The organism is Streptomyces sp. P1-3 (assembly GCF_050613155.1).
Lineage (GTDB): Bacteria > Actinomycetota > Actinomycetes > Streptomycetales > Streptomycetaceae > Streptomyces.
In genome coordinates this window covers 5180605-5294522 of sequence record NZ_CP192512.1, presented here as the reverse complement: position 1 = coordinate 5294522, position 113918 = coordinate 5180605, and the positions used below count along the sequence as shown (strand labels likewise).

The window sequence follows — 113918 nt, the reverse complement described above, 5'->3', positions numbered from 1 at the left end:
CGGCGGCGACGCCAAGGTCGCCACCTTCGACCTCAACAAGGAGCTGATCGCCGCGGTCAAGAGCGGCGACGTGGAAGTCGCCGTCGACCAGCAGCCGTTCCTCCAGGGCTACCTGGCACTCGACGCCATGTGGCTGTACAAGCAGAACGGCAACTTCAGCGGCGGCGGCGAGGAACCCGTCCTGACCGGCCCCGCCTTCGTCGACAAGGACAACGTGGCCGAGATCGAGAAGTTCGCCACGAAGGGCACGAGGTGAGCCGCCCATGACGCAGACAGCCACTCCGGCGGCGACCACCCCACCGGCCGCCCCCGCCTCCCCCGAGCGGCCGGTGGCCGCGGCCGACCACGCACTGCTCCGCAGGCTGCTGGCCCGCCCCGAGATCGGGGCGCTGGTCGCCGCCGTCGCCGTCTATTTCTTCTTCTTCACGGTCGCGCCGTCGTTCCGGCAGGCGGACTCCTTCGCCACCGTCCTCTACCAGGCGTCCACGATGGGCATCATGGCGCTGGCCGTCTCCCTGCTGATGATCGGCGGCGAGTTCGACCTGTCGGCCGGCGTCGCGGTCACCAGTTCCGCGCTGACCGCGAGCATGTTCAGCTTCCAGCTCACCACCAACGTCTGGGTGGGCGTGGGCGTCGCCCTGCTCGTCTCACTGGCCGTCGGCGCGATCAACGGCATCCTGCTGGTCAGGACCGGCCTGCCGAGCTTCTTGGTGACGCTCGCCAGCTTCCTGATGCTCCAGGGCCTGAACCTGGCCGTCACCAAGATGCTCACAGGCAATGTCGGCACCGACACCATCAGCGACATGGACGGCTTCGGCCAGGCCAAGCAGGTCTTCGCCGCGGAGATCGGCATCGGCGGGGTGGACCTCAAGGTCACCGTGCTGTGGTGGCTGGCCTTCGCGGCCGTGGCCACCTGGGTACTGCTGCGCACCCGCTACGGCAACTGGATCTTCGCCGTCGGCGGCTCGAAGGAGAGCGCGCGGGCCGTCGGCGTCCCCGTGACGTTCACCAAGATCACGCTGTTCATGACGGTGGGTTTCGCCGCCTGGTTCGTCGGTATGCATCTGCTGTTCGAGTACAACACCGTGCAGGCGGGCGAGGGTGTCGGCAATGAGTTCCTGTACATCATCGCCGCGGTGATCGGGGGGTGCCTGCTCACCGGCGGCTACGGCTCGGCGGCCGGCGCGGTCGTCGGCGCCTTCATCTTCGGCATGGTCAACCAGGGCATCGTCTACGCCAACTGGAACCCCGACTGGTTCAAGTTCTTCCTCGGCGTGATGCTGCTCGTCGCGACACTCGTCAATCTGTGGGTGCGCCGCCAGGCCACCAGGAGGTGATCACTGTGACGACCACGAAGGACACCCGGACGGACATCCGGACGGACACCGGGACAGAGGCCGCGGCGGCGGACCAGGGCGCCGCGCCCATCGTCCAGCTCAAGGGCGTCGGCAAGCTGTACGGCAACGTCCGGGCCCTGCGCGGCATCGATCTGGCCGTCAGGCCGGGGCAGGTGACCTGCGTCCTGGGCGACAACGGGGCCGGCAAGTCCACCCTGATCAAAATCATCTCCGGGCTCCACCCGCACGACGAGGGGGAGTTCCTGGTCGACGGCGCACCGGTGCGGCTGGCCAACCCGCGCGAGGCGCTGGCCCGCGGCATCGCCACCGTCTACCAGGATCTGGCGACCGTCCCGCTCATGCCGGTGTGGCGGAACTTCTTCCTCGGCTCGGAGCTGACCCGCGGCCCGTGGCCCGTACGCCGTCTGGACATCGCCCGGATGAAGCGGACCACCGACGAGGAACTGACCGCGATGGGCATCCACCTCGCCGACCTGGACCAGCCCATCGGCACCCTCTCCGGCGGCCAGCGGCAGTCCGTGGCCATCGCCCGGGCCGTGCACTTCGGGGCCCGCGTGCTGATCCTGGACGAGCCGACCGCGGCGCTGGGCGTCAAGCAGTCCGGGGTCGTCCTCAAGTACATCGCGGCGGCCCGCGAGAAGGGCCTCGGGGTCATCTTCATCACCCACAACCCGCACCACGCCTACATGGTGGGTGATCACTTCTCGGTGCTCCGGCTCGGCGCCCTGGAGCTGAACGCCGCCCGCGCGGAGGTCGGTCTGGAAGAGCTCACCAACCACATGGCGGGCGGCGCCGAGCTGGCCGCGCTCAAGCACGAACTGGCGCAGGTGCGGGGAGTCGACGTCGACGGGCTTCCGGAATCCGTCGAGACGCCGGAGCCCTGACCCCGCGGCCCCACGCCCCGGCGGCCACACCCCACCCGACGACCGTTATGCCCCATCCTGGACCTACCCTGACGACCGTTGCCGCACGCGACGGCGAGAGGAGCCCCGTCCCATGACTGCCACCACCCCCGCACCCTCCCTGGACCGCATCCGGGTCGGGTCGGCCCCCGACTCCTGGGGGGTGTGGTTCCCCGACGACCCGCAGCAGGTGCCCTGGCGGCGCTTCCTCGACGAGGTCGCCGAGGCGGGCTACGAGTGGATCGAGCTGGGCCCGTACGGCTATCTGCCGACCGACCCGGCCCGGCTCACCGAAGAGACCGCCCGGCGCGGTCTGTCCGTCTCCGCCGGCACCGTCTTCACGGCGCTGCACCGCGGCCCCGCCGTCTGGGACGCGACCTGGGCCCATGTCTCGGAGGTCGCCGAGCTGACGCGGGCCATGGGCGCCCGGCACCTCGTCGTCATCCCCTCGTTCTGGCGCGACGACAAGACCGCCGAGCTGATCGAGAGCCCGCGGCTGACCGCCGAGCAGTGGCGCCACCTGGCCACCGGTATGGAACGGCTGGGCCGCGAGGTACGTGAGCGCTTCGGCCTCGACATCGTCGTGCACCCGCACGCCGACACCCACATCGACACCGAGGAGAACGTCGCCCGCTTCCTCGACGCCACCGACCCGGGCCTGGTCCGGCTCTGCCTGGACACCGGCCACTACGCCTACTGCGGCGGCGACAGCGTCAAGCTCATCGAGACCTACGGCGAGCGGATCGGCTACCTGCACCTCAAGCAGGTCGACCCGGAGATCCTGGCCGACGTCGTCAAGAACGAGGTGCCGTTCGGTCCCGCCGTCCAGCGGGGCGTCATGTGCGAGCCGCCCAAGGGGGTGCCCGCGCTGGAGCCGGTGCTGGCCGCCGCCCAGAAGCTGGATGTCGATCTGTTCGCCATCGTGGAACAGGACATGTACCCCTGCCCGCCCGACCAACCCTTCCCGATCGCCCAGCGCACCCGGCGCTTCCTGCGCGGCTGCGGCGCGTAGGGACCGACCGCCGGCCGGACGGCCCGGACACCCGGACCGCCTGGCAGACCACCGTCGCGACGACTTCTGAGGAACAGCATGACCAAGCACGGAGCACTCGGCGTAGCCGTCATCGGCACCGGCCGGATGGGCGCCGACCACGTACGCCGCATCGACGAGGTGATCAGCGGGGCACGGGTCGCCGCGGTGGTGGACATCGACGCGGAACGCGTGAAGTCGGTCGCGGAGGGCGTCGACGGCTGTAGGCCCTACACCGACCCGGCCGCCGCGATGGCCGACGCCGACGTGGACGCCGTACTGATCGCCAGCCCGGGGCCGGCGCACGAGGCGACGCTGCTGGAGGCGTTCCGGCACGATCTGCCGGTGCTGTGCGAGAAGCCGCTCACCCCGGACGCGGCGTCCGCGCTGCGGGTGCTGGAGGCCGAGCAGCGGCTGGGCCACCGGCGGGTCCAGGTCGGCTTCATGCGCCGGTACGACCCCGAGTTCGTCCGGCTCAAGGCGCTGCTGGCCGGCGGCGAGCTGGGCCGCCCGCTGATGCTGCACTGCCGCCACCGCAATGCCTCGGTGCCCTCGTTCTTCACCGAGCAGATGCTCATCAACGACTCCGTGGTGCACGAGATGGACCAGTCCCGCTGGCTGCTGGAGCAGGAGATCACGGCCGTGACGGTGCTGCGCCCGCGCCCCGGCGCACACGCCCCCGAGGGGATCAGCGACCCGCAACTGGTGCTCTTCGAGACCGACGGCGGCGCGCTGGTGGACGTCGAGATCTTCGCCACCTGCGGCTTCGGCTACCAGGTCCAGGCCGAGGCGGTCTGCGAACGGGGCACCGCGCGCGTCGGCGACGCCCACGGCATGCTCGTCAACCGCGCGGGCACCTGGGGCGGGGAGATCGCCCAGGACTTCGTGGCCCGCTTCGAGGAGGCGTACGACCGGCAGGTGCAGGCGTGGGTGGACGCCACCCGGCGCGGCACGGTCGAGGGCCCCAGCACATGGGACGGCTACGCCGCGGCGGCCGTCTGCGAGGCGGGCGTACGCGCCCAGGCCACCGGAGAGCGGGTGGCCGTGGAGCTCATCGAGCGCCCGGCCCTGTACCGCTGACGGGCGCGGCCCTCCAGCCCCCAGCGACAACTCCCCCACCACCTGTGACTGACGGGAAGTGACATGCGTATCGGATTTCTCGGCGCGGGCCGGATCGGCTCCTTCCACGCCGCGGCACTCGCGGAGGTGGACGGTGTCGGCCATGTGGTGATCGGCGACGTGGACAGCGGCCGGGCCGCGGAACTCGCCGCCCGGATCGACGAGCGGCGCGCGGGGCGCGGCGGCGCGCGTGCCACCGCCGCGGACTCGGTGAACGCCGTCTTCACGGCGGGGGTGGACGCCGTGGTGATCGCCACCGCCACCGCCTCGCACGCCGACCTGATCGCCCGTGCGGCGCGCGCCGGGCTGCCCGCCTACTGCGAGAAGCCCATCGCGCTGGACCTGGCGGGCACGGTGCGGGCGCTCGACGAGGTCGAGGCCGCGGGAACCCTCCTCCAGATGGGCTTTCAGCGCCGCTTCGACGCCGGGTACCTGGCGGCCCGCCAGGCGCTGCGGGACGGCCGTCTGGGACGGCTGCACACGATCCGGGCGGTCACCTCGGACCCCGCTCCCCCGCCGCCGGAGTTCCTGCCGCACTCGGGCGGCCTGATCCGGGACTGCCTGGTGCACGACTTCGACGCGGTGCGGTGGCTGACCGGCCGTGAGGTCCTGGAGGTCTTCGCGACCGGCGCGAACGGCGGCGCCGCCTTCTTCCGCGAGGCGGGCGACGTGGACACGGCCGCGGCGCTGCTGACCCTGGACGACGGCACCCTGGTCAGCGCGACCGCCACCCGCTACAACGGCGCCGGGTACGACGTGCGCATGGAGCTGTCCGGCGAGCGTGACCAGTTCGTGGTCGGGCTGGACGACCGCACGCCGTTCACCTCCGCCGAACCCGGGGGTCCCGCCGGCCCCGCCCGCCCCTGGACCGGCTTCCTGGAACGCTTCGAGGGCGCGTACCGGGCCGAGCTGGCGGCGTTCGTGGCCGCGGCGCGCGGCGACGCACCCAACCCCTGCTCCGGCCGACAGGCCCTGAACGCGCTGCTGGTGGCCGAAGCCTGTGAACTGTCCCGGCTGGAGCACCGCCCGGTGCGACTCGCCGAGATAGCCGAACAGATGGCCAAGCTGAAGCGCTGACCTGCCCGTTCCCGTCACGGCCGGCTCTTCCCGCACCGCCGGCCCACCATGAGGGTCCGTCACCGGGGCCTCACCGCCGTCACTCCGCCGTTACGGACGTCACGCTTACCCATGTCTTCGGTCACAAGCGAGCGACAGGCGTCGCCGCCTGATAACAGCCCGTCGTTATCGGGGCACAGGCTGAGTGATCAACAGCGGTCGCGCCGCAGTTCCCCGACGGCTCCGCCGGGCCGTCGCTGCGCCGTCTGCGGGAAGGCTCGAACGATGACCGACCGGAGGCTTTGGTCGTACAAGGAGATCGCCGCCCACATCGGTGTGCAGCCCGACACCGTCAGGTCCTATCGCAAGCACGGGCACCTGCCGCCCCCCGACCTCGTGGAGGGCGGCAAGCCCTTCTGGTCCGCGGAAACCATCCGGACCTGGGTGGCCCGCAGACCCGGCAACCGGTCCCGCGAGTGACGCGCCCGCCGCGCGCGGTGCGTCCGCCGCGCGCGGCTCGTGCACACCCCCACCTACGGAATACCCCCGAGGGGTATAGAGTTACGGCTACTGGAACGCCACGGGTCCGTGGACTCCAGCACGCCACCCATACCCAGACATACGGGAGAACGCCATGACCGCCGAGGGCAACATGACCACCGTGTACCAGGTCACCGGCATGACCTGCGGCCACTGCGAGGGCGCGGTCTCCGAGGAGATCTCCGCGATCGCCGGAGTCGGCTCGGTCAAGGCCGTCGCCGCCACCGGCCAGGTCACCGTCACCTCCGCCGCGCCGCTGGACGACGAGGCCGTCCGCGCCGCCGTCGACGAGGCGGGATACGAACTCGTCGGCCGGGCCTGACGCGCCCACCACAGAGATTCACCAAGTCCCCATAAGCCGCACAACACCCATACACAAGAGCCTCGATCTTCAGGTCGAGGCTCTTGCCCTTTTACGTGCCGATATGGCAAGAGACGCAGATCACATCCATCCGAACGTAACCCTTGAGGGGGGTCGGGAGTCTAACTCTGCGGTTGGCCCGTCTTGGGGGACGGTGCCAACTACGCGTGGCCGGGGCGACGTACCCGGGGAGCTTTGAGCGGCCCTCCCGTACGTACGCGTCCCGGCAGGTCGCGCACCCGTGGACCGCCACGGCCAGTGGACACCCGGCCGGATCCCGTGGGGGGAATCCGAACCGGGAACGGGGAGCGCCCCGCTCCGACCCGTGGGGGGATCGGCAGCGGGGCGTTTCTCTTCATGCGTGCGCCCCGCTCCGACCCTCCCCGCTACTGCGGGGGCCCAGGGATCGGCAGCGGGGCGCTTCTCTGTCCATAGCGCGCGTTCTCCGCGCGCAGGGGGCACTCCGTGTCGCGAAGGGCGCGCTCAGCGCTGCTCGACGGGGACGAAGTCGCGCTCGACGACACCCGTGTAGATCTGGCGCGGGCGGCCGATGCGGGAGCCCGGCTCCTTGATCATCTCGTGCCACTGGGCGATCCAGCCGGGGAGCCGGCCGAGCGCGAACAGCACGGTGAACATCTCGGTCGGGAAGCCCATCGCCCGGTAGATCAGGCCGGTGTAGAAGTCGACGTTCGGGTAGAGCTTGCGCTCCACGAAGTAGTCGTCGGCGAGCGCGTGCTCCTCCAGCTTGAGCGCGATGTCGAGAAGCTCGTCGCTCTTGCCGAGGGCCGAGAGGACATCGTGCGCCGCCGACTTGATGATCTTCGCGCGGGGGTCGAAGTTCTTGTAGACGCGGTGCCCGAAGCCCATGAGCTTCACGCCGTCTTCCTTGTTCTTCACCTTGCGGATGAAGGAGCCGACGTCGCTGCCGCTGGCCTGGATGCCCTCCAGCATCTCCAGCACGCTCTGGTTGGCGCCACCGTGCAGGGGGCCCCACAGGGCGCTGATACCGGCCGAGATGGACGCGAACATGTTCGCCTGCGAGGACCCGACCAGGCGGACGGTCGAGGTCGAGCAGTTCTGCTCGTGGTCGGCGTGCAGGATCAGCAGCTTGTCCAGCGCGCTGACCACGACCGGGTCCAGGTTGTACTCCGCGGCCGGCACCGAGAAGGTCATGCGGAGGAAGTTCTCCACGTACCCCAGGTCGTTGCGCGGGTAGACGATCGGGTGGCCGACCGACTTCTTGTACGCGTACGCCGCGATGGTCGGGAGCTTGGCGAGCAGCCGGACGGTCGAGAGGTGGCGCTGCTTCTCGTCGAACGGGTTGTGGCTGTCCTGGTAGAACGTCGACAGGGCGCTGACCACGGAGGACAGCATCGCCATCGGGTGGGCGTCACGCGGGAAGCCGTCGTAGAACCGCTTCACGTCCTCGTGCAGGAGCGTGTGCGTCGTGATCTCTTCACGGAAGGTGGAGAGCTGGTCGACCGTGGGCAGCTCGCCGTTGATCAGCAGGAACGCCGTCTCCAGGAAGGTGCTGCGCTCGGCGAGCTGCTCGATCGGGTAGCCGCGGTAGCGCAGGATGCCCTGCTCGCCGTCGAGGTAGGTGACCGCGGATTTATACGCCGCGGTGTTGCCGTATCCCGAGTCCAGGGTCACCAGACCGGTCTGGGCGCGGAGCTTGCCGATATCGAAGCCCTTGTCGCCGACGGTGCTGTCGACCACCGGGTACGCGTATTCGCCGTCCCCGTACCGCAGTACTACAGAGTTGTCACTCACGTCATCCCTCACCGACGTCTGGTTCTCTTCTTCGAGGTGCCCTGACACCCCCTACCTTCCCCCATTTGGACGATGAACGTGCACTCGGGGTCGGCCGAAGGGCCTATCTGCGGCACTCAGTGCCGCTGTCAAGGCCATCCTGCCCCCTTCGTCACTGTTCGGAAACCCTTCCGACACGGATGCCGCCGCCGATCCGGTGATCCAGCGCCGTGCAGCGCCTGCCCGCGGACACCGTGCGCACCGCTTGACCGAGCGCCCGCCGGGAGCCGACGAGCACGACGAGCCGCTTTGCCCGGGTCACGGCCGTATACAGCAGATTGCGCTGGAGCATCATCCAGGCACCGGTGGTCACCGGGATCACCACCGCCGGATACTCGCTGCCCTGGGAGCGATGGATCGTCACGGCGTAGGCGTGCGCCAGCTCGTCCAGCTCGTCGAAGTCGTACCCCACCTCCTCGTCCTCGTCGGTCAGCACGGTCAGCCGCTGCTCGTCGTTGTCGAGGTCCGTGACGACGCCGACCGTGCCGTTGAAGACGCCATTGGCGCCCTTTTCGTAGTTGTTCCTGATCTGCGTGACCTTGTCCCCTACGCGGAAGATCCGGCCGCCGAAGCGCCGCTCGGGCGCATCGGGGCGGGCGGGGGTGATGGCCTGCTGGAGCAGTCCGTTGAGGGTGCCCGCGCCCGCCAGCCCGCGGTGCATCGGGGCCAGCACCTGGACGTCCCGGCGCGGGTCGAGGCCGAACTTCGCCGGGATCCGGCGGGCCACCACGTCCACCGTGAGCCGCCCGGCCTCCTCGGTGTCCTCCTCCGCGAAGAGGAAGAAGTCCGCCATGCCCTGGGTGAGGGGCGCCACCCCGGAGTTGATGCGGTGGGCGTTGGTCACCACCCCGGACTGCTGGGCCTGCCGGAAGATCCGGGTCAGCCGCACCGCCGGCACCGGCCCGCCCTCCGCCAGCAGGTCCCGCAGCACCTCCCCCGCGCCCACCGACGGCAGCTGGTCCACATCGCCCACCAGCAGCAGGTGCGCACCCGGCGGGACCGCCTTGACCAGCTTGTTGGCGAGCAGCAGATCGAGCATCGACGCCTCGTCCACCACCACCAGATCGGCGTCCAGCGGGCGCTCCCTGTCGTACGCCGCGTCCCCGCCGGGCTTGAGCTCCAGCAGCCGGTGCACGGTGGAGGCGTCCGCTCCGGTCAGCTCGGAGAGCCGCTTGGCGGCCCGCCCGGTGGGGGCCGCCAGCACCACCTTGGCCTTCTTGGCGCGGGCGAGCTCCACCACGGACCGCACCGTAAAGGACTTGCCGCAGCCGGGGCCGCCGGTGAGCACCGCGACCTTCTCCGTGAGCGCGAGCTTGACCGCGTCCCGCTGCTCGGGGGCGAGGTCCGCGCCGGTGCGGACGGCGAGCCAGCTCAGCGCCTTGTCCCACGCCACGTCCTGGAAGACCGGCATCCGGTCCTCCGCGGTGCGCAGCAGCCGCAGCAGCTGCCCGGCGAGGGAGACCTCGGCGCGGTGGAACGGGACGAGATAGACGGCGGTGACGGGCTCCCCGCCGTCCCCTCCCGGCAGCGTCTCGCGGACCACGCCCTCGGGGTCCTGTGCCAGCTCACCGAGGCAGTCGATGACCAGCCCGGTGTCGACCTGGAGCAGTTTCACCGCGTCCGCGATCAGTTGCTCCTCGGGCAGATAGCAGTGGCCGCTGTCGGTCGACTGGGACAGCGCGTACTGCAAGCCGGCCTTGACCCGGTCGGGGCTGTCGTGCGGGATGCCCACCGACTGGGCGATCTTGTCGGCGGTGAGGAACCCGATGCCCCATACGTCGGCCGCCAGCCGGTACGGCTCGTTCCTGACCACCGAGATGGAGGCGTCACCGTACTTCTTGTAGATCCGCACCGCGATGGAGGTGGAGACGCCGACGCCCTGGAGGAAGACCATGACCTCCTTGATCGCCTTCTGCTCCTCCCACGCCGCGCCGATCATCTTGGTGCGCTTGGGGCCGAGCCCGGGAACCTCGACCAGCCGCTGCGGCTCGCGCTCGATCACATCGAGGGTGTCGACGCCGAAGTGCTCGGTGATCCGGTCCGCGATCCGCGGACCGATGCCCTTGATCAGCCCGGAGCCGAGATAGCGGCGGATGCCCTGGACGGTGGCGGGCAGCACGGTGGTGTAGTTCTCGACGGTGAACTGCTTGCCGTACTGCGGGTGGGAGCCCCAACGGCCCTCCATGCGCAACGACTCGCCCGGCTGCGCCCCGAGCAGCGAGCCCACGACGGTCAGCAGGTCGCCGGAGCCGCGGCCGGTGTCGACGCGCCCGACCGTATAGCCGTTCTCCTCATTGGCGTAGGTGATCCGCTCCAGGACCCCTTCCACCACCGCGAGTTTGAGCATGGTCCGACGGTACCGCCGGGCTACGACACCCGTCGGAGCCTGTGGACAACCCGCTCCGCGGCCACAGGCCACCGGATCACGATCGGGTCTCGGACCCCGGCCGGAGTCTTGCGCCCCGCTCATGTAATCGATTCCAATCAGCTCTCGGACAGCGCTGTAATCGATTCCACGAGGAGGTGGAACGCGGATGGCGAGCATCAAGGACGTGGCTCGGCATGCCGGGGTCTCCGTCGCGACGGTCTCCCGGGTGCTCAACGACAACCCGTCCGTCCGCGCGGACACCCGCGACCGGGTCCTGGCCGCCGTCGCCGGACTCGGCTACCGCCCCAACGCGGTGGCCCGCTCCCTGCGCACCGACCAGACCCGCACCCTCGGGCTCGTCATCAGCGACGTGCTCAACCCGTTCTTCACCGAGCTGGCCCGTTCCGTGGAGGACGAGGCCCGCGCGCTCGGCTACAGCGTGATCATCGGCAACGCCGACGAGCGGCCCGATCTCCAGGACCACCACGTACGCACCCTGCTGGACCGGCGGATCGACGGCCTGCTCGTCAGCCCCACCGACGGCGGCTCCCCGCTGATGCTGGACGCCGCCCGCGCGGGCACCCCCATGGTGTTCGTCGACCGCTGGATCGAGGGCGTGGACGTCCCGGTGGTCCGTACGGACGGCCGGGCGGCGGTCCACGACCTGGTCGCGCATCTGCACGCGCTCGGCCACCGGCGGCTGGCGATCATCGCGGGCCCGGCCGCCACCACCACCGGCCGCGAGCGCGTGGACGCCTTCCGGGCCGCGCTGCGGGAGTTCGGACTCGCGCTACCCGCCGAGTACATCGGCCAGGGCGACTTCAAGGCCGACAGCGGCCGCCGCGCCACGGCCCGGTTCCTCGACCTGCCGGAGCCGCCCGAGGCGGTCTTCGCGGCCGACAACCTCATGGCGCTCGGCGCCATGGACGAGATCCGGGCGCGCGGGCTGCGCGTGCCGGATGACGTGGCGCTCGCCGCGTTCGACGACATCGTCTGGTTCGTGCACACCGATCCGCCGATCACCGCCGTCGCCCAGCCGACCGGAGAGCTCGGCCGCGCCGCCGTACGGGCCCTGATCGACGTCGTCGAGGGGCGCCCGGCCGAGTCGGTCGCCCTGTCCGCCCGCCTCGTCCCACGCCGCTCGTGCGGCGAGTCCGCGGAAGGGAGCACGCGTTGAACACGAAGGACGCGTCGAGCACGGAAGTGCCGAGCGCAGAGGACAGGTCGAGCGCGGCGGCTCCGCGGCCGTCCGCCGCCCCCGAGCTGCTGCGCATGGAGGGCGTCCGCAAGGCCTTCCCCGGCGTCGTGGCCCTCGACGGCGTCGACTTCGAGCTGCGCGCCGGCGAGGTGCACGTGCTGCTCGGCGAGAACGGCGCCGGGAAGAGCACCCTGATCAAGATGCTCTCCGGGGCGCACCGCCCTGATGAGGGGCGCATCCTCGTCGACGGCACGCCCGTACGCATCCACAGCGCACAGGACGCCGAGCGGCTCGGGATCGCCACCATCTACCAGGAGTTCAACCTGGTCCCCGAGCTGAGCGTGGCCGAGAACATCTTCCTCGGCCGCCAGCCGCGCCGCTTCGGCCTGATCGACCACCGGCGGATGAACGCGGACGCCGCCGAGCTGCTCGCCCGCGTCGGGGTCGGCGTCGACCCGCGCACCCGCGTCCGTGAACTGGGCATCGCCCGGCTGCAGATGGTCGAGATCGCCAAGGCGCTCAGCCTGGACGCGCGTGTACTGATCATGGACGAGCCGACCGCCGTGCTCACCACCGATGAGACCGACCGGCTCTTTCGGATCGTCCGTACGCTGCGCGAAGGGGGTGTCGGCGTCGTCTTCATCACCCACCACCTGGAGGAGATCGCCGCCCTCGGCGACTGGGTCACCGTGCTGCGCGACGGCCGCAGCGTCGAGCAGGTGCCGGCCCACACCGACCAGGACGAGCTGGTACGGCTCATGGTCGGCCGGAGCATCGAGCAGCAGTACCCGCGCGAGCGCGGCGACGCCGCACCCGCCGACCGCCCGCTGCTCAAGGTCGCCGGGCTCACCCGCGACGGCGCCTTCCGCGACGTCTCCTTCGAGGTGCGCGCCGGGGAGGTCGTGGGCCTGGCCGGGCTCGTCGGCGCCGGACGCACCGAGGTCGTACGGGCCGTCTTCGGCGCCGATCCGTACGACTCCGGCACCGTCGAGGTCCGCGGGCGGGCGCTGCGGGGACATGACGTGGGCGCCGCGATGGACGCCGGGATCGGGCTCGTACCGGAGGACCGCAAGGGCCAGGGTCTGGTTCTCGACGCGTCGGTGGACGAGAACCTGGGTCTGGTCACCCTGCGCCGCGCCACCCGCGCCGGGCTGGTCGACCGGGCCGGGCAGCGCCGCGCGGCGGCGCGGGTCGCCGAGCGGCTCGCAGTCCGGATGGCCGGTCTCGACCAGCGCGTCGGCACCCTGTCCGGCGGCAACCAGCAGAAGGTCGTCATCGGCAAATGGCTGCTGGCGGACAGCAAGGTGCTGATCCTCGACGAGCCGACCCGCGGTATCGACGTGGGCGCGAAGGTCGAGATCTATCAGCTCGTCAACGAGCTCACCGCGTCGGGCCACGCGGTGCTGATGATCTCCAGCGACCTCCCCGAGGTGCTGGGCATGAGCGACCGGGTCCTGGTGATGGCGCAGGGCCGGATCGCCGGCGAGCTGAGCAGGCAGGAAGCGACCCAGGACGCCGTGATGGCCCTGGCCGTCAAGGATACGGAGGGCTCCCATGGCCACTGAGACGCTCGATACGGACGCGGCGACGGGGAGTCCGGCGCTCGCGATCCGCCGGCTGCTGCTGGACAACGGCGCGCTGACCGCCCTGGTGGGGCTGCTGCTGGCGATGTCGCTGCTGTCCGGCGACTTCCTCACCACCCAGAACCTGCTCAACGTCGGGGTGCAGGCGGCGGTCACCGCGATCCTCGCCTTCGGCGTCACCTTCGTCATCGTCTCGGCCGGGATCGACCTGTCGGTCGGCTCGGTGGCCGCGCTGTCGGCCACCGTGCTGGCCTGGACGGCGACCTCGCAGGGACTGCCGGTGTGGCTCGCGGTGCTGCTGGCCGTCGGCACCGGCCTTGCCTGCGGTCTGGTCAGCGGCGCGCTCGTGGCGTTCGGCAAACTGCCGCCGTTCATCGCCACGCTGGCGATGCTGTCGGTCGGCCGCGGCCTGTCCCTGGTCATCTCCCAGGGCAGCCCGATCGCGCTGCCCGACCCGATCGACTCGCTCGGTGAGACGCTCGGCGGCTGGCTGCCGGTGCCGGTGATCGTGATGGTGGTGGCGGGGCTGGTCACCGCCGGTGTGCTGGGCCGTACGTACATCGGCCGCGCCATGTACGCGATCGGCGGCAACGAGGAGGCCGCGCGGCTCTCCGGCATTCGCGTCAAGCGTCAGAAACTGGTCATCTACGCCCTGTCAGGCGCGTTCGCCGCGGTCGCGGGCATCGTGCTCGCCTCCCGGCTGTCCTCCGCCCAGCCCCAGGCCGCGACGGGGTACGAACTCGACGCGATCGCCGCGGTGGTCATCGGCGGCGCCAGTCTCTCCGGCGGGGTCGGCACGGCCTCCGGCACGCTGATCGGCGCGCTGATCCTCGCCGTGCTACGCAACGGCCTGAACCTGCTGGAGGTCTCGGCCTTCTGGCAGCAGGTGGTCATCGGCGTGGTCATCGCGCTGGCGGTGCTGCTGGACACGGCGCGCCGCCGTACCGGCTCCCGTCCCGCCGCGCCCGCCGGGGCGACCGGGCCCGGCGGCAAGGGGCCGTTCGGCGGGACGGTGCGGCTCGCGGTCGCCGGGGTGGCCGTGGCGGCGCTGCTGTTCGGAGCCTCGCTGTGGCACTCCGGATCATCCGGTTCCGGTACGAAGGTGGGCCTGTCCCTGTCCACCCTGAACAACCCCTTCTTCGTCCAGATGAAGCAGGGCGCGCAGGCGGAGGCCGAGGCGGCCGGGATCAGCCTGACCGTCACCGACGCCCAGAACGACGCGTCCCAGCAGGCCAACCAGTTGCAGAACTTCACCAGCCAGGGCGTGGAGTCCGTGATCGTCAACCCGGTGGACTCCGACGCCGCGGGCCCGTCGGTGAAGGCCGCCAACACCGCTGACATCCCCGTGGTCGCCGCCGACCGCGGCGTCAACAAGGCGGAGGTCGCCACCCTCGTGGTCTCCGACAACGTGGCGGGCGGCAGGCTCGCCGCAAAGACCCTGGCCGAGCGGCTCGGCGGCGAGGGCGAGATCCTGGTGCTCCAGGGCACGCCCGGCACATCGGCCTCGCGCGAGCGCGGCCAGGGCTTCGCCGAGGGGCTCAAGGCGTACCCGGGCATCAAGGTGGTCGCCAAGCAGCCGGCCGACTTCGACCGAGCCAAGGGGCTGGACGTGACGACGAACCTGCTGCAGGCGCACCGGGGAGTCGACGGGGTCTTCGCGGAGAACGACGAGATGGCACTCGGCGCGGTCAAGGCGCTCGGCTCCAAGGCGGGCAAGTCCGTGCAGGTGGTCGGGTTCGACGGCACGCCGGACGGGCTGAAGGCGGTCGAGGACGGCACGCTCGCCGCGACCGTCGCGCAGCGGCCGAGGGAACTGGGCAGGCTCGCCGTGCGGAACGCCGTGAAGCTCGCCAAGGGAGAGAAGGTCGACGCGACGGTCAAGGTGCCCGTCAAGGTCGTCACCGCGAAGTAGCCCGGCACCCGAAGCGGCCTGAGGTACAGGCGGCACGCACGTACACGACGAAAGGACGTTCAGGATGCACGACTACGACCTGCTGGTCGTAGGGTCGGCCAACGCCGACCTGGTGGTCGGTGTCGACCGCCGCCCGGCGGCGGGCGAGACGGTCCTCGGCTCCGATCTGGTGATCCACCCCGGCGGCAAGGGCGCCAACCAGGCGGTCGCCGCCGCCCGCCTCGGGGCCCGTACGGCGCTGCTCGCGCGGGTCGGCGACGACGCGTACGGCCGGATGCTGCTGGACGCGCAGCGCGCCGCCGGGGTCGACACCGTGGGAGTCCTGGTCGGCGGCGCCCCGACCGGGGTCGCGCTGATCACCGTGGATCCGTCCGGCGACAACAGCATCGTGGTGTCGCCCGGGGCCAACGCCCGGCTGGCGCCGGCGGACGTGCGGGCCGCGGGCAGCCTGCTGGCGGCCGCCCGCGTGGTCTCGCTGCAACTGGAGATCCCGCTGGAGACGGTGGGGGCGGTGGTACGGACGGTGGGCCCCGGCACCCGGGTGGTGCTCAATCCCTCGCCGCCGGCCCCGCTGCCCTCCGACGTGCTGTCCGCCTGCGATCCGTTGGTGGTCAACGAACACGAGGCGCGGGTGCTGCTGGCGGGCCATCCGGCGGGCCGGGAGGACGCGCCGGAGGTCTGGGCGTCGGCCCTGCTCTCGCGCGGCCCGCGGTCGGTGGTGGTGACCCTGGGGGCCGCGGGCGCGCTGGTCGCGGACCGGCACGGCACCGTACGGGTGGCCGGCCCGAAGGTGGCGGCCGTGGACACCACCGGGGCGGGCGACGCCTTCACCGGGGCGCTCGCCTACCGGCTGGGGGCGGGCGACGCGCTGGAGACCGCGGTGCGTTTCGCGGTGCGGGTGGGCGCGGCGGCCGTGACCCGGCCAGGGGCGCAGGAGTCGTTCCCGACCGCCGGGGAGGTGCCGGCGCCGTGAAGCGTCCGGCATCCTCAACCGGCGGCTGTGCGGCGCGCCGGCCCTGCTCGGGCACACCGACACGCTGATGGTGTTGCGGCCTGGCCTTTCAAAGCCCGCGACGTGCCGCGCCGAAGCCCGCAGACGTGCCGCACCGAAGTCGAAGTTTGAATATTTTACCGATTCGCAACGTCGGCTCCGGAAGGGGCGGAGGACGTTTCGAGGGGGCCCGGTCGGTGACCGGGCCCCCTTCTCTCCCCCGTGTTCCTCCCCCCAAGGCTTCCCCCGAAATCCCCCCGGATCTTCTCGCGGGGAAGCCTGATGCCGAGTACGACTCGCGTCGGGCCGGAAGGGTTGCACGGTTCCGCGGAGCTATCGACGTGTTGCGTGCTGTCACGCCAATTGGCCGCTCAGATACGCGTGGTGGTGGCCGGAAACCGTCTGTGACCTGGCCTTAGGGCCACCGGAGTGCGAACATTTTCATCAAATGGCGAGTTAAGTCGGCCCTCCTCGGGCCGTCCGTGCTCACCCCATCCTGTGTCCCGCTGTCAGGCGTCGGGCAGGCCCCCGCGCGTCCCCCCTGTTGGCGGCTGGAACGGGAGGATGACCGATGACAGCGATCGAGGAACGCACTACCCGCACCATCGCGCTGGACGACCCCGACGCCCAGCGGTCCGCATCCGCCGGCGCCAAAGCCGCCCATCTGGCGCGTGCCGCTCACGCCGGACTCCCCGTGCTGCCCGGTTTCGTCATTCCCTACGGTGCCGACGGCGATGCGCCGGCGGTACATCGGGCCTGGCGCGAGCTGTCCGCGGACAGTGCCCATGGCCTGGTCGTCCGCTCCTCCTCTGCGCACGAGGACACCCAGGACTCGTCCATGGCGGGGCAGTTCACCTCCGTACTGGACGTGCGCGGCTGGGAGGCGTTCCGTGCGGCTGTGAGGACCGTGCTCGGCTCGGCGCGGCGGTCCGGCGACGATCCGCCCGCCCCCATGGCCGTCCTCGTGCAGCGCATGCTGTCCGCCACCGCGGGCGGGGTGCTCTTCGGCGCCGACCCGGTCGAGGGCCGCGACGACCGGATGCTGGTCAGCGCGGTGCGGGGCGGCCCGGACACCCTGGTGAGCGGCGAGCAGTCGGGCACCAACTACCACCTGACGCGGCTCGGCCGCCTCCTGCGCACCGAACCGCCGGAGCCGGGCGCCGATCCGGTGCTCGGGCGCGGCGAGTTGCACCGGCTGGCCCGGCTGGCGCGGCAGGCCCGGCAGTTGTTCGGCGGCCCCCAGGACATCGAGTTCGCCTTCGACGGGGACGGGAAGCTGTGGCTGCTCCAGAGCCGCCCGATCACGGCGATGGCCGCGCGGCCGGCGCGCGGGGCGCGGCTGCTGGGCCCGGGCCCGGTCGCCGAGACCCTTCCGGACGCCCTGCAGCCGCTGGAGGAGGACCTGTGGGTGGTCCCGATGTCGCGCGGGCTCGCCGCCGCCCTGGACATCGGCGCGACGGTGCCCCGCCGCAGGCTGCGCGCGCTGCCGGTGGTCCGTACGGTCGGCGGGCGCGTCGCCGCCGACCTGGAGCTGCTCGGCGCGGTGCCGCCGCGGCACCGGTTCCTGCACCTGGTCAACCCGCTCCCCGGGGCGCGAAGGCTCGCGGCCGCCTGGCGGGTGGGCCGACTGCACGCGGTGCTGCCGCAGCTCGCGCTCGATCTGCTCGCCGACATCGACCGCAGGCTCACCGAGACGGGGCCGCCGCGTGAGCTGGACCGGACCGAGCTGATCGCGCTGCTGCGCTGGGGCCGTGCCGCCCTGGTGGCCCTGCACGCGCAGGAGGCGCTGGCGGGCGCGTTGCCGGACGACGCACACGGCGCCACCACGGCCGGCGTCGCGCTGGCCGCGCTCGCCGACGGCCGGGAGCGCGGCCTGACCGACGCGCAGATCATCGCCTCCTCCCCCGTCGTGCTCGCGCTCGTCCCGCCGAGCGTCACCGCACCGGCCCGGCTGCCGTCCGGCCCTGCCGCCATGACCGGCGGGTCCGGCAGATCCGGCGCGGGTGTGGCCTCGCTGCCCGTACGGGAGGCACTGCGGCTGCGTGTCCGCTGGGTGCACGAACTCCAGGCGCGGCTGGTACGGGAGACCGCCCGGCGGCTGGCGGCGCGCGGCGCGCTCGCCGACCCCGAACGCATCGCGCTGCTGCGCTGGCCCGAGCTGGTCACCGCGCTCCGGCACGGCCCGCTGCCCGGCGACCTCGGCGAGCGGCTGGCCCGTACGGCGAGCGCGCCGCTACCGGACGCGTTCCGGCTCGCGGACGGCGGCGTGGTCGTGCCCGAGCGACCCGCGCACCACCAGGTCGGGTCGGGTCAGGGCGTCTCCCCGGGCCGGGTGACCGGAACCGCCTGGGACGGCGACGGCACGCGGCCACCGGACGCGGTCCTCGTGGTACGGACCCTGGACCCGGCGCTGGCCCCGCTGCTGCCCGCGGTGACCGGGCTGGTGGCCCAGACCGGCAGTCCGCTGTCCCATCTGGCGGTGCTGGCCCGTGAGTTCCGGCTGCCCGCCGTGGTCGGGGTCGGCGAGGCGGTCCGGCGCTTCCCTCCCGGCGCCCGGCTCACTCTCGACGGCACCACCGGAGAGGTGTCCGCCGAGTCCGGCAGCGGCTGCCCGGGAGGTCAGGAGCGGGAGGTGGACCGATGAGACTCCTGATGAGACGCCTGGTGTATCTGTTCGGCGGGGCCGCGGCGGCCGGTGCGGCCTCGTACCTGGTCATCTACCTCTACCGCTGGCAGTGGCAGCGGGCCATCCTGTGCGGCGTCCTGCTGCTGGTCGTCGAGGTGCTGCTGTTCGGGCTGGCCGTCCTCGGCCGGATCTCCCGGCTGGAGGCGCGGATCGACAAGAGCCTGGCCTCCGACCGGCGGCGGGAGGCCGTCCTGGCCCGGCTGCGGCTGGAGGCACCGCCTGGGGGTACCGCCTGGACGGAGTCTGGGGGAGGTAGCTGGGGGACGGACGGGCTGGGGCCGCCTCCTGGGGGCATCTCCCGGACGGGGCCCGGAGGAGGCGGCTGGGGGGTCGCCGGGGCGGCGCGCGCCCGCTTCCGCTGGCTGGAGGACCCGGCCGATCCCGGGCTGAACCGCACCCACGTGTTCGTCCCGGTGCTGATGGTGACCGGCGTGCTGCTCTCCGGGCTGGCCTGGGTGGTGCAGAAGGTCGCGGAGTCCACGGTGCGGCCCGCCGCGGATCGGCGGCTGGCCGGGCGGCTGGCGCCTCTCGCCGCACCCCCCATGGGGGCGCTGGACGGCGGCGGGGCGGGTCGCGCGGGCGGCGGCCGGGGCGCGGACGGTCCAGACGGCCCGGACGGTCCGGATCTGGAGGACCTCCCACCCCTGGGACGGGGGCGCAGCCCGTGGTCGGTCGGGGCGATCGCGCTGACCGCGGTCGCGCTGCTGACGGCGGGCGTGGTGGGGATAGCCGATCTGACGCAGACCCGGGAGGAGCGGGCGAGCGACGCGGCCGCGACATCCGTGCTGGTCAAGGTGGTGTTGCGGGACGAGTCGGCGTCCTCGGACCGGGCGGATTTCGCCGCCCACCAGATCTGGGAGCACTGCCGCGGCTCCACCTCCGTACCGCTGCGCCACGCCACGCTGGGTGAGCTCGGCGACGGGATGTACGCGGGAGCGATCCACCCCGCGCTCACGCCGCACGACACGATGCGGCTGCGCGGATGCCTGGAGGACACAGCCGTGGACCGCGCGCACTTCCAGATCGTCGGCATCGGCGAGATGGATCCGGACGACGGCTGAGGCGGACGGCGGATCCGGGGGATCCGGGCGATCCGGGGACCAAGGGGATCAGGGGCTGACAGGGCGCTTCAGCTGGGGTTCAGGGTGCTTCAGCCAGGTTTCAGGGGGCATGCGGGAAGCTGCGAGCAAGACCCGGGAAGAACATCCCTGAGACGCACGTCACAGGCAGGAGTCCGATTTCCGGCTAATATGCCGGTTCTGTGCTGCGAATTTCGTGGCCGCCCTGTCCCCGAGCCCCCCGGGTCCTTCACTCAATGGCTGTCCTCACTCCGCTCCCCTCCCGCCCCAGCTCCCCGCTGTCCCCCGACGACACCGCGCCCGCTCCCGGCCCCTCCAAGGGCCGCAGGCGTGTCCGCCTGGCGCTGCGCGTCCTGGGCTTCACCGCGCTCGGCTACCTGGCGCTGTGGGCCACCGGCACGCTGGGCATCCTGGTGGCCTCGCAGTGGGTGCGCCACGAGACTCCGCCGCCGGCGGTCGCCGCATCCGTCCAGGGCATGAACCACTTCCAGCCGGTCGACAAGGACCAGAAGCTGTGGCGCGGGTCGGCGCCCTCCCCGGCCGGCTACCGCGAGCTGGCCGACAAGGGCATCACCACGGTCGTGGACCTCCGAGCCGAGGACCTGACCGCCCACCAGCTGGCCGGTCCGGAGCGCGCGGGCCTGAAGCACGTCCAGATGCCCATCCGCGACGGCCAGACGCCCACGCAGGCGCAGGTCGACCGGTTCCTCGAGGTCGTCCGGAACGCGGACGGGCCGGTGTACGTGCACTGCGGCGCCGGCGTGGGCCGTACGGGCTCGATGGCCGCGGCCTACCTGGTCCGCACGGGCGAGAAGTCCGGCTCCGAGGCCGTCCGCAGCAACCTCGCCGTCGGCCCGCCGTCGATCGAGCAGATCTACTACGCGTTCAACCTCGACAAGGACAAGGCCGAGCAGCCGCCGCTGCCGGTGCAGGCCGTCAGCCGTCTGGTCGACGCGCCGCGCCGGGTCATGTCGTACTTCTGACGGGCGGCCTCCCCGCCGGCCACCGGCGCCGACCACCGACGCCGACGCCGGGGCGGACGCCGACCACCGCGCTACCGGGCCCGCGTGCTGTCACAGCACGTGGGCCCGGTAGCGTTCCGCGACCTCCGCCAGCACCTCGGCACCGTCCCGGGCCCAGAGGGCGGGGTTGAAGATCTCCACCTCGGCCGGGCCGTCGTATCCGGCCGCCTCGACCTGTTCGCGGAACCAGCGCAGGTCCACCGTTCCGTCGCCGAGCTGGCCGCGCCCGAGCAGGACCCCCTCGGGCAGCGGCGTCACCCAGTCGGCGAGCTGGAACGCGGCGATCCGGTCGCCGGCGCCCGCCCGCGCGATCTGCCCCGCCACCGTGTCGTCCCACCACAGGTGGTACGTGTCCACCACGACGCCCACCTGGCCGGAGGGGAACCGCTCGGCGAGGGCGAGGGCCTGGGCGAGCGTGGAGACCACGCAGCGGTCGGCCGCGTACATCGGGTGCAACGGCTCGATGGCCAGCCGCACACCGCACCGCTCGGCGTACGGTCCCAACTCCCCCAGCGCGTCCGCGATCCGCTCCCGCGCGCCGCGCAGATCGCGGCTCCCGGCCGGGAGCCCGCCGGAGACCAGCACCAGCGTGCCGGTGCCCAGGGTCGCGGCCTCCTCGATCGCGGCACGGTTGTCGGCCAGCGCCCGGTCCCGTTCGGCGGGGTCGGAGGCGGTGAAGAAGCCGCCCCGGCACAGGCTGGTGACCGTCAGGCCCGCGTCCCGTACGAGCCGGGCCGCCGCCTCGACGCCGTACTCCCGCACCGGCGCCCGCCACAGTCCCACCCCGGGCACTCCGGCCCGTACGCAGCCCGCTACGAGCTCCGGCAACGACCACTGCCGGATGGTCTCCTGGTTGAGGCTCAGCCTGCCGAGGCCGTCCGCGGTGCCGCTCATGTGATGCCTCCGCGTACGGCGAGCAGCTGCCTCATCCGGGCCTCGGCGAGCGCCGGATCCGGGAACAGGCCGAGCCCGTCGGCCAGTTCGTACGCGCGGGCCAGGTGCGGCAGGGAGCGCGCGCCCTGAAGGCCGCCGATCATCGTGAAGTGGTCCTGGTGCCCGGCCAGCCAGGCCAGGAACACCACGCCCGTCTTGTAGTAGCGCGTCGGGGCCTGGAAGAGGTGGCGGGACAGTGCCACGGTCGGGTCGAGGAGGGCGCGGAACCCGGCCGTGTCGCCGGTGTCCAGAGTCCGTAGGGCGTCCGCCGCGAGCGGGCCGAGGGGATCGAAGACGCCGAGCAGGGCATGGCTGCAACCGCGCCCGTCACCCGCGATGAGTTCCGGATAGTGGAAGTCGTCTCCCGTATAGCAGCGCACTCCGTCGGGGAGTCGGCGGCGCAGCCCGATCTCGCGTCCCGCGTCGAGCAGTGAGATCTTGACGCCGTCGACCTTGTCGGGGTGTGCGGTGATCACCTCGAGGAAGGTGGCGGTGGCGGCGTCCAGGTCGGTGCCGCCCCAGTAGCCCGTGAGCGCCGGATCGAACATCGGCCCCAACCAGTGCAGGATGACCGGCTCACGCGCCTGCCGCAGAAGCGCGCCGTAGAGCTCGAGGTAGTCCTCTGGGCCCCGGGCGGCGGCGGCAAGCGCACGCGACGCCATGATGACGGCGGTCGCGCCTTCGTCCTCCACGAGAGCGAGTTGGGCCTCGTACGCCATCCGGACGTCGGCGAGTGCCGCGGCCCGGTCCCCGTCCCGGCGCCGGTCCGGGTGCGCCGGTAGCTGATCGGTGCCGACTCCGCAGACGAGCCGTCCGCCCATGGACCGAGCCTCGGCGGCGGAGCGGCGGATCAGTTCGGCCGCGCCCGCCCAGCCCAGGCCCATGCCGCGCTGCGCCGTGTCCATGGCCTCTGCCACCCCCAGGCCGTGCGACCACAGGTGGCGGCGGAAGGCGAGGGTGGCGTCCCAGTCGACGGCCGCGGGCCCGTCGGGCCCGGTGTCGGCGAACGGATCGGCCACCACGTGGGCGGCCGCGTAAGCCGTACGGGACAGCGGCGGAGCGCCGCCCTTGCTCTGCGTATGGGGCTCGGTTCGCGTGATCCGCACAGCGGGGTCGGTGCGCGGCCGGTACGGGCGCAACCCGCCGCCCGCGTCGGGAAGTCGAAGGGTCACAGCGTCAGCTCCGGTACGTCCAGGCGGCGGCCCTGCGCCGACGAGGCGAGGCCCAGTTCGGCCAGCTGCACCCCGCGGGCACCGGCCAGCAGATCCCGGTGCCATGGCTCGTCGAGTGCCACATGCCGCAAGAACGCCTCCCATTGGGCCCGGAAGCCGCCCACGAAGTCCTCGTTGTCCGGGACCTCCTGCCACCCGGCGCGGAGGTCCTCCGCCGCCGGAGCGTCCGGGTTCCACACCGGCCTGGGGGTGGCGGAGCGGTGCTGGACCCGGCAGCGGTGCAGGCCCGCCACGGCCGAGCCCTCGGTTCCGTCCACCTGGAACTCGACCAGTTCGGCACGGTGCGGGCGGACCGCCCAGGAGGAGTTGATCTGCGCGACGACACCGCCCGCCAGCTCGAAGACGCCGTACGCCGCGTCGTCCGCGGTGGCCTCGTACGGATCGCCGGACTCGTCCCAGCGGCGCGGGATGTGCGTGGTGACGTGCGCTTGAACGGTCCGCACGGGCCCGAACAGCTCGTGCAGGACGTACTCCCAGTGCGGGAACATGTCGGTGACGATGCCGCCGCCGTCCGCCGCGCGGTAGTTCCACGACGGCCGCTGGGCGGGCTGCCAGTCGCCTTCGAAGACCCAGTAGCCGAACTCGCCGCGCACCGAGAGGATCCGCCCGAAGAACCCGCCGTCGACGAGCCGCTTCAGCTTGCGCAGCCCCGGCAGGAAGAGCTTGTCCTGGACGACGCCGTGCCGGATCCCGGCGGCGTCGGCGAGCCGGGCCAGTTCCAGAGCCCCGGCGAGGCCGGAGGCGGTGGGCTTCTCGGTGTAGACGTGCTTGCCCGCCGCGATGGCCTGGCCGACGGACTCCTCGCGCGCGGAGGTGACCTGGGCGTCGAAGTAGATGTCGACGGCCGGGTCGGCGAGGACCGCGTCGAGGTCGGTGGAGACGTCCGCCACCGGGTCGAGCCCGTGCCGCTCGGCGATGGCCCGGAGAGCGTGCGCGCGGCGGCCGACGAGCAGCGGCTCCGGCCACAGCACGCGGCCGTCGCCGATGTCGACGCCGCCGCTCTCGCGGATGGCGAGAAGGGAGCCGACGAGGTGCTGGTGGTAGCCCATGCGGCCGGTCACGCCGTTCATGGCAATGCGCATTGCTGTGCGTGTCACTGGGGTCCTCTCCTCAGCGGCCAGGCAGATAGAAAGCGCTTTCTACGGATGGTGACGCTAGCGGCTCCGCGTTCCGCGGGACAAGGGCGCGGAACGGTCAGGACCTGCCGGACGCCCGGGTCGGGGCCCGGGCCGAGGAGTTGTCCACAGGCTCCCCGTCGCCGCCCGATCCAGTGAGAGCATGGACGCCATCAGCCCGCGGAGCCGGCAACCCGGACACGTCCGGCGCGCCGGGGCCGCCGCGCACGCCCTGTTCACCGTGCTCACTTCTGGAGGAACACATGGCAGTGACCCTGGCCGATGTGGCGGCACGGGCTCGGGTCTCGGCGGCGACCGTGTCGCGCGTCCTGAGCGGCAACTATCCGGTCGCGGAGACGACCCGGGCCCGGGTGCTGCGCGCCGTCGACGAGTTGGAGTACGTGGTCAACGGGCCCGCGAGTGCCCTCGCGGCCGCCACGTCCGATCTCGTCGGGGTCCTGGTCAACGACATCGCGGACCCCTTCTTCGGGGTCATGGCCGGCGCGGCGCAGGCGGAGTTGGGCCTCGGGGACGGCCGGGCGGGCGAGAAGCTCGCCGTCATCTGCAACACCGGTGGCGTGCCCCAGCGCGAACTGACCTATCTCACCCTCCTCCAGCGCCAGCGCGCCGCCGCCGTCATTCTCACCGGCGGCACGGTGGAGAACCCCGAGCACACCGCCGCGGTGGCCGCCAAGGTCTCCCGACTGGCGGCGTCCGGCACCCGGGTGGTGCTGTGCGGGCGTCCGCCGACGGCCGGCGCGGTGACGCTCGCCTTCGACAACCTGGGCGGCGCACGGCGGCTGACGGAGCATGTACTGGCGCTCGGCCACCGGCGGATCGGCTATGTGGCGGGACCGGCCGGGCGGACCACCACGACCGACCGGCTGGCGGGGCACCGTGCCGCGCTCGCCGCTCAGGGGGCCGACGGCCACGAGGACCCGGCGGCGGAGCGGCTGACGGTGCACGGCTCCTACGACCGCTCCTCCGGTTACGACGCCGCCCTGGAACTGCTGCGCCGGGCGCCGGATCTGACGGCGGTCGTCGCCGCGAACGACACGGTCGCGCTGGGGGTGTGCGCGGCGCTGCGCGACCGGGGGCTGCGAATACCGCAGGACGTGTCGGTGGCGGGCTTCGACGATCTGCCGTTCAGCGCGGACGCCGTCCCGGCACTCACCACGATGCGGCTGCCCCTCCACCAGGCGGGTGCGCGGGCGGGCCGGCTGGCGGTGGGCCGCGAACCGCAGCCGCCGGGCGGGGTCGCGACGATACGCGCGGAACTGATGGCACGCGACTCCACGGCCCCGCCCCGGCCCGGCGCCGTGTGACCTCGCGGTCGGCGCTCGTGGCTTCTGCCGCTGGGGTGCGCCCGGGCGAAGCCGGACCTGTCGTCGCGTACGTGCAGCGGGCCGTATGCCGTCTCGCGGCTGGGAAATCCGCTCGCGCGGGCGGCCGGGGCCGGGAAGGATCGACAGTTCCTATACGAGCGGAGAGTGCCCCACTGAGTACGCATCAGGTCGTTCGCTGGACCGAGGCCGACGAGGCGCGCAGTGCCCGTTGGCGTTCCGAGAGCGGCGCGCCGCCACCCCGGCGGGTGGTGGTGGCCGACGACCGGCTCACCGCCGACGCCGCCTACCGCCTGGTCTCCGAGGGCACCGCGCTGCTGTGGCGCGGTGACTTCCACGGCGCCCGCCAGCTGTTGGCCGCCATGGCCAGGCGCGCCGACCGGGGGCCGCGCAGGCGGCGCGGGTCGCGCGGGCCCGCGCCCACGGGGAGGGAGCCCGTACGGACGACGCCCATGGGAATGCCGCCCACGGGAACGGCGCTCACGGGAACGGCGCCCACGCGGACGGCGTCCGGCGATGCCGACATTGACGTCGACCGCGCGCAGGCGTTCCATCTGCACCGCAAGGCACAGGCGGAACGGGCCCGCAGGTTGGGGCTGTTACTCGTACCGCTGGACGCCGGGCACACGATTCCACTGCGCCGGGCGCCGGACGTGCGGGAGGCCTGCGCCCAGGCGTACGGCCCGGCGGAGGAGCCGTCGGTGCTCTCCCTGCGGGAGCTGACCGGGCTCATCGGCGCGTACGAATGGCGCAGGAAGGGTGTCCCGGTGCCCGCGCTCGGCGGCGACCGGATACATCCGCACTACGGCGTCTTCTCTCCGGCGCGCGGCGAGTACGTGGATCTGGTGGCGCGCGCCCCGCTCCCGGCCGACCGGGGCCTGGCGTTCGACATCGGCACCGGGACCGGGGTGCTGGCGGCCGTGCTGGCGCGGCGCGGCATCGGCCGGGTGGTGGCGACGGACCAGGATCCGCGCGCGCTGCGCTGCGCCCGGGAGAACCTGGCGCGACTGGTGCCGGACGGCCGGGTGGAGGTGGTCGAGGCCGATCTGTTCCCGGCCGGGCGGGCGCCGCTCGTCGTGTGCAATCCGCCCTGGGTGCCCGCCCGCCCCAGTTCGCCGGTGGAGTACGCGGTCTACGACCCCGGCGGCCGGATGCTGCACGGCTTCCTCGACGGGCTGGCCGCGCACCTGGCACCCGGTGGTGAGGGCTGGCTGGTCCTCTCCGACCTCGCCGAGCACTTGGGGCTGCGGTCACGCGCCGAGCTGCTCGCGGCGTTCGACCGGGCGGAGCTGGCGGTGGTGGACCGCGTCGACGTCCGCCCCCGGCATCCGCGGGCGGCGGACCCGGCCGATCCACTGCACCGGGCGCGCGCGGCGGAGGTGACCTCACTATGGCGGCTGACGCCCCGGGGCGGTCGTTGACCACCCGGCCCGGGCTGCCTAACGTCCCGTCACATCCGATACGTACCGGATTCCCCCGCCGGTCTGCCCACCGATCCCTTGCGAGGCGCCCGATGAAGCTTGCCTTTTCCACGCTCGGGGTCCCCGGGCTGCCCGTGCCCCAGGTCGCGGCGCTCGCCGCCGAGCACGGTTACCACGGGGTGGAGCTGCGTGCGCACCCCGAGGAGCCGGTGCACCCGGATCTCGACGCGGCCGGGCGGACGGCTGCGGCCGAGGCGTTCCGGGCGGCCGGGGTGGAGGTCGCGACCGTCGCGGGGTACGTACGCGTGGCCGAGGCGGGCCCGGACGAACCGGTCCTGGCGGGCCTGCGGGACCTGTCCCGCCTCGCCGCGGACCTCGGCGCGCCCTTCGTCCGGGTCTTCCCCGGCGGCGCCGAGCAGCCGGCCGCCGAGGCGGACGCGGCGGCGGCGCGGCGGCTGGCGGCGGCCGCGCCGTACGCCGCGGGGCTGGGCGTGCGGCTGCTGCTGGAGACCCACGACTCGCACCGCACGGGTGCCGCCACGGCCCGGATCCTGGCGGACGTCGAGTCCGGCGGGGTGGGCGCCGTCTGGGATCTGATGCACCCGTGGCTCGGCGGCGAGGAGCCTGCGGACACCTTCGCCGCGCTCGCCCCGCACCTGGGCTGTGTGCAGGTCAAGGACATCGCGTCGGCGGAGGACACCACTCCGCTGCCCTTGGGCGCCGGGGTGCTGCCGCTCGGCGAGTGCGTGGAGTTGCTCAGCCGGTCCGGGTGGGAGGGGTGGCTGTGCTGGGAGTACGAGAAGCGCTGGTATCCGCAGGTGGCGCCGCTGCCAGGGCTGTTGGGACCGGCGCGGCAGCATCTGATGCGGCTGCTCGCGGACGCCGCCTGACTCCGGACGGCCGGTCCGCCGCGGGCCGGAGTCCCGGCAGGCTGATCCCGGGCAGCGAGGTGAGCGCCACACCGCCGACCAGCAGTGCGGCGGCCACCCAGCGCAGCGGGCTGACCTCCTCGCCCAGCAGCAGGGCCGCCGAGGACATGCCGAAGACCGGGACGAGCAGGGAGAACGGCGCGACGGCGGAGGCGTCGTAGGTGCGCAGCAGGAAGCTCCAGGCGCCGAAGCCCAGTACGGTCGCGCCCCACGCGACGTAGAGGATGGTGCCGACGCCGCCCCAGTCGAGGGAGGCGAGCGCCGCGCGGTCGGCTGCCGGACCCTCGAAGACCAGGGAGAGGCCGAGCAGCGGCAGCACGGGCACGACGCTCACCCAGACCATGAAGCGCGGCGCGTCGGGTGGGGCGGCGCGGCGCATGAGGATGTTGGACACGCCCCAGCCGGCCGCGGCCGCGATGGCGAGGACGAAGCCGACCACCGGGCCCGACGTGCCCTCGTCGACGGCCGCGACCGCGATTCCGGTGAGGGCGACGGCCATCCCGAGCAGCCGGACGGGACCGGGCCGTTCGCCGAGGACGACGGCGGCGAACACTGCGGTGAAGACGGCCTGGATCTGCAGCACGAGCGACGAGAGCCCGGCGTGCAGGCCCTGGTTCATGGCGATGAAGAGCAGCCCGAACTTGGCGACGCCCAGCGCCAGCCCGACCCCGATGATCCAGCGCCAGGGGACCTGCGGCCGTCCGACGAAGAAGACGGCGGGCAGCGCGGCCGCGAGGAATCGCAGCGCGCAGAAGAACAACGGCGGGAAGTGGTCGAGTCCGACCTCGATGACGACGAAGTTGACGCCCCAGACGGCGGCGATGAGGACAGCGAGCAGGAGATGAGCGGGTCGCATGCGTTGAGCATCCCGGCCATGACCATGAAGGACCAGCGCTGATTACTTCATGATTGGATGCAGCATCGCTACAAGGTCGGGAAGCGAAGAAGGTCGGGAAGCGGAGGAGGAGAGCGGATGCTGGAGCTCTCGCGTCTGCGCGCACTGCACGCGGTCGCCATGCACGGTTCGATCAGCGCGGCCGCCATCGCGCTCGGTTACACCCCGTCCGCCGTGTCCCAGCAGATCGCCAAGTTGGAGCGGGAGACCAGGACCACCCTGCTGGAGCGGCAGGGCAGGGGCGTGGTGCTGACCGACGCGGCGCAGCAGCTGGCGGCGACCGCGCAGCAGTTGCTCGCCCTCGTCGAACAGGCCGAGACCGCGCTGGAGGAGCGGCGCGGCCAGCCGACGGGCCGACTGGTCATCGGCGCGTTCGCCTCGGCGGCGCGCGGGCTGATGCCGTCCGCACTCGCCGAACTGGCACGCTCCCACCCGACCCTGGACGCCCGGCTGGTCGAGCTCGACCCGCATCTGACCCCCGACCTGGTGGCACGCGGGGTGATCGACATGGCGATCACGCACGACTGGGACATCTCCCCGCTGCCCGCGCCCGACGGCGTGGAGCGCGCGGTCATCGGCGACGACCCGTCGGACGTCCTGGTACCGGCCGGCCATCCGCTGGCCGGACACGCCGTACTGCACCGATCCGAGCTGGCCGACCAGCGGTGGATCTGCCAGCCGCCGGGGTCGGTGTGCCACGACTGGCTGGTCCGTACGCTGCGCGCCTCCGGGCACGAGCCGGATCTGGCGTACCAGGTCGCCGAGTACCAGACGCAGATCGCGCTGGTCGCGGCCGGTCTGGGGATCGCCCTGGTGCCCCGCCTCGGCCGGTCGGCGGTGCCGGAGGGAGTGTGCGCGATCCCGCTGGAACCGGCGCCGGTACGGCGGCTGTACGCCCTGTGGCGGCCGGGCGCGGCGCGGCGCCCGGCGATCACCGAGACGGTGCGGGTGCTGCGGGACCATTGGCCGCTGCGCCACTGACGGGGCAGCTGACGGGGCTCGTGCCGCCGGGGTCGCGCTCCGGAGGCCGATGCTCCGCAGCCTCCGGAGCCCGATGCGGGATCTCCCGCGGCCCCGCGCCGAACACGTCGGCGCACAGCTGCACGAACCATCGGACGCCCGGTACGACCAGCAGCCACCCCAGCACCGCCCAGCCCAGGTGGAGATGGCCGAGCATCCGGCCGACCGCCGCGACGCCGTCGGCGCGCACGGCCCCGTCATCCGTCTCGTACCGCATCCGGCGCAGCCGCTCGGGGTGGGTCTCGGCGGGCAGCAGGGCCAGCCCGGTCGGCTCGCGGCGCGCGATCCACCGGCCGAAGCCGGTGCACGGCCCGCAGCTCTCCGCGACGTACAGCCGGGCGGTGGCGGCGCCGGGCCAGGGCCGCGCGCGCGGCAGCCAGGCGCGTACCCCCCGGCGGTACTCCGTCCACGCCACGCCGTGCGTCTCGCGCAGCCTGGCGCCCTCGTGCCAGTCGGCGAGCCCGGCACCGTACGCGAAGGCGCTGGCCGCCGCCGCGAGCAGTCGCCAGTCCAGGACGAGTGCCCCGAGCAGCGCGTAGCTGAGCGTGATCGACAGCTGCATGGGATTGCGTACGTAGGCGTACGGGCCGCTGGTGACGAGCCGGACCGGCGGGTCGTACGGCACGGGTGTCCCGCCGCCACGCTGGACGAACTCGCGGACCGCGACGACGCCGAGCAGCAGGGGCACGGCCAGCAGCTGCGCGGCCGTCAGCAGTCCGGCGGTGCCCCCGGGCAGCCGGGGCGCGACGAGGACCAGCGGCCCGGCCAGCATCAGGACCCCGCTGAGGACCACCTGCATACCGGCGCGTACGGCCAGGTGGCTGCCGTGTGCGGTCCAGCGGGCCAGCAGCAGGCCGGGCACCAGAGCCACGGCGACACCGACCGCCTCGCCCAGCAGCCAGGCGTCGCCGAGCCGAACGACGGGCGCGGCCAGCGGCATCGCGGCGAGGTCGAACCAGGTGAGGGCGGCCACGACCAGGGGCAGCGGCAGCCGGTCGGCGCCCGCGAGGACCGGCAGGGCGCCCCACAGCAGCGCCCAGCCGAGCATCAGGTCGACGGGGAGCCCGGCGGCGGTGCCGCCCTCGGCGTGGAAGGTCCACCAGCCGGCGTGCACGGCGAGCAGGTTCACCGCGGGCAGCCAGACGACCTGCCAGGCGGTGGCGAGGATCGCGGCGGCGAGCGTGCGCTGGGCGGGCGGCCGCAGCGCGGCGGCAGCGGCGGTGGCCAGCAGGGGTGCGAACAGCCCGACGGCGCGGACGAGTGCGGGGTCGGCGGTCATCGCGCGCCCCCGGGGCAGGCGCGCGCGCCCGCGCGTCGGAGGGCCTGGCCGAGGGCCCGTTCAGGGCCGCGGCGGAAGGCCCGACCGGGCCCCCGGTGTCGCTCCACGGTCCGGAGTGCCCAGCGCGCCCGGAGTGCCCAGCGCGCCCGGAGTGCCCGGAGTGCCCGGAGTGCCCGGCGTGTCGGGCTCATCGCGCGCCCCCCGCGGACTGCCCGGCCCGTTCCGCGTGCCCGGCCTGCGCCGCCGGCTCCCCCTGCGCCGCCGGCTCCCCCTGCGCCGCCTGCGCCGCCTGCGCGGACCGCGCCGCCCGCGCGAACGTGTCCGACAGGTAGGACGCGGCCTGCTTCATCCCGTAGGACTGGATCGGCCCGAAGTACCAGCCGGGGTCGAACGTGCGGCGGTACCGGAGCGTCCAGGTCACCTCGGTGCGGCCGTCGAACGCCGCCCGCCAGCGGACCTCGGCGGAGCGCAGCTCCAGCCAGCGGGCCAGCGTCGTGTCGCGTTCGACGTCGAAGACGACTCGGCCCGGCGCGCGTTCGGAGACGACCAGCCGCATCGAGCGCGGCGTCGGGTGCGCCCCGATGCCCAGCGCCTTGCGCGGGTTGAAGGTGATCTCCCGCGTGTCACCGACGTCGAGGCCGTGGCCGGTGGCCCGCTGGGGGCGGGGGAACGGGATGCGCAGGAAGAGCGGTTCGGGCGCGTCGAACCTCGGCGGCGCCGCGAGCGCCCGCTCATACGCCTCCGGGCTCACCGCGAGCGTACGGGTGACGGACACGGCGTTGTCGCGCGGCAGTTCGTACGCACCGGCGCCCTCCATGGCGAGGAGGCCGACCAGCGGCACCGTGACGAACGCGTGGGCTCGTCCGCCTCGGCGTTCGCGGCGCGCGGCGTCCACGCTGAGGCCGATGGCGGCGGCCATCGCGTAGAACAGCGGCGCGGCCATCACCAGGCAGATGACACCCTCGTTGAGCAGCGGACCCGCGAGGGCCAGGCCGATCGTGACGGAGGCGAGCGCGGTGCCGGTGACGCTCTTGGGGCGGCACGCGACCGCGACGCTGAGCGCGATGACGGCGGGCAGGCCGACGTAGAAGAGCGAGGTCTGCTCCAGGTGGCCCGTGTGCAGCACCTTGTAGAGCAGCATCGCGGCGAACAGCGCGGTCAGGACACCGATCAGCCGCCAGCGCGCTCCCGAGATCCGAGGCTCTCCGCCCTCTGCCCCGCCCTCCGTCGCCCTGTCCTCCATGACCCCCACCCTTCTTCATCGCCCGGTTTAACCGACCGGCTTAATCACTCGATTAAACCGTATGATGAGTCACCGGCGAGAGGACAGTCAAAGTGACGGCGGACACCAAGAACTCGAAGGACACCAAGGACCGGCTGGTCGAGGCGGCGACGACCGTGCTCAAGGCGCACGGCTACGGGGGCACCAGCGCCCGTACGATCGCCAAGGAGGCCGGGGTCAACTCGGCGCTGGTCTTCTACCACTTCGGCGGTGTCGATCAGCTGCTGCTCGCCGCCCTCGACCGCTCCTCCGCCGAGCGCATGGCCCAGCACGGCGCCACCGTCGCCGAGGTACGCACCCTTGAGGAGCTGGCCGAGGCCGCCACCCGCATCTACCGCGACGACCTCGACGGCGGCCACATCACGCTCTTCTCCGAACTGGTCGCGGCCGCCGTGGCCAAGCCGGAGCTGCGCGAGGAGGTGTCGAAGCGGGCCGAACCCTGGCTGGAGTTCATCGAGTCCACACTGGACCGGGTGATCGGCGGCACCCCGCTGGCCCGGCTCACCCCGCCCCGCGACCTGGCGAACGCGGCGATCACCTTCTATCTCGGGGTCAACCTGTTCACGGTGCTGGACGCGGACCGCTCCCGTACCGAGTCCGTCTTCGCGATGGTCAAGCGGCTCGCGCCACGGGCCAAGCTGCTGACCATGCGGCTGCCGGGGCGGCGCAACGGGGCGCGGCGCGCCGCCGAGTAACGCCGCGCGCCGGGGACGATGGGCCCATGCGTCCCCTTGCCCCTCATCCCTGGCCCACGGCCCTGCTCGTCCTGACGCTGGCGCTCCTGCCGACCGCCTGCGTCGGCCAGGGCTCGCGCGCCGACGCCTCCCCGTCCACCGCCACCGGCCCCGCCGGGACCACCGCGACCGCCGCGACCGCCACCCCCGCCAACGGGCGGATCGACACCGAGGCCGTCTACTTCTCCTCGCGGGCGGGCGCGACGTCCCACGCCCGGGCGGTGATCCGCAACCGCGATCAGCTCGACGACTTCGCGCGGCGGTTCGGCCGGCGCGCGCCGGAGATCACGGCCGGCGCGAGCGGCGCCGACTTCTCCCGCGTCACCCTGGTCGGCTGGTCGGGCGCCACCGGCTGTGCCCAGTGGACCTCCGCGACACTGCGCCGATCGGGTGACGTACTCGACGTGCGCCCCGGCCCGCACGCCACTCCCCCACCCGAGTGCATCGCCTCGTTCGTGACCGTGGCGGTCTTCTCCGTGCCCAGCGAACGGATGCCGCGGCACCCGCGCTTCGCCCATTGACCTGCCCGGGCACTGCCCGTATCCGTGTCATAGAGCTCCGTGTCATGAAGCTCCGTGCCATGAAGCTCCGTGTCATAGAGCGCTTGCCACCCCCCTTTCCACGGAAGGAGCGCAAGTGCACCACGCCACCTCCCGTACCGCCTCCCGACGGTCCCTGCTGGTCGCCACGGCGGCCACCGCCGCGGCCGCCGTCGCCGGCGGGCAGCCGGACGCCCGCGCCGCCGAGCGCGCCGCGCGTCCCAGCCGCGACCGGTTACGGGCTCTCATCGCCCGGATGACGCCCGAGGAGAAGATCGGGCAGCTCTTCGTGATGCGGGTGTACGGGCACTCGGCCACCGACCCCGACCCCGCCGACGCCGAGTCCAACCGCAAGGAGATGGGCGTGGCGAACGCCGCCGAGCTCATCGCCACCTACCACGTCGGCGGCATCATCTACTTCGCCTGGGCGCACAACACCCGCGAGCCGCACCAGATCGCCGACCTCTCCAACGGCATCCAGCGCGCCGGGCTCGCCCAGCCCACCCCCGTCCCGCTGCTGATCTCCACCGACCAGGAGCACGGCATCGTGGCCCGCGTCGGCGCGCCCGCCACGCTCCTTCCCGGCGCGATGGCGCTGGGCGCGGGCGGCAGCGCCGCGGACACCCGCGCGGCGGCGCGTACGGCCGGCCTGGAGCTGGCCGCGCTGGGCATCCGGCAGAACTACGCGCCGGTCGCCGACGTCAACGTCAATCCGGCCAACCCCGTCATCGGCGTCCGCTCCTTCGGCGCCGATCCGCAGGCGGTCGCCGAGCTGGTCGCCGCGCAGGTGAGGGGCTATCAGAGCGGCGGGGTCGCGGCCACCGCCAAGCACTTTCCCGGCCATGGCGACACCGCCGTCGACAGCCATGTCGGGCTACCGCTGATCACCCACTCACGGGCCGAGTGGGAGCGGCTGGACGCCCCGCCGTTCAGGGCCGCCATCGCCGCCGGCATCGACGCGATCATGACGGCGCACCTGCTGTTCCCGGCCCTCGACCCGGTCGACGACCCGGCGACCCTGTCCCGGCCCGTCCTCACCGGCGTGCTCCGCGGCGAACTGGGCTTCGACGGCGTCATCGTCACCGACTCGCTCGGCATGGCCGGGGTACGGGAGAAGTACGGGGACGACCGGGTGCCGGTGCTCGCCGTCAAGGCGGGCGCGGACCAGCTGCTCAACCCGCCGGACCTGCCCGTCGCCTGGCACGGGCTGCGTACGGCGGTGGAGCGCGGCGAGATCAGCGAGGCCCGGCTGGACGAATCGATCCTGCGCATCCTGGAGCTGAAGGCGCGCCGGGGCCTGTTCAGCGCGCCGTACACCAGTGACGAGGCCGTGGACCGCACCGTCGGCACCCGCGCGCATCTGGCCGCCGCCGACCGGATCGCGAACCACACCACGACGTTGATCACCAACCCGGACGGGCTGCTGCCGCTGTCCTGCCGCGACCGTCGGCGGCTGCTCGTCGCCGGTGTCGACCCGGCCGCGCCGTCGGGCACCGGCGGCCCGCCCACGGCCGTGCTGGCGCGCGCGCTGACCGCGCTGGGATTCACCGCCGAGGCGCTGTCCACCGGGACCGGCGGCAGGCCCGATCCTGCGCCGGAGCGGATCGACGCGGCGGTGGCGGCGGCCCGGGGCCGGGACGCGGTGATCGTGCTGACGTACAACGTGAGCGCGTCCTCCAGCCAGCGGACACTGGTGGCGGCGCTCGCCGCGACCGGTGTCCCGGTGGTCCACCTCGCCCTGCGCAATCCGTACGACATCGCCCGGTTGGCGGATACGGGGATCGGGGCGTCGCTGGCCGCGTACGCGTGGACGGACGTGGAGCTGCGGGCCGCCGCCCGGGTCATGGCGGGGCGGGTCCGGCCGCGCGGCAGGCTTCCGGTGTCCATCCAGCGGGCGGACGACCCGGGCCGGGTGCTGTACCCGGTCGGCCACGGTCTGACGTACTGACGCGCGTACGGACCGGCGAGCGCGTAACTGACCGGCAGGCGCGTACTGACCGGCCGCCGGAGAAGCCGATCGCCGGACGGGCCGCGAGGTGCCCGTCCGGCGAGGGTGGAACGACCTGGCTAGGGGCGCAGCAGCGGGTCCCGCTCCAGGTCCTGCCGGTCCAGCTTCGCGTCGTGCTTCGCGAGCGGCTTGGCGGGCTTGTCACCCTCCAGTACGGCGGCGGGCGCGACGCCCGCCCACTTCAGGATGGCGGCCGTGGCCTTCTCCTTCTCACCGGCCTTCAGGCCGGCGACGTTCGCGCCGTGGTTGGCACCGGGCGCGGTGAGGACGTAGGAGTCCTCGGCGCGCTTGCCCAGGCGGAACGGTTCAGCGCTCCACGGGTCGTTCTGCCCGTTGACGAACAGCATCTGCTCGGCGTTGTTGCGCACCCAGCGGTCGACGTCCCGCATCGCGGCCGGCTTGAACTTCATCGGGATGTCGCGCGGAACGTAGTTGCGCGGTGCGTAGATCCCGGGGTAGCGCAGCAGGTCGTCCAGGTGCGGCGTCTTGAAGGTGGGCGAACCCAGCTGCGTGCCCGCCTGGTAGTAGTACGGCGTGTAGGTCTCCAGGCCCTGGTCGGTGTAGGCCGAGAAGCCGGAGATCTCGTCGATGAAGCGGTACAGATCGTCGGTGGAGGCGGTCGGCGCGGGGACGTCCCCGCAGTCCTTCACCAGGTGGTACTGCCAGAAGGCCCAGGCCAGGTCCAGGACGACGTTCTCGTACGCCTTGTCGGCACTGCCCACGACGTCGAAGGTCTGCTTCTGCTCGTCGGCCCACTTCTGGTAGCGGGCGACGATCTCGTCGCGGCGGACCAGGGCCTCACGCTGTACGGCCTCGAGCTTGGTGCGGCACTCCTTGGTGCCGACGGCCTTGAAGAACCTGTCGTAGGCCGAGTCCTCGTTGTTCACCACGTCATTGGGCGCGACGTAGGCGACGGTGCCGTCCATGTCCTGCGGGAAGAAGCGGCGGTAGTACGTGGCCGTCATGCCGCCCTTGCTGCCGCCGGTGGCCAGCCAGTTCTTGCCGTAGATCGGCTTGAGGGCCTGGTAGAGGCGGTGCTGGTCACTGGCCGCCTGCCAGATGTCGAGCTTGGACCAGTCGGCGGGCTGCGGCCGGGACGGGGTGAAGAAGCGGTACTCCATCGACAGCTGGTTGCCGTCGATGATCTGCGTCGGCTCGCTGCGGCGCGGGCTGGTGTTGACGTTGTAGCCGGAGGTGAAGAACACCGTCGGCCGGTCGGTGGACTTGTGGAGCAGCGTGATGCGCTGCTGGAAGGTGCCCTTGGACGGGTCCCGGTGGTCAATCGGCTGGGTGTAGTTGAGCACGAGGAAGCGGTAGCCCTGATAGGGCTTCTCCTCCACGAAACTCATCCCCGGTATCGCGAGGATACGGTCCTTGATGTCCGACTGCGCGTTGGTCGCCGCGCCGGCGGATGTGGCACCGTCATGCTCCGCCGCATGAGTGGTGCCGCCGGTGACTCCGACGGTGCCTATGAGCACCGCGGACGTCAGCAGGCATCTGAGCGCCTTGTGCATTCGCCCTCCCCTGGGTTGCAAAGGTCGCCGCGAACCTACCGGCGTACGCCTGGCCCCGCCAGCCCCAATAAGCACCCTGATGGATACGGAGAGTTGTGGCACAACCCCTTTCGTAGCGGACGGTGATGGCGCATGCTGCTGCTATGGACGGATACGAGGAGCATGGGCGAAGTGAACGTGCCGAGCGGCTGAGGCAGTATCTGACGGAGCTGCGGGATCGGATCGACCCCGACTCACTGGACCTGCTGCTGCGGTTGCTGCGCGAGGTGAGCACCTCGCCGGCGGTGCGCGGCGGGACCTACGAGCTTGGCATGGGGCCGGAGGAGAAAGCGCTGTTCACCCCGGCTTTGCAGGCCGAGTTGCTGGTGCTGTTCGGCCTGCTGACCGCGCAGGACGAACGGGTGGTGGTCGACCTGGGGGACGCTCCCCACGCCAAGGGGATGAAGATGCTGGTGCCTCAGGAGCAGGCGGACGACCCGGAGTTCCTGGAGCGTCACCGGCAGCGTGTGGCGGCCGAGGCGGAGCGCCGGGAACGGGACCGGCGCGAGGTCGAGGCCATCGCACGGGCCAGTGGAATGGAAGCCTGAGCGCCACGCTGTGTGACCGTGATCTTGTCGGCTTGATGCACTGTCACTACTGCGAGCGGGTGTCGCGCCCAGGGGCAGGCCCCCCAGCGGTGACTGGGGGGCCAGGAGCGGAGACGGTCCGGCTATGCCCCCGAGCGGAGACGGTCCGGTTTCGCCCCCGAGCGGAGACAGTCCACCGCGCCGCTGAGCGGAGACGGTCCGGTTACGCCGCGGCCGGCTCCGTCTCGCCCGTGAAGGTGCGCCACAGCTCCGCGTACCGCCCGTCCCGCTCCAGCAGCTCCGCATGGGTGCCGTCCTCGACGATCCGTCCGCGGTCCAGCACCACCACCCGGTCGGCGCGGGCGGCGGTGGTCAGCCGGTGGGCGACGACCAGGGTGGTGCGGCGGCCGGCCAGCCGGTCCGTGGCCTGGTTGACCAGCGCCTCGGTGGCCAGGTCCAGGGCGGCGGTCGCCTCGTCCAGCAGCAGGATGTCGGGATCGACCAGTTCGGCCCGGGCCAGCGCGATCAACTGGCGCTGCCCGGCGGACAGATTGCGTCCGCGCTCGGCGACCTCGTGCAGATAGCCGCCGTCCAGGGAGGCCACCATGGCGTGCGCGCCGACCGCCCGCGCGGCCGCCTCGACCTCGGCGTCGGTCGCCTCCGGCCGCCCGTAGGCGATGGCGTCCCGAACGGTCCCGGAGAAGAGGTACGACTCCTGGGGGACGACGCCGAGCCGGTGCCGATAGCCGGTGAGATCGAGTTCACGCAGGTCGCTGCCGTCCACGCGGACCGCGCCGGAGCTCGGGTCGTAGAACCGGGCGACCAGCTTGACCAGGGTCGACTTGCCCGCGCCGGTCTCACCGACGAAGGCGACGGTCTGCCCGGCCGGTATGCGCAGGTCGATTCCGGACAGCGCGGCGGCCTCGTCCGTGCCGGCGGCGCCGCCGTAGCGGAAGTGCACGTCCTCGAAGGCGACCTCGCCACGGAGCTCGCCCACACGCAGCGGCTTCTCGGGGGCGGGCGTGCTGGTCTGTTCGCGCAGCAGCTCCTGAATGCGGCGCAGGGAGACGCTGGCCTGCTGGTAGCCGTCGAAGACCTGGGAGAGCTGCTGCACGGGGGCGAAGAACAGGTCTATGTAGAGCAGATACGCCACCAGCGCGCCCGCGGTGAGCGTGCCGTCGCCAACCCGCCCGGCACCCACGATCAGGACGAGAGCGGCTGCCACGGAGGACAGCAGCTGGACGAACGGGAAGTAGACGGATATCAGCCATTGGCCGTGCACGCGGGCCTGGCGGTATCCGTCGCTGCGCTCGGCGAACCGGTCCCGGCCGCTGTCCTCGCGGCGGAACGCCTGCACGATCCGCAGCCCGGCGACGCTCTCCTGAAGGTCGGCGTTGACCAGGCTGACGCGCTCCCGCGCCAGTTCGTACGCCTTGACGCTCTGCCGCCGGAAGAAGACGGTGCCCACGATCAGCGGGGGCAGGGTCGCGAACACCACCAGCGCCAACTGGACGTCGATGACCAGCAGGGCGACGAGTATGCCGAAGAAGCTGAGCAGGCTGACCACGGCGGTGACCAGGCCGGTCTGGAGGAAGGTGGACAGCGCGTCCACGTCGGTGGTCATACGGGTCATGACCTTGCCGGTCAGCTCGCGCTCGTAGTAGTCGAGGCCGAGCCGCTGGAGCTGCGCGAAGATCTTGACCCGGAGGGAGTACAGCACGCGCTCCCCGGTCCGTCCGGTCAGCCGGATCTCCCCGACCTGCGCGGCCCACTGGCCCAGTACCACCAGCAGTGCGAGTCCCGCGGCGGCCCAGACCGCGCCCAGCGCGGCCTGCTGCACGCCTTCGTCGATGCCGTGCCTGATGAGCACGGGGAGCAGGAGTCCGGCGAGGGCGTCGATGCCCACGAGCAGCAGGGCGCAGGCGAGGGGGGCGCCGAAGCCGCGCAGCAACTGGCGCAGTCCGTACGCCTTCTCGGGCCGCTCGGCGGCGTCCTCGTCGACATCGGGGGTGTCGGTGGCGGGCGGCAGGGCCGCGACCTTCGCGAGCATGTCGGGGGTCGCGGGCGTCCCGGCGAGCGCACCCGCCATGCCGCCGCCGCCCGCGGGCGCGGCAGGAGGCGTCGGGCCCCCCTTGCCGGGTTCCCCGGCCACCGTGCCGCCGGGCCCCGTGGTGCTGTCGGTTCCGGCCCGGTCGGACTCTTCGGCGCGCCGCCACAGCTCGGGCGTCACCCCGTCCCCGACCCTGCGGTGGGCGCTGACGGGCTCGCAGTCGAACTCCGCCTCCTCCTCGACGTCGAGTTCGAAGTCGAGACCGATGTCCAGGTCGCGCACGCCGCCGACCGCGAGGCCGGCCGGGTCGCGTGCCACGCCGCCGAGCTCGTCGGGGTCGGTCAGCAGCCTGCGGTAGAGGGCGCAGCGGTCGCGCAGCTCCTCGTGCGTACCGATGTCGGCCACCCGCCCGCCGTCCAGGACGGCGATCCGGTCGGCGAGAGCGAGGGTGGAGAGGCGATGGGCTATCAAGAGCGTGGTGCGGCCGGCCATGACGCCGCGCAGCGCCTCGTGGATCTCGTGTTCGACGCGGACGTCCACGGCGGAGGTAGCGTCGTCCAGGACGAGCAGCCGGGGGTCGGTCAGGATGGCGCGGGCCAGGGCGATGCGCTGGCGCTGGCCGCCGGAGAGGGTCAGGCCCTGCTCGCCGACCTGGGTGTCGTATCCATCGGGCAGGTCGCTGATGAACCTGTCGGCCTGCGCGGCACGAGCCGCCGCGCGCACCTGGGCGTCGGTGGCCTCCGGCAGCCCGTAGGCGATGTTGGCCCGGATCGTGTCGGAGAAGAGGAAGCTGTTCTCCGGTACGAGGCCGATCGCGGCACGGAGCGACCGCAGAGTCAGCTCGCGCACGTCATGGCCGCCGATCCGCACGGCTCCGCCGGTGGCGTCGTAGAAGCGCGGCAGCAGCAGGGAGAGCGTTGACTTGCCGCTGCCCGAGGCGCCGACGACGGCGAGGGTCTCGCCGGGGTCGATCCGCAGCGAGACGTCGTCGAGCACCGGGCGCTCGGCGTCGTACCCGAACGTGACGTGCTCGAACTCCACGGTCGCGGGCGCGTCGGCCGGCAGGTCACGGGCGTCCGGGCGCTCGCTGAGGCCCGGTTCGGTGTCGATGAGCTCGAAGACGCGCTCGGCGCCCGCGCGCGCCTGCTGCCCCACGGTCAGCATCATGGTGAGCATCCGCACGGGGCCGACGAGCTGCGCGAGATAGGTCGAGAAGGCGACGAAGGTGCCCAGCGTGACCTGGCCCCGCGTCGCCATCCAGCCGCCGAGCGCCAGCATGGCGACCTGGCCGAGCGCGGGGACCGCCTGGAGGGCCGGGGTGTAGCGGGAGTTGAGCCGAACGGTCCGCAGCCGGGCGGCGAAGAGCGTACGGCCCACGGCGCGCAGCTTGCCGGTCTCCTGGCCCTCCTGCCCGAAGCCCTTGACCACGCGGACACCGGTGACCGCCCCGTCCACGACACCCGCGACGGCGGCCGCCTGCCCCTGCGCGTACCAGGTGGCGGGGAACAGCCGGGTGCGGCTGCGGGAGGCGAGGACCCACAGGGCGGGGGCGACGGCCAGCACCACGACCGTGAGCAGTGGGGACAGCACCGCCATGACGACCAGGGAGATGACGAACAGCAGGACATTGCCGATCATCATCGGCACCATGAAGAGCAGGCCCTGGACGAGCTGGAGGTCGCTGGTGCCCCGGCCGACCACCTGCCCGGTGCTCAGCTCGTCCTGGCGCCGGCCGTCCAGCCGGGTTATCGCCTCGTACATCTCGGTACGCAGGTCGTGCTGGACGTCAAGGGCGAGCCGGCCGCCGTAGTACCGGCGCACGTAGGTGAGGACGTAGACGACGACGGCGGCGACGATCAGCAGCGTGGCCCACGGGGTGAGCGACCGCTCCTGGTCGACGATCACGTCGTCGATGATCAGCTTCGGCACGAGCGGCACCAGCGCCATGACGGCCATCCCGGCCAGTGAGGCGCCGAGAGAGAGCAGCACGTTGCGCCGGTACCGCCAGCAGTACCGAATCAGCCTCCGCACCCAGCCTGGCTCGCCCTCCGCGATCGACGCCCTTGGCACCCGTGACCTCCCGCTCTTCGGTCGTCCGCCCCCTCGGCGACTCCCACCGGAACGCTGCAACGCACGGGTGTGCGGATTTCATCCTTCCGCAACGAAACTCGTTCGATGGTCTGAGGTGCCACCCCGGACGACTTCCGTCGGAGGTCCGAAGCGCGGGGCCGAACGGGTCAGGCGGCGGCGCTGCCCGCCTCCTCGGGGACGTCCGTGATCGCCGCGCACCGCGCCGCCAGGTCGTCCAGCGAGAGGCCGAGCGTCGCGGCCAGGGCCGCGACGGTGCCGAAGGCGGGGGCGAGGGCCCGGCCCGTCTCGATCTTGCGAAGGGTCTCGGCGGAGACCCCGGCGACGGCGGCGATCTCGGCCATGCTCCGTTCGCCACGCGCCTGCCGCAGCAGAACACCGAGGTAACGGCCGCGTTCGCGTTCCAGCGGGGTGAGGGGTGTGCGCACCATGACCGTGATAGTAATACCGGTATAAGAATTGGGTCGACGGGATCGGTCGACGGATCGGAGGGGCGAGGGCCATGGTGGAGATCAAGACGGACGCGGCACTGGACGCGATGCGGGAGGCGGGCCGGGTGGTGGCCCAGGCGCTGGAGGCGGCGCGCGGCGCCGCCGCCGTCGGCGTCACGCTGCACGAGTTGGACGAGGCGGCACGCACCGTACTGCGCGAGGCGGGGGCCGACTCACCGTTCCTCGGCTACCGGCCGCAGTTCGCGCCGACCCCGTTCCCCGCCGTCATCTGCACCTCCGTCAACGACGCGATCGTGCACGGCATCCCGGACGGCTACCGGCTGCGCGACGGCGACCTGCTCAGCGTCGACTGCGGGGCCGTGGTGGACGGCTGGGCGGGGGACGCGGCGGTCAGCTTCACCGTCGGCACTCCGCGCCCCGCCGACGAGCGGCTGATCGAGGCCACCCGGCGCGCCCTGGAGGCGGGCATCGCGGCGGCCGTGGTCGGCGCCAGGCTCGGGGACGTCGGCCACGCGATCGGCAGCGTGGGGCGGACGGCCGGATACGGCATCCCGGCCGACTTCGGCGGGCACGGCATCGGGCGCCGCATGCACGAGGACCCGCCCGTCCCCAACGAGGGGCGGCCCGGCCGCGGCTTCCCGCTGCGGCACGGGCTGGTGATCGCGATCGAGCCGATGTTCCTGGCAGGCGGCTCGGACGCGTACGTGACGGACGACGACGGCTGGACGCTGCGCACGGCGAACGGCGGACGGGCCGCGCACAGCGAGCACACGGTGGCGATCACGGAGGACGGCCCCCGCGCGCTGACGCTGCCGTAAGTCGTAAGCCGCGCGAGTGCTGCCGTCAGCCGTACGAGCGCGAAACCCCGGCAGCCGGCGGCTACCCGAGCAGCTGGGTGAAGCGCGGCAGGTCGATGTTGCCGCCGGAGATCACCACGCCCACCCGGGGCGGGAGCTTCTCGATCCGGCCCGCGAGCAGAGCGGCGAGCCCGGCCGCCCCGCTGGGCTCGACCACGATCTTCAGATAGTTGAAGGCCAGGGCCATCGCCGAGCGGATCTCCTCGTCGCTGACGAGGACCACCTCGTCCAGCACCCGCTGGTTGATGGCGAACGACAGCTCCCCGGGGGTCTCCAGCGCCTGCCCGTCGGCGATCGTCCGGGGCACCGGAATCCGGATCCGGTGCCCGGCCTCCAATGAGCGCTTGTAGTCGTCGCCCGCCTCCGGCTCCACTCCCACCGTACGGATCGAGGGGTCCAGGGCCCGTGCGGCGGTCGCGCAGCCCGCCATCAGTCCGCCGCCGCCGACCGGCGTGACCAGCGCGCCCAGCTCCCCGACCTGCTCCATCAGCTCCAGACCGACGGTGCCCTGTCCCGCGATGACATGCGGGTGCTCATAGGGCGGCACGAGGGTCAGCCCGCGGTCGGCGGCCAACTTCTCCCCGATGGCCACCCGGTCGCCGGTGTAGCGGTCGTAGGCCACCACCTCCGCGCCGTACCCGAGGGTCGCGGCGCGCTTGGACGCGGGCGCGTCCTCCGGCATGAGGATGACCGCGGGCACGCCCAGCAGGCGCGCGGCCAGCGCGACGGCCTGGGCGTGGTTGCCGGAGGAGTACGCGGCCACGCCGCGGCGCAGTTCGTCCGCGGAGAGTTGGGCGATGGTGTTGTAGGCGCCGCGGAACTTGAACGCGCCGACGCGCTGGAAGTTCTCGCACTTGAGGAAGACCTCGGCGCCGACCCGCTCGTTCAGGATCCGCGAGGTCATCACCGGCGTCCGGTGGGCGACCCCGCCGATCCGGGCCGCCGCCGCGCGGATGTCGTCGAATGTCACCCGCTGATGCGCCTGCGTGGTCATGCCGACCCGCCTTCCTCTGGTGATGTCTGACCCGCCGGTGACGTCCGCTCGGCCGGTCCGGTCTGCCCGGCCTCCTTGCGGACGTCTGACAGATACGTGTACGCCGACGCCCGGGAGATACCGAGCCGGGCGGCCACACGGGGCACCGCCCGGCGCACCGCGAACACCCCGGTGGCGTCCAGCCGGGCGAACAGGGCCATGCGCTCGGCCCGGTCGAGATCCGCCCACTGCTTGCCCTGGGCGAGCTGGAGGCCGTCCACCGCCGCGTCGACCACGTCGTCCACGTCGTTGCTGAAGGTCGTCGTCGGCACCGCGGCGCCCGCCGCCGCGGCCGCGAGGTCACCGACGCCGACGAGGTCGCCGACCAGCTCATGGACCTGCCGCAGGGCCGTGATGTCGAGATTGACGCAGAAGGCCCCGAAGGCGGTGCCGTCGGAGGTGCGCAGCACCACGGTGGAGGACTTGAGCATGCGCCCCGAGGGAGTGCGGGTGACGTAGTTGAGCCGGTCGGGCGCGGTGTCGCCCTGCCGCAGCAGGTCCATGCCGATCTGGCTCATGGCGCCGCCGACGGTGCGGCCGGTGAGATCACCCGCGATGACGGCCACGGAGCCTTCCGGCTGCCGGAAGTCGTGTACGACGACCTCGCAGGACCGCCCCAGAGTGGCCGCCAGCCCCTCGGCGACCGGGCGGAGGGCGGCGATGATGAGGTCCGCTTCACTACTCACTGGAAAAACTGTACAGCCCTTGGACGATTCATCCAAGGGCTGTACAGGCGGAGCGTGTACGCGCAGATGGAGAGGCGTACGGAGGGGCTCAGGCGCGGGACGCGGCGATCTGGCGGGCCATGATCGTGGTCAGCTCGTACGCCGTGTGGGAGGCCGCGACGGAGGTCATCTCGGCATGGTCGTAGGCCGGGGCGACCTCGACCAGGTCGGCGGAGACCAGGTTGCAGCCCGCCAGCCCGCGCAGGATCTCCAGCAGCTCGCGGGAGGTGAGACCGCCGGCCTCCGGGGTCCCGGTGCCCGGCGCGTGGGCCGGGTCCAGGACGTCGATGTCGATGGAGATGTACAGCGGGCGGTCGCCGATGCGCTGGCGGAGCTGGTCGGCCACCTCGTCCACGCCGCGCCGCATGACGTCGGCGGAGGTGACGATGCCGAAGCCCATCTTCGCGTCGTCGTCCAGGTCCTGCTTTCCGTACAGCGGGCCACGGGTACCGACATGCGAAAGAGCGGAGGTGTCGAGGATGCCCTCCTCGACCGCGCGCCGGAACGGCGTGCCGTGGGTGTACTCCGCACCGAAGTAGGTGTCCCACGTGTCCAGGTGCGCGTCGAAGTGCAGCAGCGCGACGGGGCCGTGCTTGCGGGCGACCGAGCGCAGGATCGGCAGCGCGATCGTGTGGTCCCCGCCGAGGGTCATCAGGCGGGCGCCGGTGCCCAGCAGCTCGTCCGTGGCCTCCTCGATCGTCTCGACGGCCTCGTTGATGTCGAACGGGTTCGCGGAGATGTCACCGGCGTCGGCGACCTGCGCGAGCGCGAAGGGGGAGGCGTCCTGGGCGGGGTTGTACGGGCGCAGCAGCCGCGAGGCCTCACGGATGGCGTTGCCGCCGAAGCGCGCGCCGGGGCGGTAGGAGACCCCGGTGTCGAAGGGCACGCCGACGACGGCGACGTCGGCGGTGCCGCCGACCTGGTCGATGCGCGGCAGCCGGGCGAAGGTCGCGGGCCCGGCGTAGCGCGGGATACGGGACGAGTCGAGCGGGCCTACGGGCTCACGGACGTCTGTGCTCATGGCGGCTGCTGCCTCTTGGCGGTGCGGGGTCAGGGGATACGGATATCGAGCGTAGGGAGGGCAACGGAATCCGCACATGTACGTTTCCAAAGGCCAAGGACGGCTATTTGGACACCACGTCCATTTCCTTGGCTCAGGGGAGACAATGGGCCGCATGCCGATACCGAGCTCCGCGCCCAGCCGCCCCGAACTGATCGACCACCTCGTCCAGACGCGTATCGCGGGGAACGTCGCCACCCCTCGGGACAACAACCTCTCCCACTACCGCAAGCTGGCCAACGGCGACCGGCACTACTGGCTGGGGCTGGAACTGAGCGACCGCTGGGCCGACGAGCAGGACGTGCTGGCGGTCATGGCGGAGCGGTGCGGCGTGATCGACGATCCGGAGCACCGCGTTGGGCAGGACACCATCGACCCGGAGCTGACGGTCGGCGCCCTGGACCGGATGGCCGCGGAACTGCGCAAGGCCGCGGAGGCGGGTGCGCGGGTGCTGTTCGCCACCGGGCACCCGGGCGGGCTGCTGGACGTCCACCGCGCCACGGCCGCCGCGCTGCGGGCCGCGGGCTGCGAGATCGTCGAGATCCCCGGTGGGCTGGAGGCGGACGAGGGGTACGTCTTCCAGTTCGCCGACGTGGCGGTGCTGGAGCGCGGCGCGACGCTGTGGCACACCCACTCCCCCGCCCCGATGGCGGCGATCCTGGACGGGCTCGCCCGGGAAGGCCGACCGCTGCCGGACCTGGTGGTGGCCGACCACGGCTGGGCGGGCTGCGCGGGACAGCGCGGCATCAAGGCCGTCGGGTACGCGGACTGCAACGACCCGGCGCTGTTCCTGGGTGAGGCGGAGGGCACGCTGGCGGCGGTGGTACCGCTGGACGACCACGTGACCAACCCGCGGTTCTACGACCCGATGACGGCCTACCTGCTGGACGCGGCGGGACTCACGGCTCAGTTCTGAGCCGGGCCGCCGCCCTCCGGCGCGGCCGCGGCCCTGGGCCGCGGCACCCGGATCATGCCTTCCTGGACCACCGACACCGCCAGTTGCCCGTCCTGCGTGAAGATCCGCCCCTTGGCGAGGCCGCGGCCGCCCGACGCGGTCGGGCTCCGCTGGTCGTAGAGCAGCCACTCGTCGGTCCGGAAGGGCCGGTGGAACCACATGGCGTGGTCCAGGCTGGCGCCGACCACGTCACCGACGGCCCAGCCGCCCCGCCCGTGGGCGAGCAGCACCGGGTCCAGCAGCGTCATGTCGGAGACGTAGGTGGCCAGGCAGGCGTGCAGCAGCGGCCGGTCGAGATCGCCGTCCAGTTTGCCGTTCATCCGGAACCAAACCTGCGACTTGGCGTCGCGGGGCTGCCCGATGCTGCCGTACGGCGGTGCGTCCACGTACCGCAGATCCACGGCGGAACGGACCTGGACCATGCGCCGGATGACCCGGGGATCCGCGAACAGATGGGCGTAACGCGAAACTTGTTCCCGCGCGGTCGGCAGGGTCAGCGGATCGGGCGCCGCCGGCATCGGCTCCTGGTGCTCCAACCCCTCCTCGTACAGCTGGAAGGAGGCGGAGAGATGGAACATCGGCTTCCCGTGCTGGACGGCGACGACCCTGCGGTTGCTGATGGAGAGGCCGTCGCGGATCCGGTCGACGGTGTAGACGATCGGCGCGCGGGGGTCACCCGGCCGCAGGAAGTACGAGTGCAGTGAGTGCACGGCGCGGTCTGCCGGAACGGTGCGTCCGGCGGCGGCCAGGGCCTGGGACGCCACCTGGCCGCCGAAGGCCCGCTCCACCACGGACGGGCGGCTCGCGCCACGGAAGATGTCCCGGTCGATCTGCTCCAGGTCGAGCAGATCGACCAGGCTCTGAAGGGCTTCGTTCATGGCTCGAGAACCTGCGGAGGGCGCGCTCCCGGGGAGCGGTGGGAACGGTTCACAGCCCCATCGACTTGGCGATGATGGACCGCATGACCTCGCTGGTGCCGCCGTAGATGCGGGTGACGCGGGTGTCCGCGTACAGGCGGGCGATGGGGTACTCCATCATGTAGCCGTAACCGCCGTGCAGCTGGAGGCACTTGTCGATCACGGCGGCGGCCCGCTCGGTGGTGAAGAGCTTGGCGGAGGCGGCGTCGGCGGCGGTCAGCTCACCGGCGTCGTGGGCGTCCAGGGCCCGGTCCACCACCGCCTGCATGGCGTCCACCTCGGACTTGCAGTCGGCGAGCACGAACTTGGTGTTCTGGAAGGACGCGACCGTCTTGCCGAAGACGGTGCGGTCCCGCACGTAGTCCTTGGCGAACTCCACGGCCGCGGCGGCCTGGGCGTACGCGCTGACCGCGATGCCGAGGCGCTCCTGCGGCAGGTTGTGGGCGAGGTATCCGAACGCCCTGCCCTCCTCACCCAGCAGGTCCTCCACCGGCACCTTCACGTCGGTGAAGGACAGCTCGGCGGTGTCGGACGTCTTCAGCCCCAGCTTCTCCAGCTTGCGGCCGACCGCGTAGCCCTCCGAGGCGGTGTCGACGACCAGGATGGATATGCCGCCGCGGCGGTCCTCGGGGGTGGGCGGGGCGGTGCGGGCGCACACCAGGACGCGGTCGGCGAGCACGCCGCCGGTGATGAAGGTCTTGGCGCCGTTGAGAACGTAGTGCGTGCCGTCCTCGGAGAGCTTGGCGGTGGTCTTCATGCCGGCCAGATCCGAGCCGGTGCCCGGCTCGGTCATGGCGATGGCGGTCATCATCTCGCCGGTGACGAACGGCGGCAGCCAGCGCCGCTTCTGCTCCTCGGAGGCGTACTTGAGGAGGTACGGCAGGCACAGCGCCGTGTGCACGCCGCTGCCGCCGAAGCTCACGCCGGCGCGGGCGGTCTCCTCGGTGATGACGGCGTTGAACTTGAAGCTGGTCTCCCCCGCGCCGCCGTACTCCTCCGGCACCTCGATGCCGAAGACGCCCAGCTCGCCGAGCTTCCTGTAGAACTCGCGCGGAGCCTGCCCGGCCTCCCGCCACTCGTCGTAGTACGGCACGACCTCGGCGGCGATGAAGTCGCGGATGGTCTCGCGGAACGCCTCGTGGTCCTCGTTGAACACCGTCCGACGCATACTGACTCCTCGTGGGCGCGACCCGGACAACTCCGTGCCTAAGCGCTTGCTCAGTTGACTCTTGAAAGTTACCCGGCGGTCAGTGAGCTGTCCAGGGAATCAGCACCCCGGCCCCGCCCCGTCCGTCCCCGAGGCCGCCCCGAAGGCACCGAGGGCGAGCCGGTGCAGCAGCGTGGCAGTGGACTCACGGGCCGGAAGCGCGTCGGGGCGGCCGAGGTGCGGAGTGGAGTTGAGCAGGCCGAACACGGCGTGCACGGCGGCCCGCGCCACGTTCTCGGCGAGGTCCGGATAGACCTCGCGGACCACCTCGACCCACAGCTCCACGTACTGCCGCTGGAGCTGGCGCACCAGCTTGCGGTCGCTGTCGCGCAGCCGGTCCAGCTCACGGTCGTGCAGGGTGATCAGCGGGCGGTCGTCGAGCGCGAAGTCGATGTGGCCCTCGATGAGCGAGTCCAGCACGGCGGCGGGGCTGTGCCCCGCCGCACCGGCGTCGGCGACCCGGCGCTTGCCACCCGCCAGCAGCCGACCGCTGATACCGACGAGCAGCTCGGCGAGCATGGCGTCCTTGCCCGCGAAGTGGCGGTAGAGGCCGGGCCCGCTGATGCCGACGGCGGCCCCTATCTCGTCCACGCCGACGCCGTGGAATCCGCGCTCGGCGAAGAGCCGGGCGGCCTCCCTGAGGATCTGGTCGCGACGGGTCGTGGCGGGCGCTTGCGTACTCATGGAATTGATTCTAGACAGCGGCGTTAGCGGGCGTTAACCTGTTCGCAACAGGTTAACGCTCATTAACAGATCGGCCGGATCGGGCAAGGGGGCTCGCAGCCATGGAGCAGGCACCGGTGCTGAGGAGTGGCGCCGACCCGGGATCCGACGTCTGGCGCGCCAACGAGGCGGCGCACCGCGAGCTGTCGGCGCGGCTGCGCGAGAAGCTCGCGGTGGCGCGGCTGGGCGGCGGCGAGAAGGCACGCGCGCGGCACACCGCGCGCGGCAAGCTGCTGCCTCGGGACCGGGTGGACACGCTGCTGGACCCCGGATCGCCATTCCTGGAGCTGGCGCCGCTGGCGGCGGACGGGATGTACGAGGGCCAGGCCCCGGCGGCGGGGGTGATCGCCGGGATCGGGCGGGTCGCCGGGCGTGAGGTGGTGGTCGTCGCCAACGACGCCACCGTCAAGGGCGGCACCTACTACCCGATGACGGTGAAGAAGCACCTGCGCGCTCAGGAGGTGGCCCTGGAGAACCGCCTGCCGTGCCTCTATCTGGTCGACTCCGGTGGCGCCTTCCTGCCCATGCAGGACGAGGTCTTCCCCGACCGCGAGCACTTCGGGCGGATCTTCTACAACCAGGCGCGGATGTCAGGGGCCGGCATTCCGCAGATCGCTGCGGTGCTCGGCTCCTGTACGGCGGGCGGCGCGTATGTACCGGCGATGAGCGACGAAGCCGTCATCGTGCGCGAGCAGGGCACGATCTTCCTGGGCGGCCCGCCGCTGGTGAAGGCCGCCACCGGCGAGGTCGTCACCGCGGAGGAGCTGGGCGGCGGCGAGGTGCACTCGAAGGTCTCCGGCGTCACCGACCACCTCGCCGAGGACGACGCGCACGCGCTGCGGATCGTCCGCACCATCGTCTCCACGCTGCCGGAGTCGCTCGCGCAGCGAGGCCGGCTGCCCTGGTCGGTCACGGCCGCCGAGGAGCCCGCCGTCGACCCCGCGGGGTTGTACGGGGCGGTGCCGGTGGACTCGCGCACGCCCTATGACGTGCGCGAGGTCATCGCGCGGGTGGTCGACGGCTCGCGCTTCGCCGAGTTCAAGGCCGAGTTCGGGACGACGCTGGTCACCGGCTTCGCCCGGATCCACGGCCACCCGGTGGGGATCGTCGCCAACAACGGCATCCTGTTCTCCGAGTCCGCCCAGAAGGGCGCGCACTTCATCGAGCTGTGCGACCAGCGCGGTATCCCCCTGGTCTTCCTGCAGAACATCTCGGGCTTCATGGTGGGCCGTTCCTACGAGGCGGGCGGTATCGCCAAGCACGGCGCCAAGATGGTGACCGCGGTGGCCTGCACCCGGGTGCCGAAGCTGACCGTCGTGGTCGGTGGTTCGTACGGCGCGGGCAACTACTCCATGTGTGGCCGCGCGTATTCGCCGCGCTTCATGTGGATGTGGCCGAACGCCAAGATCTCGGTGATGGGCGGGGAGCAGGCCGCCTCGGTGCTCGCCACGGTCAAGCGCGACCAGCTGGAGGGGCGAGGCGAGAGCTGGAGCGCGGAGGACGAGGAGGCGTTCCGGGCGCCGATCCGCGAGCAGTACGAGACCCAGGGGAACGCGTACTACGCCACGGCGCGGCTGTGGGACGACGGCGTAATCGACCCGCTGGAGACCCGGACGGTGCTGGGGCTGGCGCTCACCGCCTGCGCCAACGCGCCACTGCCGAAGAAGGACCCCGCGGCGCCCGGCTACGGCGTCTTCCGGATGTGACGAGGGGGATGCAGACGATGTTCATGGCAGCTTCGGTGGACGCGGCGGGCGCGGCGGCCCGGGCGGGCGCCGGCGGTGTGCTGGTGGCCAACCGCGGCGAGATCGCGGTCCGGGTGATCCGCACGCTGCGGCGGCTCGGGGTCCGTTCGGTGGCGGTCTTCAGTGACGCGGACGCGGACGCCCGGCATGTGCGCGAGGCGGACACCGCCGTCCGCATCGGCCCGGCGCCGGCCGCGGAGAGCTATCTGTCCATCGAGCGGCTGCTGGAGGCGGCCCGGGTGAGCGGCGCGCGGGCCGTGCACCCCGGGTACGGCTTCCTCGCCGAGAACGCCGCCTTCGCCCGGGCCTGCGCCGACGCGGGGCTGGCCTTCCTCGGCCCGCCCGCCGCGGCGATCGAGCTGATGGGCGACAAGATCCGCGCCAAGGAGACGGTGCGGGCGGCCGGGGTGCCGGTGGTGCCCGGGTCCTCCGGCAGCGGCCTGACCGACGCGCAGTTGGCGGACGCGGCCCGCGAGATCGGCATGCCCGTGCTCTTCAAGCCCTCGGCGGGCGGCGGCGGGAAGGGCATGCGGCTGGTGCGGAGCGAGGAGCTGCTGGCGGAGGAGATCGCGGCCGCCCGGCGTGAGGCCCGCGGGTCCTTCGGCGACGACACCCTGCTGGTCGAGCGCTGGATCGACCGGCCCCGGCACATCGAGATCCAGGTGCTGGCCGACGGCCACGGCAACGTGCTGCACCTGGGCGAGCGCGAGTGCTCGCTCCAGCGACGCCACCAGAAGATCATCGAGGAGGCGCCGAGCCCGCTGCTGGACGCCGCCACCCGGGCGGCGATGGGCGCGGCCGCGGTCCAGGCGGCACGGTCCTGCGGCTACACGGGCGCGGGCACGGTGGAGTTCATCGTGCCGGGCGACGACCCCTCCGCCTACTACTTCATGGAGATGAACACCCGGCTCCAGGTCGAGCACCCGGTGACGGAGCTGGCCGTGTCCATCGCCGGCCGGGACGAGCTGGACCTGGTGGAGTGGCAGGCGCGGATCGCCGCCGGGGAGCCGCTGCCGTTCGCCCAGGACGACATCTCCTTCACCGGGCACGCCGTGGAGGCCCGTATCTGCGCGGAGACCGCCAGAGTGTCGGGTGACCGGGTGGACTTCCTGCCCTCCGCCGGCACGGTGCGCGCCCTGAGCGAGCCGCACGGCGAAGGGGTGCGGGTGGACTCCGGGCTGTCCCAGGGCACCGAGGTCGGCACGCTCTACGACCCGATGCTCGCCAAGGTGATCGCCCACGGCCCTGACCGCGCCACGGCGCTGCGCCGGCTGAGCGCCGCCCTCGCCCGGACCACCGTCCTCGGTCTGGACACCAATGTCGGCTTCCTGCGCCGCCTGCTCGCCCACCCCGCCGTGGTCTCCGGCGAGCTGGACACCGGCCTGGTCGACCGCGACGCGACCGCCCTGGTGCCCCTCGGCGTCCCGGACGAAGTGCTGGCAACGGCGGCCCTGCTGCGGCAGCACGCGCTGGAACCCGGCGCGCGCCCCGCACCGGGAGGCGCGGCCGGCTGGGTCGACCCGTTCTCGGTGCCTTCCGGCTGGCGGCTCGGCCGCGAACCCGCCTGGACCGTGCACCACCTGCGCGTTCCCGGCCATGAGCCGGTCACGGTCCGCGTGCGCGGCAGGGCACGCGACGCGGAGATCCGTATCGAGCGGCCCGACCAGGCCGACGCGCCCGGGGAACGCTCCACCGTGCGTGCCCGGCTCCTGGAGGCCGCCTCCGGCCGGGTGACCGCCGCCTGGGACGGCGTCATCCACCACTTCGTCACCGCGCCCGGCGCGGAGGGCACCTGGCTGGGGCGGGACGGCGACACCTGGCATCTGCTCGACCACGACCCGGTCGAAGCCGCCCTGCACGGCGGCGCGGCAGCGGCCCACGCGGGGACGCTCACCGCCCCCATGCCCGGCACGGTCACCGTCGTCAAGGCGGCCGTGGGCGACGAGGTCACCGCGGGCCAGGGCCTGCTGGTGGTCGAGGCGATGAAGATGGAGCACCTGATCTCCGCCCCGCACGACGGCACGGTCACCGAGCTGGACGTGACCGCGGGCAGCACTGTCGCCATGGACCAGGTGCTCGCCGTCGTCACCCCGCACGACAGTGAGGAGGGCGAGTGATGTCCCTGCCCGACGGACTGCCCATGACCGTACCGATGTCCGGACTACCGGCCCGGGTCCGGATCCACGAGGTGGGGCCGCGCGACGGCCTGCAGAACGAGAAGGCCGTCGTCCCGGTCGAGGTGAAGGCCGAGTTCATCCGACGACTCGCCGACGCCGGGCTGTCCACCGTCGAGGCGACGAGCCTCGTCCGCCCCGAGTGGGTGCCCCAGCTGGCCGACGCCGAGCAGCTGGTGCCGCTGCTGAAGGACGTTCCTGCCGAGCTGCCGGTCCTGGTGCCCAACCAGCGCGGCCTGGAGCGCGCGATGGCGCTGGGCGTCCGCCGCATCGCCGTGTTCGGCAGTGCGACGGAGACCTTCGCCCAGCGCAACCTCAACCGCTCCGTCGACGAGTCCCTCGCCATGTTCGAGCCGGTCGTGGCCCGCGCCCGCGAGGCGGCGATGCGGGTGCGCGGCTATCTGTCGATGTGCTTCGGTGACCCGTGGGAGGGCCCGGTCCCGGTCCGGCAGGTGGTGGCGGTGGCCAAGCGCCTGATGGATCTCGGCTGCGACGAACTGAGCCTCGGCGACACCATCGGCGTGGCCACCCCCGGCCATGTCCGCGAGCTGCTCGCCCGGCTGGGAGACGCGGGCGTGCCCGCCGACCGGCTCGCCGTGCACTTCCACGACACCTACGGCCAGGCTCTCGCCAACACCCTCGCGGCGCTGGAGCACGGCGTCACCACCGTCGACGCCTCCGCGGGCGGGCTCGGCGGCTGCCCGTACGCGAAGAGCGCCACCGGGAACCTCGCGACCGAGGACCTGGTGTGGATGCTCGACGGCCTCGGCATCGAGTCCGGGGTCGATCTCGGCCGTCTCACCGCCACCAGCGTGTGGATGGCCGGCCATCTGGGCCGACCCAGCCCATCCCGCACCGTCCGTGCACTCTCCCAGAAGGAGACTTGAGTCATGTCGCTCGACCACCGGCTGTCCGCAGAGCACGAGGAGCTGCGCCGCACCGTCGAGGCGTTCGCGCACGATGTCGTGGCGCCGAAGATCGGCGATTTCTACGAGCGGCACGAGTTCCCGTACGAGATCGTCCGCGAAATGGGCCGCATGGGGCTCTTCGGGCTGCCGTTCCCCGAGGAGTACGGCGGCATGGGCGGCGACTATCTCGCTCTCGGTATCGCCCTGGAGGAGCTGGCCCGCGTCGACTCTTCGGTCGCCATCACCCTCGAAGCCGGGGTCTCGCTCGGCGCGATGCCGATCTACCGCTTCGGCACCGAGGAGCAGAAGCAGGAGTGGCTGCCCCGGATGTGCGCGGGCGAGCTGCTCGGCGCGTTCGGGCTGACCGAGCCGGAGTGCGGCTCGGACGCGGGCGGCACGAGGACGACCGCCGTGCGGGACGGGGACAACTGGGTCATCAACGGCTCGAAGTGCTTCATCACCAACTCCGGCACCGACATCACCGGCCTGGTCACCGTCACCGCGGTCACCGGCCGCAAGGAGGACGGCTCCCCGCTGATCTCGTCGATCATCGTGCCGTCCGGCACCCCGGGCTTCACGGTCGCGGCGCCCTACTCGAAGGTCGGCTGGAACGCCTCGGACACCCGTGAGCTGTCCTTCTCGGACGTCCGCGTACCGGCCGCGAACCTGCTCGGCGAGGAGGGCCGCGGGTACGCCCAGTTCCTGCGCATCCTCGACGAGGGCCGCGTCGCCATCGCGGCCCTCGCGACCGGGCTCGCCCAGGGCTGCGTCGACGAGTCGTTGCGGTACGCCAAGGAGCGTCAGGCCTTCGGGCGGCCGATCGGCGCCAACCAGGCCATTCAGTTCAAGCTCGCCGACATGGAGATGAAGGCCCACACCTCGCGTCTCGCCTGGCGCGATGCCGCGTCCCGCCTGGTCGCCGGGGAGCCGTTCAAGAAGGAGGCGGCCCTGGCCAAGCTGTACTCGTCGACGATCGCGGTGGACAACGCCCGCGAGGCCACGCAGATCCATGGCGGCTACGGCTTCATGAACGAGTACCCGGTGGCCCGGATGTGGCGGGACTCCAAGATCCTGGAGATCGGCGAGGGCACGAGCGAGGTGCAGCGGATACTGATCGCCCGCGAGCTGGGGCTTTAGCCCGGTTGACCGCGCGGTCGGCCGGGGCGCCGCGGCGCCCCGGCCGGGTGGGCCCCTGCCCGGGTGGGCTCCTGCCCGGGTGGGGCCCCTGCCCGGGCGCAGGGCCCAGGGGCGCAGCCCCGGGCTACTCCCAGCGCACCTGCGGCGAGCGGTAGAAGTCGATTCCCCGCGCCTCCCACCGTGGCCCTTGCGCGGCCAGGCGCATCCGGTAGGCGTCCCAGTCGTGCGTCGCGGCCGGTGACCAGCCGAGTTCCGCGATGCCCGCGACCCGCGGGAACGCCATGTACTCGATGTGGTCACTGGTCGAGACGGTCTCCGACCACAGCGGCGCCTCGACACCGAGGATCGCCGACGACGGGGCGCCCTTGAGATACGCGCCGGGGTTCCAGTCGTAGGACTGGCGCACCTCCACATGTCCGGCCCATTCGAGCCCGAGCGGTGTGTCCTTGGTGTACTTCATGTCGAGATAGGCCCGGTTGCCGGGCGAGAGGATCATCTTGGTCCCGGCCTCGGCCGCGGCCACGACCTCCGGCTCGTCCCCCTTCAGCCCCCAGTACTGCGCCACGGCGCCCTCTGCGGGCCGTGCCCCGGTCAGCTGGTGCCAGCCGATCACCGTCTTGCCGTACTTGGCGACGACCGGCTGCACCCGGTCCATGAAGGCCGCGTAGTCCTGGGGGCTGGTGGAGTGGGCCTCGTCGCCGCCGATGTGCAGATACGGGCCGGGGGTCAGCGCGGCCAGCTCCCGGACGACGTCGTCCACGAAGTCGTACGTCACGTCCTTGTCCACGCACAGGGAGCTGAACCCGACGTTCGTGCCGGTGTAGAGCGGCGGCGCGACACCGTCGCAGTTCAGCCGCGCATACGAGGCGAGGGCGGCGTTGGTGTGCCCCGGCATGTCGATCTCGGGGACCACGGTCAGATAGCGGCTCTGGGCGTACCGCACGATCTCGCGGTAGTCGTCCTTGCTGTAGTAGCCGCCGCGGCCGCCGCCGACCTGGGTGCTGCCACCGTAAGTGGCCAGCCGCGGCCAGGAGTCGAGGGCGATCCGCCAGCCCTGGTCGTCGGAAAGGTGCAGATGCAGTTTGTTGATCTTGTACAGGGCGAGCTGGTCGATGTAGCGCTTGACCTGCGGCACGGTGAAGAAGTGCCGCGACACATCGAGCATCGCGCCGCGGTAGGCGAACCTCGGCGCGTCGGTGATGGTGCCGCCGGGGACCCGCCACGGGCCGGACTGGACGGTTCGGCGCTCAACGCCGGCGGGCAGCAGCTGCCGCAGCGTCTGCACCCCGTAGAAGAGCCCGGCGGGCCGACGGGCGCTGATGGTCACGGCGTCGGCGTCCGCCGCCAGGTGGTAGCCCTCCGCGCCGAGCCCTTCGACCTCGCGGCCGGTGGTGGCCAGCCGCAGCCGGATGCCACTGGCCCCCGCCGCAGTGGTGACGGGCAGCGGATAGCCGGTGGACGGCCGCAGCACACCCGCCAGATAGTCGCCCACAGCGCGCGCCGCCGCGTTGCCGGGTACGCGGATCGCGGTGCTCTTGGCGAGGGTGTACGGAGTTCCGCCGGGCGCCACGGTGGCGGGTGCGGGCACCACACGCGCCCGGGGGTCCGCGTCGGCGGGAGCGGCCGGATCGGCCGCCTGGGCCGGGCCGCCACCCGCCCCGGTGGCCGCGGCGGCGAGCATCATGGCGCCGAGCAGCCGGATCAGGCGGGGGCGGCCGAGGAGCGGGCGAGAGGGGCGGTTCCGGGCGCTGCGTCGTCTCACGGGCGGTCCCTTCAACGAACTGCGTTCGGGAAAGTTCGGGGAGATACCGGCTGGGGAGCGGCGGGGAGGACACGGAGGGGCACGGGATGGGGCGGCCGACCATCCCCTTGGGTACCGCGCGGCGCACAAGGGGTCAAGGTGTAGACCACTCGCCGCCCGCTTCACATCCGAATGCTCGTCAGAATTCACTCCATACGCCTGTCAGAATTCACTGCATGGCGGAGATCATCCAACCCGACGGAACCTGGAGCTTCGACGGCGACGCGGTGCGCATCGTGCCCGGCCGCGACAAGGGCGTCCACGCGGCGCGGCAGTCCCTGGGCGAGCTGACCGTCCCACTGGAGGCACTGGCGGGGGTCGCGTACGAGCCCGGCCGGAAGTCGGGCCGTCTTCGGCTGCGGCTGCGCGAGGGCGCCGATCCGCTGCGCCTGGCCACGGGCGGCACGCTGCCGGACGGGGCCGACCCGTATCAGCTGAGCGTGGACCCGGACCGCTCCGGGGTCGCCGAGTACTTCGTCGACGAGGTCCGCAACGCCCTGCTGTTGGAGCAGGTGCCCGCCGGCCCCTGCGACCGCTTCCTGCTACCCGGCCCCGCCGTGCCGCTGTCGGCGTCGGCGGGCGACGGCACCGCCTCCTTCGACGGTGACCGGATCCGGCTGGAGTGGAACTGGAAGACCGAGGAGTCGAAGAAGTCGGCCGGTCCCCGCACCTTCTCGGTCGCGGACCTCGACGCGGTGGAGTGGCGGCCCGCCGAGGGGCTGGAGAACGGTTACCTCCGGTTCCGGCTGGCGAAGTCGACGGCCACGACGCTGACGACGACGGTGCCGAAGTACGACCCGCACGCGATCGAGCTGTACGGCTTCCGCAAGGACCCGCTGATGGCGCTGGTCGCCGCGGCCGTCGTCGCCCGCATGCCGCACCCGGCGGCACCGCCGGAGCCCGCCGACGAGCCGGCCGCGCTGCCGGCACCGTCGACGCCGCAGACAGGCTCCGCGGGAAGTGACACGGATCACGACGCGCTGCTGCGCCGGCTGCGGGAGCTGGGGGAACTGCGGCAGAGCGGCGTGCTCACGGAGGAGGAGTTCACGGCGGCCAAGCAGGCCGTCCTGCGCCGCTTCTAGGTCGGACCCGCACCACTTCCAGGCCGGACCCGCGCCGCTTCCAGGCCGGACCCGCGCCGCTTCCAGGCTGCCCCTGAACCGTCTCCAGGCCGGATGGTGCCCGATATCGGGCAGATTTCTTGCGAAACTCTCCGCTTCCCCTCAGTATCAACGGGTGCTCGAACGCCGTACGCCCTCGTCTCACGACGATCTCGTCGACCACCTGGTGCGCAGCACGCCGCTGAACCGCGGCGAGGCCGCCCGGGTGGTGCTGGACGTGCTGGCGTACTTCGACGAGACGGTCGAGGAGTACGTCCGGCGGCGCCACCGCGAGCTGCAGTCCGGTGGATGGACGAACACGGACATCTTCGAGCGGATCGCGGCGGAGCTGCCGCACCGCGCCGTGGCGCCGCCCGAGCTCTCGCTGCGGCAGCTGCGCCGGATCGTCTACGGCTGAGGCCGGTCCGGCCACGGCCGAGACCGGCCCGTTCAAGCCCGAGCACCCACGCAACGACCAGGAGGGGACGAAGAACCATGTGCGGAATCGTTGGATACATCGGCAAGCGCGACGTAGCGCCGCTGCTGCTGGAGGGCCTCCAGCGGCTGGAGTACCGGGGCTATGACTCGGCCGGCATCGTGATCACCGGCAAGCCCTCCGGCAAGACCCCGGCCGCGCTGAAGATGGTCAAGGCCAAGGGCCGGGTCCGCGACCTGGAGGCCCGCGTCCCCAAGCGCTTCGCCGGCACCACCGGTATCGCGCACACCCGCTGGGCCACGCACGGCGCCCCCAGCGACGTGAACGCGCACCCGCACCTGGACCCCGAGGGCAAGGTCGCCGTCGTCCACAACGGCATCATCGACAACGCCTCCGAGCTGCGGGCGAAGCTCACGGCCGACGGCGTGGAGTTCGCCTCCGAGACCGACTCCGAGGTCCTGACCCACCTCATCGCGCGCTCCCAGGCGGAGACCCTGGAGGAGCGGGTCCGCCAGGCACTGCGCCTGGTCGAGGGCACGTACGGCATCGCCGTGCTGCACGCCGACTTCGCGGACCGGATCGTCGTCGCCCGCAACGGCTCCCCCGTGGTGCTCGGCATCGGCGAGAAGGAGATGTTCGTCGCCTCCGACGTCGCGGCGCTGGTCAGCCACACCCGCCAGGTGGTCACCCTCGACGACGGCGAGATGGCCACGCTCAAGGCCGACGACTTCCGTACGTACACCACCGAGGGGTCCCGGACCTCGGCCACGCCGACCACCGTGGAGTGGGAGGCCGAGTCGTACGACATGGGCGGCCACGACACGTACATGCACAAGGAGATCAGCGAGCAGGCGGACGCCGTCGACCGGGTGCTGCGCGGCCGGATCGACGACCGGTTCTCCACCGTCCACCTGGGCGGGCTCAACCTGGACGCGCGCGAGGCCCGCACCATCCGCCGGGTGAAGATCCTCGGCTGCGGCACCTCGTACCACGCGGGGCTCATCGGCGCCGGCCTGATCGAGGAGCTGGCCCGGATCCCCGCCGACGCGGAGCCCGCCTCCGAGTTCCGCTACCGCAACCCGGTCGTGGACCCCGACACGCTGTATGTGGCGGTCTCCCAGTCCGGTGAGACGTACGACGTCCTCGCCGCGGTGCAGGAGCTCAAGCGCAAGGGCGCCCGCGTCCTGGGCGTGGTCAACGTGGTCGGCTCGGCGATCGCCCGCGAGACCGACGGCGGCGTGTACGTCCACGCGGGCCCCGAGGTCTGCGTCGTGTCCACCAAGTGCTTCACAAACACGGTGGTCGCCTTCGCCCTCCTGGCCCTGCACCTCGGCCGCATCCGGGACCTGTCGGTGGCGGACGGCAAGCGGCTCATCGCAGGTCTGCGCAAGCTGCCGGAGCAGATCTCCGAGATCATGGCGCTGGAGCCGGAGATCGAGAAGCTCGCGAAGGAATACGCGAACGCGAAGAGCATGATGTTCATCGGCCGGGTGCGCGGCTACCCGGTCGCCCTCGAGGCGTCCTTGAAGCTGAAGGAGATCTCCTACATCCACGCCGAGGCGTACCCGGCCTCGGAGCTCAAGCACGGCCCGCTCGCGCTGATCGAGCCCGCGCTGCCGACGGTGGCGATCGTCCCCGACGACGACCTGCTGGAGAAGAACCGCGCGGCGCTGGAGGAGATCAAGGCCCGCAGCGGCCCGATCCTCGCCGTCGCCCACCAGGAGCAGGAGAAGGCGGATCACACGATCGTGGTACCGAAGAACGAGGTCGAGCTGGACCCGATCCTGATGGGCATTCCGCTGCAACTCCTCGCGTACCACACGGCTCTGACGCTGGGCCGCGACATCGACAAGCCGCGCAACCTGGCGAAGTCCGTGACGGTCGAGTAGTCCACGGGAGGCGGTGTACGCGCAGGCCATCCAGACGCGGACACCGCCTCCGTCGCGCCGGCGTCGCCCTGACGCCGGCGGCGGGGCCGCCTGCCCGGTTCGGCGAAGGGCACCCCACCCGCGGCACAGGGGAGTTGGGCGCTCGGGCCGGGGCGACGCCGCGTCAGGGGATGACGATGACGGGACGCTGCGCGCGGCGCGCCAGCCGGCCCGCGACAGAGCCGAAGAGCCGGCCCACCAGCCCGTGCGTGGAGCCGACCACGATCGCGTCGGCCGCGTACTCCCGGCCGACCTCCTCCAGTTCGTGGCAGATGTCCCCGCCCCGCTCGACGAGGATCCAGGGGACCTCGGAGAGATGGTCGGCACAGGCCAGTTCGAGGCCCAGCACCTCGGTGCGATGGTCGGGGACGTCCACGAAGACCGGCGGCTCGCAGCCCGCCCACACGGTCGTCGGCAGCCGATTGGCCACATGCACGATGATCAGGCCGGAGCCGGACCGCCGGGCCATTCCGATCGCGTAGGCGAGCGCCCGCTCACTCGAGGTGGAGCCGTCGAATCCCACCACGACACCGTGCTGGAACGCCGGATCGCAGGCATGACGTGACTCTTCCGCCGCTTCGGGGTGCGCTTCGTGATCAGCGACCCTCTTGCGGTCCGCGGGTTCGGGGAATTCGTGACCGGCCATCGGTGTCTCGGCGAAGGAAATCCTCTTGCGGAGGGATCGGCGGATGGGCTCTGGTTGACGTTGTCGGCGGACTGCTGGCTCTGGCGGCTCGGTGTGGGCACACCTCCCGGGACGGAGCCCGGGGAGCGTCGAACGAACAGAATCCGTCCGGGATTCATCTTTCCAAGCCCATACCCCCAAGGGTAAGGCCCCACTCCTCGCCCGCCCAAGGTCCACCCCAAGCTAGGGGGGCGCCCGAGGCGTTCCCCGGAGCATGCCGGAGGGCGGCCCGGAGCGCAATGCCCTCCAGCCGCCCACTGGCGTACGCCGAGCGGCCTTCGACCGGGGATCAGGTGCCCGGCAGGAGGGTGGAGGGGCCGCACTGCCACGGCCCTTGCCATGACACGGGCGGCCCTCCCCCTCGACCGTCCTTCACCCTCGCCCGCCACCCGAGAGGAGCATTCCGTGTCCGTACGCGTTCGGTCCGTATCCGGGACGCGCCGGGCCCATGCCGACGGTACGTTCGCCGGCGGATCGCCGCGGCAGGGCGGGCGACGGCGCGCGCAGCGCCACGGTGGGCGCACGGAAGCATGGGCGGGCGCCCATGATGCGGACCGGCGTACGCCCGTCCGCCCCTTGATCCGGCTCTCTGCTACCGCTCGTTTTCAGCCAAGTTTGAGCCGGGCTCCTTTCCTTGGCAAACACCGCCCCCACCCGCGCTCCCACCAGCGAGGAAAGGGGTATCGGCGGGGTGCGCCCCCTACGGGGAGTAGGTGCGAGCCATAGGCGCACTTCCCAGCAGAGGCTACGAGTGCAACGCTTCGTGATCGAATGCTTCGCGCCAAGTTGTCATATCGACTTGGGAGCGGGTGGTGAACTGGTCACGGCCACCACACGCGACACAGTAGATTCGATCTTGGCGATGACCGGCGGGGGAACCGTTCAGGACCGAGGGGAAACGTGCAGGACCGAGAGGACGCGACCACCGAGGGGGGCTTAGTTCCATGAGCCAGGACTCCACAACCGTACCGGAGACCTCGCGTAAGCTCTCCGGGCGCCGACGACGGGAAATCGTCGCGGTGCTGCTCTTCAGCGGCGGCCCTATATTCGAGAGCTCCATCCCGCTATCCGTCTTCGGTATCGACCGGCAGGACGCGGGTGTACCGCGATACCGATTGCTCGTGTGCGCGGGCGAAGATGTGCCATTGCGAACGACCGGCGGACTGGAACTGACCGCTCCATACGGCCTGGAGGCACTCTCCCGGGCCGGCACCGTCGTCGTACCGGCATGGCGCTCGATCACTCAGCCGCCACCGGCCGCCGCGCTGGACGCGCTGCGCCGCGCCCATGAAGAGGGCGCGCGCATCGTCGGACTGTGCACGGGGGCCTTCGTACTGGCCGCGGCGGGCCTGCTCGACGGCCGCCCGGCCACCACGCACTGGATGTACGCGCCGACGCTCGCCAAGCGCTATCCGTCGGTGCACGTGGATCCGCGCGAGCTGTTCGTGGACGACGGCGACGTACTGACCTCGGCGGGGACCGCCGCCGGGATCGACCTGTGCCTCCACGTCGTACGGACCGACCACGGCGCCGACGCCGCGGGGGCCCTGGCCCGCCGTCTCGTCGTACCGCCGCGGCGCAGCGGCGGTCAGGAGCGCTACCTCGACAGGTCTTTACCGGAGGAGATCGGCGCCGACCCGCTCGCCGAGGTCGTCGCCTGGGCGCTCGAGCATCTGCATGAGCAGTTCGATGTCGAGGCCCTGGCCGCCCGTGCCTATATGAGCCGCCGCACCTTCGACCGGCGGTTCCGTTCGCTCACTGGGAGCGCTCCACTCCAGTGGCTGATCACCCAGCGGGTGCTCCAGGCCCAGCGGCTCCTGGAGACCTCCGACTACTCGGTCGACGAGGTCGCCGGGCGCTGCGGCTTCCGGTCGCCGGTCGCGTTGCGCGGCCACTTCCGGCGGCAGCTGGGATCTTCCCCGGCTGCCTACCGGGCGGCGTACCGGGCCCGCAGGCCGCAGGGCGGCACGGAGCGCGGCGACCGGCCGGAGCGGCCCGAGGTGGGCGAGCAGCGCACCGCGGACGCCGCGACGGCGCTGCGGCGTGCCGCCGCGCCGCTGCCGCACCCCGGCCACCCGCAGCACGCCGCCCAACACCCGATGCCGCCGGGGCCGCCCTCCGGGCTTCCGGCGGCGGGCCACGGCGGGCAGCCGGGGCACGGCGGCCATGTGCGCCACGACGGGCACAGCGGGCACACAGCTCACGTCGGGTACGGCGGACCCGGACACGGTGGCCCGGGCGTGCCGGAGCCCGGCAGGCCGGAGTCGGACACGTACGCCGCACGCCTGCCGGAGCAGGCCGCGAACCGGGCCCAGGGCCGTTCGACCCTGCCCGGCCAGCGGGAACGCCCCGTAGGGTGAGACGTATGAACGATCGCATGGTGTGGATCGACTGCGAGATGACCGGGCTCTCGCTGTCCGACGACGCGCTCATCGAGGTGGCCGCGCTGGTCACCGACTCGGAGCTGAACATCCTGGGCGACGGCGTGGACATCGTGATCCGCCCGCCGGCCGAGGCGCTGGCCACCATGCCCGAGGTGGTGCGCGAGATGCACACCGCTTCCGGGCTGCTCGCGGAGCTGGACGGCGGGACCACGCTGGAGGATGCCCAGCGGCAGGTCCTCGCCTACGTCCGCGAGCACGTCCCGGAACCCGGGAAGGCTCCGCTGTGCGGAAACTCCGTGGGGACGGACCGCGGCTTCCTGCTGCGCGACATGCCGGACGTGGAGAGCTACCTCCACTACCGGATCGTCGACGTGTCCTCGGTCAAGGAGCTCGCCCGGCGCTGGTATCCGCGGGCGTACTTCAACAGTCCGAAGAAGAACGGCAACCACCGGGCGCTCGCCGACATCCGCGAGTCCATCGCCGAGTTGCGGTACTACCGGGAGGCGGTCTTCGTGCCGCAGCCCGGCCCGGACTCGGACACGGCGAAGGCCATCGCGGCGAAGCACGTCGTGACCGCCGGGCGCTGAGTGACGAGGCTCGCTCCCGGCACCGGGAAAGCCGGGAGCGAGCACCCCTTCAGACCCTGTACACTTTTTCTCGGCCGGTGCGGAAGAGCACAAAAGCACCGGTCATGGTGGGTATAGCTCAGCTGGTAGAGCACCTGGTTGTGGTCCAGGATGTCGCGGGTTCGAGTCCCGTTACTCACCCTGAAGGATCAAAGGGCCGACCTGAGAAATCAGGTCGGCCCTTTGGCGTACGCGAACCGGGAGCAGGTGCCGCCGCTTCTGCGCCAGGCGTCCAGGGGGCATCGCCCGAAGGAGTGAGCAGCGCCGAAGAAGCGCGGTACGCGGGCAGGGGCTGCGAGACGATCCGGCGATGAGCGTCCGTCCGCCTGCCCCGTCCACACCGCAGCGGAAGCCGCCCACCTGCGGCACCTGCCGCGGTCCCATGTGGTGGGACACCACCTATCCCTATCCGCCGGGCTGGTACTGCTCCGTCTGCAAGGCCCCGCCCCACCGTGAACGCGGGCCGGGAATCCGGGAGTCGTCGGCCTGACGGCGGCGGCATCCCATGCGGCCGATGCCCCGGCCCGCTTTGGCAGGATGAACCGTATGAGCAATGAGCTGCCGCACGTGATCTCCGAAATCGCCGAATCCGAGAAGCAGGCCACCCGGGGCGAGCTGGACCGGCTCGATCTGGGCAAGGCGACCGGCCCCGCCCGGTACGACATCGAATTCACCTACCACCTCGACGGCAAGGGCACCGGCACGATCGCCCGGTTCGGCGCCCTGACACCGGTGCCGGTCCCCCAGGTCGGCCAGACGGTGCACCTGCACGGCCACGGCCCGCTGGTCGTCCGCTCGGTCGACATCAGCTACGAGGTCAGCGAGGAGGACGGGGCGCTGTACGCGGCCGCCACCGTGGATGTGACCGTGCCCTCCGAGGGCTGACCTCCGCACGAAGGCCCGGGCCACCGCGGCCGGCTCGCGGTGGCCGGGCAGTACAGGGGCGTTTGCTGGCATGACCCCTTACCCATCGGCTGAGCGCCGTCATCGGGCGCGGCCTAGCATGAAAGCTACGGGGGCGGACGATAGGAGTCCGTGATGGGCGGGCCCGCGAAAGTCACGCCGATGAACGCGCCGTTCGATCTGGCACCCGCCGTATGGGTGGTGATCGACGGCGAGGGCGCGGTCATCGGCTGGACGTACGCTGCCGAGAGGCTGCTCGGCTACCGGGCCGCGGACGTGCTGGACCGGCCCGCCGTGACGCTGCTGGCCTCCCCCGACGACGCCGTCAAGGCCGCCGCCATCGCCGAGGAGTGCCGCGCCGGGGCGGTCTGGGCCGGGCTGGTGGCCGCCCGGCACCGGGACGGGAGCCGCGTCGACCTGGGTCTGCGGGTCTGCGCGGTCATGGCGGCGGACGGCCGCGAGCAATGGCTGGTGTCGGCCATCGACCTGGCCAGCACCCCCTCGTGGGCGGTCAGCGGCTCCGCACTGGAGGGCTTTCTGACCCGTTCCCCGCTGGGCATGGCCGTGCTGAGCCCCGAACTGCGGTACGTCTGGCTCAACGACACCCTGGAGCGCTTCGGCGGTGTGCCGCGCGAGCAGCGGCTGGGGCGGCGGATGACCTCGGCGCTGCCCGGTCTCGACACCGAGGCGCTGGAGGCGCTGATGCGCAGCGTGCTCGCCACGGGCGTGCCGGTGATCGACCACGAGTACCAGGGCTGGACGTCGGCGGACCCGTATCGCGAGCGCGCCTACTCCACCTCCTTCTTCCGGCTGGAGGACGCCGACGGCCACCCGATGGGCGTGTACTACCTCGTGATGGACGTGACCGACCGGTGGAAGGCGCAGCGCCGGCTCGCGCTGCTCAACGAGGCCGGGGTACGGATCGGCAGCACCCTGGACGTGGCGCGTACGGCCGAGGAGGTCACCGCGGTCGCCGTGCCGCGGGTCGCGGACTTCGTCACCGTCGACCTGCTGGAGGCGGTGCTGCGCGGGGACGAGCCGGAGGTGGGGCGCTCGGGGGTCCGGGGGGCGCTGCGCCGGGCCGCGCAGCTCTCCGTCCACGAGGGGTGCCCGGAGTCGGTGGTGGCCGTCGGCGACCCGATCAGCGCGCCCGAGGCGGCCCCGTACGAGCGGTGTGTCGCCGAGGGCAGGTCCTACCGGGAGGTCGTCGATCCCGCGCGGCCCAGCCCCACCTGGCTCGCCGACGACCCGGCGCGCTCGGAGAGCGTCCGCGAGTACGGGATGCACTCGGGGATGTGGGTGCCGCTGCGGGCGCGCGGCACGGTGCTGGGTGTGGTGACCTTCGTACGCTCACGGCATCCGGACCCCTTCGAGGAGGACGATCTGCTGCTGGCCGAGGAACTGGTCGCGCGGGCGGCGGTCTGTCTGGACAACGCCCGCCGCTACACCCGCGAGCACAACGCGGCGCTCGCCCTCCAGCGCAATCTGCTGCCGCACCGGCTGACCGGCGGAGCCGCGTTGGACGTCGCCACCCGCTATCTGCCGACGGGCTCCCAGGGCGGGGTGGGCGGCGACTGGTTCGACGTCATCCCGCTGTCCGGGGGCCGGGTCGCGCTGGTGGTCGGCGACGTCGTGGGACACGGCATCACCGCGGCGGCCACCATGGGCCGGTTGCGTACGGCCGTGCACACCCTCGCCGACATGGACCTGTCGCCCGACGAACTCCTCGCCCATCTGGACGATCTGGTCATCCGGCTCACCGAGGAGGAGCACGACGACGCCGTCTCGGCCGCCGTGCTGGGCGCCACCTGCCTGTACGCGGTCTACGACCCGGTGACCCGGCGCTGTGCGATGGCCCGGGCCGGGCATCCGGCGCCCGCGGTCGTCGATCCCGGTGGGGCGGTCAGCTTCCCCGACCTGCCCGCGGGGCCGCCGCTGGGGCTGGGGTCGCTGCCGTTCGAGTCCGCCGAGCTGGAGCTGCCCGACGGAAGCCTGATCGCCCTCTTCACGGACGGCCTGATCGGCCCCGCCGACGACAACGTGGACCTGAGGCTGCGCCGGCTGGGGCGGGCGCTCGCCCAGCCGGAGCTGCCGCTCGAGGAGTTGTGCACGACGGTGGTCGACTCGATGCTGAGCGGGCCGCCGGGCGACGACGTGGCGCTGCTGGTGGCCCGTACGCGCGGGCTGGACGCCCATCAGGTCGCCTCCTGGGACCTGCCGGCCGACCCCGCGGTCGTCAGCAGCGCCCGTGCGATGACCGACCGCCAACTGGCAGAGTGGGGGCTGGACGAGCTGCGCATGACGACCGAACTGGTCGTCAGCGAGCTGGTCACCAACGCCATCCGGCACGCCGTCGGCCCGATCCGCCTCCGGCTGATCCGGCACGAGGTGCTGGTCTGCGAGGTGGCCGACGCGAGCAACACCTCGCCGCGGCTGCGGCACGCGCGGACGACGGACGAGGGCGGCCGGGGGCTGTTCCTGGTCGCCCAGCTGACCCGGCGCTGGGGTACGCGGTACACGCGGCGCGGCAAGATCATCTGGACGGAGCTGGAGCTGCCCGCGAGCCCGTCCCGGGGGAGCGTGAGGACCGGGGCGGGCGGGTAGCGGGTCCCGGCGGAACCAGGGCGGTAGCGGGTCCCGGGGGAAGGGCTACGAGGACGCCCGCCGCACCAGCTCCGTCGGCAGGACCGTCTGCGGGCGCTCGGCCCGCCACCGGCCCGTGCGGCGGGCCGCCCGCCGCGCCTCGATCTGCTCCAGCAGGGCCCGCACCATCGCCTGCCCCATCTCCTCGACCGGCTGCCGGACGCTGGTCAGCGGCGGGTCCATGTGCCGGGCCACGGCGGAGTCGTCGAAGCCGACGAGCGCGACGTCCTCGGGGACCCGGCGGCCCGTCTCACGCAGCACGTGGCGGGCCCCGGCCGCCATCACGTCGGAGGCGGCGAAGACCGCGTCCAGGTCGGGCCGCCGGGCCAGTAGGGCGCGCATGGCCCGGCGGCCGCCCTCCTCCGTGAAGTCGGCGGCCTCGGTGAGCCGCGGGTCGGGTTCCCGGCCCGCCGTCCGGACCGCGTCCCGGTATCCGGCCAGCCGGGACTGGGCGACGTGCATGTCGGGTGGCCCGGCGATGGTCGCGATGGTGCGGCGGCCGCGGGCGAGCAGGTGGTCCACGGCGGCCCGCGCCCCGCCGAGGTTGTCCGCGTCCACGTACGCCACGGTCTCCTGCGCGGTGCGGCGGCCGCTGAGCACCGCGGGCATGCTGATGCGTTCCAGCAGGTCGGGCAGCGGGTCATCGGCGTGTACGGACACCAGCAGCACACCGTCGACGCGGTGCGCCGAGAGATAGTCGGCCAGCCGCTGCCGCTCCCTGGGGGTGCGGACGAGGGTGAGCAGGAGCTGGAGGTCGGTGTCGGCGAGCGCGGCGCCCACGCCCCGGATGATGTCGGAGAAGTACGGCTCGGCGAAGAGCCGGGTCTCGGGTTCGGGGATGACCAGCGCGACGGCGTCGGCGCGGTCGGCGGCGAGTGCGCGGGCGGCGCGGTTGGGCACGTACCCGAGATCGGCGACGGCCTGTTCGACGACGGCGCGGGTGCGGTCGCTGACCTTGGGCGATCCGTTGATCACCCGGGAGGCGGTGCCGCGGCCCACCCCCGCGCGGGCGGCCACCTCCTCCAGGGTGGGTCTGCCGCGTCCGGCTCCGCGGCGCCGTGTTCCTGTCATCTTCCGCCTCCAGCCGTACGGGTAAGCGATGCCAATTCAACAGCAGTGAGGTTCCGGAAAGTTGCCACGTGGGTTCCCTTGACACCCCTGGGGCAAGTGATGAACCTTCAGTTCATCACCAGTGAGAGCGCTCCCACACCCGCCACATGTGCTTATTTTTGCCTGAACCGGCACATAGGACGCAAGGAGAACGCAATGCGGAGGAGTTCCGGCAGGTTCCGACACCGGGCAGTGGTCCTGGCGGCCGTCGCCGCCCTGCTCGCCGGCTGCGCCGACGACGGCGGCGGCGACAGCGCCAGCGCCTCGGGCGGCACCGACGCCGAGGGCAGAACCACCATCACCGTGGGGGTCTTCGGGGTCTTCGGCTACAAGCAGGCCGGTCTGTACGACGAGTACATGGAGCTGCACCCCGACATCGCCATCAAGGAAACCTCCATCGAGCGGAACGAGAACTACTACCCGCAGCTGCTGACCCATCTCGGCACCGGCAGCGGGCTCGCCGACGTCCAGGCCGTCGAGGTCGCCAACATCGCCGAGGTCACCGCCACCCAGGCGGACAAGCTCGTCGATCTGTCGAAGGCGAAGGGCGTGCGGAAGGACGCTTTCATTCCTTGGAAGTGGCAGCAGGGCACGACCGCGGACGGGAAGACGGTGGGCCTGGGCACGGACATCGGCCCGATGGCGATCTGCTACCGCAAGGACCTGTTCGCCAAGGCCGGACTGCCCACCGACCGCAAGAAGGTCGCCCAGCTGTGGGCGGGCGACTGGGGCAAGTACCTGGAGACCGGCCGGAGGTACCAGGACAGGGCTCCCGGCGGCACCTCCTTCGTGGACGCGGCCTCGGGCGTCTACAACGCCGTGATCTCCAGCAGCGCCGAGACCTACTACGACGCGCGGGGGAAGCTGATCTACAAGGACAGCCCGGCCGTCAAGGAGGCCTGGGGCTACGCCATGGACGCCGCGACCGGCAAGCTGACCGCCAAGCTCCAGCAGTTCCAGAAGTCCTGGGACCAGGCGTTCGCCAACGGCACGTTCGCCACCGTCTCCTGCCCGCCGTGGATGCTCGGCTACATCAAGGAGAAGGCCGGGCCGAAGGCCGAGGACCAGTGGGACGTGGCCGCCGCCCCGAAGCCCGGCAACTGGGGCGGCTCCTTCCTCACCGTGCCCAGCGCCGCCAAGCACAAGGACGAGGCCGCCGAGCTGGCCGCCTGGCTGACCGCCCCCGAGCAGCAGGCCAAACTCTTCGAGAAGCAGGCCAGTTTCCCCAGCTCCGAGGCCGCCTACAAGCTGCCGCAGGTCGCGGACGCGCGGCACCCGTACTTCGGCGACGCGCCCACCGGGAAGATCTTCTCCGCCGCCGCACGCGGTGTGCCCACCCAGGTCCTGGGCCCGAAGGACCTGCTGATCAAGCAGAACATCCAGGACGTCGGCATCCTCCAGGTCGAGCAGCAGGGCAAGTCGCCCGAGGCCGGCTGGAAGGCCGCGGTCAAGTCCGTCGACAACGCGCTGGACCTGTGACGCCGATGGCCTCCCAGCCGGACACCGCCGCGGCCCCCGCGGCCCCGCCGTCCCCCGCCCCGCCCACGGCGGGGAAGGGCGGCGGCCCGACGGCGGCGGAGGACCGCCGTCGGGCGCGGCGCAGCAAGCGCTACCTCCCCCAAACTCCGTCCGGGCGGTACCCCCAGGACGTGCGCTGGTCCCCGTACGGCTTCGTCGCCCCGTTCTTCGTCCTCTTCGCCGCCTTCGGACTCTTCCCGCTGCTCTACACCGGCTGGGCGTCACTGCACAGAGTGGAGCTCACCGACCCCACCCACATGGAGTGGGTGGGGCTGCGCAACTACTCCCGGCTGTGGGAGGACGACTTCTTCTGGAACGCGCTGCGGAACACGTTCACCATCGGGGTGATCTCCACCGTCCCGCAGCTGCTGATGGCCCTGGGGATCGCGCATCTGCTCAACTACCGGCTGCGCGGCTCGATGTTCTTCCGGGTCGCGATCCTCACCCCGTACGCCACCTCGGTCGCCGCCGCCACGCTGGTGTTCGTCCTGCTCTTCGGCCGCGACTACGGGATGGTCAACTGGCTGCTCGGCACGGTCGGCATCGACGCGATCGACTGGCAGAACGGCACCTGGACCTCGCGGATCGCCGTGTCCACCATCGTGATCTGGCGCTGGACCGGCTACAACGCGCTGATCTACCTGGCCGCGATGCAGACCGTACCGAACGACCTGTACGAGTCGGCCGCGCTGGACGGGGCCTCGCGCTGGCAGCAGTTCATCCACGTCACGATCCCGTCGCTGCGGCCCACGATCCTGTTCACGGTCGTCGTCTCGACGATCGGGGCGACCCAGCTGTTCGGCGAGCCGCTGCTGTTCAGCGGCAGCGCGGCGGCGACCGGCGGCGCCGACCACCAGTACCAGACGCTCGGTCTGTATCTGTACGAGCAGGGCTGGGTGAACCTGCACCTGGGCCGGGCCTCCGCCATCGCCTGGGCGATGTTCCTGATCCTGCTGCTGATCGCCGCGGTCAACGCAGCTGTCGTCCGTCGTCTCCGCAAGAGCCAGTGAGGGGGGAGCATGTCCGCTCGAAAAGCAGGTGGGCAGCTGCACGGCGGCAAGGTGACCTATGCCGTGCTGATCGTGTTCACCGCGGTGTCGCTGTTCCCGCTGCTGTGGACGGCCGTCGCCGCCTCGCGGGACAACGGGCGGCTGGCCCAGACCCCGCCCCCGTTCTGGTTCGGCAGCAACCTGTTCACGAACCTGGAGACGGCGTGGACGGACGCCAACATGGGTGCCGCGCTGCTCAACACGACCATCGTGGCCGGGACGATCACGGTCGGCACCGTGCTGTTCTCCACGATCGCCGGGTTCGCCTTCGCCAAGCTGCGGTTCCGGGGCCGCAACGCGCTGCTGATGCTCACGATCGGCACGATGATGGTGCCGCCGCAGCTCAGTGTCGTACCGCTGTACATGACCGTCGCGAAGCTGGAGTGGACCGACCAGCTGCAGGCCGTCATCCTGCCGACGCTGGTCGGCGCGTTCGGGGTGTTCTTCATGCGGCAGTACCTGTCCCAGGCGCTGCCCACCGAGCTGATCGAGGCCGCGCGGATGGACGGCGCGAGCAGCCTGCGGATCCTGTGGCACGTGGTCTTCCCCGTCGCGCGACCCGCGATGGCCGTGCTGGGCATGCTCACCTTCGTCCAGGCCTGGAACGACTTCTTCTGGCCCATCATCGCGCTCACCCAGACCGGCAATCCGACCGTGCAGGTGGCGCTGACCGGGCTGGGCCGCGGCTATATCCCGGACCAGTCGGTGATCATGGCGGGCGCGCTGCTGGGCACGCTGCCGCTGCTCCTCGCCTTCGTCCTCTTCGGCAAGCAGATCGTCGGCGGGATCATGCAGGGCGCGGTCAAGGGCTGACCCCTCCTCGCGGTCAAGCTGAGCCCCCTCTTCCCTCTCTCCCCCACCCCTACCTTGCACATGGGAGCGCTTTCATGACTGTTTCCTTTCCGCCCGGCTTCCTGTGGGGCGCCGCCACCTCCGCGTACCAGATCGAGGGCGCGGCGTGGGAGGACGGCCGGACGCCGTCGATCTGGGACACCTTCTGCCGGACGCCGGGCAAGGTCCTCGGCGGTGACACCGGCGACACCGCCGTCGACCACTACCACCGGTTCCGCGACGACGTGAAGCTGATGGCGGACCTGGGCCTCGGCGCGTACCGCTTCTCGGTCTCCTGGCCCCGGGTCCAACCCACCGGGCGCGGCCCGGCGAACCAGCTCGGACTCGATTTCTACCGCGCCCTGGTGGACGAGCTGCTGGAGCACTCCATCGAGCCGGTGGTGACCCTCTACCACTGGGATCTGCCCCAGGAACTCGAGACCGCGGGCGGCTGGCCGGAGCGGGAGACGGCCGAGCGGTTCGCCGCGTACGCCCGCATCGTCGGCGAGGCGCTGGGCGACCGGGTCACGATGTGGACCACCCTGAACGAGCCGTGGTGCAGCGCCTTCCTGGGGTACGGATCCGGGGTGCACGCCCCGGGACGCACCGATCCGCCGGCCGCGCTGCGCGCCGCGCACCATCTCAACCTGGCGCACGGGCTGGGTGCCCAGGCGCTGCGCTCGGTGCTGCCCGCCCGCGCCGAGGTCGGCATCAGCCTGAACCCCGCAGTGGTCAGGGCCCGTACGGGCGCGCCCGAGGACCTCGACGCACGGCGGCGGATCGACGCACTGGCGAACCGGGTCTTCACCGGGCCGCTGCTGCGCGGCACGTATCCGGCGGATCTGCTGCGGGACACCGCCGGCATCACCGACTGGTCCTTCGTCCGGGACGGCGACCTCGCCGCCATCCAGCAGCCGCTCGACACGCTGGGCATCAACTACTACACGCCGTCGCTGGTCTCGGCCGCCACGCCGCGGGCGGCGGAGCGCAAGGACGGCCACGGGGTCAGCGCGCACTCCCCCTGGCCGGGCGCCGAGGGGGTCGCGTTCCATCAGACGCCGGGCGACCGGACCGAGATGGGCTGGACGATCGATCCGACGGGCCTGTACGAGCTGCTGACGCGGTACTCCGAGGAAGCGCCCGGCGTCGCGCTGTACATCACGGAGAACGGCGCGGCCTTCGACGACAAGCCGGACGCCGACGGCGCGGTCCACGACCCGGCGCGGATCGCCTACCTCCAGGCGCACCTGGCGGCGGCGCACCGGGCGATCGAGGCGGGAGCCGATCTGCGCGGCTACTTCCTTTGGTCGCTGCTGGACAACTTCGAGTGGTCGTACGGCTACAGCAAGCGGTTCGGCTCGGTGTACGTGGACTACGCGACGCAGGCCCGCGTCCCGAAGTCCAGTGCCACCTGGTACGGGCGGGTGGCCCGCACGGGAGAGCTGCCGGTGGTCCAGCAGGCATGAGGGAGGCGGGGCGCGGCGGACCCGGTGGGGGTGTGGTCCGCGCGCCCCGCCGGTGTGGGGGGTTGCCGTGGGGGGTGGTTCTGGGGGGTGTGGGGGTGGGGGGTGACAGCCGGGAACGGGGAGCGCGTCAGCGCTTGGCGGCGGCGAACGCCTTGGTGAACGCCAGCTCCTCCTGCTCGATCGAACTGCACGTCGGCGAGGCGGAGTTCTGCGGGCCTCCCGGGCACGCCTTGTCCCGGGTCGCGGACCACATCGACAGCCAGCCCAGGCCCTTGCTCCGCGCGAAGGCCACCAGCTGCGTCGCGTCGTCGACCTTGAAGACCTCGGTGGCGACGTCGTTGACGCCGATCATCGGGGTGACGGCGACGGCCCGCCACGCGGCGGCGTCGTCCAGCCCGAGTACGCCCTTGACCTGGGCTTGGGTGGCGGTCGCCGCGTCGATGGCGTACTGGCCCATGTCGCCGTCGAAGGAGGCGCCGTAGTCCATCGCCATGATGTTGACGGCCGATATCGCGACGCCGTTCTTCTTCGCGTTCTCGACGAGGTCGACGCCGTCCTGGGTGAGGCCGGTGGGCATCACCGGGAGGGTGAAGGACACGTCCAGGCCGGGGTGCTTCTTCTGGAGCCGGGCGATGGCCTGGGCGCGGCGGGTGTTGGCGGCCTTGTCCGGCAGCGCCCCGCCCTCGATGTCGAAGTCGGCCTTGGTCAGCTTGTAGGCGTCCACCACCTTGCCGTACGCGGCGGCCAGCTCGTCCGCGGAGGAGCAGGCCAGGCCCAGTTCGGAGCCCGCCGCGCCGCCGAAGGAGACCCGTACGTCGCCGCCCGCGGCGCGCAGCGCGCCGATCTGCCGGGCCACGGCGTCGTCGCCGAGGTCGGTGACTCCGCCCCACTTGGGGACGCACCCGCCGCCGGAGGTGACGAAGGCGAGGTTGTAGGTCTTCACGCCGGTCTTCTCGGCGGTGCCGACCATGTCGAAGGCGGGGTGGAGGGAGGTGTCGATGTACGGGGCGAAGCCCGCGCCGCCCTTGCCGTCCGGGGGCTTCGGGGACGAGGTGGTGGGCTGCGGGGTCGTCGGCCGCGAGGCGGTCGGCCTCGGGGCCGGGTCCTGGTCCACGGAGCACTTCGCGTCGTTGATGCGGCAGTCGACCGGGTCGGCGGCCTTCCCGCCCGATGCGGCGGCCGCGACGAAGCCGACGGTCACGGAGGCGCCGGGGGCGAGGGTCGCGTTCCAGCTCTCGGGTTTCACCGTGACGGTCTGCCCCTCGGTGGTGTGCTTGCCGTTCCACAGGGAGGTCACCTTGGTGCCGGCGGGCAGTTCGAACCGCAGGGTCCAGGTGGACAGTGCCTTGCCGGTGTCGTTGGTGATGACGTACTGGCCCGTGTAACCGCCCGACCAGCCGCTGGACTTGCTGTAGGCCGCGCCGACCGAGGCGGCCTGCGCCGTGCCCGTGAGCGCGACCGCGACGCCGCCGATCACGGCCGCGGTGACGAGGGCGCCGATCACCTTGGCTCTGCGGCTCGCCGTGCGCCGGTGGCTGCTGCCCATCGGTTACCTGCCTTCTCTGAACGAGGTGGGGGGTGTGGCAGCACGCTAGCGAGCGGGAATCGGGCAAATGGCGCTATCGGTACGGGGGCTTCCGTTCTTATGGCTCACTTAAGGAGCCCATGGGGGCGTTCTAAGGATTCCCGGCTCCGGAGCGGGCATCAGGCCCTGAAGGCGGGCGTCAGGCTCCGGAGCGGGCGGCGCGCCGGGGCCGGGCCCGCCGCCGTACGCCGCGCGGCGGGGTGCCGCCGGTGAGGGAGAGCCGGACGCGGACTTCGGTACCCCCCAGTACGGACCGGCCGATGCGTACGTCTCCGCCGGTGGACTCCGCGACCCGGCGCACGATGTCCAGGCCGAGGCCGGTCGAGCCGTCGCGGCCGTCGCCGTGGCCGCGGCGCACGGCGGCGTCCGGGTCGGCGATGCCGGGGCCCGCGTCGGAGACCAGCACGAGGACGCTGTCCTCGCCGTTGTGCACGTCGACGGCGAAGGCGGTGCCCTCGGGGGTGTGCCGGAAGACGTTGCCGAGCATCGCGTCGAGGGCGGCGGCGAGTTCGGTGCGGGCGACCGGTACGCGTACGGTCTGGTCGACCCCGGCGGGCCGGACGGTACGGCCCTCGTCCTCGGCGAGCGCGGACCAGAAGTCCATCCGCTCGCGGACCACCTCGGCGACATCGCACCCGGCCGAGAGCTGGGCCGGCGCCTTCTGTTGGCGCGCGGTGCGGATGATCTGGTCGACCTCGCGCTCCAGTTGGGCGACGGCGGCGCGGGTCTGCTCGGCGGCCGGGCCTTCGCCGAGCGAGGCGGCGTTGAGACGCAGCACGGTCAGCGGGGTGCGCAGCCGGTGGGAGAGGTCGGCGGCGAGTTCGCGTTCGCCGGCCAGGAGTTGGACGACCTGGTCGGCCATGGAGTTGAACGCGACGGCGGCGGAGCGCAGTTCGGCGGGGCCCTCCTCGGGGACGCGGACGCCGAGCTTGCCCTCGCCCAGGTCGTGGGCGGCCGCGGCGAGCTGCTCGGCGGGGCGCACCAGCCGGGTGCCGAGCCGGTCGGCGGTGGCGACGGAGCCGACGACGAGCGCGAGGCCGACCCCGGCGAGGATCAGCCAGGAGGTGGCCACCCCGTTGCTCACCGCGCTTTCGGGGACGTACACCTCGACCACGGCGACCTTGCCGGTGCTCAGGGCGGTGGGCTGGAGCAGCGCGTACCCGCCGGGTACGGGGGTCATCGCGGCGCGGCCGAGGCGGCGGGCGGTGGCGATGTCCCGCGGATCGGCGCGGTGCTCGCCGATGCTCCGCGCCCCGGCGGGGCCCGTGCCGTCCGGGGCAGGTCGGCCGTCCGGGGTGGTGGAATCGTCCGGCGTGGGTCGGCCGTCCGGGGTGGTGGAATCGTCCGTGCCGCCCGGCGTGGGTCGGCCGTCCGGCAGATGCACCGCCATCCGGCCGTCGGCGCCCGCCTGGGTGCTGGCGACGGCCCGCCGCAGCTCGGCACGGTCGGTGGTGATGGCGAGCGCGGGACCGATCGCGGCGGCCTGCCGCTCGGCGTCGGCGAACGCCCGGTCGCGCGCCAGCTCCTTGACGACCAGCCCGAGCGGTACCGCGAAGGCGACCACCACCATCGTGGTGACCGCCAGGCAGACCTTGACCAGCGCCCATCTCACGGAAGCGGCTCCGGCTCCGCCGTCGGCTCGGCAGGGGGCTCCAGCTTGACGCCGACCCCGCGCAGGGTGTGCAGATAGCGCGGCCGGGCGGCGGTCTCGCCGAGTTTGCGGCGCAGCCAGGACAGATGGACGTCGATGGTCTGGTCGTCGCCGTAGGACTGCCGCCAGACCTCCGCGAGGAGCTCCTTGCGCGGTACGACGACACCGGGCCGCTCGGCGAGGAAGGCCAGCAGGTCGAACTCGCGGCGGGTCAGATCCAGTGGCGCGCCGTCGAGTTCGGCCTGGCGGCGCAGCGGATCGATGGCCAGGCCGCCGACGCGCAGCACGCGGGACGGCGGGGAGTCGGCTGCCCCGGAGCGGGCCCGGCGCAGCACGGCGGCCATCCGCGCCGACAGGTGCGCGATGGAGAACGGCTTGACGAGATAGTCGTCCGCGCCGTCGTTGAGCAGCCGCACGATCTCGGCCTCGTCGTCGCGCGCGGTGGCGACGATGACGGGCACGTCGGTGATGCCGCGCAGCATCTTCAGGGCTTCCGCCCCGTCGAGATCGGGCAGCCCGAGGTCGAGTACGACCACGTCGAAGCCGTGGTGGGCCACTTCACGCAGCGCCTCCAGGGCCGTACCGACGCTCCGTACGGTGTGCGACGCCTCCGTCAACTGCCGGATGAGGGCGGACCGCACGAAGTGGTCGTCCTCGACGACAAGCACTCTCGCCATGGGCGGCACCGTACGCCATCGGGGTGCGGCGGGCGTGCGGCAGTATGGGGAGATGCGGCGAGGTCGAGGACTGGTGCACGCCATCGCATGGGCGCTGGCGACGGGCGTCGCGGTGGCGTTGTCCTGGTACGGCGTACGGACGGTGCTGACCGGGACCTCGTACGACGCCCCGCGCGCCCTGCCCGTCTCGGCGGATGCCGGGGCCTCGCCGGACGAGCGGATCTCGGCCACGCACCGCCCCAGACCGCCGTCGTCCGCCCGTTCCCCGCGGCCGTCGCCGTCCGCGCCGTCCGTCGCGCGGCCCGGTACGGCCCCGGCCTCGCCCGGCAAGGGCGGTGGCGGCGGGCTGAGGAGCTACTCCGTCACCGGCGGCCGGGTGGCTCTCGACCTCGGCCCGACCTCGGCGGAGCTGGTCTCGGCGACACCCGACAGCGGCTGGCAGATGCGGGTGTGGACGCAGAACGCCTGGATCCGGGTGGACTTCACCTCGGGTGACGCGACGGCCTCCGTGTTCGTCACCTGGAACGGGCATCCGCCGACGGTGCAGATCGTCGAGCCGTGAGACCGCGCGCTTCCGTGCGGGCCTCTCCGGGGTTCAGTGGAACGCGTCGGGCGGCGGGGCCGGGGAAGGGGCGGCGGTCGCGTCGGTGACCGGCGCCGCGCCACCGGTGAAGTCGGCCAGCGCTCGGCCGTGTTCGACCCGGGCGGGGTGCGGGTCGGAGGCGGCGCGCCGGGTCAGCTCGGCGACCGGAATCTCCCGGTCCGAGGCCAGCAGGACGGCGTTGCCGAAGCGGCGGCCACGCAGGACGGCCGGGTCGGCGGTCAGGCAGAGTTCGGGAAAGGCCGTGCGCACGGTCGCGATCTGGGCCCGGAGGTGGGCGAGCGGCGGCCCGTCGGCGATGTTGGCGGCGTACATCCCGCCGGGGCGCAGCGCGCGCCGTACCTCGCCGGCGAACTCGGCGCTGGTCAGATGCGCGGGCGTACGGGCTCCGCTGAACACATCGGCGATGATCAGGTCGGCCCAGCCGTCCGGCACCTTGCCGAGCCCGGCCCGCGCGTCACCGCCCCGCACCCGGATGCGCCAGGTGCGGTCCAGCGGCAGGTGGGTCCGTACGAACTCGACGAGCCTGGCGTCGACTTCGACGATCTGCTGGGTGGAGCGGGGCCGGGTGGCCGCGATGTACCGGGCGAGGGTGAAGGCCCCGCCGCCCAGGTGGACGGCGTGGACCGGGCGGCCGGGCGGGGCCGCGAGATCCACGATGTGCCCGAGCCTGCGCTGGTACTCGAAGTCGAGATACGAGGGATCGTCGAGGTCCACATGCGACTGTGGGGCGTCGTCGAGCAGCAGTGTCCAGCCGCGCGGGCGGTCGCGGTCGGGCAGCAGCTCGGCCCGTCCGCCGTCCACCGGCGCCGTGACCGGCTCGGCGGTGCGGCCACGCTCGGCGGTGCGTCCGCGCGCCGAGGCGCCTCCGCCCTCCGGGGTGCCCCCGCGTCCGCTCTTCCGCCTGCTCTTCGCCACGCGTCCAGTATCGCGCGCGGCGGCCGACGGCGATCATCGAGCGCTCACTGGCAGCGGTCGACAGCCTCGATCGTGCGGGCCGCCTCGCCCAGGGCCTCGCGGAGCACCTCGGGGTCGGTCGCGGCGACGATGGCGTCATCGGGCGGGACGAGCCAGCCGGTGCCGGTCACCGGCGGTTCGGCCACGCCGCCCGCCCCGGCCTCGCCTCCCATCGGGATCCCGCGTCCGTACGTCTGCGTACAGGCGCTGCCGGGCAGGTCCCAGCGGTCCGCCGTGCCGGGCGGCACCAGGAAGCCGAGCGTGTCGCACGAGCCGTCGTGCAGCACCGGGCCGACTCCGACGCCCAGCCGCAGGATGTCCACCGCCTCCAGCCCTTGGCGGGCGGGCACGGTGACCAGGTCGCACCGCTGTCCGGGGCCGCCGTCCGGGAGCGCACTCCGGTCTCTGCCCGGATGGTACGGGTCCGCCGTCCACGAACCGCTGCTGGGCAATCCGGCCTTCACCAAGGGAAACGCCTCCTCCGCCGTGCTGCGTCCTGTCCTCAAGGTTCAACGCCCGTGTCCGTCAACGGCTACGGCGGAATGCCGCCACAAAGGGTGGCAGTTCATGGCAGATCGTGGGTGAGATATCCCGTTTGTAGCCAAACTGCCGTTACTGAAGGGGATATGGGCGGTACGGTTCGTGTCCGCCGAAACGGCATCACCGTAGGGAGAGGGTCGGCCATGACGCCGTTTCCCGCGTCTTCGTCGTCTTCGTCGACTTCGTGTCCGTCACCGTCGGCCGGGCGTCCGTCACCGCTGCCGGGGTCGATACCGCCGCCGTCGCCGGAGCCCGGGCCGCCGCCCGCGTCACCCGCGGCCGAGACGGCCCTGCCCCGGGAGACGCCGGCGGAAGCCCAGCCGGCCGGGGCGGCGGGCTCGGGGGCGCCGCGCCCCAACACCGCGTTCCGGCGGCTGCGCGGGCCGCTCTCGGCGGCCGAGTTCGCCGCGGCCGTGCGGCGGGCGGCGCGGGAGATCGGCGAACAGGTCTCCTGCGACGCCCGCTACATCGGCCGGGTCGAGTCCGGGGCCATCCGCTGTCCCAACTACGCCTACGAGCGGGTGTTCCTGCACATGTTCCCCGGCCTGGCACTGACGGATCTGGGGTTCGTACCCCGCGAGGCCGTCCGCGGGCACGCCGCGCGTGCCGGTACGGCCGGCGACCAGGGGGCGGGCGTACCACCCCCGCGCGAGCCGGACTCCGGGCCGCGCGGATCCGGGCCGCCGCGCCACCCCGTTCCGTATCACCACGGCCCGTATCCCGCCGCGCCGCGCCCGCGCGAGCCGGAACCCCCCGATCCGGAACTCCTTGATCCGCACCTCTCCGACCCTCAGCACCCCGACCCGTACCCCTCTGACCCCTGCAAGGAGAGCGACGTGCTGCGTCGCGCGTTCATCACCGGCGGCCCGGCCGCCATGGCCGCCCCGTCCCGGAGCGCCGGACCGGCCCACGAGCCCCGCCGCGTCGGGGAGTCCGAGGCGGTCGCCGTGGAGGATGCGGTGCGCCGCATCCGGGTCTTCGACGACCGGTTCGGCGCCGACGGCCTGTACGTACGCGCCGCCCAGCCGCTGCGCACGGCCTACGCCCTCCTGGACGCGGGCGCCCGCCGCCAGGCCGTCACCGACCGGCTGCACGCCGGGACCGGTGAACTCGCCATCTCCGTCGGCTGGCTGGCACATGACTCCGGGCGCTTCGCCGACGCCCGCTCCCACTACGCGGAGGCGCTGGCCGCCGCCCGCATCGCCGACGACCGGGCGCTGGAGGCGCACGCCTTCTGCAACATCGCGTTCCTCGCGCGCGACGCCGGGTGCCCCCGCGAGGCCGTACGCGCCGCGCAGGCCGGGCAGCACGCCGCCCGGCACCTCGACTCACCGCGGCTGCTGTCCCTGCTGGCGCTGCGCGAGGCGGGCGGCTGGGCCGGGCTCGGCGACCGTACGGCGTGCGAGCACGCGCTGCTGCGGGCGCACCGGCTGTTCGACCGCGGCCCTTCGGACGCCGATCCGGAGTGGATGACCTTCTTCGGTGCGGCCGAGCTGACCGGGCTGGAGGCGCAGTGCTGGTCGATGCTGGGCGACTGGCAGCGGGCCGCCGGGCACGCGCGGCGTGCGGTCTCGCTCCAGGATCCGCACTTCGCCCGCAATACCGCGCTGTACACGGCCGAGCTGGCCGTCGACCTGGCCGGGAGCGGGGTTCCGGAGGAAGCCGCCGCGGCGGCCGTCCGCGCGCTGGACCTGCTGGACCGGGTCCGGTCCAGCAGGATCAGGGTCATGCTCGACGAGGCGGCCCGCGCCCTGCGGCCGTACTCCGGGAACGCCGCCGTCGCGGACTTCCTCGCCCGCCATCGGAGCGCTGGGGGCACCTCCCTGCGTTAGCGCTGGGGGAGCCGGTCCGACGCGTCGGCCGTCAGGCCAGGTGGCCGGTGTCGTTCCAGCGTTCGAGCGCCGGCTCCCCGTAGGCCCAGCCCAGGATCGACAGGGAGGTCGGGTCGAGCCGCAGCCTGGCCGCGAAGGACGCGTCGAGGCCGAGCCAGCGGGCGGCGAGCGTCCGCAGGATGTGACCGTGCGCGAAGACCAGCACATCGCGGTCGGCCGAACGCGCCCACTCCACGACCGTGTCGGCCCGCGCGGCGAGCTGCGCCAGCGTCTCCCCCGGCGTCTTCGCCTCGGGGGAGTCCACCGGGACCCCGTCCCGCCAGATGAACCAGCCGGGTCGGAGAGCGGTGATCTCGGCCCCGGTCATGCCCTCGTACGCGCCGTAGTCCCACTCCATCAGCGCGTCCCACTCCTGCGCCCGGTCGCCGAAGCCCGCCAGCTCGCAGGTCTCCTTCGCGCGCAGCAGCGGGCTTGTACGGACCTCGACGTCCGGCAGGCCCGACCAGGGAGCGCGGTGCAGCCGCTCCCCCAGCAGCTTGGCCCCGCGCCGGCCCTCGTCCAGCAGCGGGATGTCCGTACGGCCGGTGTGCTTGCCTGCCAGCGACCACTGCGTCTGTCCGTGCCGAGCGAGCAGAATGCGCGGTGCCATGAAGGGGCCTTTCGCCGGGTTTCGCCAGATATCACGGCAGGGCCTCTGCCGCCCTCCCATCATCGCTCACCTGATCGAAGCCCTGCCCCGGGGTGCCCGGAAGGCAACCCGGGGCCCGGCGGCGGCGTCTTCCTCCTCGCACGCGGCTGCGCCGCAGAAGGAGCCCGCCAGTGCGGGACCGCGCCGGTCTGTGGCCTATCTCCCGGTTTCGGTCCGCTCTGACGGACGCCTCAGGGGGCGGTGCGCGGAGCGTTTCGCTCACGCCGTACGGTTTGATGCGCGCCAACCGTGGCCCGCCTGACTTTTTTGGAGAGCGTCCGGATGCCCCACACCGTGCCCCGCACCGGAGCATCGCCGGGCACTCGGCCACGTTGGTGGACCGAGCTGCCGCTGATCGCCGTGGTGTACGCCGTGTACTCAGCCGGTCGGCTGCTGGCCCCCGACGACGTGACGGCCGCCGTCAACAACGGCCTGGGGATACTCCGGCTGGAGAGAGATCTCCATATCGACTTCGAGACTCCTCTGAACCGGATATTCATCGACCACGCCTGGGTGGGGGTCCCCGCGGACTTCGCGTACGCGTCGCTGCACTACGTGGCGACCCCGGCGGTCCTGGTGTGGTTGTGGAAGCGGCGGCAGGCGAGCTATCAGTTCTTCCGTACCTGGCTGCTGGTCGCCACCCTCATAGGTCTGATCGGCTTCACCCTGATGCCGACCTGCCCGCCGCGGCTGCTGGACGCGGGCTACGGGTTCGTCGACGGGATGGCGCATTACAGCGAGTACGGCTGGTGGGGCGGCGAGGCGAGCGCGCCCCGCGGGCTCGGCAGCTTCACCAACCAGTACGCGGCCATGCCGAGCCTCCATGTGGGCTGGGCGTTGTGGTGCGGTGTGGCCCTATGGGCCCACGGGCGCTCCGTATGGGCCAAGATCGCGGCGGTGGTGTACCCGCTGAGCATCCTCCTGGTCGTCATGGGCACCGCGAACCACTACTTCATGGACGGGGCGGCCGGGATCGCCACGATGGGGATCGGCGCGCTGCTGGCCCGGCCCGTGATGCGGATGATCGACCGGATCCGCGACCGGCGCCGTGCCGCGGGCACCGCCGGCACCGCGGTCGCGCCGGTCGGCGCCGACCCGGTCGGTGCCGCCACCGAGAAGAGCGCGGGCACCGAAAAGCCGGAGAGCGCCGCGGATGTCAGTGCCGGATGCCAGACTTCGGCGCGTGAACGCGAACGTATCCCTCGACAGCACGGCGGAGGCCGCGGCGAGGAAGCGGACACCGGCGCCGCGGAGCCCGCAACCGCCGACGGCAGCGCTGCGGCACCAGCTCGCTGAGCTGCGCGGGCCCGCCGTACCGCAGCCGCTGGACGCGCGGGCCCTCGCCGCGCTGGCGGCCAATCCCGGCTGCCGCCGCCGCACCCTGCTGGACGGCGCCGGGATCGACAAGCGCGCGCTGGCCCGGGCGATGGGCTCCCCCGCGACGTTCGGGCAGTCGCAGTTCGCCCACCAGCGCGGCCATGTCTTCGAGGCACGCGTCAAGGCGGACGGCGGCGAGGAGCTGCTGAGGCTGCTGTACGAGCGGCTGGGCGGCGCGGCCTCCGGCCTGCCCGCCCCCGAGCCGGGCCGGGTGCCGAGCCCCGATCTGACGGCGGTGGGTCCCGAGGGGCGTACGGCGCGTACGGCGCTGGCGCTGCGCGAGGCCACGGCTGCCGGGCGATGGGCCGTGCTGGACCACCCGATGGTGAGCCTGAACGTGGCGGGATCGCCCGCGTTCCTGGAGCCGGACGCGGTGGTGGTCCGGCCCGACGGCACCTGGACCGTCGTGGAGATCAAGTCCTTCCCGGTGATCGACGGCGCGGCGGACCCCACCAAGGTCGGCGCGGCCGCACGGCAGGCGGCGGTGTACGTGCTGGCGCTGGAGCGGGTGGCCGAGCGGATCGGCGGGCCCGACCGGGTCCACCCCCATGCGCTGCTGGTCTGCCCCAAGGACTTCTCCAACCTGCCGACCGCGGAGCTCGTCGACGTACGCAAGCAGCGGTCTGTCACCCGGCGCCAGCTGACCCGGCTCACCCGGGTCGAGGAGATCGCCGCCGCGCTGCCCGGGGGCACCACCTTCGATCTGCGGCTGGCGGACGACGGCAGGACGCCCACCCGGCCCGCGGCGGAACTGGCGGCGGCGGTGGACGCGGTCGACGCCGCGTACGCACCGGAGTGCCTGGCCGCGTGCGAGCTGGCCTTCCACTGCCGTCAGCGGGCCCGCGCGGCGGGTTCCGTCGAGGCCCTGGGGCGCGGGGTGCGCGGGGAACTGGGCGGTCTGGCGACGGTGGAGGCCGTCCTCACGGCGGCTCTGCGCGGGACGTCGGCGCAGCGGGACGCGATCGGCCCGGATGATCCCGGCGCCGCCGCCGGCCCCGGCGGCCCGGACGCCGCTGCCCACCTCGCCGACGACCCCGCGGACCCCGCCGTCGAGGCGCTGCGGCGGGCGGCCGTCCTGCGGGCCGAGGCACTGGCCGGGGCGCTGGCCGGGGCGCTGGCCGGGGCGGCGGGCCGTGGGGAGGCGGCATGTCGCTGATCACCGCACTCGCCCGGATGGAGGCCGTCAGGGACGGGCGCGCGCGGCCCGCCGCCACCGTGCGGCACCGCCATGTGTCCGACCGCCCCCTGGTCTTCGTGCCGCTGACCACGGCCGGTGAGGCGGGCGCGCCGCTGGGGGCGCTGGTGGGCACCGAGCGGGACGCGCCCCGGCTGCTGGTCGTGGCGCAGCCGCGCGACCGGGATCTGCGGTTCGCGTTCCTCGCGGAGCTGGCCGAGGAGATGCTCCCGTACCTGGAGGGGTACGCGGACGACGTCGAGGCCGAGGAGCGCAAGGAGGCCGACCCGGAGACCGGGAAGAAGGTCCCGGTGGAGGTCGAGTTGTGCGTGGACGCCCCGCAGCTGCTGGTGCCCAGCGGGCCGGGCGTGGAGTTCGTCCGGCTGCTGGGCCGCTCGATGCGGTTCCGGCGGACGGCCGAGCAGGATCCGGAGACGCCCTTCCCGGCGCCCGCGCGGGTGCCGCTGCTCGGCCGGTGGCTGACGCATTACGGCGAACGGTCCCGGGTCCCCGGGTCGTCGCTGCTGCTCGCGGTGACCGATCTGCTCGGACGGCACTGGGCGACCGGCCAGAGCGCGCTGGAGGACCAGCATCTGGGGGCCCTGCTCGGCTGGATCGACCCCCCGGAGGGGCTGTCGGGGGCGGAGGCCGCGCTCCGGGCCGAGCTGGAGCGGGACGCGGACGGGCTCCTGACCTGCCCGCCGGCGGGGCCGGCCACCGACCCGGAGTTCGACAACACCCGGCTCGCTCCGGCGATGAAGCGGTACGACGCGGAGCGGAGCGCCCTGGCCGACGGGGTGCCCGGCGCGGCGGCCCGGCTGCGCGGGGCCGAGGAGGAGCTGCGGAAACTGATCGGCGCCCAGCTGCGGCCGACGTGGCAGGCCGTGTGGCGGGCCGTGGATCTGCTGCGGGCCCTCCCGGAGGGGGCGCGGGTGGCCGACCGCTGGAAGCGCGACCGCTGGTCGTACACCGGCCATCGGGACCGGGTGCGGGCGGGAGAGCCGCCGCAGCCCAAGTGGGACGACGCGGTGACGGCGGCGCAGAAGCTCATGGCGCGGGAGACCGCGCAGGCCCAGCTGGACGCGGACGAGGCGCTGGACGACCCCCTGGTCATGGCGGGGCGGCGGCTGGCCGGTGAGGCGTTCGCCGGGCGGGTCGCCGCGGTGGAGATGGCCTGGTCGGAGGCGAAGGTGCCCAGGCCGCGGCCGCTCGTCACGGTCGTCACCGAGGACCGTCCGCATCTGACCGGGGAGGCGAAGCTGTTCCGGGCGCTGCCGGACGGGAAGACGCAGTCCGGGGAGTTCGCCGGGTACGCGCCGGGCGGCCTGGTGGTGCGGCTGACCGGCGGGATGGGGCGGGGCAGGACCCCGGCGCCCGGTTCGGTGCCCGAGGAGGGCGACCGGGTGTGCTGGACGCTGTTCGAGCACGCGCCGCGCGGCGGACCCGAGCTGCCCGATCCGGAGCGTACGCCGTGGACCCACGGCGGCCCTCCCCCAGCTAGCGCCGGGAGGTGCCCCGAAGTCGCCCCCGGCGAGGGCGACGCCGCGACACGACCCGACCCCGTGACCGAGGAGGACCATCTGTGAGGGGCACGCCCCCGGCCGCCGGAAGGCGGTCCGCGCGGTCGGCCGCGTCCGACCGTCATGCCGTCGGCGGCCCGACCCGGGCCGCGCGCCTGACCCCGACCGCGCGCCTGACCCGAGCCGTGGGCCCGACCCGGACCTCAGGCCTGACCCGAGCCGTGGGCACGACCCGGGCCGCGGACGCGCCTCGGCGTCGTCACGCGCCGGGCGGGGCCGCCGCCGCGCCCGCATGGCCGCCGGTCCGCACGACCCCGGCGAGCGGGCCCCGGCCGGTGGCCCGGGCCTCGTCCGGCGGGCGGCGGGAGGCTCACGTCGCGTCAGCGCGGATGGCGGTCCGCACCACGGCGCCGGGGCGCGCGTTCAGGCCGGTGGACCGAACGCCGTCCGGCGGGCGGCGAGCAGGGCGCGTCGCGGCGGCGCACGTGGCCCGGTCCCGGCAGGGACGTGGCCGCGAGGAGGCGGTGTGACCGGCCGGACGGCGGACGGGACGGGCCGCACGGCGGAGCCCCCGGTGTTCGATCCCGGCGCGGCCGCCGCGGCGGCGACCGAGGCGATCCTGCACGAGACGCTGCACGGCGCGCACCGCGGTGTGGTCGTCGACTCCCCGCCCGGCGCGGGCAAGTCGACCCTGGTGGTGCGCGCCGCCCGCGAGCTGGCCGCCGCCGGGCGGCCGCTGATGGTTGTCGCGCAGACCAACGCCCAGGTGGACGACCTGGTGGACCGGCTGGCCCGGGAGGACCCCGAGCTGCCGATCGGGCGGCTGCACAGCAGTGACACGCACCCGTACGACCCGGTGCTGGACGGGCATCGCAGCGTGGTGAAGTCCGCCAAGGCGGCCGACCTGGCGGGCCTCGACGTCGTGATCTCGACGGCCGCGAAGTGGGCGCACGTCAGGCACGTCGAGCCGTGGCGGCACGCGATCGTCGACGAGGCGTACCAGATGCGGTCGGACGCGCTGCTCGCCGTCGCCGGGCTGTTCGAGCGGGCGCTGTTCGTCGGCGACCCGGGGCAGCTGGACCCGTTCAGCGTGGTGGGCGCCGAGCAGTGGGCGGGGCTGTCGTACGACCCGTCGGCGAGCGCCGTCGCCACACTGCTCGCGCACAATCCGCGGCTTCCCCAGCACCGGCTGCCCGTGTCGTGGCGGCTTCCGGCGTCCGCGGCGCCCCTGGTGTCGGACGCCTTCTATCCGTACGCGCGGTTCCGCAGCGGTACGGGCCACGGCGACCGGCGGCTGTCGTTCGGCGTGGCCTCGGACGGCTCGGGCCCGGACCGGGTGCTGGACGAGGCCGCGGAGTCCGGCTGGGGACTGCTGGAGCTGCCCGCCCGCCGCACGCCGCGTACGGACCCGGAGGCGGTGCGGGCCGTGGCGCTGGTGGTGCGGCGGCTGCTGGACCGGGGCGGGGTGGCGACCAGCGAGCGGTCGCCCGATCCGGTGCCGGTGACGGCGGACCGGATCGCGGTGGGCACCGCGCACCGGGACCAGGCCGCGGCGGTGCGGTCGGCGCTGGCCGCGCTGGGTGTGTTCGGGGTCGCCGTCGACACCGCGAACCGGCTCCAGGGCCGGGAGTTCGATGTGACGGTGGTGCTGCACCCGTTGTCCGGGCGGCCGGACGCGACGGCGTTCCATCTGGAGACGGGGCGGTTGTGCGTGCTCGCGTCACGGCACCGGCACGCGTGCGTGGTCGTGTGCCGCGCCGGGGTTGCGGAGCTGCTGGACGAGCATCCGTCGACGGAGCCGGTGCAGCTGGGGGTGACGGTGAAGTTCCCGGACGGCTGGGAGGCCCACCACGCGGTCCTCGCGCATCTGAACGAGCACCGGGTGGCATGGCGGCCGTGACGCGGCGGCGCGTGCCGGGTACGGCATATACCGGACGGGTATGTGCCCGGGCCACTTGCGCACGGCGAGACAATGGAATGCGGCAGACGATCCGGGAGGTACGTACATGTCCGAGCCGCAGTCGGCTCCCCGCCCACGCTCCAGCGCCGACACCGAGCGACGGCTGAAACCCGCGCCGCTGCTCTTCGAGCCGACGGAAGCCGCGGCCGATCCCGAGCACTTCTTCGATCTGGAGTCGATCGAGGATCCGCGCGAACTGCTCTCCCGCTCCACGGAACTGGTACTGGCGTTCCGCGCGGCGACGGATCGGGCGATGGAGTACCAGGCCATGGCGGCGGCGCAACTGGCCGATCCGCGCCGGTTCGACCGGCTGCCGACGGCGCTGATCGCGGAGCAGGCGGAGTGGACGGAGGACTACGCCAAGAAGATGGTGGAGTTCGGCCGCGAGCTGATGGGCGACAGCGGCCATCGGGAGTGACGAGGGCTCGGCGCTGGTGCGCGAGGCGGCTCATGATCGCAGATCATGAGCCGTTGGCATATGTGTTCGGCGCAAGATACTCCATCCCGCACGATCCTGTCCCGGATTTGTCGGTTCGACGTAACCGGAACGCAACCCGCCACTAGATCTGGTCGACATGACCACATGGCCTCGGGAATCACAGCAGACCGCCGCGCACGTCACCGCCGCCGGAGCCGAATGGCTGGCCTCGGCGAGCCCCTTCCCACGCAGCGTGCGGGCCCTGTGGGCCGAGCGACCCGCCACCTCGATCGTGCTGCCCTGCGGTGTCACCTTCGACCTGATCAGCGCGCCCGCGCTCTTTGGCCGCCGGATGGTGAACCGGTTATGGGCCGACGGTCCGGGGACGGGCCCGGTGGGAACGCAGCGGGGCCGGGTCCTGATGTTCGCCCAGCCCGGCACGGCGCAGCGGCTGCCCGCCCTGCTCCGCTGGGAGGAGTGGGGCACGGGCGCACCGCCGCTGCTGTGCCACGGACCGGGGGACGCGGTGACCATTCCGCCCCTGCGGCCGGTGGAGCAGTCCGAACCGGACGGCCCGCCCGCGGCCCGTTGGCTGGTCGCCCCCGAGGTGCGCGAGCCCTGGCTGCCCGGGCCCGACGTGCTGCTGTGGGCCTGCGTGCGGGCCGCTCGCGGCAATCCGGGTACCGCTGGCCGCACGTCGCTGACCAGCGCACCCGCGGTCTCCCCACGCTGATCACGGGCTCGGAATTATCGATTTTCGTTCAGCCGGATCGGGGTGCTAAGGTCTCTTACGTCAGCAGGCGCCGCTAGCTCAGTTGGTTAGAGCAGCTGACTCTTAATCAGCGGGTCCGGGGTTCGAGTCCCTGGCGGCGCACAGACGGAAGAAGGCCCCCACCACGGTGGGGGCCTTCTTCGTTGCCCTTCCACCGCCGCCGCACGCCGAGGCCCGGCTCGTACGGGCGGGGCTCGCCACGGCCGCTCGCGCCGTGCGCGCCGTACCGCCCGCCACGGTCCTCACGAGACAGCCGAGGCCAGTCGGACCACCGCGTCGTCCGGCCCCGGCATGGCCAGCATCTCGCCGCGGAGCCGCTCCGCGGCCGCGGCGTAGCGCGGCTGCTCCACCAAGGCGAAGAGGTTGTCGATCAGGCGTGTCTCCGCGCGAGCGGACTGGACGGCACGCGCCGGAGCCCGCGCCCCGGGTGGGCGCGGGGTCCCGCCGCCCGGCGGCGTCCAGACCCGCGCGACGCCCACGCGCGCCAGCTGTGCGGCGTTGAGCCGCTGCTCGGGGCGCGGCGGCACGATCAGCTGCGGAACACCGGTCAGCGCCGCCGCGAGCGCCGCGCCCCCGTTCCCCTGATGCAGTACGGCACGGCAACCGGGCAGCAGCACGTGCAGCGGCCCCGCGGCGCTGCCCGTCCGGATGATCCGTATCCCGCGCGCCTCGACCTGCCGCACCGCCGACCGCACCGGTTCCGGCAGGCCCGCCGGATCGTCCCAGGCCACGCAGACCCGTGGCCCGACGAACGCCCGGCGGACCACCCCGTCCGACGCGCGGCCGGACGCCGCACGCCCAGGGGGGCCGCCGGGGTCGCGGGTGCGCGCATCGCCCCGCGACCCGGCCGGGGAGCCGTCGCGAGAGGCGCCGGGAGCGGTGCCACGGGGCCAGGCGGGCCCGGCGCCCGGGGCTCTGTCGTACCGGCCCGCCATGTGTCGCAGCCGCGCCACGGTCGCGGTGTCCAGGGGCGGCGGGACGAACCGCACGCGCAGTCGGCGCTCCGCGGACGGCAGCGCCACACTCGGCGGGCACGGGTCGAGCCACAGGTCCGGCTCCCTGGCCGGGTCTGCGCCGTACCGCTCCAGCAGGCGGGCGAGGCCCGGCAGCGGGGGTCCGTCGAGGCGGTGCCGGTCCAGCCGGATGATCGCGGCGCTCCCCGAGAGCTGGCTGATGGCGGGCGCCCCCAGCACCGCGGCGGCGACGATGCCCGCGTACGAGGTCGCGTCGTGGACGACGAGATCGGGCTCCCAGCAGCGCGCGAAGGAGACCAGGTCCGGGGCCATCGCCTCGGCCGCGCGCAGCCGCGCCCCGGCGGTCGCCCGGAGCACGGCGTGCTGAGCTCCGGTCAACGACGCGGGGTGCAGCGGCCAGTTGGCGGGCCACACCCCCGGAAGGCCCGGCATCGCCACCGGCGTCGCCCCTCGCGGGGCGGCGGCCGCGATCTGCGGGCCGACGAGTACGGCGAGCAGTCCGGCGCGGGCGACGGGTTCGGCGCACCCCGGCGGTACCGCGACCCGCACCCCGTGCCCCGCCGCGACGAAGGAACGTGCCAGCGGCAGCAGCGGGGCGAGGCGGCCGCCGGCGGACCGGGTGGTGAACAGAACGCGCACGAGTCCCCCTTCCGTGCGGATCATCCGTTGCGGATCAGCGGACACGGCCGGCGGCCTGGACCGCCGTGAGGTGTACGGCGAGCTCCGCCGCGCCGGTGGCGGGGGCGGAGCGGCGGGCCGCGCGCCAGGCGTCGGCGGTGGCCCACCAGGTGACGAAGGTGTAGGCACCGGATTTGAGCAGCGACCTGGTCAGGTCGGCGTGGAGAAATCCCTCGCGGTCGCACAGGTCCGTCATGAACGCGGCGTAGGCGCGGTCGAATTCGCCGAGGTTCATGCCCTCGGCGACCAGCCATTCCACGACGAGCGCGGGCGCTCCCTCGGAGATGTCGTTGTCGCCCGAGCGCAGCACGTTGCGCGACGGGTCGACCTCCACCTCCGACAGTGACCGGAACTCCCGCGCCCGCTCCTGGAACATCGCGCTGCTGCGGGCGTGTTGGAAGCTCTCCGGGTTGCGCCAGCGACTGAGGTCCACATAGGTGGCCGGGTGGTCGGCGAGCCGCACCGCCTGGTGCGAGTCGAAGCCCGGCTGAGCGCGGAGCCAGGCCGCGTGATGACGGAAGTGGCGCTCGAACTCCTCGTCCCGGACGGGGTGGTGGAGGGTGAAGGTGGTGACGACGGTGAACAGTCCGGTGGAGTGCCGCAGCGGGCCGGGCATGGGGGACCGCCTTCCTTCAGCGGGGCCTGGTCGTCGGGTGCGGTCGAACCACCACGGCTCCGCCCTCCGCGCGGGGAACGGGGAGCGGAGCCGTGACCGACCCGGCGGGGAGGGGTTTGCCGGGACGTATCAGGGTGGTCCGTCAGGCGGCGAACAGATCCAGCACCGGACGCCGCCACCCGCCGCCCAGATCCAGGTCGAGGGCGGGGTCGGAGGCGAGGACGGCCTGCTGGAGCTTCCGCAGCCGCGGCGAGGGTTCGAGGCCGAGATCCTCCACCAGGCGGGTGCGCAGCCCCTGATAGACCTCCAGGGCCTGCCACGGGCGTCCCGCGCGGTAGAGGGCGGCCATGCACTGGGCGTGCAACCCTTCGTGCAGTGGGTGACGGGCCGTCAGCTCGGTCAGCTCGGTCAGGAGCGCGGCATGGCGGCCCAGGCGCAGGTCGGCCTCGATCCGGCGCTCCAGGACGCCGAGCCTGCTCTCTTCGAGCCGGGCCACCTCGATCTCCAGGATGGGGCCCACCCGGACGTCCACCAGGGCTGGGCCGCGCCACACCGCCAGGGCCTCACTGAACAGCAGGGACGCCTCCCCGTCGTCCCCCGCGTCCAGCGCGTCATTGCCCGCGGCCACCAGGCGGTCGTATTCATGGACGTCCACCGCGCCCGGTTCGGCCTCCAGGAGGTATCCCCCGTAACGGGTGGCCAGGACCGCCTTGGACGCCTGCGGGGCCTGCGGCCCGTACGCGGCGGCCAGTCTGCGGCGGAGCTGGAGGATGTACGTCTGAAGCGTGGTGAGCGCGCTGCGCGGCATATCGGCGCCCCAGATCTCCTCCATCAGAGTGGGAACCGGCAGCATCTGGTTGGCGTAGACGGACAGCAGTGCAAGGATCTGGCGCGGCTTCCCCGCGCTGGGCACGATCGATTGACCGCACGTCTCGACGCTGAGCGGGCCCAACAGTTTGATGTCCATGGATCCGTACCTCCGTCACCCGTCACACATCAGTCGGATGCCCCCCTGGCCGCGGTCCGCCATCGAGGCATATACGAGCCTCGCGCGCGGGAGGTGTGCGGGACCAGTGCGGGATTCCTGATCTCGGCGTGAATCCTGGGTGGCGGTCGCCATGACAAGCTCACACCCTGGTGATGAAGGAGTCACTGGTTCGCGGTGCGTTCCTCATCGCGGACATCACCCGGGCTCCTCGCCACGACCAGTGCGCACGTTGAGGAGATGTCCCCATGAACAACAGCGCCATCGCGACGCCGCCGCCCAGCCGGCCGGCGGGTGAGCAGAACCGGTCCGTACGCGAGCGGAGCCAGCCGGCGGCCGCGCCGCTGCCGCCCGCCCACCCCGCCGGAGCCGATCTCGTGATCGAGGACCTTACCGCGGACCCCTGGCCCGCTCCGCCGCCCGGCATCTGCATCTGCACCGTCACCGACCACTGATGGGGACGCTGCGCTTCGCACCGCACCTGACGGTCGCCCCAGTCCCCGGCGAGGCCGTCTACCTGGTCTCGGAGCGCGGCGTCACGGCCCTGCACGGCGGCTATGCGGCCGCGCTCGCGCCACTGCTCGACGGCACCCGGGACCTGGCCCGGGTGCTGGCCGACGCGGCGCACGCGGTCCCGGCCGAGGAGGGCGCACGGATCGTCGACCGATTACGCGCGGCGGGTCTGGTGTACGAGAGCGACGGCGAGCCCGGCCCAAGGGAGGCCTACTGGTCGCTGGCGTGCGGGGCCGCGACCGCCGTATCCACCGAAAGCGCGGGGAGTGCAAAGAGCACCGGGACCGCGCATCGGACCGCCGCCGTCACCCCGGCCGGCCGGCCCGCCGCCGTCGCCGTCCTCGGCTCCACCGATCCGTCCGACGCCCATCGGGCGCTGCGGGCGGCGGGGCTGCGCCCCGTACCGGAACCGGCCGCTGCCGCCCTGACGGTGGTGGTCTGCGACGACTACCTCGACCCCGCGCTGGCCGGAGTCGACGCCGAACACCGTGCGGCAGGGCGCGGTTGGCTGCCCGTCAAGCCGGTCGGCACCACGATCTGGATCGGGCCCTTCCTCGGCGACCCGGACGGCCCCTGCTGGTCGTGTCTGGCCGAGCGCCTGTGGCGGGGACGGCGGGCCGAGGCCCATCTGCTCGGGCGGCTGGGGCGACCGGGCCCGGTGCCGCGCCCGCCTGCCGCGCTCACCGCGAGCCGGTCCACGGCGCTCCAGTTGGCCGCCCTTCAGGCAGCGGGGTGGCTGGCCGGGCACCGGCACCCCGCCCAGTCCGCGCTGTGGACGCTGGACTGCCTCACCGGCGCCGGCGAACGGCATCCGGTGCAGCGCCGGCCGCAGTGTCCCGCGTGCGGAGACCCGTCGCTGGTCGCGGACCGGGTACGGGCGCCCTTCGCACTGCCGTCGGAACCGTCCGCCGGCGCGGCACCGTCCGCCGAGCCACCGGCCGGTCCGGTCGGGGCGGTGCCCTCCGCCGAGCCACCGGCCGGTCCCATCGGCGCGGTGCCCTCCGCCGAGCCGTCAGCCCGGCGTCTCCTGGACACGTACGCCCATCTGATCGACCCGCTCACCGGGCTGGTGTCGGAGATCCGCCGCGATCCGCGCGGTCCCGCCTTCCTCAACTGCTTCCACGCGCGCTACCGCCCCGCGCCGGAGCCGCCGGGACCGCTCGGGCCCCTCGGCCCCGCCGCGCGGCCCGGCCTCGACCGCGTACGCGCCGGGCTGCGTGCCGCCGCCCACGGCAAGGGGGCCACCTCGGTGCAGGCCAGGGCCAGTGCCCTGGGCGAGGCGCTGGAGCACCACAGCGGCCGCTTCGCGGGGGATGAGCCGCGGCGGCGGGCGCGCCTGCGCGACCTGGAGCCCGGCAGCGCGGTCCATCCGGACCTGGTGCAGCTGTACGCCGAGCGGCAGTTCGCCGACCGCGCCCGCTGGAACGCGGCCCATGCTCCACAGCACCAGGTGTGCGACCCGTTCGACCCGGACGCCGAGATCGACTGGACTCCGGTGTGGTCGGTGACCGCCGGTCGGCACCGGCTGATGCCCACGGCGCTGCTGTACTACGACGCCCCCCAGCCGCCCGGTCGGCGCTACTGCCTGGCCACGTCCAACGGCGCGGCGGCGGGCGGCGATCCGGCCGACGCGGTCGTGCGGGGCTTCCTGGAGCTGGTGGAGCGGGACGCCGTCGCACTGTGGTGGTACAACCGCACCCGGCAGCCGGGGCTCGACCTCGACGCCTTCGAGTCCTCCGGCGACACCTGGCTCGGCCGACTGCGGCAGGTGCACGCCGAGTTGCACCGTGAGGTGTGGGCCCTGGACCTGACCACCGACCTGGGCATCCCGGTGGTCGCCGCGCTCTCCCGCCGTACGGACAAGGCTGCGGAGGACGTCACCCTCGGCTTCGGCGCGCACTTCGACCGGCGTACCGCGCTGCGCCGGGCCCTGGCCGAGCTCAACCAGATGCTGCCGCCCGTGGTCCACGCGTGCGCCGACGGCTCGGGATACGACACGGCGGACCCGGACGCGCTGCGCTGGTTCCGCACGGCCAGCGTGGCGGGACAGCCCTATCTGGCGCCGGATCCGGCCGGGGTGCCGCCGCGGGAGCCGGGAGCGGACGGCACGGCGTACGGCACGGATTCCGGCGGTCTCGGCGCCGTACGGGACATCGTGCGCGCGCACGGCCTGGAGCTGCTGGTCCTGGACCAGACGCGCCCCGACGTCGGGCTGCCGGTCGTCAGGGTGTGCGTCCCCGGACTGCGGCCGCACTGGGCGCGCTTCGCACCCGGACGCCTCTTCGACGTGCCCGTGAGCCTCGGCCGCGTCGCCGCTCCCACGGCGTACGAAAGCCTCAATCCCGTGCCGTTGTTCATGTGATCTTCAAGCCTCTTTCGATCCCGCCTCCGCGGCTGTGGAGATCGGATACTCTCGGGCAAGCCATCTCATACGGCACAACCATCCGGAGGATGAGTGCAGGGCAACCCTTTGCCCGATGACGCCGGGCACGCCGCGGAGACACACCAGGACGACCTCGCGCCGCGCATGGCCGTGATCATCACCGCGGTCGTCCTCCTCGGTTACTTCACTGTGGCGATCACCTATGTCGTCGACGCGCACCCCTCCGCGAAGGCCCTCGACGCGGCCTTGCTGATGCTGACCCTGCTGCCCGCCCTCGCCGTTCTGCTGGCCCTCCAACTCGCCCATTCCTTCCCGGGGCTGGCACCGCGGCTGAGCGGCGCCCGGCACTGGACCCTGGGGCTCCAGGCGCTGCTGACCTTCCTTCCCTTCGCCGTCTTCAAGCACGCCTGGCTGGGCACACCGGGGTTCCTGGCCGGATCGGCGCTGCTGGTGCTGCGGTCCCCGCTGTCCTGGATCGCGTTCGGCGGGATCATGGCGACCACTGATGTGCTGCTGTTCCAGGTGGGCTTCGGGTGGGGCGAGGTCGCGTACACCACCGTGTCCACCGCGCTGACCGGGCTGGTGGTCTTCGGCCTGTCCCGGCTGACCGGCCTGGTCTCCGAGGTCTACCGGTCGCGTGCCGAGCTGGCCCGGCTGGCCATCGCGCAGGAACGGCTCCGGTTCGCCCGCGACGTCCACGACCTGCTGGGCTACAGCCTCTCCACGATCACGCTCAAGTGCGAGCTGGTACACCGGCTGGTGCCCGAGGAGAACTCCCGCGCGCGGCAAGAGCTGCGCGAGATCCTGGAGACGTCCCGGCAGGCCCTAGCGGACGTGCGGACGGTGGCGCGCGGCTACCGCCGGATGTCCCTGACCGCGGAGGCGGGCACCGCCCAGTCCATGCTCGCGGCGGTCGGCATCCACACCACCGCCCGACTGGAGTGCGGGGAGCTGCCGAACCTGGTGGACACGGTTCTGGCGAGCGTGCTGCGCGAGGGGCTGACCAACGTACTGCGGCACAGCAAGGCGGAGCACTGCACGATCGAGGCGCTGCGCGAGGACGGTACGGTGCGGCTGACCCTGGCCAACGACGGCGTGGGCAGGCCGTCCACGATCCTGCGCGCCGACTGCGCGGACGGTGGGAGCGGACTGGGCAACCTCACGGCCCGGGTGGAGCATCTGGGCGGGCGGCTGAGCGCGGGGGTGCGCCCCGACGGCTGGTTCGAGCTGACGGCCGAGCTGGATCCCACCGGGACGGCGGGTTCCGGCAGTGGTCAGGACCGGGGCGCCGAGGAGGAGTACGGACCCGCGGTCACCGCCTGACCGCAGCTCAGAGCCAGCCGGCTTCACGGGCGATACGGATGGCGTCCACCCGGTTGCGGGCGTTCAACTTGGTCACGACGGAGGTCAGATAGTTCCGCACGGTGCCTGCCGACAGATAGAGCCGGGCCGCGATCTGCGCCGCGCCCTCGCCCTCGGAGGCGAGCAGCAGCACCTCGCGCTCCCGCGGCGTCAGCGGCTCCGGTTCGTCGTCCAGCGCCGCCAGCACAAGCTGCTGGTCCATCACCCGCTCGCCCCTGGCGACGGCCCGGATCGCCTGGCTGAGCGCATCGGGACTGCTGTCCTTGAGCAGGAAGCCGGAGACGCGTGCGGCCAGTGCCCGGCGCAGGTTCCCGGGCCTGCCCAGGCTGGTCAGCATCATGGTGCGGCACTCGGGCACGGCGGTGTGCAGCGCGGCGGCGGCCGTCAGGCCGTCCATACCGGGCAGGTCGATGTCGAGCACGGCGACGTCGGGTCGGAGCTCTCTGGCGCGCGGCAGGATGTCGGAGCCGTTGGCCAGTTCGGCCACCACTTCGATGTCGGGTTCCAGCTCCAGCAGCGCGACGAGCGCCTGCCGCAGCATCCGCATGTCCTCAGCGATGAGAACCCTGACCACGTCGCCCCCCGAACGTCACTGTGGTTCGCCGCGCACCGTCTTTCCGGACCGGTCCTTCGGCCTGCGCTCGCGGCCGGGGGCAGTCCGGGAGTCAGCCCCCGACAGAACCCAGTACCCCCAACCACTCACCTCCATACGATTATTCCCAAATCTTTTTGATGTCTCCACTACGCGTCCGGCGATTCCGCCATTCGTGAAGAGGGCACGGCCACCACACCAACCAGGTTTAAGAATGTCCGTTCGACAAAGGTGGGCACGTGCGCCTCATGTACCCCCAGGGCCCGATCCCCGATTTGGCGAAAATCCTGCCGCCATTTCTTCCCAGCCTCGCCCTACGAAACTCATTCCGTCTCCGCTCCCCCATACGTAACAGGTGCCGCCGGGAGCCGATGCCCACTGTCATGCGGTACTGCTGCGGGAGAGGGCCCGGAGACCGCCCTCGGTCGCGGGGCGCGGGGCGACCGGATATCCCGTCCGCATGCCCGGGGCGAACTCGGCGTGCAGCGCGCGCACCTCGCCTCGCAGGAACTGCTCGCGCAGCACGGAGCCGGCGAGCTTCGCGCTTCCGGCTCGGCGCAGCGTTCCCGGGCGTACGAGCAGCACTCCGTCCACAGCGGCCCCGAACTCCGTCGCGATCCGTGCCCGCACCTCCTCGGCGAGCCGGGGCAGCCCGGCCCGCGGGCCACCCGCCGTACGGACCTCCTGCACCACGACCAGATGCCCGGTGCCGGGGCCGGTGCAGAAGACCCGCGCGGTACCCAAGGGCCGTCGGCAGCTGAGCAGTTCGCGCTCGGCGTCCTGAGTGTTCAGCGTCACCCCGCCGGTCAGGAGCGTCTCATGGAGCCGCCCGGTGAAACGCACCTCTCCGTTCCATACAAGTCCCAGGTCCCCGGTGCGCAGATAGCCGACCGCGCCTTCCACCGTACGGGCACCGAAGGCGTCGGCGGCGTCCGGCGGGTTGCCCCAGTGGCCGGAGGCGACGGCCGGACCGCGGGCCCAGACCTCGCCCTCTTCGCCGTCGGGAAGCGTGACGCGGGTGTGCGGGTCGACCACACGCAGCTCCGCCCCGGGGACCGGGCCGCGGCCCTCGGCGGCGAGCCACGGCGCGGCCTCGGCGGGGGCGTATCCGGGCACGAGTGCACCGGGGGCCAGGCCGGCCGCCGCACAGCGCCGCGTGAAGGCCGCCATGGTGGCGGACGAGACCGGCTCGCCCGCGTTCACCGCGGTACGCAGCCGGGAGAGGTCGGGAAGGGGCGAGCCCGGTTCGCCGAGGATGCGGGCGGCGCACCGGGCGAAGTGGGAGTCGGGGGCGACGGTCTCGGTGACGGCGTGCAGGCTGATGGCCCGCAGCCACTCGGCGGGGTCGGGGCGGGGCGGCAGGAGGACGGCGGTGGCGCCCAACCACAGCGGGTGCAGCAGTTGCCCGATGAGGCCGAGGGTGTGGTGCCGGGGCAGCCAGCCGCCGATCCGGGAGGTCCTGCCGGCACCCAGCGTCCGCCGCAGCGCGTGCATTACGGCGAGCAGGTTGCCGTGGGTGATGCGCGCGCCGCGCGGGGCGGTGGCAGGCCCCGAGTCGTAGGCCAGCAGGGCGAGGGTGTCGGGGGAGGTGCGGGCGGGCTGCCAGGCGACGCGCGGGTCGCGGTGTGCGGACGCCCGGCGGGCGTGACGCGTGTCGGCCGTGGGTGGCAGGCAGTCGACCGCGAGGCAGGTCAGCCGCGGGCGGCCCGCGAGGGTGAGCTGCCGGGAGATCTCGCTGGCGTGCGCGGCCTCGGTGAGCACCAGGTGCACGGCGGCGTCTCTGGCGATGGCGGCGGTGCGCTCCGCCGCCGTACGGGACGGGCTCGGCGCCGGTACGGGGACCGCGACGGCCCCCGCGTAGAGGCAGGCCAGCAGGGCCGCGGCGGCATGCGGCCCGCTGTCCATGGCGATGAGCACCCGCCTGCCGGGGGCGTCGTGGGCCCGGAGCCAGGTCGTCACGGCACGTGCCCGGTGGTCGAGTTCGTGGTGGAGGACCCACTGGGCGGCCCCGGCCGCTGGCTGATGGATCACCGCCGTGTCACCGGCACTCCGCGTGGCACGTGCCAGCAGGGTGTCGGCCAGATTCGCGGATAGGGGCATCGACTCAACTCCGTGGCACCTGACGTCCGGAGCCCCCAGTGTCACGACGGCGTCTCGCGTACGACTTGATCACCAGTGGATACCGCCGCGTACCCGAGGTGAGGGTGCCGAGCGGAGGCCGGCGACGTCCGCCCTCCGCCTCAGCCCTGCCGCCCGACGGGCACGGCGGCGTGGCGCACCGAGTCAGTTCACCAGGGTCAGTTCATCAGGCCGGGCGCCTGGACGTCGGCGACCGAGAAGCCGGGCATGGCACGGTCCATGGCGAGGGACGAGAGGTCGGACACCGACGGGACGCCGCGGTCCAAGAGCTGGGTGGCCGAGGGGACGTTGCTGAGCGGGTCCCCCTGTCCGGCCTGCGGGAGCTGGCCCTGCTGAAGGGGGAGCCCCGCCTGCGGCAGCGATCCGGTGCTGGGGAGGCTGGGGACGCTCTTCTGGGCGCCGGTGTTGGCGAGTTCCGGCCGCAGCACTCCGGCGAGGGGCCCGACCACCCCCTCGCCGTCGAGGCCCGCGCCGAGGGCGGAGGCGGGGCCGGCGCCGGCGACGACTCCGAAGGCGCCGAGGGCGACGGCACCGAGGGACTTCAAGGTTCCCTGCTTCATAAGAAATCTATCCTTGAGACGGGGGAGTTGAGCAGCACTGCAAAATAGCCGCGATTTTGACACCACCGCAAACATCACGAGGGCGGGGAGTTCACCTTCGCGTCTTTTCCGAACGGTTCACTTCAACCGTTTCCAGCGATGTATCCGCTGGTCACCGGCGATGGCGACGCCATGGACGGAACAGCCATTCGAGGTCCGGCACGCCGCACGCCCACCTGATGGCGTCATTGATCACCAGGAGATGTTCACCGCATGGGTTGAATGCGCATCTCATCGCATCGACTGGGGAACCGCGCCCTCCATGAAGTGCTGACATTTGTCACTGCCCCGATGTCGTCACGCTGCGTAATCTTGCGGTATGACGAACACAACGAGCGCATGGGCGGCGCGCGATGCGACGGGGTACGCAGCGCGGGCGACGCCGGAGAGGACGAAGCGCGTAGCCGGGGCGGGGCGTGCGCGCGGTGCGGACAGCGCGGACGGCGTAATCCGTGTACGGGCGCGGAGGGTCGGGGTGGCCCGTGGCGTCGGCTCGCTACGGCTCCTTGTCGCCCGTGATCCGCACGGACCACGCCCCGTCGGCGGTGCGGTCGCGCACCTGGACCCGCAGACCGCCTGGGTCTATGTCGAGGGCTTCCCCGACACCGAGAGGGGCGTCCGCGAGCTTAGGATAGACCGACTCGCCGTGGCACGCCTCGCTGCCAGGGTGGGCATCGAGCACCTCTATCGGGCCGTCACCAGAGGCGATGTCGCTGCGCACGCGGTAGACCAGCACGCCTTCGGCGCAGATGCCCGCGTCGTTGCCGAAGGCGCCTCGCGCCTCTATGGCCACCACCTCGGCCGGGCCGGTGCGGATCACGACGAGGCGGGTGCGGAGGTCGGCGCCGGGCGCCCCCCGGGGCGCGGGGGCCCCTATGGGTTCGAGGCTGTGGAGGGTGCGTCCGGGGGCGCGAAGGCAGGTGACCTGGCGCCCCCGAAGCCAGCCGAGCTTCCATTTGTGCCAGCCGAAGGGGTCGGGAGCCAGGCCGAACTGACTTCCCATCAAGTCCCAGTCGCCGACCCGGGTGTCCCAGTCGTCACCGCCGTCGGTGGGTCGGCGATACAGGTCGGGCAGATCGAAGACATGACCCGTCTCATGGGCGAGAACGTGCAGGTCAGGTGGGTGGTTCTCAAAGACTGTGACAAGGCGGCGCAGCGGGGTGCCGTCGGCGTGCAGCGGCTGGTCGAAGTTGACGACCTTGGTCGCGTCGGCGTCGATGCCGGGGGCGTCGGGGTCGGCGACGAGATAGACGATGTCGTAGCGGGCGAAGTCGACGGCGGGGTCGGCGGCGGCGACCGCGTCCCGCAGATAGGCGGTTCGGTGGGCGGGGTCCCAGTCACGCTGTATGGCGTACGAGGTGGATTCCTCGGGCATGGATATCCACCGCCGCATGGGGTGGACGCGCAGGTCGAACTGCCCATAGGAGGCGCGCCGGAAGAAGTCGGAGGTGCCCGGGAAGTGGTCGGAGACCAGCTCATCGGGGGTGGCATAGGGCTCGGCGTCCGGGAACGACAAGAAGATCATCACGGCGTTGAGGGCTCGGGTGGGGCGTGGATAGCCGGTGTTCCAGGTGTCCAGCCCTTCGGAGTGGTGGACGTCCCCGCGTTCGAGGACGCAGGGGCCGCCCGGGTCCGCCGCCGCGGCGGGGCCGCTGATGACGGTTGTCGCGATCAGTGCGGCGAGGGAGGTCAGCACGGACCCGGCGCGGCGTGACCAAGGCGGCCGGTCCACTCGCTCGGGTATCTGCGGACGCTCCACATCGACCTCCCGGAAGGCATCGGGGCATCTCATCCACGGTGAGTCGGAATGCCGCGGGGCGTCCTGTTCCGTTGACCCGGTCGAGTGAAAGCGGCGGCTTCCGGGTACCTAACTGACGGTCACACTCGGTCATTGACACAGTGGGTCCGTGCAGACTTGAGCAGAAACGGCCAGACACATGATCATGAAGCCAAAGGTCCCGGTTCCGTTGCTGGAACGGCCGGAGTAACAGCCTCTATGATCGCCACACTTCCAGCGGGTATTCCCTATTCGGGTGGCCCTTCTCCGTCCACCCGAAGCCCGGTGTGAGCCATGCAAAGGACCTGTACGAGACGAGCACCACGCGGGAGCGAACGGTGAGCGGATCCCCTGATGGCCAGGGCCCCGCGCCCCGCACCACGCCGCCGACGATCACTCAACGTCATGCTGGACCCAGTGTCGACGGCCGCGGGGCGGCAGCTGCTGACTATCGCGCGGCCTTCAACGGGGCCCGCCTCGCCATGGCGGTCGTCGACAAGGACGGGCTGGTGCTGGACGCCAACCCGGCCCTGGGCGAGTTGCTGGGCACCGAGCCCGGCCGACTCACTACCCGGAGCGCCGCCGACCTCGCCGACCTGCGCGACGACCCCCACCTGTGGGCCGAGTACCGCGAGGTACTGGGCGGCGACCGCGCCCGGCTGCGCTGCACCCGCCGGCTGAAGCCCGCCGACGGCCGTGCGCTGTGGGCCGAGGTGACGGTCGAACCGTTGGCCGCGCCTGCCGCCGACGGCGGCAGTGTGCTGCTGTCGCTGGTCGACATCAGCGACCGGCACGAGCTGCAGGCCAGGCTGCGCCATCTGCAGATGCACGACCCGGTCACCCGGCTGCCCAACCGCAGCCTCTTCTTCGAGCGGCTCGCCGCCGCTCTGGAGGAGGCCGCGTGCACCGACGAGGGCACCGGCCGCGTCGGGCTGTGCTATCTGGACCTCGACGGGTTCAAGGCCGTCAACGACACCCTCGGCCACCGGGTGGGCGACCGGCTGCTCGACGCGGTGGCGCAGCGGCTCACCGAGTGTGCCGCGCCAGGGGGGCATCTGGTGGCCCGGTTGGGCGGGGACGAGTTCGCGCTGCTGATCGAGAACTCGCAGGGCACCGAGCAGCTGTGCGACCTGGCCCGCAACGTGCTGGCGGCCCTCCAGCGTCCGTTCGACGTGGGCGGCCAGCGACTGTCGGTGTCCGCGAGCATCGGGCTGGTGGAGCGCCCGGCCGCCGAGACCCACGCCACGTGGTTGATGCAGGCCGCCGACACGACGCTGTACTGGGCCAAGGCGGACGGCAAGGCCCGTTGGACGCTCTTCGACCCGGAGCGCAACGCGCACCGTATGACCCGGCAGGCGCTGTCCAGCACCCTGCGCCCCGCCGTCGAGCGCGAGGAGTTCGTCCTCGACTACCAGCCGCTGGTGGGGTTGGTCGACGGCAGTGTGCGGGGTGTGGAGGCGCTGGTGCGATGGCAGCACCCACGATTCGGCAGACTGTCGCCGAATCGGTTCATCTCATTGGCGGAAGAGAATGGCGCGATCGTTCCGCTGGGCCGCTGGGTGCTGGAGACCGCCTGCCGGCAGGCCCGCCGCTGGCAGCTGGCGCATCCGGCCACCCCGCTGCTGGTCAGCGTCAATGTGGCGGTTCGGCAGGTGTGGGACTCCGATCTGGTCGCGGATGTCGGGGCGATCCTGGCCCGTACCGGGCTGCCGCCCAGGCTGCTTCAGCTGGAGCTGACGGAGTCGGCGGTGATGGGGTCGGCCGGGCGCCCGCTGGAGGCGCTCCAGCAGCTCCACGACATGGGTGTCGCCATCGCCATCGACGACTTCGGCACCGGCTACTCCAACCTCGCCTATCTGAGCCGGCTGCCCGTCTCCACCCTCAAGCTCGACGGCTCGTTCGTGCGGGGCTTCCGGGCGGAGGAGCAGCCCAACCCCGCCGACGAGACGATCGTCGAGGCGCTGGTGGAGCTCGCGCACCGGCTGGGGCTGACGGTCACCGCCGAGTGTGTGGAGAGCGCCGAGCAGGCCGAACGGCTGGCGCGGATCGGCTGTGACACCGGCCAGGGGTGGTTCTACTCCCGGCCGGTGCCCGCGGACCGGATCTCCGCGATGGTCAGCGGTTACGCGGCGGCTGTCGGCGGCTCGCAACGCGCCGGGAGGCCGTAGGCGTCCGCGATCAGCTCGTAGGAGCGCAGCCGGGCGGCTGGGCCGTGCCCGGTCGTCGTGATCTTGATCTCGTCCACGCCGGTCCGCTTGATCAAGGCGTTCAGCCCTTCCCGGACCGCGTCCGGGGTGCCGAACTGCACATTGGACAGCCAGCTGTCCACGAAGTCGCGCTCGACGGCGTTGAAGTCGTAGGCCTCGGCCTCCTCCGGGGTCGGGATCAGGCCGGGGCGGCCCATCCGCAGCCGGATCATCGACAGCGCCCCGGTGAGCGCCTGCCGGCGGGCCTCCCACTCGGTCTCGGCGGCGAAGGCGGAGACCCCGATGGAGGCGTACGGTCGGTCGAGCACCGCGGAGGGCCGGAAGTGCTCGCGGTACAGGTCCAGCGCGGGGACGGTGTTGGCCGCGGAGAAGTGGTGGGCGAAGGAGAACGGCAGGCCCAGCGTCCCGGCGAGGCGCGCGCTGAACCCGCTGGACCCCAGCAGCCACACCGACGGCCGGTCGGCAGACTGCACCCCGCCGGGCACGGTGCCCTGCACCGGGCCGGGTACCGCGTGGATCCGTGCGTAGCGGTGCCCGTCGGGGAAGTCGTCGTCCAGGAAGCGGATCAGTTCGGAGAGCTGCTGCGGGAAGTCGTCGGCGCCTTCATTGGGCCGGTCCGCACGGCGCAGGGCGGCGGCGGTCGCCCCGTCCGTCCCGGGTGCGCGCCCGAGGCCGAGATCCACCCGGCGGGGCGCGAGCGCCTCCAGGGTGCCGAACTGCTCGGCGATGGCCAGCGGCGCGTGGTTGGGCAGCATCACTCCGCCCGAACCCAGCCGGATGCGGTCGGTGTGCGCGGCGAGGTGGCCGAGGATGACGGCCGGGGAGGAGCTGGCGACCCCGGGCATGGAGTGGTGCTCGGCCACCCAGAAGCGGTGGAAGCCGCGGCGCTCGGCCAGCTTGGCCAGGGCGGTGGTGGTCCGCAGGGCTTCCGCGGCCGTCAGTCCGGCGCCGACGGTCGCCAGGTCGAGCACCGACAGGGGTACGGGTGCGCTGCCGAGGGGCTCGGCCCGGATGATGTCGTGCTGCTGGTCGGCCACAGTGGCCCGCCTCCCTGGTCATGGCGTGAACGGGGCACGCCTCTCGGCGTACCGCACGGCCTCAACCGGAGTGCTTCTCCGTTTATTCCCGGGCCCCGCCCCGGGGCCCCAGCGGCCGACAGCTCCGACTCGCCCTAGGACCAGCGGGTCTACAGCTCCGACTCGCCCCAGGACGTGACCCTCAGCGCGTCGCCCACCGCCAGCTTGCCTGTCCGCAGGACGGAGAACTTCACGCCGAGCGAGACGCCGCCCTGCGCCGCGCGGCGGTAGCGGGCCAGGGAGCGCAGCGGCTCCGGGCCCGCCCGCTCGCCGCGGCTCTGGTCGACCAGGGTGACGGCGCAGCGAATGGCGAGCTTGAGGTAGCCCAGTTCGGTGTCGCCGATGCCGATCCGGCGGGCCCGGTCCTCCTCGTGCGGCTCGTCCCACCCGTCCACCACGATGTTGGGCCGGAAGCGGTCCATGGGCAGCGCGCTGCCGCCCGCCGCCGCGAGCCGGCGGTTCAGCTCGTCCAGCGTGGCGCGGGAGAGCATGTGCACGGCGCCACTGTCGGCGTAGGCGGCGGTGCCGGGGTGCACACCGTCGACCACCCGCTGGTGATCCGACGGCACCCGCACCAGCCTGCTCGGCGCGCCGAGCACATCCGACAGCCACTCCGCCACGGCCTGGCCCTGGTCGATGCCCCGGTACGGCGTACGGAACATCTCCACGTCCCGAGGCGTCGACGTCGCGTCGACGGCGACCCGTAGTTCCTCCATGCCCGGAGCGCGCAGGGTGAGCTGGTCACCGGCCTCGTTCACCTTCGGGCGGATCACCGCGAGCCGCGGGGCGGTCCGCTGGCTGCGGAAGACACCGTTCTCGTCCACCACCAGGAAGGCGCGGTCGTGGGCGAGACCGGCCTCGGTCAGCCGGGCCTCGCTCAGGGAGGTGCCAGCGCAGCCCTTGACGGGGTACGTGGTCAGCGCGACGACACGGGTCCCCGGATCACTCAGGCCATCGGTGCTCGTCATACGGCCAACCTAATGATCGGACCACGGCGGAGGCGACCATTCCGCCGGGTGCGCCCGCTCACGCGAAGAGCGTGCCGAGGCCCGGCCGGGTGAGCGGGCGGTCCAGGAGCCGCAGCCCCTCCCACACCGTGACCTGGTTGGCGGTGAGGACGGGTTTGCCCAGCGCCGCTTCGAGGTCGGGCAGCCAGGCCGCGGTGTGCAGGGCGGTGTCCGGCAGCAGGACGGCCTGCGCGTCCGGATGGTCCCCCGCGCATGCCAGGCTCAGCACCTCCTCGCGCCCCCACGTACCGACCTCCGCCGCCGTGACGACGCCGCTGCCCCGCTCGGCGACGACCTCCGCGCCCGCGGCCTTGAGGAAGGCGGTGAAGTGCCCGGCGACATCCTGCGGATAGGTCGCGGCGACGGCCAACCGCGTGACACCGAGCGCCCGCGCGGCGTGGACGAACGCGAACGACGTACTGGACGCGGGCAGCCCCGCCGTCACCGCCAGCTCCCGCACCTGCTTGTGCGCGCCGTCCCAGCCGAAGACGAAGCTCGCGCTGGTACAGGCCCAGACCACGGCCCGTGCGCCCTGGCGGGCCAGGTCCGCCACCCCCGCGGCGAGCCGGGCCGCCGACCCCATCTCCAGCAGCGCGTCCACCCGGTGCGCGTCCTCGCCCATGTCGGTGTGCGCCACGGGCAGCCGGACGGCGCCGCCCAGCAGGGTCTCCAGCCGGGGGTAGTCGTCCTCGGCCGAGTACCCCGGGTACAGGAAGCCGACCGCATCCCGCCCGGTCTCCGCCGCGTGCCGGACCGGATCGGCCCCGGAGCCCGTCGTCATCCATGACCTCGCTCTCCCGCGGCCGTCCCGCCGCGTCGCGAACCATCCGCCTGAGTCATCGCCGGCCACACCGTTGATACCCCGTCACAGCCGTCACACCGGTGGCGGCAGGCCGCCGCCGAGGTCCTCTCCCTCGCGCCCCTCCCCCGGGTCCGTCTCCGCGGCGGGCGGCCCCGCCAGGGCCGCCTCCGGCCCCGGCCTCATGCCCGCGGGCGCCGGCCCCATGCCGATCGGCCCCGATCCCGGCCCCATGCCCGCCGGGCCCGACCGCGCCGCCGGGTCCAGCAGCGCCTGGTACGGGCCTATCGCATGCGCGCCGATCGCGCGCAGCGCCGCCCACACCGTCACCTGGTTGGCGGAGAGCACCGGCAGCCGCAGCTCCGCCTCGAGCTGCGGGATCACGTCGTACGTGGGCAGGTTGGTACAGCTGATGAAGAGCGCGTCGGCCGCGCCCACCACCGCCTGCCGGGCCATGTCGACCACATCGCGGTACGGCACCTTCCAGATGTGCCGGGTCAGCCCCAGATACGCCCGCCCCGTCACCGTGACGCCCGCCTCGCCGAGGTACTCCTCCAGCGCGTCGGTCACCGACCTCGTGTACGGGGTGACCACGGCGATCCGCCGCGCGCCGATCTCGCACAGCGCGTCCAGCAGGGCACCGGAGGTGGTCAACGACGGCACCTCGCCCGCCAGCCGCATCGCCGCGCACATCGCCCGCTCCCCCGCCACGCCGCCGACGAAGCTGCCCGAGGCGCACGCGTACGCCACGACCTCCGGGGCCACCTCGCTCAGCGCCCGTACCGCGTTGTCCAGGGTCTCGTGCTCGCTGACCAGCCGGGCCAGGTCCAGCCCCACCTCGACCGGCACATACGGCGTACGGGTCAGATGCAGGGACACGTGGTCCGGGACCCAGCGCCACAGCTCGCGGTCCAGTGCGAAGTCGAAGGGGGCGACGACGCCCACGCCGCGCTGCGGCTGCGGGCCACCCAGGAAAGAGACGTCCATGTCGAGCCCCAATGCGACGGAGAGGCAGCGGTGGGCCGGACCGTGTGGCCGGAAGAGATCCGGCCGTGGGAGGCCGGAAGTGTGAGCCGGTGTGAGTGCCGGGACGCCGGGACAGATGCCGTTGTTGACGACGGTAGTTAATGCTGCCTAGCGTGGTCAATCGGCACATGTCCGGCAGTTTCCGGTGACCCGCACAGACCGACATCCACAGCACAGCGGACCCCCATTTCGAAACGGTTTCCCTGCTATGTCCGAAAGCACCGTCGTCGTCTTCGGTGACGACCCGCCCGTCCGCCTGGACCGGCTGGCCGGCCGGGCCCGGGTGCTCGTCTGCGACGAGAGTTCGCTGCCCGAGCTGCTGCCCGCCGCCGACGCCCTGCTGGTCTGGGACTTCGCCTCCGACGCGGTACGCGCCGCGTGGCCCGGCGACGGCCCCCGGCCGGCGTGGGTGCACACCGCGAGCGCCGGAGTGGACCGGCTGATGTGCCCGGAGCTGGCCGCGTCCGACACGGTCGTCACCAACGCGCGGGGCGTCTTCGAGCAGCCGATCGCGGAGTACGTGGCCGGGCTGGTGCTGGCCATGGCGAAGGACCTCCCGGGCAGTTGGGAGTTGCAGCGGCAGCGCCGCTGGCGGCACCGTGAGACGACGCGGCTGGCCGGGACGCTGGCCGTGGTCGTCGGAGCGGGCCCCATCGGACGGGCGATCGGCGGCACACTCGGCGCGCTCGGCGTCACGGTGCGGCTGGTGGGGCGTACGGCGCGCGCGGGCGTGCACGGCGCGGAGCAGCTGCCCGGACTGCTTCCGGACGCCGACTGGGTGGTGTGCGCGGCGCCGCTGACCGAGCAGACGCGCGGGATGTTCGACCGGGAGGCGTTCGGGCGGATGAAGCCCACCGCCCGGTTCGTCAACGTCGGCCGAGGGCCGCTGGTCGTCCAGCCCGATCTGGTGACGGCGCTGGTGGAGCGGCGGATCGCGGCCGCCGCGCTGGACGTCTTCGAAACGGAGCCGCTGACGGCGACCGACCCGTTGTGGGACGTCCCCGGGCTGCTGGTCTCGCCGCACATGAGCGGTGACACGGTCGGCTGGCGGGACGATCTGGCCGAGCAGTTCCAGGACAACTACGACCGCTGGGCGGCGGGCGAGCCGCTGTTCAACGTCGTCGACAAGCGGCTGGGGTACGTACCGGTGGACGACTGACCGGCGGCGGCGACCTACGCAGACCTACGGAGGGACCGGGACCGTGCGCGACGCGACGACCGACAGGACCGACCAGACGACCGCCAGTGACCCGACCGGCCCGACCGACGCGGCCGACCCGACCGGCGCGACCGACCCCGCGGATCTGACGGCGACGCAGCTCGTGGCCCGGTACGCCTCCGGTGACCTGTCCCCGGTCGAGGCGACCCGTGCCGTACTCGCCCGTATCGAGCGAATCCAGCCAAAGGTCAACGCCTTCACCCGGGTGGACGCGGACGGCGCGCTGCGGCAGGCCGAGGCGTCCGCCGAGCGGTGGCGGCGGGGGGCGCCCGTCGGACTGGTCGACGGCGTACCTGTCACCGTCAAGGACCTGCTCCTGCTGCGCGGCGCCCCGACGCTGCGCGGCTCGCGGACCGTACGCGCCGACGCCGCGGCGTGGGACGAGGACGCGCCGTCGGTGGCGCGGCTGCGCGAGCACGGCGCGGTGTTCGTGGGGAAGACCACGACCCCGGAGTTCGGCTGGAAAGGGGTCACCGACAGCCCGCTGACCGGGGTGACCGGCAATCCGTACGACCCCCGGCGCACGGCGGGCGGCTCCTCGGGCGGCAGCGCCGCGGCGGTCGCGCTGGGCGCCGCGCCGCTGAGTCTGGGGACGGACGGCGGCGGCTCGGTCCGTATCCCCGCGTCCTTTTGCGGGATCTTCGGATTCAAACCCACCTACGGGCGGGTACCGCTGTACCCGGCCAGTCCGTTCGGCACCCTCGCGCATGTGGGGCCGATGACCCGGGACGCGGCGGACGCGGCGCTGCTGATGGATGTGATCAGCGGGCCGGACTGGCGGGACTGGTCGCAGCTGGCCCCGCCGGAGAGCCACTTCCGGGCGGCGACCGCGAACGGCACGGCGGGCGTGTCGGGGCTACGGGTGGCCTACAGCCCGACGCTCGGCGGCACGGCGCGGGTGCGCCCGGACGTGGCCGCCGCGGTGCGGCGCGCGGTGGAGCTGCTGGCGGAGCTGGGCGCGGGCGTGGAGGAGATCGACCCCGGCGTATCGGACCCGGTGGAGGCGTTCCACGTGCTGTGGTTCAGCGGCGCGGCGCGCCTGGTGCAGCCGCTGGCGGCGGACGACCGGGAGCTGCTGGACCCGGGGCTGCGGGAGGTCTGCGCGCAGGGGGCGGCGTTCAGCGCGCTGGACTATCTGGCCGCGGTGGACGTGCGGATGGCCCTGGGCCAGGCGATGGGCCGGTTCCACACCGCGTACGACCTGCTGGTCACGCCGACGCTGCCGGTCACCGCCTTCGAGGCGGGCGCCGAGGTGCCCGAGGGCTCCGGCCACACCCGGTGGACGGGTTGGACGCCGTTCACCTATCCGTTCAACCTGACCCAGCAGCCCGCGGCGACCGTCCCGTGCGGGGTGGACGGCGACGGGCTGCCGGTCGGGGTGCAACTGGTGGCCGCCCGGCACGCGGACGCGCTGGTGCTGCGAGCGGCGCACGCGCTGTACGAGGCGGGGGTGGCCGAGGCGGTGGCCCCGCCCGTGCTGTGACAGCCGGGGCCGCCCGGCCCTGGCAGCTGCGGCCCGCCCAGCCCAGCCCCCAGGGGCGCTACCCGGCCCTCCGGAAACTCAGCGTCTCGCCCAGCGCCCCCGCCCGCCACAGGTCCTGGCATGCCGCCGCCATCCGGTCCAGCCCCTCGACGACCGCGCCCCAGACGATGCCCGGCACCCAGCCGGCGTCCCCGTTGATCAGCAGGTTGTTGCGCTCGTAGAACAGCGCGAGGTCGACCACCTGGTGCTGCCCCCGGTGCCGGGCGTCGGACTCGTATCCGTAACTGGCCGTACCCAGCTGGGTGTCGGAGAAGGTGAAGTAGCACAGGTCACCGGGGATCGGCGTGATCGTGGGGTTCTCCAGCGGCGGCTCCTGCGGGGCGAACGGCGGCAGCAGCGCGTAGATCTCGTTGCGCGCGTACTTCGCGTGGTAGACGTCGCCACCCAGCGGCAGCGCGTTCCACACCGCGTCGCAGGTGATCGGCGCCCGGTCGTCCAGCAGGACGGCGGTGCAGGTCACCCCGCGTTTGTCGAGCGAGACCTCGACGCGGCGCTGTCGGGTGGCGGTGGGGGCCGCCGGGGCGGGGGCCGGGGTGGCGGCGGTGGAGCGGTCGCTCATCGGCACTCGGCTCTCCTCCGAATCGTCGTCTTCCGGAATCTTCCGTCTTAATCCCTCTACCCCCGCCCTGGACGGCCCACCGGCCGAAAGCGATCTGCATACCTTCACTGAAGTCGGGTAGCCGCGCGCCCATGGCTCCACCACGACGGAAAGACGCCGGATTCAGAACGATCCGCCGCCGCTCGCTGCTCGCGGGCGGCGCGGCGCTGGGTGTGCTGGGCGCGACCGGTTGCAGCCGGGTGTCCAGTGCCGACGCCAAGGACGGGGGAAATCTGCTGGAGCGGCTGAGGTCGCAGGGCACGGTACGGCTGGGAATCGCCGGTGAGATTCCCTTCGGCTACATCGACAAGGACGGGGAGTTCACCGGCGAGGCGCCGGAGATCGCCAAGGTCGTCTTCAAGCGGCTGGGGGTGGCGCGTGTGCAGCCCGTGCCGACCGAGTTCGCCTCGCTGATTCCCGGACTGCGCTCGCAGCAGTTCGACGTGGTGTCGGCGGGGATGTACATCAATCCCGAGCGCTGCCGGCAGGTGGTCTTCGCCGATCCCGACTACCGGATGCGGGACGCGTTCATCGTCGCCAAGGGCAATCCCAAGAACCTCCACACCTACGAGGACATCGTCCGCACCGGGGCCAAGATGGCCAGCGGCACCGCCTACGCCGAGATCGGCTACGCGGTCAACGCCGGGGTGAAGGAGAGCGAGATCGCGGTCCTGCCGGACCAGCTGGCCGGGCTGCTTGCGGTGGAGCAGGGGCGGGTGGATGTCTTCGCCGGTACGACGGTGACCGTGCACAACGTGGTCAAGCAGACCGGGAGCCGGAAGGCGGAGGCCACCGAACCCTTTCAGCCGATGGTGGACGGAAAACCGGATATCGGCGCCGGCGCGTTCGCGTTCCGCCCCGAGGACACGAATCTGCGCGACGCGTTCAACGGCGAGCTGCGAAAGCTGAAGAAGAGCGGGGAACTGCTCCGTATCGTGCGGCCTTTCGGCTTCACCGAGAACGAGATGACGGATCTCACCGCCGAGGAGCTGTGTAAGCCATGACAGCCGGACTATGGGAGCACTGGCTTCTCCCGGGCATCTGGATCACCGTTCAGCTCACTCTCTACAGCGCCGTCTTCGCCACCGTCGTCGCCTTCGGGATCGGAATCGCCCGGACATCCCCGCGATGGATCGTCCGCTTTCTCGCCGGTTTCTACGTGGAGGTGTTCCGGGGCACCTCAGCACTGGTGCTGATGTTCTGGCTGTTCTTCGTGATGCCACTGGCATTCGAGTGGCAGCTGGTGCCGATGTGGGCCGCGGTGCTGGCCCTCGGGCTGACGTACGGCGCGTACGGGTCCGAGGTGGTGCGCGGCGCCATCGCCGCGGTGGCCCCGGGGCAGCGGGAGGCGGCCATCGCGCTCAGCTTCACGCCCGCGCAGCGGATGCGCCGGGTCATCCTGCCGCAGGCGATCCCCGAGATGATCCCGCCCTTCAACAACCTGCTGATCGAGCTGCTGAAAGGCACGGCTCTGGTCTCGGCGGTCAGCGTCCCGGACATCACCTTCGCGGCGCAGCTCTCCCGGCTCGCGACGGGCGACAGCCTGGAGATCTACCTGATCGTCCTCGGCCTGTACTTCGTGCTGGCCTTCGTCCTCACCCGGCTGATGCGGCTGCTGGAGCGGCGGGCGAAGGCGGGTATCGGGCAGGCGCCGGACAAGAAGCAGCGCGTGAGTGTGACGCGCAAGCTCTCGCCGGCCCAGGAGTCCGCCCAGGCCGCCAACGCGGGCCTCCCC

At 72.7% G+C, this 113918-nt stretch carries 93 protein-coding genes, 2 tRNA genes and 1 pseudogene (2 of these 96 only partly in view); 58 read left to right on the top strand and 38 right to left on the bottom strand.

Features of this window, described 5'->3' with window-relative positions; genetic code table 11:
• The 8 genes from ACQUSR_RS22400 to ACQUSR_RS22365 all read left to right on the top strand — a co-directional run.
• Nucleotides 1-256 carry the final stretch of a substrate-binding domain-containing protein gene (locus ACQUSR_RS22400; protein WP_431044384.1) on the top strand. 761 nt of this gene lie to the left of the window's left edge, so only the last 256 of its 1017 coding nucleotides appear in the window; the start codon falls outside the window, past its left edge; its stop codon occupies nucleotides 254-256.
• 7 nt (nucleotides 257-263) lie between these two features.
• Complete coding sequence (locus ACQUSR_RS22395) at nucleotides 264-1337, top strand: ABC transporter permease (RefSeq protein ID WP_431044383.1); 1074 nt, start codon at nucleotides 264-266, stop codon at nucleotides 1335-1337.
• A gap of 35 nt (nucleotides 1338-1372) precedes the next feature.
• On the top strand, nucleotides 1373-2242 hold the full coding sequence (locus ACQUSR_RS22390) for an ATP-binding cassette domain-containing protein (RefSeq protein ID WP_431047775.1): 870 nt from the start codon (nucleotides 1373-1375) through the stop codon (nucleotides 2240-2242).
• 112 nt (nucleotides 2243-2354) lie between these two features.
• Complete coding sequence (locus ACQUSR_RS22385) at nucleotides 2355-3272, top strand: sugar phosphate isomerase/epimerase family protein (RefSeq protein WP_431044382.1); 918 nt, start codon at nucleotides 2355-2357, stop codon at nucleotides 3270-3272.
• A 78-nt stretch (nucleotides 3273-3350) separates the two neighbouring features.
• Nucleotides 3351-4370, top strand: a complete 1020-nt coding sequence (locus tag ACQUSR_RS22380; RefSeq protein ID WP_431044381.1) for a Gfo/Idh/MocA family protein — start codon at nucleotides 3351-3353, stop codon at nucleotides 4368-4370.
• Between the two features lie 63 nt (nucleotides 4371-4433).
• Nucleotides 4434-5486, top strand: coding sequence for a Gfo/Idh/MocA family protein (locus ACQUSR_RS22375; RefSeq protein WP_431044380.1), 1053 nt, complete (start codon nucleotides 4434-4436; stop codon nucleotides 5484-5486).
• A 264-nt stretch (nucleotides 5487-5750) separates the two neighbouring features.
• Entirely contained in the window at nucleotides 5751-5945 is a 195-nt protein-coding gene (locus tag ACQUSR_RS22370; RefSeq protein WP_431044379.1) for a helix-turn-helix transcriptional regulator, read from the top strand.
• Between the two features lie 154 nt (nucleotides 5946-6099).
• The gene (locus tag ACQUSR_RS22365; protein ID WP_431044378.1) at nucleotides 6100-6327 is read left to right on the top strand and encodes a heavy-metal-associated domain-containing protein; all 228 of its coding nucleotides are present in this window, start codon (nucleotides 6100-6102) and stop codon (nucleotides 6325-6327) included.
• 522 nt (nucleotides 6328-6849) lie between these two features.
• Here ACQUSR_RS22365 and ACQUSR_RS22360 read toward each other — a convergent pair.
• Both ACQUSR_RS22360 and recD2 read right to left on the bottom strand, forming a co-directional pair.
• Nucleotides 6850-8139: a citrate synthase gene (locus ACQUSR_RS22360; protein WP_431044377.1), complete on the bottom strand. Its 1290-nt coding sequence runs from the start codon at nucleotides 8137-8139 to the stop codon at nucleotides 6850-6852.
• A gap of 151 nt (nucleotides 8140-8290) precedes the next feature.
• Nucleotides 8291-10525, bottom strand: coding sequence for an SF1B family DNA helicase RecD2 (recD2, locus tag ACQUSR_RS22355; RefSeq protein ID WP_431044376.1), 2235 nt, complete (start codon nucleotides 10523-10525; stop codon nucleotides 8291-8293).
• 187 nt (nucleotides 10526-10712) lie between these two features.
• Here recD2 and ACQUSR_RS22350 point away from each other — a divergent pair, with 187 nt between their 5' ends.
• The 7 genes from ACQUSR_RS22350 (at nucleotide 10713) to ACQUSR_RS22320 (ending at nucleotide 20978) form a co-directional block, all read left to right on the top strand.
• The gene (locus ACQUSR_RS22350; protein WP_431044375.1) at nucleotides 10713-11723 is read left to right on the top strand and encodes a LacI family DNA-binding transcriptional regulator; all 1011 of its coding nucleotides are present in this window, start codon (nucleotides 10713-10715) and stop codon (nucleotides 11721-11723) included.
• A gap of 95 nt (nucleotides 11724-11818) precedes the next feature.
• Entirely contained in the window at nucleotides 11819-13309 is a 1491-nt protein-coding gene (locus ACQUSR_RS22345; RefSeq protein ID WP_431047773.1) for a sugar ABC transporter ATP-binding protein, read from the top strand.
• Nucleotides 13299-15239: an ABC transporter permease/substrate-binding protein gene (locus tag ACQUSR_RS22340; protein WP_431044374.1), complete on the top strand. Its 1941-nt coding sequence runs from the start codon at nucleotides 13299-13301 to the stop codon at nucleotides 15237-15239. The genes ACQUSR_RS22345 and ACQUSR_RS22340 overlap by 11 nt, the downstream gene beginning before the upstream one ends.
• A 64-nt stretch (nucleotides 15240-15303) precedes the next feature.
• A complete protein-coding gene (locus ACQUSR_RS22335; RefSeq protein ID WP_431044373.1) occupies nucleotides 15304-16212 on the top strand; it encodes a ribokinase in 909 nt (302 codons plus the stop codon).
• A 589-nt stretch (nucleotides 16213-16801) separates the two neighbouring features.
• Nucleotides 16802-18874 carry a PEP/pyruvate-binding domain-containing protein gene (locus ACQUSR_RS22330; RefSeq protein ID WP_431044372.1) on the top strand — a complete coding sequence of 691 codons (2073 nt, stop codon included), beginning with the start codon at nucleotides 16802-16804 and terminating at the stop codon, nucleotides 18872-18874.
• 8 nt (nucleotides 18875-18882) lie between these two features.
• Nucleotides 18883-19977 (top strand): hypothetical protein, encoded by a 1095-nt coding sequence (locus ACQUSR_RS22325; RefSeq protein ID WP_431044371.1) that lies wholly within the window; start codon nucleotides 18883-18885, stop codon nucleotides 19975-19977.
• 254 nt (nucleotides 19978-20231) lie between these two features.
• Nucleotides 20232-20978 carry a fused DSP-PTPase phosphatase/NAD kinase-like protein gene (locus ACQUSR_RS22320; RefSeq protein ID WP_431044370.1) on the top strand — a complete coding sequence of 249 codons (747 nt, stop codon included), beginning with the start codon at nucleotides 20232-20234 and terminating at the stop codon, nucleotides 20976-20978.
• Nucleotides 20979-21068: 90 nt separating this feature from the next.
• Here ACQUSR_RS22320 and ACQUSR_RS22315 read toward each other — a convergent pair whose 3' ends face one another.
• The 3 genes from ACQUSR_RS22315 to ACQUSR_RS22305 are packed head-to-tail and all read right to left on the bottom strand — an operon-like array spanning nucleotide 21069 to nucleotide 24279.
• The gene (locus ACQUSR_RS22315; RefSeq protein WP_431044369.1) at nucleotides 21069-21911 is read right to left on the bottom strand and encodes a sugar phosphate isomerase/epimerase family protein; all 843 of its coding nucleotides are present in this window, start codon (nucleotides 21909-21911) and stop codon (nucleotides 21069-21071) included.
• Nucleotides 21908-23122, bottom strand: coding sequence for a dihydrodipicolinate synthase family protein (locus tag ACQUSR_RS22310; RefSeq protein ID WP_431044368.1), 1215 nt, complete (start codon nucleotides 23120-23122; stop codon nucleotides 21908-21910). Before ACQUSR_RS22310 ends, ACQUSR_RS22315 begins: the two co-directional genes overlap by 4 nt.
• Nucleotides 23119-24279, bottom strand: coding sequence for a Gfo/Idh/MocA family protein (locus tag ACQUSR_RS22305; RefSeq protein WP_431044367.1), 1161 nt, complete (start codon nucleotides 24277-24279; stop codon nucleotides 23119-23121). Before ACQUSR_RS22305 ends, ACQUSR_RS22310 begins: the two co-directional genes overlap by 4 nt.
• Nucleotides 24280-24560: 281 nt before the next feature.
• Between ACQUSR_RS22305 and ACQUSR_RS22300 the strand changes: the two genes are divergently transcribed.
• The 3 genes and pseudogenes from ACQUSR_RS22300 to ACQUSR_RS22290 all read left to right on the top strand — a co-directional run.
• Nucleotides 24561-25622 (top strand): LacI family DNA-binding transcriptional regulator, encoded by a 1062-nt coding sequence (locus tag ACQUSR_RS22300; protein ID WP_431044366.1) that lies wholly within the window; start codon nucleotides 24561-24563, stop codon nucleotides 25620-25622.
• Nucleotides 25623-25795: 173 nt separating this feature from the next.
• A complete protein-coding gene (locus tag ACQUSR_RS22295) occupies nucleotides 25796-27061 on the top strand; it encodes a methyltransferase (RefSeq protein WP_431047771.1) in 1266 nt (421 codons plus the stop codon).
• Nucleotides 27031-27828: pseudogene (locus ACQUSR_RS22290) on the top strand (sugar phosphate isomerase/epimerase family protein); the annotation flags it as partial. The gene ACQUSR_RS22295 and the pseudogene ACQUSR_RS22290, both read left to right, overlap by 31 nt.
• Here the strand turns inward: ACQUSR_RS22290 and ACQUSR_RS22285 are convergent.
• The gene (locus ACQUSR_RS22285) at nucleotides 27818-28846 is read right to left on the bottom strand and encodes an EamA family transporter (RefSeq protein ID WP_431044365.1); all 1029 of its coding nucleotides are present in this window, start codon (nucleotides 28844-28846) and stop codon (nucleotides 27818-27820) included. The pseudogene ACQUSR_RS22290 and the gene ACQUSR_RS22285 overlap by 11 nt on opposite strands.
• A gap of 117 nt (nucleotides 28847-28963) precedes the next feature.
• Between ACQUSR_RS22285 and ACQUSR_RS22280 the strand changes: the two genes are divergently transcribed.
• Entirely contained in the window at nucleotides 28964-29866 is a 903-nt protein-coding gene (locus ACQUSR_RS22280; RefSeq protein ID WP_431044364.1) for a LysR family transcriptional regulator, read from the top strand.
• Here the strand turns inward: ACQUSR_RS22280 and ACQUSR_RS22275 are convergent.
• Entirely contained in the window at nucleotides 29817-31184 is a 1368-nt protein-coding gene (locus ACQUSR_RS22275; RefSeq protein ID WP_431044363.1) for an isoprenylcysteine carboxylmethyltransferase family protein, read from the bottom strand. The genes ACQUSR_RS22280 and ACQUSR_RS22275 overlap by 50 nt on opposite strands.
• Before the next feature lie 187 nt (nucleotides 31185-31371).
• Nucleotides 31372-32427: a hypothetical protein gene (locus ACQUSR_RS22270; RefSeq protein ID WP_431044362.1), complete on the bottom strand. Its 1056-nt coding sequence runs from the start codon at nucleotides 32425-32427 to the stop codon at nucleotides 31372-31374.
• A 92-nt stretch (nucleotides 32428-32519) separates the two neighbouring features.
• Here ACQUSR_RS22270 and ACQUSR_RS22265 point away from each other — a divergent pair, with 92 nt between their 5' ends.
• The 3 genes from ACQUSR_RS22265 to ACQUSR_RS22255 all read left to right on the top strand — a co-directional run bounded on the left by ACQUSR_RS22265 (nucleotide 32520) and on the right by ACQUSR_RS22255 (nucleotide 35687).
• A complete protein-coding gene (locus tag ACQUSR_RS22265; protein WP_431044361.1) occupies nucleotides 32520-33161 on the top strand; it encodes a TetR/AcrR family transcriptional regulator in 642 nt (213 codons plus the stop codon).
• 26 nt (nucleotides 33162-33187) lie between these two features.
• Nucleotides 33188-33721 (top strand): hypothetical protein, encoded by a 534-nt coding sequence (locus ACQUSR_RS22260; protein WP_431044360.1) that lies wholly within the window; start codon nucleotides 33188-33190, stop codon nucleotides 33719-33721.
• Between the two features lie 115 nt (nucleotides 33722-33836).
• Nucleotides 33837-35687 (top strand): glycoside hydrolase family 3 protein, encoded by a 1851-nt coding sequence (locus tag ACQUSR_RS22255; RefSeq protein WP_431044359.1) that lies wholly within the window; start codon nucleotides 33837-33839, stop codon nucleotides 35685-35687.
• A 119-nt stretch (nucleotides 35688-35806) separates the two neighbouring features.
• Here the strand turns inward: ACQUSR_RS22255 and ACQUSR_RS22250 are convergent, their stop codons facing one another.
• Entirely contained in the window at nucleotides 35807-37261 is a 1455-nt protein-coding gene (locus ACQUSR_RS22250; RefSeq protein WP_431044358.1) for a S28 family serine protease, read from the bottom strand.
• Between the two features lie 143 nt (nucleotides 37262-37404).
• Here ACQUSR_RS22250 and ACQUSR_RS22245 point away from each other — a divergent pair, with 143 nt between their 5' ends.
• A complete protein-coding gene (locus ACQUSR_RS22245) occupies nucleotides 37405-37848 on the top strand; it encodes a hypothetical protein (RefSeq protein WP_431044357.1) in 444 nt (147 codons plus the stop codon).
• A 202-nt stretch (nucleotides 37849-38050) separates the two neighbouring features.
• Here the strand turns inward: ACQUSR_RS22245 and ACQUSR_RS22240 are convergent, their stop codons facing one another.
• The gene (locus ACQUSR_RS22240; RefSeq protein ID WP_431044356.1) at nucleotides 38051-41947 is read right to left on the bottom strand and encodes an ABC transporter ATP-binding protein; all 3897 of its coding nucleotides are present in this window, start codon (nucleotides 41945-41947) and stop codon (nucleotides 38051-38053) included.
• Nucleotides 41948-42114: 167 nt separating this feature from the next.
• Entirely contained in the window at nucleotides 42115-42396 is a 282-nt protein-coding gene (locus ACQUSR_RS22235) for a helix-turn-helix transcriptional regulator (RefSeq protein WP_431044355.1), read from the bottom strand.
• 71 nt (nucleotides 42397-42467) lie between these two features.
• On the opposite strand from ACQUSR_RS22235, the gene map reads away from it, so the two are divergent.
• Nucleotides 42468-43235: a type I methionyl aminopeptidase gene (gene map / locus ACQUSR_RS22230; protein ID WP_431044354.1), complete on the top strand. Its 768-nt coding sequence runs from the start codon at nucleotides 42468-42470 to the stop codon at nucleotides 43233-43235.
• Between the two features lie 61 nt (nucleotides 43236-43296).
• On the opposite strand, the gene ACQUSR_RS22225 is transcribed toward map, so the two are convergent.
• From ACQUSR_RS22225 to speB, 3 genes are all read right to left on the bottom strand, one after another.
• Nucleotides 43297-44268 carry a pyridoxal-phosphate dependent enzyme gene (locus ACQUSR_RS22225; protein WP_431044353.1) on the bottom strand — a complete coding sequence of 324 codons (972 nt, stop codon included), beginning with the start codon at nucleotides 44266-44268 and terminating at the stop codon, nucleotides 43297-43299.
• Nucleotides 44265-44993, bottom strand: a complete 729-nt coding sequence (locus tag ACQUSR_RS22220) for a helix-turn-helix transcriptional regulator (RefSeq protein WP_431044352.1) — start codon at nucleotides 44991-44993, stop codon at nucleotides 44265-44267. The genes ACQUSR_RS22225 and ACQUSR_RS22220 overlap by 4 nt, the downstream gene beginning before the upstream one ends.
• Before the next feature lie 88 nt (nucleotides 44994-45081).
• On the bottom strand, nucleotides 45082-46053 hold the full coding sequence (gene speB, locus ACQUSR_RS22215) for an agmatinase (protein ID WP_431044351.1): 972 nt from the start codon (nucleotides 46051-46053) through the stop codon (nucleotides 45082-45084).
• Nucleotides 46054-46207: 154 nt separating this feature from the next.
• On the opposite strand from speB, the gene ACQUSR_RS22210 reads away from it, so the two are divergent.
• Nucleotides 46208-47008 carry a phosphatase gene (locus ACQUSR_RS22210; RefSeq protein ID WP_431044350.1) on the top strand — a complete coding sequence of 267 codons (801 nt, stop codon included), beginning with the start codon at nucleotides 46208-46210 and terminating at the stop codon, nucleotides 47006-47008.
• Here ACQUSR_RS22210 and ACQUSR_RS22205 read toward each other — a convergent pair.
• The 3 genes from ACQUSR_RS22205 to ACQUSR_RS22195 all read right to left on the bottom strand — a co-directional run bounded on the left by ACQUSR_RS22205 (nucleotide 46999) and on the right by ACQUSR_RS22195 (nucleotide 49855).
• Nucleotides 46999-47925 (bottom strand): acyl-CoA thioesterase, encoded by a 927-nt coding sequence (locus ACQUSR_RS22205; protein WP_431044349.1) that lies wholly within the window; start codon nucleotides 47923-47925, stop codon nucleotides 46999-47001. The two genes, ACQUSR_RS22210 and ACQUSR_RS22205, sit on opposite strands and share 10 nt — an antisense overlap.
• 49 nt (nucleotides 47926-47974) lie before the next feature.
• Nucleotides 47975-49132, bottom strand: a complete 1158-nt coding sequence (locus ACQUSR_RS22200) for an acyl-CoA dehydrogenase family protein (RefSeq protein WP_431044348.1) — start codon at nucleotides 49130-49132, stop codon at nucleotides 47975-47977.
• A 99-nt stretch (nucleotides 49133-49231) separates the two neighbouring features.
• The gene (locus ACQUSR_RS22195; RefSeq protein ID WP_431044347.1) at nucleotides 49232-49855 is read right to left on the bottom strand and encodes an SACE_7040 family transcriptional regulator; all 624 of its coding nucleotides are present in this window, start codon (nucleotides 49853-49855) and stop codon (nucleotides 49232-49234) included.
• A gap of 101 nt (nucleotides 49856-49956) precedes the next feature.
• On the opposite strand from ACQUSR_RS22195, the gene ACQUSR_RS22190 reads away from it, so the two are divergent.
• Genes ACQUSR_RS22190 through ACQUSR_RS22175 form a run of 4 tightly spaced genes read left to right on the top strand, consistent with a single transcriptional unit; the run spans nucleotide 49957 to nucleotide 55858 of the window.
• Complete coding sequence (locus ACQUSR_RS22190) at nucleotides 49957-51600, top strand: carboxyl transferase domain-containing protein (protein ID WP_431044346.1); 1644 nt, start codon at nucleotides 49957-49959, stop codon at nucleotides 51598-51600.
• A 23-nt stretch (nucleotides 51601-51623) separates the two neighbouring features.
• Nucleotides 51624-53756, top strand: coding sequence for an acetyl/propionyl/methylcrotonyl-CoA carboxylase subunit alpha (locus tag ACQUSR_RS22185; RefSeq protein ID WP_431044345.1), 2133 nt, complete (start codon nucleotides 51624-51626; stop codon nucleotides 53754-53756).
• On the top strand, nucleotides 53756-54700 hold the full coding sequence (locus tag ACQUSR_RS22180; RefSeq protein ID WP_431044344.1) for a hydroxymethylglutaryl-CoA lyase: 945 nt from the start codon (nucleotides 53756-53758) through the stop codon (nucleotides 54698-54700). Before ACQUSR_RS22185 ends, ACQUSR_RS22180 begins: the two co-directional genes overlap by 1 nt.
• A 3-nt stretch (nucleotides 54701-54703) precedes the next feature.
• Nucleotides 54704-55858: an acyl-CoA dehydrogenase family protein gene (locus ACQUSR_RS22175; RefSeq protein WP_431044343.1), complete on the top strand. Its 1155-nt coding sequence runs from the start codon at nucleotides 54704-54706 to the stop codon at nucleotides 55856-55858.
• Between the two features lie 124 nt (nucleotides 55859-55982).
• Here ACQUSR_RS22175 and ACQUSR_RS22170 read toward each other — a convergent pair whose 3' ends face one another.
• Nucleotides 55983-57539 (bottom strand): beta-N-acetylhexosaminidase, encoded by a 1557-nt coding sequence (locus tag ACQUSR_RS22170; RefSeq protein WP_431047769.1) that lies wholly within the window; start codon nucleotides 57537-57539, stop codon nucleotides 55983-55985.
• A 296-nt stretch (nucleotides 57540-57835) separates the two neighbouring features.
• Here ACQUSR_RS22170 and ACQUSR_RS22165 point away from each other — a divergent pair, with 296 nt between their 5' ends.
• The 3 genes from ACQUSR_RS22165 (at nucleotide 57836) to glmS (ending at nucleotide 61084) form a co-directional block, all read left to right on the top strand.
• Nucleotides 57836-58741 carry a DUF4429 domain-containing protein gene (locus ACQUSR_RS22165; RefSeq protein WP_431044342.1) on the top strand — a complete coding sequence of 302 codons (906 nt, stop codon included), beginning with the start codon at nucleotides 57836-57838 and terminating at the stop codon, nucleotides 58739-58741.
• A gap of 154 nt (nucleotides 58742-58895) precedes the next feature.
• Nucleotides 58896-59177 carry a hypothetical protein gene (locus tag ACQUSR_RS22160; protein ID WP_431044341.1) on the top strand — a complete coding sequence of 94 codons (282 nt, stop codon included), beginning with the start codon at nucleotides 58896-58898 and terminating at the stop codon, nucleotides 59175-59177.
• A 77-nt stretch (nucleotides 59178-59254) separates the two neighbouring features.
• Nucleotides 59255-61084 carry a glutamine--fructose-6-phosphate transaminase (isomerizing) gene (gene glmS / locus ACQUSR_RS22155; RefSeq protein WP_431044340.1) on the top strand — a complete coding sequence of 610 codons (1830 nt, stop codon included), beginning with the start codon at nucleotides 59255-59257 and terminating at the stop codon, nucleotides 61082-61084.
• A gap of 163 nt (nucleotides 61085-61247) precedes the next feature.
• On the opposite strand, the gene ACQUSR_RS22150 is transcribed toward glmS, so the two are convergent.
• Complete coding sequence (locus ACQUSR_RS22150; protein WP_431044339.1) at nucleotides 61248-61769, bottom strand: universal stress protein; 522 nt, start codon at nucleotides 61767-61769, stop codon at nucleotides 61248-61250.
• Nucleotides 61770-62752: 983 nt separating this feature from the next.
• Between ACQUSR_RS22150 and ACQUSR_RS22145 the strand changes: the two genes are divergently transcribed.
• The 5 genes from ACQUSR_RS22145 to ACQUSR_RS22125 all read left to right on the top strand — a co-directional run bounded on the left by ACQUSR_RS22145 (nucleotide 62753) and on the right by ACQUSR_RS22125 (nucleotide 68325).
• The gene (locus ACQUSR_RS22145; RefSeq protein ID WP_431044338.1) at nucleotides 62753-64168 is read left to right on the top strand and encodes a helix-turn-helix domain-containing protein; all 1416 of its coding nucleotides are present in this window, start codon (nucleotides 62753-62755) and stop codon (nucleotides 64166-64168) included.
• A 5-nt stretch (nucleotides 64169-64173) separates the two neighbouring features.
• Complete coding sequence (gene orn, locus ACQUSR_RS22140; protein ID WP_431044337.1) at nucleotides 64174-64779, top strand: oligoribonuclease; 606 nt, start codon at nucleotides 64174-64176, stop codon at nucleotides 64777-64779.
• A gap of 107 nt (nucleotides 64780-64886) precedes the next feature.
• Nucleotides 64887-64959 (top strand) — tRNA-His (locus tag ACQUSR_RS22135).
• A gap of 405 nt (nucleotides 64960-65364) precedes the next feature.
• Nucleotides 65365-65703 (top strand): hypothetical protein, encoded by a 339-nt coding sequence (locus tag ACQUSR_RS22130; RefSeq protein WP_431044336.1) that lies wholly within the window; start codon nucleotides 65365-65367, stop codon nucleotides 65701-65703.
• 180 nt (nucleotides 65704-65883) lie between these two features.
• Nucleotides 65884-68325 carry a SpoIIE family protein phosphatase gene (locus ACQUSR_RS22125; RefSeq protein ID WP_431044335.1) on the top strand — a complete coding sequence of 814 codons (2442 nt, stop codon included), beginning with the start codon at nucleotides 65884-65886 and terminating at the stop codon, nucleotides 68323-68325.
• A gap of 45 nt (nucleotides 68326-68370) precedes the next feature.
• On the opposite strand, the gene ACQUSR_RS22120 is transcribed toward ACQUSR_RS22125, so the two are convergent.
• Nucleotides 68371-69435: a LacI family DNA-binding transcriptional regulator gene (locus ACQUSR_RS22120; RefSeq protein WP_431044334.1), complete on the bottom strand. Its 1065-nt coding sequence runs from the start codon at nucleotides 69433-69435 to the stop codon at nucleotides 68371-68373.
• A 195-nt stretch (nucleotides 69436-69630) separates the two neighbouring features.
• Between ACQUSR_RS22120 and ACQUSR_RS22115 the strand changes: the two genes are divergently transcribed.
• The 4 genes from ACQUSR_RS22115 to ACQUSR_RS22100 all read left to right on the top strand — a co-directional run bounded on the left by ACQUSR_RS22115 (nucleotide 69631) and on the right by ACQUSR_RS22100 (nucleotide 74338).
• Nucleotides 69631-70953, top strand: a complete 1323-nt coding sequence (locus ACQUSR_RS22115; RefSeq protein WP_431044333.1) for an ABC transporter substrate-binding protein — start codon at nucleotides 69631-69633, stop codon at nucleotides 70951-70953.
• A 5-nt stretch (nucleotides 70954-70958) separates the two neighbouring features.
• Nucleotides 70959-72002 (top strand): carbohydrate ABC transporter permease, encoded by a 1044-nt coding sequence (locus ACQUSR_RS22110; protein ID WP_431044332.1) that lies wholly within the window; start codon nucleotides 70959-70961, stop codon nucleotides 72000-72002.
• A gap of 9 nt (nucleotides 72003-72011) precedes the next feature.
• Nucleotides 72012-72854 carry a carbohydrate ABC transporter permease gene (locus ACQUSR_RS22105; protein ID WP_431044331.1) on the top strand — a complete coding sequence of 281 codons (843 nt, stop codon included), beginning with the start codon at nucleotides 72012-72014 and terminating at the stop codon, nucleotides 72852-72854.
• A gap of 74 nt (nucleotides 72855-72928) precedes the next feature.
• Complete coding sequence (locus ACQUSR_RS22100; protein ID WP_431044330.1) at nucleotides 72929-74338, top strand: GH1 family beta-glucosidase; 1410 nt, start codon at nucleotides 72929-72931, stop codon at nucleotides 74336-74338.
• Nucleotides 74339-74465: 127 nt separating this feature from the next.
• Here ACQUSR_RS22100 and ACQUSR_RS22095 read toward each other — a convergent pair whose 3' ends face one another.
• The 3 genes from ACQUSR_RS22095 to ACQUSR_RS22085 form a co-directional block, all read right to left on the bottom strand.
• Nucleotides 74466-75884, bottom strand: a complete 1419-nt coding sequence (locus ACQUSR_RS22095) for a glycoside hydrolase family 18 protein (protein WP_431044329.1) — start codon at nucleotides 75882-75884, stop codon at nucleotides 74466-74468.
• A 178-nt stretch (nucleotides 75885-76062) separates the two neighbouring features.
• Nucleotides 76063-77535, bottom strand: a complete 1473-nt coding sequence (locus ACQUSR_RS22090) for a sensor histidine kinase (RefSeq protein WP_431044328.1) — start codon at nucleotides 77533-77535, stop codon at nucleotides 76063-76065.
• A complete protein-coding gene (locus tag ACQUSR_RS22085; protein WP_431044327.1) occupies nucleotides 77532-78251 on the bottom strand; it encodes a response regulator transcription factor in 720 nt (239 codons plus the stop codon). The genes ACQUSR_RS22090 and ACQUSR_RS22085 overlap by 4 nt, the downstream gene beginning before the upstream one ends.
• A 52-nt stretch (nucleotides 78252-78303) precedes the next feature.
• Between ACQUSR_RS22085 and ACQUSR_RS22080 the strand changes: the two genes are divergently transcribed.
• Nucleotides 78304-78813: a hypothetical protein gene (locus tag ACQUSR_RS22080; protein WP_431044326.1), complete on the top strand. Its 510-nt coding sequence runs from the start codon at nucleotides 78304-78306 to the stop codon at nucleotides 78811-78813.
• Between the two features lie 33 nt (nucleotides 78814-78846).
• On the opposite strand, the gene ACQUSR_RS22075 is transcribed toward ACQUSR_RS22080, so the two are convergent.
• Together ACQUSR_RS22075 and ACQUSR_RS22070 are read right to left on the bottom strand one after the other, a co-directional pair.
• Nucleotides 78847-79770 carry a spermidine synthase gene (locus ACQUSR_RS22075; protein ID WP_431044325.1) on the bottom strand — a complete coding sequence of 308 codons (924 nt, stop codon included), beginning with the start codon at nucleotides 79768-79770 and terminating at the stop codon, nucleotides 78847-78849.
• Between the two features lie 44 nt (nucleotides 79771-79814).
• Nucleotides 79815-80276: a hypothetical protein gene (locus ACQUSR_RS22070; protein ID WP_431044324.1), complete on the bottom strand. Its 462-nt coding sequence runs from the start codon at nucleotides 80274-80276 to the stop codon at nucleotides 79815-79817.
• Between the two features lie 216 nt (nucleotides 80277-80492).
• Here ACQUSR_RS22070 and ACQUSR_RS22065 point away from each other — a divergent pair, with 216 nt between their 5' ends.
• On the top strand, nucleotides 80493-82181 hold the full coding sequence (locus ACQUSR_RS22065; RefSeq protein ID WP_431044323.1) for a hypothetical protein: 1689 nt from the start codon (nucleotides 80493-80495) through the stop codon (nucleotides 82179-82181).
• 31 nt (nucleotides 82182-82212) lie between these two features.
• On the opposite strand, the gene ACQUSR_RS22060 is transcribed toward ACQUSR_RS22065, so the two are convergent.
• The gene (locus ACQUSR_RS22060; protein WP_431044322.1) at nucleotides 82213-82830 is read right to left on the bottom strand and encodes a histidine phosphatase family protein; all 618 of its coding nucleotides are present in this window, start codon (nucleotides 82828-82830) and stop codon (nucleotides 82213-82215) included.
• Nucleotides 82831-83151: 321 nt separating this feature from the next.
• Here ACQUSR_RS22060 and ACQUSR_RS22055 point away from each other — a divergent pair, with 321 nt between their 5' ends.
• The 7 genes from ACQUSR_RS22055 (at nucleotide 83152) to ACQUSR_RS22025 (ending at nucleotide 90192) form a co-directional block, all read left to right on the top strand.
• Entirely contained in the window at nucleotides 83152-84165 is a 1014-nt protein-coding gene (locus ACQUSR_RS22055; RefSeq protein ID WP_431044321.1) for a phosphatase PAP2 family protein, read from the top strand.
• A complete protein-coding gene (locus tag ACQUSR_RS22050) occupies nucleotides 84053-85402 on the top strand; it encodes a hypothetical protein (protein ID WP_431044320.1) in 1350 nt (449 codons plus the stop codon). Before ACQUSR_RS22055 ends, ACQUSR_RS22050 begins: the two co-directional genes overlap by 113 nt.
• Nucleotides 85393-87006: a hypothetical protein gene (locus ACQUSR_RS22045; RefSeq protein ID WP_431044319.1), complete on the top strand. Its 1614-nt coding sequence runs from the start codon at nucleotides 85393-85395 to the stop codon at nucleotides 87004-87006. Before ACQUSR_RS22050 ends, ACQUSR_RS22045 begins: the two co-directional genes overlap by 10 nt.
• Nucleotides 87007-87466: 460 nt before the next feature.
• Nucleotides 87467-88840, top strand: a complete 1374-nt coding sequence (locus ACQUSR_RS22040; RefSeq protein WP_431044318.1) for an AAA domain-containing protein — start codon at nucleotides 87467-87469, stop codon at nucleotides 88838-88840.
• Between the two features lie 106 nt (nucleotides 88841-88946).
• On the top strand, nucleotides 88947-89318 hold the full coding sequence (locus ACQUSR_RS22035) for a hypothetical protein (protein WP_431044317.1): 372 nt from the start codon (nucleotides 88947-88949) through the stop codon (nucleotides 89316-89318).
• Nucleotides 89319-89475: 157 nt separating this feature from the next.
• A complete protein-coding gene (locus ACQUSR_RS22030; protein ID WP_431044316.1) occupies nucleotides 89476-90051 on the top strand; it encodes a bifunctional DNA primase/polymerase in 576 nt (191 codons plus the stop codon).
• A gap of 67 nt (nucleotides 90052-90118) precedes the next feature.
• Nucleotides 90119-90192: transfer RNA gene (locus tag ACQUSR_RS22025), tRNA-Lys, on the top strand.
• A 140-nt stretch (nucleotides 90193-90332) separates the two neighbouring features.
• On the opposite strand, the gene ACQUSR_RS22020 is transcribed toward ACQUSR_RS22025, so the two are convergent.
• The 3 genes from ACQUSR_RS22020 to ACQUSR_RS22010 all read right to left on the bottom strand — a co-directional run bounded on the left by ACQUSR_RS22020 (nucleotide 90333) and on the right by ACQUSR_RS22010 (nucleotide 93325).
• Nucleotides 90333-91703: a nucleotide disphospho-sugar-binding domain-containing protein gene (locus tag ACQUSR_RS22020; RefSeq protein WP_431044315.1), complete on the bottom strand. Its 1371-nt coding sequence runs from the start codon at nucleotides 91701-91703 to the stop codon at nucleotides 90333-90335.
• A 34-nt stretch (nucleotides 91704-91737) separates the two neighbouring features.
• Entirely contained in the window at nucleotides 91738-92358 is a 621-nt protein-coding gene (locus ACQUSR_RS22015; RefSeq protein ID WP_431044314.1) for an antibiotic biosynthesis monooxygenase, read from the bottom strand.
• A gap of 142 nt (nucleotides 92359-92500) precedes the next feature.
• Nucleotides 92501-93325 (bottom strand): AfsR/SARP family transcriptional regulator, encoded by an 825-nt coding sequence (locus ACQUSR_RS22010; protein ID WP_431044313.1) that lies wholly within the window; start codon nucleotides 93323-93325, stop codon nucleotides 92501-92503.
• A 266-nt stretch (nucleotides 93326-93591) separates the two neighbouring features.
• On the opposite strand from ACQUSR_RS22010, the gene ACQUSR_RS22005 reads away from it, so the two are divergent.
• The 3 genes from ACQUSR_RS22005 (at nucleotide 93592) to ACQUSR_RS21995 (ending at nucleotide 97562) form a co-directional block, all read left to right on the top strand.
• Entirely contained in the window at nucleotides 93592-93798 is a 207-nt protein-coding gene (locus ACQUSR_RS22005; RefSeq protein ID WP_431044312.1) for a hypothetical protein, read from the top strand.
• Nucleotides 93798-96218, top strand: coding sequence for a TOMM precursor leader peptide-binding protein (locus ACQUSR_RS22000; RefSeq protein ID WP_431044311.1), 2421 nt, complete (start codon nucleotides 93798-93800; stop codon nucleotides 96216-96218). Before ACQUSR_RS22005 ends, ACQUSR_RS22000 begins: the two co-directional genes overlap by 1 nt.
• Nucleotides 96219-96311: 93 nt before the next feature.
• Nucleotides 96312-97562: a sensor histidine kinase gene (locus tag ACQUSR_RS21995; RefSeq protein ID WP_431044310.1), complete on the top strand. Its 1251-nt coding sequence runs from the start codon at nucleotides 96312-96314 to the stop codon at nucleotides 97560-97562.
• 7 nt (nucleotides 97563-97569) lie between these two features.
• On the opposite strand, the gene ACQUSR_RS21990 is transcribed toward ACQUSR_RS21995, so the two are convergent.
• The 4 genes from ACQUSR_RS21990 to ACQUSR_RS21975 all read right to left on the bottom strand — a co-directional run bounded on the left by ACQUSR_RS21990 (nucleotide 97570) and on the right by ACQUSR_RS21975 (nucleotide 102723).
• A complete protein-coding gene (locus ACQUSR_RS21990; protein WP_431044309.1) occupies nucleotides 97570-98175 on the bottom strand; it encodes a response regulator transcription factor in 606 nt (201 codons plus the stop codon).
• Between the two features lie 399 nt (nucleotides 98176-98574).
• Entirely contained in the window at nucleotides 98575-100293 is a 1719-nt protein-coding gene (locus ACQUSR_RS21985; RefSeq protein WP_431044308.1) for an AMP-binding protein, read from the bottom strand.
• 197 nt (nucleotides 100294-100490) lie between these two features.
• Nucleotides 100491-100892 (bottom strand): hypothetical protein, encoded by a 402-nt coding sequence (locus ACQUSR_RS21980; RefSeq protein WP_304461870.1) that lies wholly within the window; start codon nucleotides 100890-100892, stop codon nucleotides 100491-100493.
• 535 nt (nucleotides 100893-101427) lie between these two features.
• Nucleotides 101428-102723: a M6 family metalloprotease domain-containing protein gene (locus ACQUSR_RS21975; protein ID WP_431044307.1), complete on the bottom strand. Its 1296-nt coding sequence runs from the start codon at nucleotides 102721-102723 to the stop codon at nucleotides 101428-101430.
• Nucleotides 102724-103046: 323 nt separating this feature from the next.
• On the opposite strand from ACQUSR_RS21975, the gene ACQUSR_RS21970 reads away from it, so the two are divergent.
• The gene (locus ACQUSR_RS21970; protein WP_431044306.1) at nucleotides 103047-104876 is read left to right on the top strand and encodes a putative bifunctional diguanylate cyclase/phosphodiesterase; all 1830 of its coding nucleotides are present in this window, start codon (nucleotides 103047-103049) and stop codon (nucleotides 104874-104876) included.
• On the opposite strand, the gene ACQUSR_RS21965 is transcribed toward ACQUSR_RS21970, so the two are convergent.
• From ACQUSR_RS21965 to ACQUSR_RS21950, 4 genes are all read right to left on the bottom strand, one after another.
• Entirely contained in the window at nucleotides 104831-105952 is a 1122-nt protein-coding gene (locus ACQUSR_RS21965; RefSeq protein WP_431044305.1) for an LLM class flavin-dependent oxidoreductase, read from the bottom strand. The genes ACQUSR_RS21970 and ACQUSR_RS21965 overlap by 46 nt on opposite strands.
• Before the next feature lie 149 nt (nucleotides 105953-106101).
• A complete protein-coding gene (locus tag ACQUSR_RS21960; RefSeq protein ID WP_431044304.1) occupies nucleotides 106102-106959 on the bottom strand; it encodes an MOSC domain-containing protein in 858 nt (285 codons plus the stop codon).
• Nucleotides 106960-107017: 58 nt separating this feature from the next.
• Nucleotides 107018-107779, bottom strand: coding sequence for a maleate cis-trans isomerase family protein (locus tag ACQUSR_RS21955; protein ID WP_431044303.1), 762 nt, complete (start codon nucleotides 107777-107779; stop codon nucleotides 107018-107020).
• Nucleotides 107780-107872: 93 nt separating this feature from the next.
• Entirely contained in the window at nucleotides 107873-108784 is a 912-nt protein-coding gene (locus ACQUSR_RS21950) for a maleate cis-trans isomerase family protein (protein WP_431044302.1), read from the bottom strand.
• 247 nt (nucleotides 108785-109031) lie between these two features.
• On the opposite strand from ACQUSR_RS21950, the gene ACQUSR_RS21945 reads away from it, so the two are divergent.
• Nucleotides 109032-109982 carry a D-2-hydroxyacid dehydrogenase gene (locus tag ACQUSR_RS21945; RefSeq protein ID WP_431044301.1) on the top strand — a complete coding sequence of 317 codons (951 nt, stop codon included), beginning with the start codon at nucleotides 109032-109034 and terminating at the stop codon, nucleotides 109980-109982.
• Between the two features lie 43 nt (nucleotides 109983-110025).
• Complete coding sequence (locus ACQUSR_RS21940; protein ID WP_431044300.1) at nucleotides 110026-111525, top strand: amidase; 1500 nt, start codon at nucleotides 110026-110028, stop codon at nucleotides 111523-111525.
• Nucleotides 111526-111583: 58 nt separating this feature from the next.
• On the opposite strand, the gene ACQUSR_RS21935 is transcribed toward ACQUSR_RS21940, so the two are convergent.
• Entirely contained in the window at nucleotides 111584-112144 is a 561-nt protein-coding gene (locus tag ACQUSR_RS21935) for a DUF3830 family protein (RefSeq protein WP_431044299.1), read from the bottom strand.
• Between the two features lie 131 nt (nucleotides 112145-112275).
• Between ACQUSR_RS21935 and ehuB the strand changes: the two genes are divergently transcribed.
• A complete protein-coding gene (ehuB, locus tag ACQUSR_RS21930) occupies nucleotides 112276-113187 on the top strand; it encodes an ectoine/hydroxyectoine ABC transporter substrate-binding protein EhuB (RefSeq protein WP_431044298.1) in 912 nt (303 codons plus the stop codon).
• Nucleotides 113184-113918, top strand: the 5' portion of a protein-coding gene (gene ehuC, locus ACQUSR_RS21925) for an ectoine/hydroxyectoine ABC transporter permease subunit EhuC (protein WP_431044297.1). It continues 15 nt past the right edge of the window; the window shows 735 of its 750 coding nt (coding positions 1-735); its start codon is at nucleotides 113184-113186; its stop codon lies off the right edge, out of view. The genes ehuB and ehuC overlap by 4 nt, the downstream gene beginning before the upstream one ends.

Coding starts and splice junctions, on each gene's coding strand:
- ACQUSR_RS22235 (WP_431044355.1), bottom strand. CDS start 42,396: ATGGTGCGCACACCCCTCACCCCGCTGGAACGCGAACGCGGCCGTTAC.
- orn (WP_431044337.1), top strand. CDS start 64,174: ATGAACGATCGCATGGTGTGGATCGACTGCGAGATGACCGGGCTCTCG.
- ACQUSR_RS22210 (WP_431044350.1), top strand. CDS start 46,208: ATGCCGATACCGAGCTCCGCGCCCAGCCGCCCCGAACTGATCGACCAC.
- ACQUSR_RS22170 (WP_431047769.1), bottom strand. CDS start 57,539: ATGCTCGCCGCCGCGGCCACCGGGGCGGGTGGCGGCCCGGCCCAGGCG.
- ACQUSR_RS22100 (WP_431044330.1), top strand. CDS start 72,929: ATGACTGTTTCCTTTCCGCCCGGCTTCCTGTGGGGCGCCGCCACCTCC.
- ACQUSR_RS22380 (WP_431044381.1), top strand. CDS start 3,351: ATGACCAAGCACGGAGCACTCGGCGTAGCCGTCATCGGCACCGGCCGG.
- ACQUSR_RS21980 (WP_304461870.1), bottom strand. CDS start 100,892: ATGAAGCAGGGAACCTTGAAGTCCCTCGGTGCCGTCGCCCTCGGCGCC.
- ACQUSR_RS22060 (WP_431044322.1), bottom strand. CDS start 82,830: ATGGCACCGCGCATTCTGCTCGCTCGGCACGGACAGACGCAGTGGTCG.
- ACQUSR_RS22015 (WP_431044314.1), bottom strand. CDS start 92,358: ATGCCCGGCCCGCTGCGGCACTCCACCGGACTGTTCACCGTCGTCACC.
- ACQUSR_RS22270 (WP_431044362.1), bottom strand. CDS start 32,427: ATGGAGGACAGGGCGACGGAGGGCGGGGCAGAGGGCGGAGAGCCTCGG.
- ACQUSR_RS21935 (WP_431044299.1), bottom strand. CDS start 112,144: ATGAGCGACCGCTCCACCGCCGCCACCCCGGCCCCCGCCCCGGCGGCC.
- ACQUSR_RS22225 (WP_431044353.1), bottom strand. CDS start 44,268: ATGACCACGCAGGCGCATCAGCGGGTGACATTCGACGACATCCGCGCG.
- ACQUSR_RS22145 (WP_431044338.1), top strand. CDS start 62,753: ATGAGCCAGGACTCCACAACCGTACCGGAGACCTCGCGTAAGCTCTCC.
- ACQUSR_RS21975 (WP_431044307.1), bottom strand. CDS start 102,723: ATGAGATGCCCCGATGCCTTCCGGGAGGTCGATGTGGAGCGTCCGCAG.
- ACQUSR_RS22350 (WP_431044375.1), top strand. CDS start 10,713: ATGGCGAGCATCAAGGACGTGGCTCGGCATGCCGGGGTCTCCGTCGCG.
- ACQUSR_RS22055 (WP_431044321.1), top strand. CDS start 83,152: ATGCCCCACACCGTGCCCCGCACCGGAGCATCGCCGGGCACTCGGCCA.
- ACQUSR_RS22000 (WP_431044311.1), top strand. CDS start 93,798: ATGGGGACGCTGCGCTTCGCACCGCACCTGACGGTCGCCCCAGTCCCC.
- ACQUSR_RS22045 (WP_431044319.1), top strand. CDS start 85,393: ATGTCGCTGATCACCGCACTCGCCCGGATGGAGGCCGTCAGGGACGGG.
- map (WP_431044354.1), top strand. CDS start 42,468: ATGGTGGAGATCAAGACGGACGCGGCACTGGACGCGATGCGGGAGGCG.
- glmS (WP_431044340.1), top strand. CDS start 59,255: ATGTGCGGAATCGTTGGATACATCGGCAAGCGCGACGTAGCGCCGCTG.
- ACQUSR_RS22120 (WP_431044334.1), bottom strand. CDS start 69,435: ATGACAGGAACACGGCGCCGCGGAGCCGGACGCGGCAGACCCACCCTG.
- ACQUSR_RS21950 (WP_431044302.1), bottom strand. CDS start 108,784: ATGGACGTCTCTTTCCTGGGTGGCCCGCAGCCGCAGCGCGGCGTGGGC.
- ACQUSR_RS21955 (WP_431044303.1), bottom strand. CDS start 107,779: ATGACGACGGGCTCCGGGGCCGATCCGGTCCGGCACGCGGCGGAGACC.
- ACQUSR_RS22175 (WP_431044343.1), top strand. CDS start 54,704: ATGTCGCTCGACCACCGGCTGTCCGCAGAGCACGAGGAGCTGCGCCGC.
- ACQUSR_RS22035 (WP_431044317.1), top strand. CDS start 88,947: ATGTCCGAGCCGCAGTCGGCTCCCCGCCCACGCTCCAGCGCCGACACC.
- ACQUSR_RS22130 (WP_431044336.1), top strand. CDS start 65,365: ATGAGCAATGAGCTGCCGCACGTGATCTCCGAAATCGCCGAATCCGAG.
- ehuB (WP_431044298.1), top strand. CDS start 112,276: ATGGCTCCACCACGACGGAAAGACGCCGGATTCAGAACGATCCGCCGC.
- ACQUSR_RS22395 (WP_431044383.1), top strand. CDS start 264: ATGACGCAGACAGCCACTCCGGCGGCGACCACCCCACCGGCCGCCCCC.
- ACQUSR_RS22085 (WP_431044327.1), bottom strand. CDS start 78,251: ATGGCGAGAGTGCTTGTCGTCGAGGACGACCACTTCGTGCGGTCCGCC.
- ACQUSR_RS22245 (WP_431044357.1), top strand. CDS start 37,405: ATGGACGGATACGAGGAGCATGGGCGAAGTGAACGTGCCGAGCGGCTG.
- ACQUSR_RS22300 (WP_431044366.1), top strand. CDS start 24,561: ATGGCAGTGACCCTGGCCGATGTGGCGGCACGGGCTCGGGTCTCGGCG.
- ACQUSR_RS22280 (WP_431044364.1), top strand. CDS start 28,964: ATGCTGGAGCTCTCGCGTCTGCGCGCACTGCACGCGGTCGCCATGCAC.
- ACQUSR_RS22005 (WP_431044312.1), top strand. CDS start 93,592: ATGAACAACAGCGCCATCGCGACGCCGCCGCCCAGCCGGCCGGCGGGT.
- ACQUSR_RS22250 (WP_431044358.1), bottom strand. CDS start 37,261: ATGCACAAGGCGCTCAGATGCCTGCTGACGTCCGCGGTGCTCATAGGC.
- ACQUSR_RS22180 (WP_431044344.1), top strand. CDS start 53,756: ATGTCCCTGCCCGACGGACTGCCCATGACCGTACCGATGTCCGGACTA.
- ACQUSR_RS22150 (WP_431044339.1), bottom strand. CDS start 61,769: ATGGCCGGTCACGAATTCCCCGAACCCGCGGACCGCAAGAGGGTCGCT.
- ACQUSR_RS22345 (WP_431047773.1), top strand. CDS start 11,819: ATGGAGGGCGTCCGCAAGGCCTTCCCCGGCGTCGTGGCCCTCGACGGC.
- ACQUSR_RS22010 (WP_431044313.1), bottom strand. CDS start 93,325: ATGGACATCAAACTGTTGGGCCCGCTCAGCGTCGAGACGTGCGGTCAA.
- ACQUSR_RS22320 (WP_431044370.1), top strand. CDS start 20,232: ATGGCTGTCCTCACTCCGCTCCCCTCCCGCCCCAGCTCCCCGCTGTCC.
- ACQUSR_RS22190 (WP_431044346.1), top strand. CDS start 49,957: ATGGAGCAGGCACCGGTGCTGAGGAGTGGCGCCGACCCGGGATCCGAC.
- ACQUSR_RS21945 (WP_431044301.1), top strand. CDS start 109,032: ATGTCCGAAAGCACCGTCGTCGTCTTCGGTGACGACCCGCCCGTCCGC.
- ACQUSR_RS22065 (WP_431044323.1), top strand. CDS start 80,493: ATGACGCCGTTTCCCGCGTCTTCGTCGTCTTCGTCGACTTCGTGTCCG.
- ACQUSR_RS22375 (WP_431044380.1), top strand. CDS start 4,434: ATGCGTATCGGATTTCTCGGCGCGGGCCGGATCGGCTCCTTCCACGCC.
- ACQUSR_RS21960 (WP_431044304.1), bottom strand. CDS start 106,959: ATGACGAGCACCGATGGCCTGAGTGATCCGGGGACCCGTGTCGTCGCG.
- ACQUSR_RS22335 (WP_431044373.1), top strand. CDS start 15,304: ATGCACGACTACGACCTGCTGGTCGTAGGGTCGGCCAACGCCGACCTG.
- ACQUSR_RS21985 (WP_431044308.1), bottom strand. CDS start 100,293: ATGCCCCTATCCGCGAATCTGGCCGACACCCTGCTGGCACGTGCCACG.
- ACQUSR_RS22115 (WP_431044333.1), top strand. CDS start 69,631: ATGCGGAGGAGTTCCGGCAGGTTCCGACACCGGGCAGTGGTCCTGGCG.
- ACQUSR_RS22315 (WP_431044369.1), bottom strand. CDS start 21,911: ATGAGCGGCACCGCGGACGGCCTCGGCAGGCTGAGCCTCAACCAGGAG.
- ACQUSR_RS22030 (WP_431044316.1), top strand. CDS start 89,476: ATGACCACATGGCCTCGGGAATCACAGCAGACCGCCGCGCACGTCACC.
- ACQUSR_RS22200 (WP_431044348.1), bottom strand. CDS start 49,132: ATGCGTCGGACGGTGTTCAACGAGGACCACGAGGCGTTCCGCGAGACC.
- ACQUSR_RS22385 (WP_431044382.1), top strand. CDS start 2,355: ATGACTGCCACCACCCCCGCACCCTCCCTGGACCGCATCCGGGTCGGG.
- recD2 (WP_431044376.1), bottom strand. CDS start 10,525: ATGCTCAAACTCGCGGTGGTGGAAGGGGTCCTGGAGCGGATCACCTAC.
- ACQUSR_RS22095 (WP_431044329.1), bottom strand. CDS start 75,884: ATGGGCAGCAGCCACCGGCGCACGGCGAGCCGCAGAGCCAAGGTGATC.
- ACQUSR_RS22325 (WP_431044371.1), top strand. CDS start 18,883: ATGAGACGCCTGGTGTATCTGTTCGGCGGGGCCGCGGCGGCCGGTGCG.
- ACQUSR_RS22330 (WP_431044372.1), top strand. CDS start 16,802: ATGACAGCGATCGAGGAACGCACTACCCGCACCATCGCGCTGGACGAC.
- speB (WP_431044351.1), bottom strand. CDS start 46,053: ATGAGCACAGACGTCCGTGAGCCCGTAGGCCCGCTCGACTCGTCCCGT.
- ACQUSR_RS22195 (WP_431044347.1), bottom strand. CDS start 49,855: ATGAGTACGCAAGCGCCCGCCACGACCCGTCGCGACCAGATCCTCAGG.
- ACQUSR_RS22125 (WP_431044335.1), top strand. CDS start 65,884: ATGAACGCGCCGTTCGATCTGGCACCCGCCGTATGGGTGGTGATCGAC.
- ACQUSR_RS22080 (WP_431044326.1), top strand. CDS start 78,304: ATGCGGCGAGGTCGAGGACTGGTGCACGCCATCGCATGGGCGCTGGCG.
- ACQUSR_RS22185 (WP_431044345.1), top strand. CDS start 51,624: ATGGCAGCTTCGGTGGACGCGGCGGGCGCGGCGGCCCGGGCGGGCGCC.
- ACQUSR_RS22275 (WP_431044363.1), bottom strand. CDS start 31,184: ATGACCGCCGACCCCGCACTCGTCCGCGCCGTCGGGCTGTTCGCACCC.
- ACQUSR_RS22260 (WP_431044360.1), top strand. CDS start 33,188: ATGCGTCCCCTTGCCCCTCATCCCTGGCCCACGGCCCTGCTCGTCCTG.
- ACQUSR_RS22110 (WP_431044332.1), top strand. CDS start 70,959: ATGGCCTCCCAGCCGGACACCGCCGCGGCCCCCGCGGCCCCGCCGTCC.
- ACQUSR_RS22340 (WP_431044374.1), top strand. CDS start 13,299: ATGGCCACTGAGACGCTCGATACGGACGCGGCGACGGGGAGTCCGGCG.
- ACQUSR_RS22365 (WP_431044378.1), top strand. CDS start 6,100: ATGACCGCCGAGGGCAACATGACCACCGTGTACCAGGTCACCGGCATG.
- ACQUSR_RS22205 (WP_431044349.1), bottom strand. CDS start 47,925: ATGAACGAAGCCCTTCAGAGCCTGGTCGATCTGCTCGACCTGGAGCAG.
- ACQUSR_RS22165 (WP_431044342.1), top strand. CDS start 57,836: ATGGCGGAGATCATCCAACCCGACGGAACCTGGAGCTTCGACGGCGAC.
- ACQUSR_RS22285 (WP_431044365.1), bottom strand. CDS start 28,846: ATGCGACCCGCTCATCTCCTGCTCGCTGTCCTCATCGCCGCCGTCTGG.
- ACQUSR_RS22370 (WP_431044379.1), top strand. CDS start 5,751: ATGACCGACCGGAGGCTTTGGTCGTACAAGGAGATCGCCGCCCACATC.
- ACQUSR_RS22105 (WP_431044331.1), top strand. CDS start 72,012: ATGTCCGCTCGAAAAGCAGGTGGGCAGCTGCACGGCGGCAAGGTGACC.